Source organism: Microbulbifer discodermiae, assembly GCF_040742695.1.
In the GTDB taxonomy this organism is placed as follows: Bacteria; Pseudomonadota; Gammaproteobacteria; order Pseudomonadales; family Cellvibrionaceae; genus Microbulbifer.
Genome location: NZ_JBFLAB010000016.1, coordinates 1 through 83,626, shown reverse-complemented (window position 1 = coordinate 83,626; position 83,626 = coordinate 1). Strand labels below are relative to the sequence as shown.

Annotated in this window: 58 protein-coding genes, 1 tRNA gene and 2 pseudogenes; 20 read left to right on the top strand and 41 right to left on the bottom strand. The window is 55.6% G+C overall.

Features of this window, described 5'->3' with window-relative positions; translation table 11 throughout:
• Positions 1-187 precede the first annotated feature (187 nt).
• A complete protein-coding gene (locus AB1S50_RS08125; protein ID WP_367150060.1) occupies positions 188-346 on the top strand; it encodes a helix-turn-helix transcriptional regulator in 159 nt (52 codons plus the stop codon).
• Positions 347-404: 58 nt separating this feature from the next.
• On the opposite strand, the gene AB1S50_RS08120 is transcribed toward AB1S50_RS08125, so the two are convergent.
• A complete protein-coding gene (locus tag AB1S50_RS08120; RefSeq protein ID WP_367150059.1) occupies positions 405-749 on the bottom strand; it encodes a DUF4158 domain-containing protein in 345 nt (114 codons plus the stop codon).
• A 152-nt stretch (positions 750-901) separates the two neighbouring features.
• Here AB1S50_RS08120 and AB1S50_RS08115 point away from each other — a divergent pair.
• Positions 902-1,072, top strand: a pseudogene (locus tag AB1S50_RS08115) (IS91 family transposase); the annotation flags it as partial.
• Positions 1,073-1,598: 526 nt separating this feature from the next.
• Entirely contained in the window at positions 1,599-2,879 is a 1,281-nt protein-coding gene (locus AB1S50_RS08110) for an NAD-dependent epimerase/dehydratase family protein (protein ID WP_367150058.1), read from the top strand.
• Between the two features lie 62 nt (positions 2,880-2,941).
• Here the strand turns inward: AB1S50_RS08110 and AB1S50_RS08105 are convergent, their stop codons facing one another.
• The 8 genes and pseudogenes from AB1S50_RS08105 to AB1S50_RS08070 all read right to left on the bottom strand — a co-directional run bounded on the left by AB1S50_RS08105 (position 2,942) and on the right by AB1S50_RS08070 (position 14,867).
• A complete protein-coding gene (locus AB1S50_RS08105) occupies positions 2,942-5,665 on the bottom strand; it encodes a glycosyltransferase (RefSeq protein WP_367150057.1) in 2,724 nt (907 codons plus the stop codon).
• A 27-nt stretch (positions 5,666-5,692) separates the two neighbouring features.
• Positions 5,693-7,945, bottom strand: a complete 2,253-nt coding sequence (locus tag AB1S50_RS08100; RefSeq protein WP_367150056.1) for a glycosyltransferase — start codon at positions 7,943-7,945, stop codon at positions 5,693-5,695.
• Between the two features lie 58 nt (positions 7,946-8,003).
• The gene (locus AB1S50_RS08095; RefSeq protein WP_367150055.1) at positions 8,004-10,097 is read right to left on the bottom strand and encodes a glycosyltransferase; all 2,094 of its coding nucleotides are present in this window, start codon (positions 10,095-10,097) and stop codon (positions 8,004-8,006) included.
• A gap of 89 nt (positions 10,098-10,186) precedes the next feature.
• The gene (locus tag AB1S50_RS08090; protein WP_367150054.1) at positions 10,187-11,122 is read right to left on the bottom strand and encodes an NAD-dependent epimerase/dehydratase family protein; all 936 of its coding nucleotides are present in this window, start codon (positions 11,120-11,122) and stop codon (positions 10,187-10,189) included.
• 211 nt (positions 11,123-11,333) lie between these two features.
• A pseudogene (locus tag AB1S50_RS08085) lies at positions 11,334-11,821 on the bottom strand (ATP-binding protein); the annotation flags it as partial.
• A complete protein-coding gene (locus AB1S50_RS08080) occupies positions 11,790-11,951 on the bottom strand; it encodes a winged helix-turn-helix transcriptional regulator (RefSeq protein WP_367150053.1) in 162 nt (53 codons plus the stop codon). The gene AB1S50_RS08080 and the pseudogene AB1S50_RS08085, both read right to left, overlap by 32 nt.
• Before the next feature lie 270 nt (positions 11,952-12,221).
• Positions 12,222-13,574: a methyltransferase gene (locus AB1S50_RS08075; protein ID WP_367150052.1), complete on the bottom strand. Its 1,353-nt coding sequence runs from the start codon at positions 13,572-13,574 to the stop codon at positions 12,222-12,224.
• 153 nt (positions 13,575-13,727) lie between these two features.
• Complete coding sequence (locus AB1S50_RS08070; RefSeq protein WP_367150051.1) at positions 13,728-14,867, bottom strand: glycosyltransferase family 4 protein; 1,140 nt, start codon at positions 14,865-14,867, stop codon at positions 13,728-13,730.
• Positions 14,868-15,322: 455 nt separating this feature from the next.
• Here AB1S50_RS08070 and AB1S50_RS08065 point away from each other — a divergent pair, with 455 nt between their 5' ends.
• The 4 genes from AB1S50_RS08065 to AB1S50_RS08050 all read left to right on the top strand — a co-directional run bounded on the left by AB1S50_RS08065 (position 15,323) and on the right by AB1S50_RS08050 (position 21,316).
• Complete coding sequence (locus AB1S50_RS08065) at positions 15,323-16,309, top strand: hypothetical protein (RefSeq protein ID WP_367150050.1); 987 nt, start codon at positions 15,323-15,325, stop codon at positions 16,307-16,309.
• A 220-nt stretch (positions 16,310-16,529) separates the two neighbouring features.
• The gene (locus AB1S50_RS08060; RefSeq protein ID WP_367150049.1) at positions 16,530-16,820 is read left to right on the top strand and encodes a hypothetical protein; all 291 of its coding nucleotides are present in this window, start codon (positions 16,530-16,532) and stop codon (positions 16,818-16,820) included.
• Positions 16,821-18,333: 1,513 nt separating this feature from the next.
• Entirely contained in the window at positions 18,334-19,980 is a 1,647-nt protein-coding gene (locus AB1S50_RS08055) for an amino acid adenylation domain-containing protein (RefSeq protein WP_367150048.1), read from the top strand.
• A gap of 19 nt (positions 19,981-19,999) precedes the next feature.
• The gene (locus AB1S50_RS08050) at positions 20,000-21,316 is read left to right on the top strand and encodes a hypothetical protein (RefSeq protein WP_367150047.1); all 1,317 of its coding nucleotides are present in this window, start codon (positions 20,000-20,002) and stop codon (positions 21,314-21,316) included.
• Positions 21,317-21,460: 144 nt separating this feature from the next.
• On the opposite strand, the gene AB1S50_RS08045 is transcribed toward AB1S50_RS08050, so the two are convergent.
• Positions 21,461-22,264, bottom strand: coding sequence for an SDR family NAD(P)-dependent oxidoreductase (locus tag AB1S50_RS08045; RefSeq protein WP_367150045.1), 804 nt, complete (start codon positions 22,262-22,264; stop codon positions 21,461-21,463).
• Positions 22,254-22,976 (bottom strand): glutathione S-transferase family protein, encoded by a 723-nt coding sequence (locus AB1S50_RS08040; protein ID WP_367150044.1) that lies wholly within the window; start codon positions 22,974-22,976, stop codon positions 22,254-22,256. The genes AB1S50_RS08045 and AB1S50_RS08040 overlap by 11 nt, the downstream gene beginning before the upstream one ends.
• A 117-nt stretch (positions 22,977-23,093) precedes the next feature.
• Here AB1S50_RS08040 and AB1S50_RS08035 point away from each other — a divergent pair, with 117 nt between their 5' ends.
• Positions 23,094-23,678 carry a TetR/AcrR family transcriptional regulator gene (locus tag AB1S50_RS08035; protein ID WP_367150043.1) on the top strand — a complete coding sequence of 195 codons (585 nt, stop codon included), beginning with the start codon at positions 23,094-23,096 and terminating at the stop codon, positions 23,676-23,678.
• A 117-nt stretch (positions 23,679-23,795) separates the two neighbouring features.
• On the opposite strand, the gene AB1S50_RS08030 is transcribed toward AB1S50_RS08035, so the two are convergent.
• The 3 genes from AB1S50_RS08030 to AB1S50_RS08020 all read right to left on the bottom strand — a co-directional run bounded on the left by AB1S50_RS08030 (position 23,796) and on the right by AB1S50_RS08020 (position 27,820).
• Positions 23,796-24,119 (bottom strand): TfoX/Sxy family protein, encoded by a 324-nt coding sequence (locus AB1S50_RS08030; RefSeq protein ID WP_367150042.1) that lies wholly within the window; start codon positions 24,117-24,119, stop codon positions 23,796-23,798.
• Between the two features lie 570 nt (positions 24,120-24,689).
• Positions 24,690-26,255: an AMP-binding protein gene (locus AB1S50_RS08025; RefSeq protein ID WP_367150041.1), complete on the bottom strand. Its 1,566-nt coding sequence runs from the start codon at positions 26,253-26,255 to the stop codon at positions 24,690-24,692.
• An 86-nt stretch (positions 26,256-26,341) separates the two neighbouring features.
• Positions 26,342-27,820, bottom strand: a complete 1,479-nt coding sequence (locus AB1S50_RS08020) for a hypothetical protein (protein ID WP_367150040.1) — start codon at positions 27,818-27,820, stop codon at positions 26,342-26,344.
• Between the two features lie 365 nt (positions 27,821-28,185).
• Here AB1S50_RS08020 and AB1S50_RS08015 point away from each other — a divergent pair, with 365 nt between their 5' ends.
• The gene (locus tag AB1S50_RS08015; RefSeq protein ID WP_367150039.1) at positions 28,186-29,226 is read left to right on the top strand and encodes a helix-turn-helix transcriptional regulator; all 1,041 of its coding nucleotides are present in this window, start codon (positions 28,186-28,188) and stop codon (positions 29,224-29,226) included.
• A 115-nt stretch (positions 29,227-29,341) separates the two neighbouring features.
• Here AB1S50_RS08015 and AB1S50_RS08010 read toward each other — a convergent pair whose 3' ends face one another.
• Together AB1S50_RS08010 and purL are read right to left on the bottom strand one after the other, a co-directional pair.
• On the bottom strand, positions 29,342-31,564 hold the full coding sequence (locus AB1S50_RS08010; protein WP_367150038.1) for a TonB-dependent receptor: 2,223 nt from the start codon (positions 31,562-31,564) through the stop codon (positions 29,342-29,344).
• Positions 31,565-31,842: 278 nt separating this feature from the next.
• A complete protein-coding gene (gene purL / locus AB1S50_RS08005; RefSeq protein ID WP_367150037.1) occupies positions 31,843-35,706 on the bottom strand; it encodes a phosphoribosylformylglycinamidine synthase in 3,864 nt (1,287 codons plus the stop codon).
• Positions 35,707-36,123: 417 nt separating this feature from the next.
• Here purL and mltF point away from each other — a divergent pair, with 417 nt between their 5' ends.
• Positions 36,124-37,599, top strand: a complete 1,476-nt coding sequence (gene mltF / locus AB1S50_RS08000; protein ID WP_367150036.1) for a membrane-bound lytic murein transglycosylase MltF — start codon at positions 36,124-36,126, stop codon at positions 37,597-37,599.
• Between the two features lie 38 nt (positions 37,600-37,637).
• Here mltF and AB1S50_RS07995 read toward each other — a convergent pair whose 3' ends face one another.
• The 11 genes from AB1S50_RS07995 to sdhC form a co-directional block, all read right to left on the bottom strand.
• Positions 37,638-39,107 (bottom strand): dihydrolipoyl dehydrogenase family protein, encoded by a 1,470-nt coding sequence (locus tag AB1S50_RS07995; RefSeq protein ID WP_367150035.1) that lies wholly within the window; start codon positions 39,105-39,107, stop codon positions 37,638-37,640.
• A 24-nt stretch (positions 39,108-39,131) separates the two neighbouring features.
• Positions 39,132-39,818, bottom strand: a complete 687-nt coding sequence (locus AB1S50_RS07990; RefSeq protein ID WP_367150034.1) for a TVP38/TMEM64 family protein — start codon at positions 39,816-39,818, stop codon at positions 39,132-39,134.
• Between the two features lie 299 nt (positions 39,819-40,117).
• Complete coding sequence (sucD, locus tag AB1S50_RS07985) at positions 40,118-40,990, bottom strand: succinate--CoA ligase subunit alpha (protein ID WP_367150033.1); 873 nt, start codon at positions 40,988-40,990, stop codon at positions 40,118-40,120.
• A gap of 2 nt (positions 40,991-40,992) precedes the next feature.
• Positions 40,993-42,159 carry an ADP-forming succinate--CoA ligase subunit beta gene (sucC, locus tag AB1S50_RS07980; RefSeq protein WP_367150032.1) on the bottom strand — a complete coding sequence of 389 codons (1,167 nt, stop codon included), beginning with the start codon at positions 42,157-42,159 and terminating at the stop codon, positions 40,993-40,995.
• Between the two features lie 371 nt (positions 42,160-42,530).
• The gene (gene lpdA / locus AB1S50_RS07975; protein ID WP_367150031.1) at positions 42,531-43,973 is read right to left on the bottom strand and encodes a dihydrolipoyl dehydrogenase; all 1,443 of its coding nucleotides are present in this window, start codon (positions 43,971-43,973) and stop codon (positions 42,531-42,533) included.
• Positions 43,974-44,052: 79 nt separating this feature from the next.
• Positions 44,053-45,252 carry a 2-oxoglutarate dehydrogenase complex dihydrolipoyllysine-residue succinyltransferase gene (gene odhB / locus AB1S50_RS07970; RefSeq protein WP_367150030.1) on the bottom strand — a complete coding sequence of 400 codons (1,200 nt, stop codon included), beginning with the start codon at positions 45,250-45,252 and terminating at the stop codon, positions 44,053-44,055.
• 47 nt (positions 45,253-45,299) lie between these two features.
• The gene (locus AB1S50_RS07965) at positions 45,300-48,128 is read right to left on the bottom strand and encodes a 2-oxoglutarate dehydrogenase E1 component (protein WP_367150061.1); all 2,829 of its coding nucleotides are present in this window, start codon (positions 48,126-48,128) and stop codon (positions 45,300-45,302) included.
• Positions 48,129-48,339: 211 nt separating this feature from the next.
• Positions 48,340-49,044 (bottom strand): succinate dehydrogenase iron-sulfur subunit, encoded by a 705-nt coding sequence (locus AB1S50_RS07960; RefSeq protein WP_367150029.1) that lies wholly within the window; start codon positions 49,042-49,044, stop codon positions 48,340-48,342.
• Positions 49,045-49,062: 18 nt separating this feature from the next.
• Complete coding sequence (gene sdhA / locus AB1S50_RS07955) at positions 49,063-50,835, bottom strand: succinate dehydrogenase flavoprotein subunit (protein WP_367150028.1); 1,773 nt, start codon at positions 50,833-50,835, stop codon at positions 49,063-49,065.
• A 3-nt stretch (positions 50,836-50,838) separates the two neighbouring features.
• Positions 50,839-51,207, bottom strand: a complete 369-nt coding sequence (gene sdhD / locus AB1S50_RS07950) for a succinate dehydrogenase, hydrophobic membrane anchor protein (RefSeq protein WP_367150027.1) — start codon at positions 51,205-51,207, stop codon at positions 50,839-50,841.
• Complete coding sequence (gene sdhC, locus AB1S50_RS07945; protein ID WP_367150026.1) at positions 51,201-51,575, bottom strand: succinate dehydrogenase, cytochrome b556 subunit; 375 nt, start codon at positions 51,573-51,575, stop codon at positions 51,201-51,203. The genes sdhD and sdhC overlap by 7 nt, the downstream gene beginning before the upstream one ends.
• Positions 51,576-52,034: 459 nt before the next feature.
• Here sdhC and gltA point away from each other — a divergent pair, with 459 nt between their 5' ends.
• Positions 52,035-53,324 (top strand): citrate synthase, encoded by a 1,290-nt coding sequence (gene gltA, locus AB1S50_RS07940; RefSeq protein ID WP_367150025.1) that lies wholly within the window; start codon positions 52,035-52,037, stop codon positions 53,322-53,324.
• A gap of 93 nt (positions 53,325-53,417) precedes the next feature.
• Here gltA and AB1S50_RS07935 read toward each other — a convergent pair whose 3' ends face one another.
• Positions 53,418-56,321 (bottom strand): glycosyl hydrolase family 18 protein, encoded by a 2,904-nt coding sequence (locus AB1S50_RS07935; RefSeq protein ID WP_367150024.1) that lies wholly within the window; start codon positions 56,319-56,321, stop codon positions 53,418-53,420.
• A 1,193-nt stretch (positions 56,322-57,514) separates the two neighbouring features.
• Here AB1S50_RS07935 and AB1S50_RS07930 point away from each other — a divergent pair.
• Complete coding sequence (locus AB1S50_RS07930; protein ID WP_367150023.1) at positions 57,515-57,787, top strand: YMGG-like glycine zipper-containing protein; 273 nt, start codon at positions 57,515-57,517, stop codon at positions 57,785-57,787.
• Positions 57,788-58,082: 295 nt separating this feature from the next.
• Here AB1S50_RS07930 and AB1S50_RS07925 read toward each other — a convergent pair whose 3' ends face one another.
• Complete coding sequence (locus tag AB1S50_RS07925; RefSeq protein ID WP_367150022.1) at positions 58,083-58,262, bottom strand: hypothetical protein; 180 nt, start codon at positions 58,260-58,262, stop codon at positions 58,083-58,085.
• 152 nt (positions 58,263-58,414) lie between these two features.
• Here AB1S50_RS07925 and AB1S50_RS07920 point away from each other — a divergent pair, with 152 nt between their 5' ends.
• Entirely contained in the window at positions 58,415-59,311 is an 897-nt protein-coding gene (locus AB1S50_RS07920; RefSeq protein WP_367150021.1) for a hypothetical protein, read from the top strand.
• Between the two features lie 620 nt (positions 59,312-59,931).
• Here the strand turns inward: AB1S50_RS07920 and AB1S50_RS07915 are convergent.
• Positions 59,932-62,841 carry a tetratricopeptide repeat protein gene (locus AB1S50_RS07915; RefSeq protein WP_367150020.1) on the bottom strand — a complete coding sequence of 970 codons (2,910 nt, stop codon included), beginning with the start codon at positions 62,839-62,841 and terminating at the stop codon, positions 59,932-59,934.
• A gap of 46 nt (positions 62,842-62,887) precedes the next feature.
• Positions 62,888-63,469 carry an ECF-type sigma factor gene (locus AB1S50_RS07910; RefSeq protein ID WP_367150019.1) on the bottom strand — a complete coding sequence of 194 codons (582 nt, stop codon included), beginning with the start codon at positions 63,467-63,469 and terminating at the stop codon, positions 62,888-62,890.
• A 1,660-nt stretch (positions 63,470-65,129) separates the two neighbouring features.
• Between AB1S50_RS07910 and AB1S50_RS07905 the strand changes: the two genes are divergently transcribed.
• The 5 genes from AB1S50_RS07905 to AB1S50_RS07885 all read left to right on the top strand — a co-directional run bounded on the left by AB1S50_RS07905 (position 65,130) and on the right by AB1S50_RS07885 (position 72,021).
• A complete protein-coding gene (locus AB1S50_RS07905) occupies positions 65,130-65,651 on the top strand; it encodes a hemerythrin domain-containing protein (protein WP_367150018.1) in 522 nt (173 codons plus the stop codon).
• A gap of 198 nt (positions 65,652-65,849) precedes the next feature.
• The gene (locus tag AB1S50_RS07900) at positions 65,850-67,877 is read left to right on the top strand and encodes an FAD-dependent oxidoreductase (protein WP_367150017.1); all 2,028 of its coding nucleotides are present in this window, start codon (positions 65,850-65,852) and stop codon (positions 67,875-67,877) included.
• Entirely contained in the window at positions 67,878-69,206 is a 1,329-nt protein-coding gene (locus AB1S50_RS07895; RefSeq protein ID WP_367150016.1) for a cytochrome c3 family protein, read from the top strand.
• Positions 69,207-69,248: 42 nt separating this feature from the next.
• Positions 69,249-69,800: a Tll0287-like domain-containing protein gene (locus AB1S50_RS07890; RefSeq protein WP_367150015.1), complete on the top strand. Its 552-nt coding sequence runs from the start codon at positions 69,249-69,251 to the stop codon at positions 69,798-69,800.
• Positions 69,801-70,524: 724 nt separating this feature from the next.
• Positions 70,525-72,021, top strand: coding sequence for a CoA-acylating methylmalonate-semialdehyde dehydrogenase (locus AB1S50_RS07885; protein WP_367150014.1), 1,497 nt, complete (start codon positions 70,525-70,527; stop codon positions 72,019-72,021).
• 89 nt (positions 72,022-72,110) lie between these two features.
• Here AB1S50_RS07885 and AB1S50_RS07880 read toward each other — a convergent pair whose 3' ends face one another.
• The 6 genes from AB1S50_RS07880 to AB1S50_RS07855 form a co-directional block, all read right to left on the bottom strand.
• Positions 72,111-72,935: an OmpW/AlkL family protein gene (locus AB1S50_RS07880; protein WP_367150012.1), complete on the bottom strand. Its 825-nt coding sequence runs from the start codon at positions 72,933-72,935 to the stop codon at positions 72,111-72,113.
• A gap of 332 nt (positions 72,936-73,267) precedes the next feature.
• Positions 73,268-73,579 carry a BolA family protein gene (locus tag AB1S50_RS07875; protein WP_367150011.1) on the bottom strand — a complete coding sequence of 104 codons (312 nt, stop codon included), beginning with the start codon at positions 73,577-73,579 and terminating at the stop codon, positions 73,268-73,270.
• A 36-nt stretch (positions 73,580-73,615) separates the two neighbouring features.
• On the bottom strand, positions 73,616-74,398 hold the full coding sequence (gene djlA, locus AB1S50_RS07870; RefSeq protein WP_367150010.1) for a co-chaperone DjlA: 783 nt from the start codon (positions 74,396-74,398) through the stop codon (positions 73,616-73,618).
• Between the two features lie 224 nt (positions 74,399-74,622).
• Positions 74,623-75,936, bottom strand: coding sequence for a sodium ion-translocating decarboxylase subunit beta (locus tag AB1S50_RS07865; RefSeq protein WP_367150008.1), 1,314 nt, complete (start codon positions 75,934-75,936; stop codon positions 74,623-74,625).
• 12 nt (positions 75,937-75,948) lie between these two features.
• Entirely contained in the window at positions 75,949-77,739 is a 1,791-nt protein-coding gene (gene oadA, locus AB1S50_RS07860) for a sodium-extruding oxaloacetate decarboxylase subunit alpha (RefSeq protein WP_367150007.1), read from the bottom strand.
• Positions 77,740-77,789: 50 nt separating this feature from the next.
• The gene (locus tag AB1S50_RS07855; protein WP_367150005.1) at positions 77,790-78,026 is read right to left on the bottom strand and encodes an OadG family protein; all 237 of its coding nucleotides are present in this window, start codon (positions 78,024-78,026) and stop codon (positions 77,790-77,792) included.
• 398 nt (positions 78,027-78,424) lie between these two features.
• Here AB1S50_RS07855 and AB1S50_RS07850 point away from each other — a divergent pair, with 398 nt between their 5' ends.
• A complete protein-coding gene (locus AB1S50_RS07850; RefSeq protein WP_367150004.1) occupies positions 78,425-79,435 on the top strand; it encodes a tRNA dihydrouridine synthase in 1,011 nt (336 codons plus the stop codon).
• Between the two features lie 195 nt (positions 79,436-79,630).
• A tRNA-Arg gene (locus tag AB1S50_RS07845) sits at positions 79,631-79,707 on the top strand.
• A 330-nt stretch (positions 79,708-80,037) separates the two neighbouring features.
• Here AB1S50_RS07845 and AB1S50_RS07840 read toward each other — a convergent pair.
• The 4 genes from AB1S50_RS07840 to AB1S50_RS07825 all read right to left on the bottom strand — a co-directional run.
• Positions 80,038-80,244: a cold-shock protein gene (locus AB1S50_RS07840; RefSeq protein ID WP_367150003.1), complete on the bottom strand. Its 207-nt coding sequence runs from the start codon at positions 80,242-80,244 to the stop codon at positions 80,038-80,040.
• A gap of 865 nt (positions 80,245-81,109) precedes the next feature.
• Entirely contained in the window at positions 81,110-82,099 is a 990-nt protein-coding gene (locus tag AB1S50_RS07835; protein ID WP_367150001.1) for a phage late control D family protein, read from the bottom strand.
• Entirely contained in the window at positions 82,096-82,476 is a 381-nt protein-coding gene (locus AB1S50_RS07830; protein WP_367150000.1) for a phage tail protein, read from the bottom strand. The genes AB1S50_RS07835 and AB1S50_RS07830 overlap by 4 nt, the downstream gene beginning before the upstream one ends.
• Positions 82,477-82,485: 9 nt before the next feature.
• Positions 82,486-83,626, bottom strand: a 1,141-nt coding sequence (locus tag AB1S50_RS07825) for a phage tail tape measure protein (protein WP_367149999.1), incomplete at its 5' end; no start/stop codon positions are given.

Sequence of the window (83,626 nt, the reverse complement as noted above, 5' to 3'; positions counted from 1 at the left end):
TGAAGGCCGAGCTGCAGCGATTTATTCGTGTTCACAACCGCGATCTTGCCAAACCATTTAAATGGACAAAGAGCGCCGACACGGTACTGGCTTCAGTGCAGCGAGCCAAAAACGTGTTACCTAATTAACCGCATGGCCCACTAGTGGTGAGTGAAGTCTTTCCAGAAGCTCTCTTACGCCAATTGCTATGGGAAAGGGGAAAGCGCAATTCCGTAAAGCCCAGAACATGACTCAGACACAGTTTGCCAATGCGCTGGGCATTGCCCAGCAAACGAAGGCGCATTACGAAGGGGGCAAATTGCTCATTCCTGTGACCTTGCTATTCACACTGGCTGGGGTGTCCTGACAATACCAGACATTCCCGCTTTAAGCCGCTTCGCTGTCATCATCAAACGATTGGTAGTCTAATAGCTGAAATATGCGCCGGTAGATTCGCACTTTTGCATGGGTGACAAGTTCTTGCGCCCGAGTTTCATGCCGGGGAAGAACTCGCCTGCAATGAACTGCAGGTCCTCCCGCACATCGCTATAGCGGATGTTCAGGACAACGGGCTTGACCTTGAAGTAGCCCAGCAACAGGACAAAGTAGACCCTGTTGTAGCGGTCACGGATTGAGCGAAGGGCATCGAATTCGGGATCATTCAGGGAGAAGTAGTACCGCTTCTGTTCGTGGGTGAGCTCCGGTGCACCATATAGATCTTGAATCTCAGAATCCAGGAGGATGGCGCGGCGCTTGCTTTTCAGGCTCATTCGGGAATCCAAAACGTCCGATCTTAGCCTAATCGGCTGAAAATCAGCCAATTCAGAGGAAGGTCAGAAAGTAAAGCACTCCTGAAAGCCTTGCCAGGCCTGGGTTTCAGGGCGAAGTGTTATTTGCGGCGGGGGTGTCCCTAGTACCCCGTCACGTCAAGGTAGTTGCCAGTATTGAGGATCCGGCAGTGATTGGGCACATCCTCAAACATCTTACGCAGAAAGCCGCCAATCCCGACACACCTCGCCACACACTGCTGCCAGAACGGGCACCGCCTCAGGAAAAACTGTTCGATTCACCGCAGACTGGTCTATTCGATTGACGACGTAAAGCCAACCACTGCCAACTTTCACAGTTTACAGCGGGCCTGACAACGGACCGTGGAGCGACTTGCGCCAAGAGAACTATCCGCAGGACGTTTCGATCAAAAAGAGCCAAAAGTGATCGATTTCAAATGTCCACAGCTTAAAACTTGGGATTTGAATGGTAAACAATCGCAGGGATTTCGGGTAGAATACTTCGGCTTACCTAATTACCACCCAAGCTAAGCAACCTTTATGGGTTAGTGACTGCACACCCTACATGGCCCTAAACATAAGGAGATGGAAAGTGTCGGCTATTCTCTCTGATCTGCGAAATCTAGAAGCCTCCTGCTCCGTTAAAACTCTTATTTTTTGGGGTGAAATCGTACACCCTTGTAGCGCAGGCTTAAGTTCGATAGTGATTAGGTCGGCTTAAGGCTAAATAGGTGGTTTATGCTTCCTATACCCCGAATCTACACTCTTCAATGAATGTCAGTTATGTAGCGTTTAGGACGTTACTCAAATTTACCTGAGGAGACCCCAGAATTGAATATTCTCATTCTCGGCGGCGACGGGTTCTGTGGCTGGCCCACCTCTCTGTATTTATCCCAGCAAGGTCACAATGTCACCATTGTTGACAACCTCTCCAGGCGAAAGATCGATGTCGAGCTGGAAGTCGAATCGCTGACCCCAATTCGATCGATCGGTGCGAGAGTCGGGGCCTGGCAGGAGATTACGGGCAAAACCATCGATTTCGCCTTGTTGGATATCGCGGCTGACTACCCTGCGCTGAAAGAACTGATCGAGCTAAAGCATCCCGACGCCATCGTTCACTTTGCAGAGCAGCGCGCCGCTCCTTACTCCATGAAAGGCACGAGAGAAAAGATCTATACCGTCAGTAATAACCTGAACGCCACCCACAACATGCTCTGCGCAATCGTGGAACTGGGGCTGGACACCCACATCGTACACCTGGGCACGATGGGCGTGTACGGCTACGGTACCGCTGGTATGAAAATTCCAGAAGGATATCTGCCTATCAAGACTGAATTGCCCGATGGCACTGTCAGCGACCAGGAGATCCTCTACCCCTCTAATCCGGGCAGTGTCTACCACCTAACCAAATCTCAGGACCAGCTCTTTTTCGCCTACTATAACAAGAACGACAAGGTGAGGATCACGGACTTGCATCAGGGGATAGTCTGGGGGACTGCCACAGAAGAAACCAGCCTGGACGAGCGCCTGATCAATCGTTTCGACTACGACGGTGACTACGGCACGGTTCTCAACCGCTTTCTCATGCAGGCCGCCATAGGCTACCCGCTGACCGTGCATGGAACAGGCGGCCAGACCCGTGCCTTCATTCACATACGCGATACTGTGCGCTGCATAGAACTCGCCGTGCTCAACCCGCCCGCCTGTGGGGAGCGCGTCAAGATCATGAACCAGATGACGGAGACACACAAAGTTCGCGATCTCGCCAGCATGGTTGCGGAAATTGCCGACGGCAGCGTGGATTTTCTGTCCAACCCACGTCACGAGGCAGAGGAAAATGAGTTGCATGTTGAGAACGCCTGCCTACTTGAGATGGGACTGAAACCCACCCGATTAGAACAGGGCCTACTCGGCGAAGTAGTCGATATCGCGCAGCGATATGCCCAGCGCTGCGATCGACGGAAAATACAGTGCGTATCTTACTGGAACAGCGAGCGCGCTGCCGCCATTCTGCAGCAAGAAAAGAAGGTGTCAGTAGCTGTCGATGCCGAAAAGATCGAGCAGCTCAACGCCCGGCTCTCCGGCACTGAGAGGGATCTGGCCGAGGCTTAGCCTGCCCCAGCCGACGGCGAGAGATACAAGACTTTCGGCTTGTCTGGATGGCCGTCTGGCCTCTATCGCCGAATGCGGTCCACAAATCGCCGCAGGGGTTTCGTTAACCTCCAGATGGTACTCTGTCGCAGATTGGCCAGCTCGATTTCGTAGCGGTCCCTGGTCTTCCTTACCCTCTGATTGGCTGCCCGCAGTTCCCGCAACCGCTTGCGCAAGTGAATCATCTCTTCCTCAAGATTCGCCGCTGTCAGCCTTAGCTCACCTAACTCAGCGGACTGTTTTTTGGTCGCATGGTCACTGCTCTTCAGTGGCCGCGTCAGCTCAGCGTTTCTGCGGCTCATCTCTTTTAGCTCCGCTCGGCGTACCTTGTCCGCAGCGCTGCTGGTTTGTGCCGCTTGACGCAGCTGGGCAATCTTATCTTCCAGCTCTTTGCGCTTGCTCCACAGGCGCTTTATCCGGTCCCGCTGTTCAGCCGACTTTTCCCGCGCTTCCTTGAATCGACCTCGAAAATGCCTCATGCGGCCGTAGAAACCTCTGGCGGACCAGAGGATATTCTGGTGCGCCAGCGGAGCCATACCGCTGTACAGTCGGACCAGGCGCAACGCATCGGCTCCCTTGGCATTCTCACGCTCGCTGGTGCAATCCTCCGGGTGTCTCCGCCGAGTTAGAGCACGGGGTATTAAGTCGACTTGATAACCCTTCAGTCGAGCCTGAATTAAGATCTCGGTGCGCTCGCCACCCACCCGGTAGATGTCATTGAATCCGCCCAGCCGCAGGAAGGCGTCGCGCTTCAGGAATAGGTCTGATTCCACTGTCATGTTGCCGTAGAAACTGCAGGCGTCGTCCGCTCCCAACGGTACGTGTAGCACGCTGCCCTGCCGCTGCACTTCACCCGCTGCGGTATGCTCCGATGGCAGTACTTCATGGAACGAAAACATGGCATCCATCCCTGTACACCGGGCAGTCCGTTCGAAGATCTCAAGGGCATCCGGCCGGGGCGCGTTATCTAAGTCGGTGAACAATAGCCAATGCCCCTCCGCCGCTGCCGCAGCCCTGTTTTGTGAGGCGGCATAGCCCAGTCGGTCGCTGTTGCGCAGAAATTTCCAGCCTTTGGATTCGTATTTTGACTCCAGGCTGGCGAACTTCTGCCGAGCCTCGGCAAGCTCACTGTCGTCGTCGATCACTATCAGCTCGCAGTGCTCATGTGACTGCTGCTCAAAGCGGTGAAGAACGAATTCCAGGCGCTCTGGCTCGTCCCGATGCACCATACATACCGAGACTCCAGCAACCTCCGCCTGCGGCGACGATGGCACAGGGAAGTACTTGCGGTGCTCATCGCGCTCTATCATGCCGCCAAGGCTACCGTGAAAAGCCCCCCACATGAACAGGTTCCGCTCGTTGTCGAAGGCCGGCGCGGCTACCACACCGCCCTTCTTGAGTACCGCTGCAAGCCGCGGCCACAAAGCCTGCGGCAAGGGCTTGAACAGCACTTTTTCCCAATAGTCCTCACTTACCAGCTCCCGAGTGCCCCCGACGTCACTGGCCAGAAAGGGAAAGCGGTAAACCAGTGCCTCGTAGACCGCCAGGGAACTGTTTTCAATTAGCGATGGCATCACCGCCATACGCCCGGGCACGCTCAGATAGCGAATAGCGGTGGAGTGTTGAAAATCGGTGTGTATCTCGATGGGAAAAGGCCACCGCTCTGCCTGCTCGCAGATGTACTCCTCGGGGCTCAAATGCGCATGGGTGGCAATACGCAAACCGGGTTTACCCAAAAAAGCGACCTTTTTCGGTGTGATCCCCGCCCTAACCATGCGGGACACGGCGTCACAGAAAATTTGCAGGCCTTTGCGCCATTCGAGGCGACCAAAGAACACCAGCTCATCAATCGCCTGCACAACACCGACGGCGCGCGCAGATTCACCGTCCATTTCAATCGGCTCCAGGGCCAACACATTGGGCTGGACGTGTGTCCTTTCATGCGGCAATCGATAGCCCTGCACCTGCATCCATCGGAGCAGGTGGGCACTTCCACCCACTACGATGTCCGCCAATTCGACGGAGCGCTTCTCGGCGTAGCATTTGACCAGTTCGTCATCCGCCTCCAGCGGTATCGAGAGGTAATCGCGGTTCCACAGCCAGGGCGAGGAGGATTTGACACAAAAGACAGTGTCCTGAAATGCGATACCCTGCCGTTTGGCGAGCAGACAGTAATACGCCGATCCGCGCCATTCCGAAACATGGACCAGATCGAACTGCCGTCCAGCGAGATACTGGTACATGGCGATCATGGGCAAGATCCAGCGCGGTGAGTCGCACTCCAGCGGCAGTTCCGGGTCCGGCACCGGTACAAATTCTACGTTCCTGGTGGCATAGTGATCGATCCAATGTTCGATGGACTCGATCTCCGAGTGGTTACCTCTAAGATAAAGAATCGTGACGGCATGTCCGACTTTAGCCAACATGTGGGCCAGATGCGTGTAGGTTGTGCCAATGCCGCCATTGCGAACCGGGCCGGCGATATCTTCCGTCGCAATACAAACGCGCAGGGGGCGATGCTGCGACTCCGGAAGAAGATACCCACTCAGGTCAGAAAACTCACCAAAGTCCGCGTCGTGTACTCTGGGCAAAACCCCTTCAACCACCTTCGTACTGGACTGAAAGGTTGCCTCATCGTAGATGGGGTGCTCCCTGTCCAGACTACCCACGGGGGGCGCGAGGTGTGCCTCCCTGTAGCCAGACATAACATCTGAGCGCAGACTACCGCCAGATTTCTTGTCACTCATGCGATTTCGTAACCTCCTGCTCTCGAGTCAGCGCTGGGGATTAAAAAGGCGGTGATAAACGCGCCGCGCAAGCTTTTCAAGCCCGGCAGAATGCCCTACCACCCGGCGCCCGGCCTCCTTGATCCGGCCCTTTGGATTCGCGGCACTACCCGTGGTCTGGCCGTGCTCATGACACATCCCCGACGCGTAGCGCAGCAGATTAGCTATCTCAGGCTGCATGCCCTGAGTAAGAGGCTCCAGAACCCGGACGCGGCCGGCGTAGCGACTGTACTGGCTCTGGCGCATCCTGGTCTGGTTTATTCGATACCAATAAAGCGCTTCTGGAACCATGAAAATCTTCAGCCCGGAAAGATACGCCCGGACAAAAAACTCCAGATCGTCCATCCCGACCTTATAATACTCAGAAAAGCCGCCTATCCTTTTAACGGCCTCCCGGCGCACAAAGCAGTTGCTGTCACCGAATGGATTGAGCATCAGCGCCATCGCCAGATTTTCCCCCTGGTAGATGATCCGCCTACTCTTGTCGGGCTCAGTATCTGGCCGAAACCCGACGAATGTGTCGGAGCAGCAGGTGAGAACATCCGCTTCGGTATGGCCGGCCACCTTAACAAAGGTGGCGACTTCTTCCGGCTTCGCCTCATTGTCGTCGTCCATGAAAAGTATGTAATCGCCCTTCGCCTGGGCAATCCCCGAATTTCTCACCGCACCCAGATAGCGATTGTCCTGCCGAACCACGCTCACAGGGAAAGAGTAAGCAGACTTCTCGATGTCCGCCAGAACTTTTATGGACTGACCGTCTGTACTGCCATCATCCACAATGACAATTTCGAGATTGCGGTAGGTCTGTTTCAGCACGGATTCAAGTGCATTGCGTAGGAGTGCTCCACGGTTGTGGTGGGCAATGCACACACTGACCAACGGTTTTTTTAAATTGCCATCGGGCCCAGCGCGCCTTTCGCTCGCCGGCTGATCCGCCGCCCACAAATGCCACTGCAACCACTCAGACAGGCTCTTTTCAAAATCGAAGGATGCGGTGGCCAGTGGACAGCCGTTTTCCAATATAGAGCGCAGGCAACACGCCAGACCATTCGGACTCGCTTCAAATACCACATCAGGCCAATCCGCCTCGGCGATCAACTCCCTGCCACCGCCGGCGGAACTGGTGACAAAAGGGATGGCTTTGGCCAGGCATTCGTAGACGCCGAAAGGGCTGTTATCCATCAGGGAAGGCATTACCGCGACCCGGCCCCTCTCTGCTTTCAAATAATCCAATGCCGCGGGCTGGCTCTTATCCTGGTACACCGTCACCTCTATACCCAAGGAGGCCTGCAAACGCTCGATCAGCGGCGCCAGTTTGAAAGTCTTGCGGACCTTGCCCAGTAGCGTCACCCTGGGCACTTGGCGCCCATCAAAAAAGCCGTCAGCTTTGAGATTGACCAGGGCGTCGACAAAGAAATGGATACCCTTTCGAGACTCAAGACGACCGAAGAAAACCAGCTCTTCGACCTCGACGATTCTGCTTTCCCCTTCCCGGATATGGATGTCTCCAACCGGAAACACGTTCGGCTGCACATAGGTTCTGCCATGGGGTAACGCGTAGCCCTGATCCACCATCCAATTCAGCAGATATCGACTGCCGCAGATCACATAGTCCGCCATCTCCACGCACCGACGCTCCATGAACATCGTCGACAGGGACCTCACATCCGCTATCGTCTCCGCATTGCCCATACGGTTCCAGAGCAAAGGGCTGGAGCACTTGACCACGAACCGTGTTTTCTGAAAATGCAGCCCCGAGCACTTCGCCTGAAGACAAAGATATCCTGTCGCGCTCCACTCGGACACGTGAACAATATCGAATTCCATCTCGCGCGTTTTCAACCAGTCCAGCGCCATGTAGGGCAGGCGCATCACGCTGGTCATCGGTCCCCTGGCGAGAACGACATCGATATCGTCCGCCGGTATAAATTCTATATGCCGTTTTGCGTAGAAGTCGCGCCAGTATTCCAGCGTCTCATTGACACAGCTCTTACTGCAGTAAAACACCGTGACCTTGTGTCCCGCTTCGCTGAGCGCTCGGGCCGCGTACATATAAGCGGTGCCGATGCCACCGTTGAGAACCGGCCCCACGAAATCTTGGGTGATGATGCAGATGTTCAGTGGCCTGAAAGGAAGAGCGGTACATGCAGCCTGGCCCAATCCCGGAAAGGCAAGATCGCTGCGCGCCTGTCCCGCCAGATCGATTCTATCGCGCTGGTAAAAGAAATCAGGTGAAGGCATAGGACCTACTCATCGGGACGACCTCAGCCGCTGACTCTTGAGGGATTCTCGAAATAATTCATAGCAGCTTTCTCAGCAAGGGCTTGAGCATTTCAAGTAGGCGGGGAAAGCGGTACATGAATCGGCGGACTCTGTTATAGCGAAGGAGCCGCCTGGCGAGCAGCCGTTTCACACTGACTTCATCGGCAGCCTGCCCCTGGGCATAGCGCAGCAGGTTGTCTATCCCTGCGTTTAAACTCAATTCTCGGATATAGGTTTCGGTAACCCGCTGTCTACCGGCGAAGCTCGCGTAGTGCTTGCTGCGCATACGATTTGCACCCACCCGGTACCAGTAGAGCGACTCAGGGATAAGCTCCAGCTGAAATCCTCGCAGCACGGCGCGGGCAAAAAACTCCTGGTCGTCCAGGCCGACCTTATACTCTTCGCTGAAGCCCCCGATCTCGACATAGCTTGTCCGCTTGATCATGCAGTTCGAGTCGCCAAAGGGATTGCGGAAGTAACCCGTAGACAGATCGGCTCCAACAAACAGGATACGACCAGAAGAAGCAGGGGGCTGACTACCGCTCACATCGAGAAACATGTCGCTGAAACAAGTTAGAATATCCGCGTCGGTGCGCCTGGCCACATCGACAAAACACCGCAGGGCCTGGGGCTGCAACAGATTGTCATCATCCAGCATCAGGAGATACTCACCCGCCGCCTCTCTGGCGGCTCTATTTCTCGCCTTACCTAAATAACCCTTTTCCTGTCGTATAAGCCGGTACGGAAAATCAAACTGCCGCTGCTTTAGTGTATCGATGAACTCCCTGGCTGGCTCTGAATCCGAGGCATCGTCCACAATAATCAGTTCGATATTCGTGTACTCTACCCGCGCTACCGAATCGATAGCCTGGGCCAACTCTGCCGGCCGGTTACAGGTCACAAGACAGATACTGACCAATGGATCCTCACCGGTGAGAACATCTGTATGCGACGCTAAACAGCTTGTTTCATGCCATCTTTTCCAATCGGCTAAAGACTCTGATAACTTACCCACCGCAAGCGTCGTTTGCGGCTTCCCGGCGAGCTGCTTCGCGATGCACATCGAGAGTGCTGGCGGCGTGGGATCACACAGGGTTCGCTCATGCTCCTGTGGCTGGATCAATTCCCTGGCGCCACCGCGATTGCTGGTGATAAACGGCTTTTCGCAGGCCAGCATTTCATAGACACCAAAGGGGCTGTTATCGATGAGCGATGGCATTACCACCAGGCAGCCCGGTCGGCCCACCAGATAAGCCAGAGCCTCCGGTTGGCCCAGGCCATCTACTATCCGGTACGCAACTCCAAATGGCCCGAGTACACTGCGGATGGCTGCGCTTGCATCAAAATCACTGCGCTTTTTACCGAGAAAGGTGAAGCGGATCTGCGACAGGTACGCGCCGGAACTGTTTGACAGCAACATGGCAAGCGCGTCGAGATAAACCAGCAGCCCCTTGCGCGGCTCCAGCCGACCAAAGAAAACGATCTCATCAAAGGAGTCCGCGAGTGCTGGTGGGCGGGATTCTACGACAGTGTCAGGAAACACATTGGGTTGCGCGAAACAGCGACCAGCGGGCAGCTCATAGCCGTTCTCCCGCATCCAGTTCAACATATATTGACTGCCACTGACTACGGTATCCGCCAACTCGATGCACCGTCTCTCCATATAGATTCTCGGTAGATCCGCTATATGCGACGCCGGCTGGCTGTTTCCGATCCTGCTCCACAGCAGTGGGCTGGAGGCCTTGAGGACGAAGTGCAGGTTCGAGAAGTGAAGGCCGAGCTTCTTTGCCAGCAGGCAGTAGTAGAGATCGGCGCCCCACTCCGACCCGTGGACCAGGTCGTACTCATCTGCGTGCCGCTTAAGATGTTCGTAGACGCCATACTGTAGCTCACAGGCCTCGCCCATCAGGCTGGAAACCGGTTTGATCCCAGGCATGGGACACGGAGTCAACTTGATCCCTCTCTCTCCATACCAGGCCACCCAATGGGCAAAGCTATGGTCTGCCGAATAAGAGCCGAGGCTGAACAGAATCTCTACCCTATGCCCCACCCTGGCCAGCTCCGTGGCGAGATAGTAGAAAGCCGTCCCGACTCCTCCATTTCTAACCGGCCCCAGAATATCCTGACACACGATCAAAACGCTTTTGGTTGACGGTTTAGTGGCTCGTCGGGAATCAGATTCCAGCCCGGGGAAAATCTCCGCCTGCATGGGGCCAACCCTCATTCGTCAAAGTTGCGTTGGCAAAACCAATCCCATGTCATAGCCAAGCCCTCCCGCAAACTGATTTCGGGGTGGAATCCAAGCACTTCGCGTGCGCGATCATACGTAGCAAAGTTTCGCTCGACCTCTCCGGGCCGCCGGTCAGCAAATTCTATGGGGTGATCCGGCTGTCCACTAATCTCCTTAAAGTAGCCCGCCAGGGTTGCCAGGGACGTCTCCTCTCCACTGGCCAAGTGAATAACCTCCGGTGTGGACAAATCCAGCGTGAGCGCCGACAGCAGGCCCCGGCAGATATCGTCCACATGAATATAGTCCCGGGTTGCGCTGCCGTCACCGTAGATAACCATGGGCTGCTCCGCCTGTATGCGGCGAAAGAACTGGTTTATGACACCCTGTTTGTGGTCTGAATACGCACCATAGACGTTGGCGAAACGCGTAGCCACGATCGGCAGTCCATAAGCGTGGGCAAAGGCGTGACAGTAGGCCTCGCAACAGAGCTTACCCGCGCCATAGGGCGATATCGGCCTGGGCAATGAGTTCTCGTTAACCGGTGGCGTGGCATTGCCGATCAAAGCGCCACCAGTGGATGAGAAAACCAGCCTTTCGACGCCGGCCTCTGTGGCAGCCCTGAGCACGTTGAAAGTGCCAAGCACATTGGATTCGAAATTGGTGACAGGGTCCTCGATCGACTCAACCACGGAACCCAAGGCCGCCAGGTGCACGGCCCGATCGACTCCTGCGAAGGCCCCGCCAATAGCCTCGGCCTGACGTATGTCCGCCTCTACTATCTCAACGTCCAATCCCTGTAGGTAGGCCTGCCGGCCTCGCGCAAAGTTGTCCAGTACACGTACCGCATAGCCTCGTTCGAGCAACAACCTGACCAGGTTACTGCCCACGAAACCCGCGCCCCCGGTAACCAATACTCTATCGATCATCGAGCTATAGCCTCCGCCAGTTCAAACAATCCCTATTCAAGCGACTCGCTAGCTCCGGCACTACAAACCAATCGGGCTGCGATAAAAGGGCCCTAAATGGGACGCTTTGCTTGTAGCTGCGTATTTTTGCAACTGTGAACACCTAATTTTGCGAAGCATGAACACCCCAGACGCCGCCCTCACACAGGCGACACCTTTGTAGCGCAAGTGTTCACAGTGAGTCAACTTCTGCGAGTTTTTTGCGCATGGATTCGCCCTCCAGCTTGATGCGGTGCGCATTGTGCAGCAGCCGGTCGAGGATGGCGTCGGCGAGGGTAGGGTCGCCGATGGTCTGGTGCCATTCGCTGACGGGCAGTTGGCTGGTGATGAGGGTGGAGCCGCGACCGTGGCGGTCCTCGATCACTTCCAGCAGGTCGTTGCGCTGCGGCGGCGTGAGCCCCTCCAGTCCCCAGTCGTCAAGGATGAGGACGTCGGTCTTGGCGAGTTGCGCCAGAGCAGCTTGCCGAAGCTGCCGTCGCCGTGGTCGATAGTGAAGCTCTCCAGCAGGCGGCTGCTGCGGAAGTAGCGCACCGGGATACCCCGCTCGCAGGCACTTTGCCCGAGGGCGCAGGCGAGGTAGGTTTTGCCGGTGCCGGCGGGCCCCTCAATCAGCAGGTTGCAGCGCTGCTTAAGACCACTCCGGCGGCAGTGGCCAGGTGATCCCAGCCATCTCGGCGCGGCGCAGGTACTTGGAGACGGCGCCCACGGAGAGGTTGAGGCTACGGGCGATCTGGCGCTGGGAGAGGTTGGCCTCGTGGTGGAGGCGCAGTAGTTCCTTGAGTTTTTGCATAGAGACCCTCTTGGTTGTCATGTTGGCTCCTGACGGTTGAGAAACACGAAAGGAGCGCAGGGTAAGTGAGGGCCTGCGGAAGGGGGAGAGTAGAGGAATCTTGTCAACCGTGAACGGTGATTTTTATCTGTGAACACCTATTTTTGCCGGGCGGCAAAAGTGTTCACGGTTGGCGAAAACAGGTGTTCACAGTTGGGAAAATTCGGCGTTCACAGTTAGGAAAGAAATGCATCCGGCACTACAAACCAATCGGGCTGCGATATAAGGGCCCTATTGGGACGCTTTGCTTGTAGCCACACAGAATACTGAGCGCGTGGCCAGGTCCTCGTAACCAACATCGTGTTGTCGCGCCGCTTCCTCGACGATATCAGGAGTCAATCTTGCCAGAATGTCCTCGGTATCCCGCTGTTCTTCCCAGATCTCAATATCCAGCAGTCGATCGACCAATGTCCGGAGGGCGTTCAATGTAACCCGGTTGAGATTCCTGAAAAGATAGTCGTCGGGCGGAATCTGACCGATCCCAATGACGTGCTGCCAGTCGGCGTAGCGACGGTGCTGTTCGTTCTGGGGGTCATACTGGCTCAACCTGATGGGCGGGCGGTGGTGCCCGTTCCAGGAGTAATAGTGGTGGTGCAGGAAGATCATTTTCGAGTCCTGGTGCATCAAGGGCACCAGCCCCTCGAACACTCGATCTATGTCCATCAAGTGCTCGGTAACATTGTGCATGACGATACAGTCGTACTGCTGCGTGTGGGCAATGTCTTCCGATTTACCCTGGATCAGATGCAGGCCCGGTAGAAGCTTCATCGCCTCCCTGCCCGTCATCGGCATCTGCGACCACTCGCGCGTCCGCTTGTTCTTGGCACGCAAACCGTCCATTTCCAACTGCGGATCGAGCCCGGTATAGGAACTGGCACCCGCGGCCAGAAACCCGGCTCCATATGCACTGAATCGACAGCCGACATCGAGCACGCTACGCCCTTGCACATAACGCTGAATTCGCCTAGGCCAGATCAGGTAGCCCAGACTCACCGACATGTCTATCAGTGCGGGATGGTAATTCGCAAGCGCCTCGCGGCAATCCCGATTGAACAAAATATGGGCAGCCCTCGCATACAGCCCATCCTCATCCCAGCGACTGCGCTCAATAAAGGGCAAATAGTCGCGAAGGCGGGTCAGCAGCGCGTCCAGCTCCCCCGCCCCCGCCCCCGCCCCTAAAATGCGTTCAATCTCATCGACCAGACTTTCAAGGGACGCGCGGTGGGCCTCGGCGTCCAGCGTGGCCTGCACTCGTTCAAGACATCGGGCGGCGGCAGTGCTATCGGAGTCCAGAAGAAGGGCCCTGCGATAGTGGTCTGCGGCGGCCTGCAACTCGCCCCTCTGTTCACGAATTCGGCCGTATTGCATGATGAGGCCGACACGTTCACTCTCTGGCCCTTCGAAATCGACCAATGTTTGCTCGGCCCTGTCCATCTCTCCACGAAGCAGGTAGCACCTTGAAATTTCCAGAGATAGCCATAGGTGTGGCCTCTCGGGGGTACACCGCAGCAACAAGTCCAGCGCGGCATCTATCTCGCCGCCTATTCGCAGTCTGCGCGCCTCTGACAGTGTGTCTTTCAACATTCGGGCATCCGTACTTGATACAAGTCTATGGAGCTACGCGATCTTCGCCTGCGGCAAAAGCATACACCTGCTCGTTGCGCGCCGCAGCCCCCGCCACCTCGGAGGCTTCGCCGCTGCGCCGAGCCGACATCGCAGGCCCCCTGTATCCATAGGTCAGGGTACTATATTCCGCAGCAGATCCTCATACAAGCCGAGAGTCTGAGCGATGACATGTTCGTTACTATAAGTCTGTTCAACTTTTTTGCGAGCGTTGGTGGCGAGCTGCCGGCGCCGGTCGGGATCATCGACCAGCGCGCCTATGGCACTCTCCAGTGCCTCTAGGTCACCGGCAGGTACCAGCAAGCCATCTCGATTCGAATGAATAAACTCGCTGCAACCCGGCATATCAGTAGCGACCACCGCACGACCCACCGCGCCCGCCTCCACCAGGATCCGCGGAAGCCCCTCGCCATAACGGGTGGGAAGGCAGACAAGATTGACATCCGCTATGAGTCGCTCGATATCGCGAACCTGGCCGTGCCAATCGATAATTCCTCCGGAGATCCATTGAGTAAGCTCATTGCCTGGTATCGCATCGCGGCTGTCGCTGTCGACTATTCCGGCGACATGCAGCTCTAGGGTTTTGCCCTGCCTTCGAAGAGACTCCACCGCCGCCACGAGCTGATCCAGCCCCTTGCTCTTCAGCAGCCGGCCGGCAAACAAAATTTTCAGGGTGGTCCTGCCATCGTCAACCTCCTCACTCCAGGAAAATCGATCCAGATCCACACCGGCTCCGGGTAGGATTACGGCCTGGGAGCCGGACAGCACCTGCCGCGATCTCAGCAGCTCCATATCGTGACGATTCTCAAAGCTGACCATGGTCTTCCTCGCCGCGAAGGCAAATCCCATGAGTTTCTCCAGGCCCGCCCATAAACTCCTATAAAATACCGTGTCCTTGGAGTAAGCATAACCCAGCCCCACGACACTGGACAGACAGGGAATATTGCGCCAGCGCGCTATGAAGCCTCCGTAAACTACCGGCTTCAGCGTGACGCAGTGGACAATGTCGGGCTGAAGATCCTTGAGCAGCGAATACAGCTGCATCACGCAGCTAATCTCGCGCACTGGATTTAGACTTCTACGGGAGAGAGGAATTTCGTGCAGCTTAAAACCCAAATCCGCGATGCGCACGGCGAGAACGGGATCGGTCGAGGCGGTCAAGATATGCACGCTATAGCCACACTGTTGTGCCGCCTCCGCGCGGTCCTGCCAGTGCAGCAGAAAATACCAGTCTACATTGACAATGTAGACCAATCGCCTAGATGCTTGAACAGATTTACGCAAGTTCTCGGCCCATTTGGAGCCATCGCTTCCCCCCGGAACGGAGTGTGCTACTGACAACAGTCTCATATTCCCGCCCGCATGGACGCGCAGGCTGCGCTTGTTACTCGCGCGAAAAAAATTTGGCGCGCGAATCCAACCCACGCCACCTTCAAATAGTAGTACAATCTGGCGCAGCTTAGTCAACTCAAGCCTGTGCACTAAGGCGTACCACTGGATGCTCGGCTACTAACCCAGAGTAATCGCCTATTGCCACTCAATATCGGGCTTGATGCGAAGTGCTCGAACCGTGGTGTGCGCAATGCGAGCATATGGTTTGCGGCAGCGGCGGCGACTCAGCTTATCACTGGACGAGATGAAACCCAAGAAACTCGTCCGCATCCAGCCAAACGTGACCACTCTAGAAGGAGATCATCGGATTGAATACTATGAGTTGGGATAGAACCGCCGCCGGGTGTATTTGTCATCCGCAGATCAGTGATTTCGAAATACCAACGCCAGCACATCTACTGGATACACCCGGTATGCTGTCCATTTCGGAACGAAAATTTTTGTACTCTCTTGCGAAGAGCAAGTACAAAGCGCAGGGTTTTGTCATAGATGCGGGGAGCTTTATGGGCTCTTCCGTCGTTGCACTTGCGCAGGGCCTTACGGAGAATCCCTATCTGAAAAATCCGGGCTCGAACTGGCTCGAAGGCGAAAAACCGATTCATAGCTATGAACTTGGCTATCTTCCAGCGCCTGCAAACGGCGCCGATGTTGTCAGACATTTCGGCCCTGTAACGTATAAATTCGGAGACTCATTCGTACCTACCCTCAAGGACAATATTGCACCGTACACTGAGCTAATTAACCTAAATATCGGCGACTTCAACACCTTTACCTGGCCAAAGCGGGCAATTGAAATCTGTTTTGTCGATATGTGCAAAACACCGGCACTAAACAGGCATATCACTCAACAATTTATGCCAAATCTTCTCCCCGATTCGTCATTTTTTATAAATCAGGACTTTTTCTTTGACCGGCTACCTTGGATCAAAATAACGATGGGTTATCTTGCAGAGTATTTTGAATGGTATGGACAGGTTTTCACCACTTCGATATATAAATGTACTAAAAAGATTCCTGATCATATCGTTGCATATGATCCATTTACTCAGGCCTCATTAGATGAATGCCTGAAGTATCATGACTGTTATGCCAATCAGCATTTGGAAGATATGTTTCAATTACGAATGGAGATATCCAAGGCCTATTTGCTGGGCGAGAAGGGCAATGCCGTCGATGCGCTGGACCACCTTGATGCTGTGGGGAAAACCTTTGAGCATACGTTTCATGACGAGGGGCTCAGAGGTATGCACAACAAGAACCGCTATGACCGCGCAGTGCGACAAATTAAGAGAAAATTTCAATAGATGGGATTCTAGCAGGTTGTTGAAAAAGGCATCCTGCCTTTTGCAACACACGAAAAGCGAAAAATGTGATTTTCACTTTTCTCCCAAAATCAACGACTTAGGCGTCGCCGATTGTGCCGGAACATCCATATTCCGGAACCAGGCGTCGAAATTCTTCGAATTTCAACAGCCTGCTAGTGGTGGGTGAAGTCTTTCCAGAAGCTCTCTTACGCCAATTGCTATGGGAAAGGGGAAAGCGCAATTCCGTAAAGCCCAGAACATGACTCAGACACAGTTTGCCAATGCGCTGGGTATTGCCCAGCAAGCGATGGCGTACTACAAAGGGAGCAAATCGCGCATTCCTGTGGCCTTGCAATCCACACTGGCAACCCTACTGGTGGCTTCTGTTAAAGAGGTTATCGGCAAGCCAGTTAAAGTCGCTGAGGGGAAGAGTGACCCCACGCCCCGCTTACAGCGACAAATGGATGTAATCGGCCTTTTACCTCGCGCTAAACAAAAGCTCGTGATGTAGATGCTTGTACAGTAATCCAGCAACAAGCATCTTAAAGGTACTGACTGTAAGGGTTGCAGTCCAATCCGCCAGCTAACCACAACCCACTGGATTGAAGTGAAGCATGGCTACCAGCAATGGTAAAACAGGCGTACGCCTGCGAAAAAGCAAGCCCTGCGATGAGCGGCTCAGGGCGCAGCCCCTAGACATACACCTCTTTAAAGAAAGAAGAAAAATATACATGTACTTCAAAAATCTGATTTTAGCACCATATTCTCCATGAAGATTAAATTCAGATTGCAAGTGAGGAAATACCTTCAGAAGGTATACTGATTTTAAAACAGTAATCCGCACCTTGACCGGAACCTGGTCCTATGAATATTGAAAAAACCTATCTAATGAACGCAATGAAGGCCTGTAATCAAGTACAGAAGAAGAATACCGCTGATTCTCAGATACCTGAGCTCAGCTTTCAAAAAATTTGCCTACCCCATCGTTCAAACGGATTTTAACTCGACAATATTCCTGGCACTTAATTCATTTATTTGGCCCAAAGCTTCCAGCAAAACCTCCGGATACCAAATAAACCGACAATTAGTAGGGCCATTATTTCTTCCAATCCGTGTTGTCGACAACTATCAGTGCTCTGAGGTAGACCAGCCGTTAATTCAGCACTATCGATAGCTATCAATACTTCAAACCCAGCAACTGATGAGTCTATCACAGTCCAAAATGGGGCTTATCAATGTAATTTTTCCTCCATTTCCCCCACCATCAAAAATAATATTTGGAACCAGTTATAGTAGAAAATGAGAAGGAAGTCACTGGCGCCCCAGGACTGTGAAGCCTTTGAGCTTCTTTCACATAAATGGCGGATATTCCCACCTAAATTTGAGAAGTTTCCAGAAATTTCTGCAACACAATCAAAATTCATAATGTTAATATCCGAAATATATCTGGTGGATATGTGCAATAAAATAAGACCAAATAACAATAAGACCAAGGACATGGATTTAAAAAAACTACGGATGTTTCTCACATCATTAACAATATCCCTGATTCATCAAACCTCACCCCATAACAATCTGCTATTCCTGATGACTGTGAGTTAAGAGCTCATAATTGATGGCGGCAGACCCCCAATTGTTTAACAGCGATTTAAGCCTGGAACCGTAACTTAATGAACTTGACCTATCACCTGCCTGTAAATTCTACGATTGAGCGAATGAAAAAAATATAACTCAAGCCCCTATAATCAGCCAGGAAAAAAATCTGAATTTATTAAAGTTCCGTTGAAAAGTAATTGGTTATTTAGAAGATGAAGTCTTAAACCATGAATTTGTTTGGCGGTAGACTCAGCCCCATGACAGTTAAACCTAATTCAACCATGAGACCAAAAAAGGACAACTAATTATACTACAACAAAAAAGGAGGATAAATTTATAAGAAAACAACAATTTCCACAAGAATTAGAATGAATAGGATCTAGTAGGTTAAAACCAAAAATATTTTTAAGAGCGTCTTGGAGACAAAAATGGAAATGGAAACCCAGAATATCCATCCTATCTCACCCAACACCTATCAATCAAAAAAATCGATTCTAGAAGTAAATTCATTCAAACGAAAAGCCCTGACTATACTTTCTCACTCCGACCAGAAGAAATTCGAAGCCTATGGCAAAGGTCCATCGATGCAAGTTCCCTACGGACTCATTCATCGGGCTATCGAGAGGCAGGCTCAATGTCGACAAAAGAATATTGCTGCCAAGCATGGTAGTCAACGAATAACTTATGGAGAATTGAATACACAGGCCGGTTATCTTGCAACAAAACTTGTCAATATGGGCATAGGACCAGGCGACAATGTAGGTCTTTTTCTGGAGCGCTCAATCCCGATGTTAGTCGGGATGCTTGCCATATTGAAGACAGGAGCTGCTTATGTACCTCAGGACATAAGAATAACCCCAACAACAACCATATCGAAGGTTATGGAGACCGCTGAAATCAGGGTGACTTTAACCCTTTCACACCTGAAAGATAAAATACCAGCCGATACCAATCGGATAATTTTACCTATCGACAATATCGATTGGATTTCCAGCGATCAGCAAAGTGAGATCGCTTTTAAAACCTATGGAAAAAAGACCGACTCCAGTTACAACTGTTTTATTTTGTTCACTTCCGGCACCACAGGAACTCCAAATGGGGTTCAGGTAACCCATGGCAATGTTTGCAATATACTGTTGTCCAGTCCGGGTAACCTGGGGATTCAACCAGGCTACAAGGTCTCACAACTATTGAACATAGCCTTCGATATGGCGGCATGGGAAATACTGGGCTGCCTGGCGCATGGCGGAACATTGGTGATCAGAGAGGCCAACTTCACACAGGCTGCCCGGCAGTGCGATGTAATTATCGCGACTCCAAGTATATTGGCAAAGATCGATTCCACCCTCTGCCACTCAGCCAAAACTGTGGTGGTGGCAGGAGAGCCCTGCCCAAGACCTCTGGCCGAGAAATGGGTAAAAAACTGTCGGTTCATTAATAGCTATGGACCAACCGAAGCGACAATCATTACCACGGCACAGCCGTATTCTCCAAATTCCCCGTCTCTTACGATCGGCAAGCCGACTCCTAATAATACTGTGTATCTACTCGATGAGCATCGTAAGCCCTGTCCCATAGGTGAACTGGGAGAAATATGGCTGGGAGGGCAAGGCGTTACAGCCGGCTATATCAATAATGAAGCCCTGACCTGCGAGCGGTACCAGCCGGATCCCTTCAACCCCAACGGTAGCACCATGTTCAGAACCCGGGATCTGGGGCGTTGGAATGAGGATGGTGAGCTGGAGTATTGGGGGCGCACAGATGACCAGGTAAAGATAAAGGGTTTCCGGGTAGAGTTGGATTCAATTTCCTCTGTTACTGAATCTGCCAAAGGTTGCCGGCAGGCAGTAACGCTGAAAATTGATCAAGAAAGACTAGTGACATTTGTCACGCCCATTAACGTCGATGTCCAGCTCTGTATGGATGCCATTGGTGCAAGGCTTCCCTATTACTGCCTCCCCTCCGCTATCGTTGCGCTTGCGGAGTTTCCAATAACAGCCAGAGGAAAAATAGATAAAAAGGCGTTACTCGAGCATATTCAAAAGAAAACGCCAGATCTGGTATCTGTAGCCTAAAAACAGGAGTCGCAGAATTATGGATGCAGTAATAGAAAAACTAACGTTGGACGACAAACCAAGCCTGACCCGAAGAATCTTACGACATCGTTATCTTGAACACTATAACCGATTATTTTTTCTGGTTATTTCTGTCAATGCCTGGATACTATGGCATGGATCAACTCAGGCAGGCTGGTGGTCAAAACAGGATGGCAACCTCGCCATATTATTAGATCTTGTTTTAGCAAATTTTATGGTAGCTGTACTGGTGCGCCAACAATATACCATCAATTTATTTTTCTGGATTGCTACCCGGGCTCCAGTCAGCTGGCCACTCTGGATTCGATGGAATCTTGCCAAGGTATATCATTTTGGTGGGCTTCACAGTGGCAGCGCCGTGGCTGGAACTCTCTGGTACGCGGTTTTTCTGGCGGGGCTCATTGATCAGAAAAACGGACCTTTACCAGATACATCCGCCGGCCTTGTCTGGGTAGTGTTTTCACTCATGGCATTGCTAATACTTATGGTTGTCATGGCTTTGCCATCAGTCCGGAGACGTTATCACAACCAATTTGAGCTGGTGCATCGGTTCGGCGGCTGGTCGGTACTCATTCTGTTTTGGGCCCAAACCTGTCTGCTTGCGGACAGTGCCTCTGATCTGGTCCAGAGCCTGTCATTCTGGGGGCTGACCATCCTGACTTTTAGTGTAGCCCTGCCCTGGCTGCGGTTGAAAAAGGTGAAGATCAATATCGTTTCGCCGTCTTCACATGTTGCCCTGACCCGCTTTGACCATGGCGTGACGCCTTTTGCAGGATCCTCCACAGCGATTAGCCGGCGGCCTTTTCTGGAGTGGCACTCCTTTGCCAATGTACCTGCACCAAGCGAAGAGGGATTTCGCTTGACCATCTCGCGAGCGGGGGACTGGACGGGCAGGTTTATAGATGACAAGCCCCAACAGGTCTGGACAAAAGGAATTCCAACGGCGGGTGTGGCCAATATCGAGGTGCTATTCAAGAAAGTGGTATATGTAGCCACCGGCAGCGGAATCGGCCCCTGTTTACCCCACCTGTTGGCGAAAAAAGTGCCCGCCAGCCTGGTCTGGTCTACCCGCAGCCCGAGAAAAACCTATGGCGACGACTTCGTTGAAGAAGTACTGGGCGCTATACCTGACGCCTTGATATGGGATACCAGCCGTCACGGGAAGCCCGACCTGGTCCAGTTGGCATGGGACGCCGTCCAGGAAACTGGAGCGGAAGCGGTGATCTGTATTGCTAATCAGGCCTTGACCCAGAAGGTGGTTTACGAAATGGAATTGCAGGGAATTCCCGCCTACGGCGCAATCTGGGACTCTTAAATGTCTCCCCCCGTCCTTTAGGGCGGGGGGTTTCCACAGTTAGATAACAACAGCCAACAGTGAACTGTTTCTACACTGCATCTGGGGTTTTCAGCTTCGCGCTTACCGTAACAGCATTCCCTGATTCACAAGGGCAAAATCGGCTCACAATGCGGTGTGATCTTTGACCGCATCTGCCAGGGTGTCCTTCAGCCCGGCAAAACGCTCATCCAGCTTGGCCGGATCAGTGCGGTTGAGTGCGATCATTTCCTGGCGTTGCTCACCGCCGCGGATAACCGTGAGTGCGTCCTCCTCCATACCGGCGACAATAGCCTCCGCTACCGCCTCTACCGGCTCCAGGGTAAACCCCAGTTCCGGGCCCGCATTACTGGTCTTCATCATCGGCGTATCAGTACCACCGGGGAAAACTGTCATCACATGAATCCCCTCCCCTTTGAGCTCCCGACGCAGACTCTCACCAAAATGTGCCACACCGGCCTTCACGGCGGCGTAAATGGAATAGAAAGGGATACCCACCAGGGCCAACGCGGAGGAGACATTAACCACCATGGAATCCCCGCTTTTCTCAAGGGCGGGCAATGCGGCGCGGGTCAACAGAATAGGAGCCAAAAGATTGACCTCCACCATTTTCATTATGTCAGTCTCTTCCAACTGCGACAGGGGACCGGCCCGGAGACCGCCGGCATTGTTCACCAGTATATCGAGGCCGCCGAGCGCCGCCAGCGCCTGGCTGAGTGTTTCCTCCCGCCCTTCGCCGGTAGCTACATCGGCACAGATAGCCGTCACATCACCGAAGCTGCGCAGTCCCTCCACCGCCTTAGTCAGAGCCTCCTGTCGGCGGCCGCTAATGGCCACCCGCGCCCCTCTCTGCAACAAATTCTGGGCAGTAGCATAGCCGATGCCACTGGAACCCCCGGTAATCAGAATGCGCTTATTCTCAAGCTTCATTGGAAACCTCCTGGGTAGCATAATTGGACGGAAACAAGGCGCGTTTGGTCTCTTCATCGCTGACAGTTTTAAATGGATGATCGTTAACCAGGGCCCTGGCACGGGCGACAGTGGGACGGGCATCCACCTGTTCAAACCAGCGCTGTAGGTTGGGGAAAGAGCCCAGGGCTTCCCCCGGCTCTGTGTTAAAAACATTGGTAAGGCGATCAACCCAGCCCCAGGCGGCCATATCCACAATGGTATAGGTATCACCGAGGAGGTATTCCCGCTGGGCCAGCCGGGTGTCCAGCAGATTGTAATGACGTCGCGCCTCCCAGCGGTAGCGGTTCACCGCATAGGGTATTTTTTCCGGCGCCGCCAGCTGAAAGTGCACCGCCTGGCCGGAATAGGGACCCACGCCGGTACCAATAAACATCAGCCAGGACAGAAGCTCCGGCCGGTCTTCCGGCGCGCCGATAAACCTGCCGGTTTTCTCGCCCAGGTAAAGAAGAATGGCAGTTGAGTCGAACAGGCGCGCCTCCGCTCCGCCTGGGCCGTCGCTGTCAACGATAGCCGGGACCTTGCCATTGGGGTTGATGTGGCGGAATTCCTCGCTGTGCTGCTCTCCCTTGCCGGTGTCCACCGGGACCATTTTATAGGGCAGTCCCGCCTCCTCCAGAAACAGCGCCACCTTGGCGGGGTTGGGGGTCGGATGATAGTAAAAGCTGATCATAATCTCATACTTCCAAATTCAGTGACGCTGTGGGGAATCTTCAGCGTCCGGCGTTGGACATATTATATCGGTCGTTATAAAATGCAACTAAGACAGCAATGACAAGTGGTGTCAGAGATGGCGCGACCGCGAACATTTGACCACAGCTCGGTTCTAAAACAGGTTCTGGACACCTTCTGGCTGCAGGGCTACGAGGGAACCTCGATGCGGGATCTGACGGACAGGACCGGACTGACCGGTCCCAGCCTGTACAACGCCTTTGGCGACAAAAGCGCTTTGTACCGGCAGGCCCTCGATCATTACGTCGATACAACCATCTCGGCGAGAATCGCGCGCTGTGAAAGCCAGCCGCCGCGGCAGGCAATAGAGACCTTCTTCAAGGAGGTGGTCTCGCGCTCCCTGAACGACTCCGATCAGAAGGGCTGTATGCTGGTCAATGCGGCCATGGCCGACAAACCCGATGATCCGCAACTCCAGCGGGACATTGCCGCCATTTTGGAGCAGGTAGAGCGGTTTTTTTATCAGTGCGTGAAATCGGGCCAGAAGGATGGCAGTATCAGTCTGCGGCTGCCGGCTAGAGATCTGGCGCGAAATCTTCTGGCGGTGCTAATGGGCATTCGTGTCTTCGCCCGGGTTCGCCCGGAACCGCGACTGCTGCAGGGCGCTGTCGCTTCGGCACTGGCCCTGCTGGACGAGGACTGAGCTATCGGCTGGCGCAATGAAATACAGTCTTCCAAAGGTGGACATCAGTATCCGACGAAGTAATGAAAGATAAGGCTATAAGCTGGGTGGAGGCTGGCGCCCGAGCGGCGCAGACAACTACTTGGGTGGTAAGTTGCCGGCAAATTCCGCACCGCGACTGACCCACTCCCCCAAATCTGCGGCAATAGCGTCCTCTTCGACATAAACCATGCCCTTGAGTGGCCTGCCGGTAAAATCCATTGGGCGTGTAAACCTTTCACCCAGCGCCTGCTGGTAGTTGTCCGGGCCCACCCGCACCAGCAGTTCCTCCCCCACCACCCCGCACGCCATATTGCCGTTGAGCATAAACGCGAGACCGCCAAACAGCTGCTTTTCGCTGAGCCCCTCGTTATCAGCGAGCAGTTCGCGTATTTTTTTCGCCAGCTCCTGGTTATAGCTCATAGCCGCCTCCTCATATTTATCGAAGTGTCCAGTGGCAGATATGTGACCGGCACAAGCTCACCACACCGGGATTTGAACAGATTCCTGTGCAACAGACTCCGCCGCGCTGTCGATAATTGAAAGAGAATCCGTAGCACGGTTTAAGAACTCCCGCAGGCCTTAGCCCGGCGGTGGCACATCCCCGTACCAGATTAACCTCACAACTGATTTCGTTGTCAGTTGGCTGCTCTGCCCTCTTTTTATCGACGGGAGCGGCAGGATCATGAAGCAACCATAACTTTGTCTGCTCAGACCAGCCCGCCGGGTCAATCACAAGTTTAGCAAATAATTTGGATCTTGCCGGGCCCTATCCCCGGACCCAATGCGCACTGACCTGACCGGTAGCCGAACCGGTCGCACCGGCTTTCCACTGTGACAATAGCGGGGCAGGGAGAGACGCTTCCACTCCAGCCGCGATGCACACGGAAATTAGGGACTTTCACCCCGGCAGCAGCGCAATAGCTTTGATGGTGGAATAGAGGCTAAAACCCGGGGAGACCTTACCTTCCCTGTTGGGGGGCACGGCGCCTGTCAGTTGTCCCGCAATGCGCGCCGTAAAATCTTGCCGACACTGGATTTTGGCAGTTCGCGGTGAAACACAATTTTCTTCGGCACCTTGTACCCGGTGAGTTGCTCGCGGCAGTGGTCAATCACCTCCTGCTCGCCCAGCTCCCCCCCACACACGATATGCGCGCACACAGCCTCGCCGGTTTTACTATCGGCGACGCCGACTACGGCGGCTTCGATAATTTTTTCATGACGACTGAGCACATCTTCGATTTCATGGGGGTAGACATTGAATCCGGACACTATAATCATATCCTTCAGGCGATCTACGATTTTTAGTGAACCGTCGCCGAGCAATACGCCCACATCGCCAGTTCTGAAAAAGCCGTCCGCGCTGATCGCCTCGGCGGTTTCCTCTGCGCGCCCCCAGTAACCGCTCATTACCTGTGGCCCCCGCACCACTATCTGTCCTTCCTCACCGGCGGTCACCGGCCGGTCGGACTTGTCCCAGATCTGAATTTCGCTGTCCACCAGCGGCCGGCCCACGGTGCCGAGCCGTTCGCGACCCGGGACATTGATGGTCAGCACCGGGGAGGTTTCTGACAGTCCGTAGCCCTCGGTGATGGTACAGCCGGTGACCTCTTGCCAGGATTCGAACGCGGCCGAGGTCAAAGCGCTACCGCCGGAGGTGGTAAGCCGCAAGTGGCTGAAATCCAGATCGCGAAACCCCGGGTGCCGGCAAAGGCCCGCAAACAGTGTATTCAATCCGGAAAAACCGGTAAATGGCACGTCTCGAAGCTGGTCGACGAGGCTGTCCAGGTCGCGGGGATTCGGAATCAGCAAGTTGGTGCAGCCGCTGGCAAACAAACCGATCATGTTCACGGTAAAGGCGTAAATATGGTACAGCGGCAGGGGGCACACAAAGATATTGTCGCGACACCGCGCGAAGTCGCTGATGGCGTGCAGGAACTGGTCTGTATTGTGGAGAATGTTGCTGTGGGACAGACTGGCGCCTTTGGCAACCCCGGTAGTGCCGCCGGTATATTGCAGTAGCGCTATATCCTGAGGCCGGGCCGGGCTGACAGCGAGAGGGGGAAGATCAGCGCCCGCGGAAATAACTTTATGCAGGCTGACATACTGCGCTTTTCGGGTTTTCTGTCGATCCCCCGGATCCGTGGCATCGACGAGAATCACGGTACTAATAGCAGTCTGGTCAATAATCTCCTCTAGGCCGGGTAGCAGCTGTCCCAGGGTCACAATGGCTTTAGCCCCTGAGTCCACGAATTGATGGCGCATTTCCCGGGGTGTATACAGTGGATTGGTGTTGACCACCACCAGACCCGCCTCTATGGCCGCGAAGGCTGCGATGGGGTAATGGATCAGATTGGGCAGCTGAATCGCCACCCTGTCCCCCGCCTCCAGCCCACCCCGGTGCTGCAGCCACTGGGCCAGGCAGCGGCTTTGCCGACGCAGTTCCGCATAGGTGATGCTTTGGTCCAGGCACCGAAAGGCAATCTTATCGGCGTGTATGCCACAGGCAGAGTCCACCAGTTCGGCCAGATTGTGCATTTTTCGGTATTCGGTGTGCATAGACTCAATTCCCGGGCTTAAAGACCTGAAGATCAAACAGGTCTGCCGCTGTCTGTCGCAGCAGCGGTTGGATTGATTGACGCAGATTATTTTTCGGTCGCGGTTTCCGTTAATTTGGTTCGGGTCAGGCGCGAAATATCAGCACCCATAAACCCGGCCGCAATTTGTGTCATTACATTGGTCTGCCGGATGAACTGGTCCACGTCCAAGTAATCGAGCCGTGCCGCACTCGACCAGTAGGCTCCCATGAACGTCATGTTGGAGGCAATGGCCTCTATACCCAGTTTGCGCGGGTGATGCCCGAGACCGAACCAGGGCCCCTGGGACAGACCGTGCACCCCTGGAATATCTGCCGAGCGCAGCACCTGATTTAGCGGATGGTTGTCCTTAAGTGCCTGTTCGGCCAGGTCTATGACGCCCTGGTATCCGGTCACATAGTAACCCCCGATTTCCATGCGGCCGGTCGGCGCATATTTTCCGTTTAGCTCCCGGTATTCCAGCTGTCCCAGATGCTCCAGGTGCACACTGGCCACCAGCTTGCCCTCTGCCGGCGCGAGAGGGCCACCCGGCCCCAGAACTCTGTCGATGTTGTAATCCGGCAGGGCAGCCTCCCGGTTGGGAATATAGTGGCGGCTATCCAAAAACAACATCAGGGTTTTGTCCCGCTGGCGGGCATCGAATTGAGCGAAATAATGGAGTATCGACAGCAGCCCCAGCGGACCGTTTTCCTGCGAAATGGACGGCCCGTCGGTGTGGGAAATCATCAGGACAATCTCATCCTTGTCGGTACCGTAATTCCTGCCCGGCAGAAAACCTGCCAGTTGGTAGGCCTGTGTCTCTTCTACCTGGGCGCGCAGAGTGAGTGTTGCCTGTTTGTGCCGCGGTAGGTATTGCAACAGTTCCCGCCCGGATTCCCGTCCCAGATACAAAGTGGGTATGTTGTAGATTGCGGGCACGGGAAAGCTGTACAAGCCGTTTACCCGGGCATTGGCCATGTCGAAAATCACCACCACTGCCGCGGCACCTGTTTCCTTGATCAACCGCAGGTAGTGGGGTTTCGGAAACGGCAGGCTGCCATCGAAATTGGCGGCGAACAGCTGCGATACAGTGCTGTGGAAAACACTGGTCTCCGACTTCACTATCTGCCCCACCTCGAACGGGTATTCCGGAGGGGCATACAACCAGTCGGATATTCGCTCCAGCAGATGGGTCGGTCTGATACTGAGGACCAGTATCTTGCCGCGCAGGGCGCTTTTGTCCTGCATGGCCGAAAGTTCATCGCCGGTGAGGGCGACCACGTCCGCAGTGACCCCTGCGGCACCAGTGGTACCGGAATTGGCCCCATAGTTGGCCACCTCAATAGGGTGCCCTCCGATCGACAAAGACCAGCGGGAGCTATCCGGCCACTCAGAGGTGTGCCAGCGGCGGTAGCGAAAAGTGTTGTGTTTTAAATCCACCACCCCCAGCCGCCGGGCCTCAGTTTCGATCAAATCCATATATTGTTGCCATGCCTGGGTGCCGGCAAAAGTTGGACCATAACTGTCCTTTAACTGGTGCCAGCGCAACACTGTCTCCTTCGAGACCACGTATGAGGGACAAATTTTCTGCAGGCACGATTCTCGCCCGTCCCCTTGTTTGGCCTGAACTGAAGACGGGGCTACCAGGGCCCAAACCAGAAGCAGCAAATACAAACAGGCGGGGCGGTTTCGCAACAGAATTTGGGTCATAGCAAGCTCGCGCAACTGAACTCATTCAGCAGTAAATGTCGGAGCCTTATTGTTGCCGCCATGCGGATTTCAACAATGATACAGGTGGCCACAACACTTGCGTTTGCGGCCTTAATCCGCTGCGGATTGCTTTGTGCCGTCGGCGCCTTTACTATGGGGTTTACGTATTTATACCCCTTGCCAAATGTCTCTCCGGTTTAGCTATGCATAAACTGTCCGCGACCAACGGAATGGCTAAAACCTCCCTCAACCGCCTGCTGGCCATCGCTTCTGACCAAGGCCTCAGTGCGGACAAAGACAGTGTTGATTCCCGCCTTTTACAAATCAAAGGAGAGCGTATCGACACGGGACTGTATTTGTCTGTGGTAGAAGAGATTGTGAACCTGCTGAATATTCCCGACCTGGGAATGCGTTCCGGTCAAAATTTCAATATGGGTGACCTGGGGGTACTGGGCCATGCCATTATCAGCAGCGAAGATCTGGCCGCGGCGGTAAAAACCTATGTGGACTACCGACAGGCGTTTGGCTCAGTGTTCAATGTGCACCATTTTTACGATGGGCGGGAACTGAAGATAACCGCCGATCTGAACGTCACCCACGGTGCTCTGCAGAGATTTCTGATCGAAAACTGGTTGACCACTTTAACCGCGCTGTCGGATCTTGTGAAGGACGGGGAATCCCTATTCAGCGCCATAGAGGTGCCCTATCCCGAACCCCAGCACAGCGAAGAATTCCACCGCCAGTTCAACTGCCCCATCGCCTACGGTAGAGAACACACCCGGGTGGTGTTTAACGGCGAGATTGGCCGCGATTCGCTCAAGTATTCGTGTAAGGTGGTCAATGATTTCTGCAAATCCGAATGCATGCGGGCGCTGCAAAATTTGGGGGCTTCCCAGTCCCTGGTACATACTGTGCGCACCCTGCTGATGAATTCAGGCGAGGGGTTTATGTGTCCCGCAGATATCGGCCGGCGCCTCAATATGAGTGAGCGCAGTTTGCGCCGTCACCTGGCGCTGTCCGGCAGCAGCTACAACAAGCTTTTGTTGGAGGTTCGCATGGACCTCGCCTGTCAATATTTATCCACCGGCAATCGCAGCATTAAGGATATCGCCTATTCGCTCGGCTACGGGGATGTGGTCAGCTATCACCGGGCGTTCAAATCCTACTACGGCATTACGCCCAAACAGTTTTCCGAGCTGGACCCAGTGAGCCGGGTGGATATCGCCAAGCGGGCCGGGCTCTGACACCAACCCTTTCCACAGTACAGTTGTGACCTGAACCCAGGCCGGTTTACGCGAATAACCCGGCAACTTCTTTAGTTGCCGGGTTAATAACTAACTCAGTTAATGTAAACAGGCCCTAGAAATTCCAGCGGAAACCGGCACCCCAGGTACGCGGTTCGCCATAGTAGGCGCCTTCCATTCCCAATAATGTGCGCACACTGGTTACATAGGTTTCATCAGTGAGGTTTTTGCCGAACATATACACCGACCAGTCCCCCTCGGCACGGCCGACATCGACCCTTGCATTCAGCAGCGTGTAACCATCTGACATCAGGTCGGGGGTATTCTCGATATCGCGGAATACCGCATCACTGTGTACCACCCATAGTCTGGAATCGATACCGTAGGCGAACACTTCCGTGCTCCAGTTGACGTCGCCGGTGATACTGTTTTCCGGGGTGCCGGGCAGTTCATTGCCGGTGCGCGCCGCGACCTCGGCCGGGTCGTCACTGTCCCAGTCGGTAATTTCGGAATCGAGCAGTGTTGCAGCCAAACCGAAAGACAGGTTTTCGGTGGCGTGGTACTTGAGCTCAAGGTCCAGGCCCGTCACATCGGAAGCGGCGGCGTTCTGGGTTACCGCTTCGGTGATACCATTGCCCAGGTCCAGGATCGCCAACACCTGTTTGTCGGAATAATCGTAAAAGAATGCCGACGCCGACAGTTCCAGGGAATCCGCCAGCAAAAGGGTTTTGATTCCTGTTTCATAGGCGATCAGCTGTTCCGCACCATAGGGGATGTAACCCGCTTCATTGACCAGGCCGGAACCGTCGAAGCCACCACTTTTAAATCCGCGGCTGACGGAAGCATACACCAGTGTGTCGTCTATGCCGGTCCAGGAAAGTTTCAGCTGGCCGGAAACGTCCTGGTTGTCGTAGGCACTGGTACCCCAGAGGCCGCCGGCAACACCGGGAAAGGCAATGCTGACAATGGAGGTGCCGAAGGGGTCGCCTTCATAAGAGCCCCCTTCGTAATCCTTTTGCTCGTCGGTGTAGCGAAGACCGCTGCTGAGTTCCCAGTCGTCGGCGAACAACCAGTCCACCTGACCGAACAGGGACCAGCTCTTGTCCTCCTGCTCATAGGCGGAAACCAGATCACCCATCAAAAAGTCGGCACTGGAGAGTACCCGACCATAGTCGATCTTGTCCGCCGTGGCATTGACACCCGCCAGCCAGTGAACGCTATCGGTGTCCGCGGCGATACGAAATTCCTGGCTGACGCTGGAAACCCTCTCGTCATAGGTGGGTTCGGCCAGCCGCAGCGGTGTGAAGTCGCCCACACCATACTGCCGCGAGAGCTTCTCGACACCGGTCAGGGAAGTGAAAGTGAAGCTATCCAGGTCCCAGTTTACCTCCACCGAGGCACCCTTCTGCGAGGCGTCCATCCTGCCGGCGAAATCATCATAGTCGGTAAAGGGATCGTCACCGGCGGGTTGGAACAGCCCCAGTATATCGCCGCTCAGATTGGTGGAGTTGATAATTTCAGACTCGTCCGAAGCGTAGTGAATTTTTGAATTCACACTGATATTGTCCGTCGGCAGCCACAGAGCCGTCGCCCGCGCGGCGAAAATGTCCTTGTCGCCATAACCGGATTCGTCGCTGGTGACATCCACACCCGGAATCACACCGGGCGCGCGGGTAAAACCTCCGGTGGTATCGGCAGTGCCCTCGCGGTCGATATAGCCACCGCCCCTCTGCACCGTAGTGGCCAGCCGCAACAGCAGGGTTTCGCTTACAGGAGTGTCCACCGCAGCCTGGAGCTGCTGTTCGCCATAGGCGCCGTAACTGGTATCCAGATAACCGCCAAACTCGTCTCCGGGCCGGGCGGAAATAAAATTGATGGCCCCGGCGATACTGTTGCGCCCATAGAGGCCGGCCTGGGGGCCCTTGAGAATCTCCACCCGCTCCAGATCGTACAGCGGCATGCTCAGGTAGGAGGCGAACGGCAGATAAACGCCATCGCTAAACGCCGACACCGACGGGTTATTGTTGATCCAGGGGTCCGTCGACCCGACGCCGCGAATGGTGATCACCGGGTTGTTGGTACTGTTGCCCCGGGCCACATCCAGCGACGAAGTGGATACGCTGAGATCGCCAAAATCCTGAATGCCCTTGTCGGCCAGCTCATCCCCGTCCAGTACGCTGATGGCGATAGGAATATCGGATGCGGACTGTTCCCGCTTTTGCGCGGTGACAACCACTTCCTCTAGATACTGCTCCTGTGCTCCGACAAGTGTGCTGCAGGTCATTGCGGCACTGCCGACGGCAATGCTGATAGCGGTGTGCTTTATTCTGATTGGCATAGGCTCGCCCCGATTTGATACGTCATTTCACCTGGCGAGTTGAGATTAACAGCGCCCTTTACCGGGCCGAAGGGATTCTCTGTGTCTTGGATGGCCAATCTATTAGCTTTGGTGGCCAGCCCCCTCTGGCTCAGCAATACACCAATAAGATCATATTTCGATCAAATCGTCACTATTTTGAACAAACTTCCGATTAGATCTCTTGCTGCATCGGGCCCGCAAATAAAAATGCCCGCACACTGTGCGGGCATTTGCGGACATCGACTATCGAGACTTATTCAGTCAACAAACACCCGCGCATTGCGGAACAGGCGCATCCAGCCGGAATCCTCTTCCCAGTCATCCGGGTGCCAGCTGTTGCATACGGCGCGGGCAACACGCTCCGGGTGCGGCATCATGATGGTGACGCGACCGTCCTCGGAACACAGGGCTGTTATGCCATTCGCCGAACCGTTTGGATTGGCGGGGTAGGTCTCGCTGATCTGCCGGTGATTGTTCAGGTAGCGCATGGCGATGGTGCCGGACTGCTCGCAGGCCTCCAGCGCCTGCCGGGTGGCGAATTCCACCCGCCCCTCGCCGTGGGCAACCGCCGCCGGCATTGAGGATCCGGCCATGCCCCGAAACAGCACCGACGGCGACTCCTCTATGCCCACCAGGGAGAAGCGCGCTTCGTACTGCTCGGAAAGGTTGCGCACAAACCGCGGCCAGTGGCTGGCCCCCGGGATCAGCTCCTTGATCACCGAGAACATCTGGCAGCCGTTACAGACTCCCAGACCAAAGGTGTCCGGGCGCTGAAAGAAGCCCGCAAACTGGTCGCGGGCGCGATCGTTGAACAGAATCGTCTTGGCCCAGCCCTCACCGGCACCCAGTACATCGCCGTAGGAGAAGCCACCACAAGCCACCAGCCCCCGAAATTCGTCCAGGGTGACATGCCCGGCCAGAATATCGCTCATATGGACGTCGACCGCACTAAAACCGGCGCGGTGGAATGCATGGGCCATTTCCACCTGGCTGTTCACCCCCTGCTCGCGCAGTATGGCGACTGCGGGCCGCTGGCCCCGGGCGATATAGGGTGCACTGATATCCCGGTTGAGATCGAAACTGAGATTGACGGAGAGACCCGGGTCCTCCTCGCCGATGGCGGCAAACTCCTGTGCCGCGCAATCGGCATTGTCGCGCAGGGCCTGGATACGGCAGCTGGTTTCCGCCCAGATACGCTGCAACTCGGCGCGGGAGCGGCAAAATACCTCCCGGCCACAGCAGGAGATACGCAGTATTTCATCGCGCCGCAGATCGCCGATCTGGTGCGCGGCCACCCCGACTGCGGCAAACCGCTGCACCAGCATTTCCGCCTCGTTGGCGGGGACCTGCAATACCGCCCCCAGCTCCTCGCTGAACAGTGTCGCGACCACATCGTCGCCCAGCTCATAGATATCCACGTCGACCCCCACGCGGCCGGCAAAACACATCTCTGCCAGGGTGACGAAGAGACCGCCGTCGGAGCGATCGTGGTAAGCGATAACCAGTTCCTCTTCCAGCGCCTGCTGCATCACCTCGAAAAAACCCTTGAGGCGTTTGGGGTCCTCGAGATCCGCTGGGGTGCGGCCCAACTGGTTGTACACCTGCGCCAGGCAGGAACCGCCCATGCGGTTGCGGCCTGCGCCCAGGTCGACAAAAATCAGCTCGCTGTCCCTGCCCGGGCGCAGCTGCGGGGTTACCGTTCTGCGCACGTCCACCACTGGTGCAAATGCGGAAATAACCAGTGATAAGGGCGCCGTCACCGATTTATCCACTCCGGCATCGTTCCAGTCAGTCCGCATGGACATGGAGTCCTTGCCCACCGGAATGGTGATACCCAGCTCGGGGCAGAGCTCCATGCCGACGGCCTCCACAGTGCGGTAGAGCTTCTCCTCCTCGCCCGGATGGCCGGCGGCGCACATCCAGTTGGCTGACAGTTTGATATCCGACAACTGCCGTATCCGGGTCGCGGCGATATTGGTAATGGCCTCCCCCACAGCCAGGCGGCCGGAGGCCGGGCCATTCAAAAGCGCCACTGGGGTGCGCTCACCCATGGCCATGGCTTCGCCGGCATAACTGTCATAGGCCACGGTAGTCACGGCGCAGTCCGCCACCGGCACCTGCCAGGGGCCCACCATCTGGTCCCGGGATACCTGCCCCGTCACAGTGCGGTCGCCAATGGTGATGAGGAAATTCTTGCTGGCCACTGTGGGCAGCCGCAATACAAGCTCCACCGCTTCATTCAAATCGATACCGGCGGTGCTGAATTCATCAGTGGCCACTTGGCACTTCTCCGCCTCGCGGTGCATGCGCGGCGGTTTGCCAAACAGCACCGACATGGGCAGGTCTACCGGCCTGCTATCGAACAACTGGTCACCCAGTAACAGATGCCTGTCCTCGGTCGCTTCGCCGACCACTGCATAGGGGCAGCGCTCGCGTTCGCAGATACTCTCGAAGCGCTGCAGATCGTCCGGCATTATCGCCAGCACGTAGCGCTCCTGGGATTCGTTGCACCAGATTTCCAGCGGACTCATATCCGGCTCATCGCAGGGTATGTCTCGCAATTCGAACCTGCCGCCGGTGCCGCCGTCCTTCACCAGTTCCGGAAACGCATTGGAAAGGCCACCGGCACCCACGTCGTGAATAAAAGCGATGGGGTTGCTGTCACCCAGCTGCCAGCATTGGTCGATGACCTCCTGACAGCGGCGCTCGATTTCCGGGTTTTGGCGCTGCACCGAGGCGTAATCCAGATCCTCGGAGCTGGAGCCGCTGGACATACTGGAGGCGGCGCCGCCGCCGAGGCCGATCAGCATCGCCGGCCCCCCAAGGACCACCAGCCTGGCGCCGGGTTTGAAGGGCGGCTTATCGATGTGCTCCTCGCGGATATTGCCATAGCCCCCGGCGATCATGATGGGCTTGTGGTAGCCGCGGCGCTCACCGCCAAAGTTCTCCTCAAAGGTGCGGAAATAACCACAGATGTTTGGGCGGCCAAACTCGTTGTTGAAGGCGGCACCACCGATGGGCCCCTCAACCATAATATCCAGCGCCGACACTATGCGCTCAGGCTTGCCATAGTCCAGCTCCCAGGGCTGCAGATAGCCGGGGATACGCAGGTTGGAAACCGTAAATCCGGTCAGGCCCACCTTGGGTTTGGAGCCTCGGCCCACCGCACCCTCGTCTCGGATTTCACCACCGGCGCCGGTGCCGGCACCCGGAAACGGCGCTATGGCGGTGGGGTGGTTGTGGGTCTCCACTTTCATCAATATATGAATGGACTCGTGACTGAAGCCGTATTCCCTGGTCTCCGGATCCGGGTAGAAGCGACCCGCCCTATGCCCCACCATCACCGCGGCGTTGTCGGCATAGGCGGACAGGACATCCTCGCCACCCAGCTGGTAGGTATTGCGAATCATGCCGAACAGGGAGTGGGGCATCTCCTCCCCGTCGATGGCCCAACTGGCATTGAATATCTTGTGACGGCAATGCTCGGAATTCGCCTGTGCGAACATCATCAGCTCTACGTCGGTGGGGTTGCGTTCCAGCGTTTCGAAGCTGGTCAGGAGATAGTCGATTTCATCCTCTGCCAGCGCCAGGCCCAGGCTGACATTGGCCCCTTCCAGCGCGCTACGGCCGCCATCGAGAATATCCACAGTGGTCAGCGCCCGGGGCTCCCCGGTGGTGAACAACTGTTCTGCAGCTGCTAAATCCCCCAGTACTGTCTCTACCATACGGTCGTACAACAGCTCGGCCAGGGCGCCCCATTCAGCTTCTGTTAAGTCGACGCCGCTAAGGTAGTAGGCGATGCCCCGCTCCAGGCGGCGAATCTGGGTCAGGCCGGCATTGTGTGCGATATCCGTCGCCTTGGAGGACCAGGGAGAGATGGTACCGGGCCGCGGTACCACCAAAAGCAGCCGGCCCTCGGGCCTGTGCTTTTCCTCGCTTGGGCCATATTGCAACAGGCGCCCCAGCAGCGACTGCTGCTGGCCGCTGAGCTCCGGCGAGTCCGCAAAGTGGACAAATTCGGCATAGGCGTCCTGGATCGCGGGTTGCAGGGAACGCAACTGGTTGAGGAGCTTTTGGTGACGAAATTTCGACAGTGCGGGAGCACCACGCAGAATCAGCATCGCGGGAGTTTGCCTCTTGTCTGAAGATTGGGAATCCGCATCACGGAGCGCGGTGCAGCTTCCACGGGGAATCGGAGAGGGCGCAATTGTACCCGAACCCTGCGGCCTTCAACACTGTATATCAGGGGCGGCACACACTGGCTGTCCGGCAGTGACGGGCGGCGCGCCCGGCCCGCTTAAGCCCCGGCCACAGTGGCGCAAAATGCGACAATCGGCTCATACCCGCCCTGCAACGACTAAACTTAATCCATGTATACGGGTCTGTGACGATAACGAAACCGGGCCGGTGAGCAAATGCGCAGCAAATAGGGTAAAATTGCCCGCATTTTGCCGCCCAGGCCAGGGAAGATCTGTGCCGGCAGGCTGTGGGGAAGGCCGCCACAGAATAACAGCTAAGGGACTGGGAGGGGACCATTGATGATCACCAAACGCCGCTTGCTGCGCTATAGCCGCCGCCTGGTCAAAGGGCTGGTGCTGTGTGCCTGTGCATTGCTGCTGGTGGCGAGCAAGGCCCCCAGTGTACTGGAACAGGTCAAATCCTCCGGCCAGTTGGTGGTTCTCTCACTTAACGGCCCCACCACCTATTACGAGGACGCCTCCGGCCACTTTACCGGCTTTGAATATGGCATGCTGAAGGCCTTTGCCGACGAACTGGGTGTCCAGCTGGTGATCCGTGACAGCCAGAGTGTCAATCAGCTCTTCACCCGCCTGGGGGACCCCCAGGAGGGTGCCAACATGGCGGCAGCCGGGCTGACTGTAACATCGGCGCGGCGCGAGGAGGTCAGGTTCACCCCTTCCTACCTGGAGATCCGCCAGCAGGTGATCTACCGTCTGGGTGAAAAACGCCCGCGCAAAATCTCCGATCTGATCGGCAAGCAAGTGGCGGTACTAGCCGGCAGCGCCCACGCCGAGGAAATGCGCCACCTGTCACGGCGATACCCGGCCCTGGAGTGGCAGGAGGTGGATGACGTCGCCACCATGGAATTGCTGGAAATGGTGAATGAGGGCAAATTCCCCTATGCGGTAGTGGATTCCAACGCCTACGCCGTGCATCGGGGCCTTTTCCCCAACACTGCACTTGCCTTCAATCTCACCCAGTTTCAACCCGTCTCCTGGGCCTTCCCCCAGGGAGAGGACGACAGTCTCTACCACGCCGCGCGCAGCTTTGTGTTGCGGGCTAACACCAACGGTATAGCGGCCCGGTTGCGGGAGGAGTTTTTCGGCCACCTGACCCCGCTGAACGCCGGGGGGGCCAAGGCATTCAGCAAAAGTACCAGGGAGCGCCTGCCGAAATGGCGCGACGCCATGCAGGAAGCGGCACAAAAATACGACCTGGACTGGCGCCTGCTGGCCGCACTGAGCTACCAGGAGTCCCACTGGAATCCCAAAGCCAAATCCCGTACCGGCGTCCGCGGTCTGATGATGCTCACCCTGGGCACCGCCCGCGAGCTGGGGGTGAACCGACTGGACCCCCTGCAGAGCATTGAGGGCGGCGCCCGCTATATAGTGCAAACCCACGATAAGATCCCCGCGCGCATCCAGGAGCCAGACCGCACCTGGATGGCACTCGCGGCCTACAATGTGGGCCTTGGCCACCTCGAGGACGCCCGGGTACTCACGGAAAAAATGGGGGGCAACCCGGACCTCTGGGTGGATGTGCGCGAGCACCTGCCGCTTCTGGCCAAGCGTCAGTATTACAAGAACACCAAACACGGCTATGCCCGCGGCTGGGAGCCGGTGACCTACGTACAGAACATCCGCCACTATCAGGCCCTGTTGACCTGGAGCAGTCGTATTGAGGAGCAGCGGCTGGCCAGGCAGGCCCGGGAAGAAGCCGAGGCACTGGCGGACAGCAGCCAACCGGAAGTGGCCGGGCCCACCCCGGCGCTATAAAGCGGCCCTACCGGAAACAGCAGGGCCGGATTGCCAGCTTACTTCCGCCGCCAGCGATGGAATTTCGCCAGCAGTTTCAGGGCGCCCTGGGGCGCGTGAGCGCGCTTCCAGTCACCGGCCACCAGGCGATTGGCCTCCATCATGGTGGGATAGGCGTGAATGGTGCCCAGCAGTTTGTTGAGTCCCAAACCGTGCTTCATCGCCACAACGAATTCCGCCATCAGCTCACCGGCGTTTTCACCGACAATAGTGGCGCCTAAAATCTTGTCTTTGCCCGGCACCGTGAGCACCTGGACGAATCCCCGTGCGACGCCATCGACGATGGCCCGGTCCAGATCGCTGAGGTCGTAGCGGGTCACCGTATGGGGGATATTCTGTTCCACCGCCTGCTGCTGGTTGAGGCCGACACTCGCTACCTCCGGGTCCACATACACCGCCCGCGGCACCAGGGAGTAATCCACGCGGAACTTCTTCAAATCGCCAAAGAGGCCGTTCACCGCCGCATACCAGGCCTGGTGAGAGGCCATGTGGGTAAACTGATAGGGGCCTACAAGGTCACCAGCGGCGAGGATATGCGGCATATCGGTGCGCAAATACTGGTCCGTCTGCAGGCACCCATCGACTACCAGTCCCAGCTCCTCCAGGCCGAAGCCGGTCACCCGTGGACGGCGCCCCAGCGCCAGCAATATCTGGTCGAAGGCCAGTTCGCGGTCGCCTTCCGGGCCCTGGAGGAAAATACGCTGCTGGGAGCCATCCGCGGCGAACCCTGTCGCCTTGTGGGCGGTCAGTACTTCGACGCCGTCCGCGCGCAGTGAGTCTGCCACCGTGGTGGACACTAGCTCATCCTCCGCCGGTAACAGCCGCGGGGCCATTTCCACCAGGGCCACCCGGGACCCGAGCCGGGCAAAGGACTGGGCTATTTCACAGCCGATAGCCCCACCACCCAGCACCACAAATCTCTCCGGCACGCGATCCAGCTGGGCAAATCGGTCCCACATGGTCTCGCTGGTGACATAGTCAATGTCATCCAGTCCCGGCAGAGGCGGCACCACCGGCGCGGCACCGGTGGCGAGAATAATGGAGCGCGCAGTGAGCACCTGTTCCCCGCCGTCACTGAGGGTCACTTTGACAGTCCAGGGGTCCAGCAGCTGCCCCCAGCCCTGCAATACCTCCACCCCGAGACCGGTGTAGCGCTCGACGCTGTCGTGGGGCTCTATGGTTTCAATCGCTTGGCGTACCCGTTGCATTACCTGGGGAAAATTAACTTCCGGGGCTGTGGTATGGATACCGAACTCCGCGGACTTGCGTACCTGATTGGCCACCTTGGCACACTTGATCAGCGCCTTGCTGGGCACACAACCGGTATTCAGGCAATCCCCCCCCATGGCGCCCGCTTCTATCAGGGTCACCTCCGCCTTGATGGCGGCCCCGATATATGCACTGACCAGTCCCGCGGCACCGGCGCCGATAACGATCAAATTGCGGTCAAAACTCTTCGGCTTAGTCATACTCGCTGTACTCACACGGTTTTCTCAAGCGTTCCGGCCCCGGAACCGCTTGATGAGGTTTAGAAACTTTTTCGCCAGAAGGGGAAACAGACCCAATAGTACGAAGGATGCCACCAGGCCCGGCGACAGGATGTCACCAACACTCTTGATTTGGACCAACTGAGTGCCCGCGTTCACGTACACTATGGTGCCAATCAGCATGCCCAGCTGACTGACCCAGTAAAAGGTCCAGGTTCTGATTTTGGTCAGCCCCATCAAAATATTGACCACGAAAAACGGAAACAAGGGCACCAGCCGCAGGGCGAAAAGATAGAAGGCCCCTTCCTGCGCAACACCGCGGTTGATCGCCTGCAGGCGCTCCCCAAACCGGTTTTGTACCCAGTCGTGCAATAGATAGCGCGATACCAGAAATGCCAGTGTGGCCCCGATGCTGGAGGCAAAAGACACGATTACCGTGCCCCACAGAAGCCCGAACAGGGCGCCCGCAGCCAGTGTCATGATCGCCGCGCCCGGCAGTGAGAGCCCGGTGATCAGGATATAGAACAGGGTAAACAAGAGTCCCACAAGCAGTGGGGACTGGCTCTGCCAGGCAGCAAACTGCTCCTGGCCCTGCTTGAGGCTCTCCAGTGTCAGCCACTGGTTGAGGTCAAAGGCAAAAAAGGCCACCCCAAGAATCACAATAACAGTGAGTAGAATGATTTTTTTCGTCACAGTCTATGCTCCAAATGAAATCCGTCTGCCGGCGACTCCCGCCACCGCTCGCACTACATTTACGCGCGGATACTGGCAATAGTCGGGCAGGGATGCAAAATGTTACAAACCCCGGCACCGGCCCCAGTATCAGCCCGATACCCGCTGGCTTTCCCCCCCGCCAATCGCCCCACTGCTGTTCCGCGGCGGATAGCTTTAGTCGGGCATAAAAAAAGGCCGCAAAACAGCGACCTTTTTCAGGCAGACAAACCGGCTAGGGGTTCTCGCCTATCGGTGTAACCGTGCTTTGGAAAGGGAGCTTACCAGCCGGTTACTTCCTTCAGCGCATTGCCGATTTCCGCCAGGGAACGCACGGTTTTCACACCGGCGTCTTCCAGCGCCGCAAATTTCTCGTCGGCGGTGCCCTTGCCACCGGAGATGATGGCGCCGGCATGGCCCATACGCTTTCCGGGAGGCGCGGTTACACCGGCAATATAGGAGACCACCGGCTTGCTGACATGCTCTTTGATGTAAGCTGCCGCTTCCTCTTCCGCAGTACCACCGATCTCGCCGATCATCACTATGGCTTCGGTCTGGGGATCCTGCTGGAACATCGCCAGAATGTCGATGAAATTGGAGCCGGGAATGGGGTCGCCGCCGATACCCACACAGGTGGACTGGCCAAAACCGCAATCGGTGGTCTGCTTCACCGCTTCATAGGTCAAAGTACCGGAGCGGGAAACGATGCCCACTTTACCCGGCTTGTGGATGTGACCCGGCATAATGCCAATCTTGCACTCACCCGGGGTTATCACACCGGGGCAGTTGGGGCCGATCAGGCGCACGCCCAGCTCGTCGCACTTCACTTTGGCGTCGAGCATGTCCAGTGTCGGTATACCCTCGGTGATACAGACAATCAGCTTGATACCACCGTTGGCCGCTTCCAGGATGGAGTCCTTGCAGAAAGGGGCCGGTACGTAAATAACCGATGCTTCCGCACCGGTGGCCTCTACCGCTTCTTTGACTGTGTTGAATACCGGCAGGCCCAGGTGGGTCTGACCGCCCTTGCCCGGAGTGACGCCGCCCACCATTTTGGTTCCGTATTCAATCGCCTGCTCGGAATGGAAAGTACCCTGGGAGCCGGTAAAGCCCTGACAGATCACTTTGGTATCTTTGTTAATCAGTACTGACATGGTTATTTCCCCTCCGTAGCTTTAACCACCTGCTCAGCAGCGTCGGTCAGGCTCTTGGCCGCAATAATGTTCAGGCCGCTGTCACTCAGCACCTTGGAGCCCAGCTCGGCGTTGTTGCCCTCGAGACGAACCACGACCGGTATCTTCACTCCGACCTCTTCCACCGCACCGATAACCCCTTCGGCAATCAGGTCACAGCGCACTATGCCGCCAAAAATGTTGATCAGCACCGCTTTGACATTCTCATCGGACAGGATGATCTTGAAGGCTTCCACTACGCGCTCTTTGGTGGCACCGCCGCCGACGTCGAGGAAATTGGCCGGGCTGCCGCCATGCAGGTTGACGATATCCATGGTACCCATGGCGAGACCGGCGCCGTTCACCATACAGCCGATATTGCCGTCCAGTGCCACATAGTTGAGGTCCCACTTGGCCGCATGTGCCTCCCGCGCGTCCTCCTGGCTCGGATCGTGCATTTCACGCAGGGCCGGGTGGCGGTAGAGGGCGTTGCTGTCGATAACCACTTTGGCATCCAGGCAGTGCAGATTGCCCTGCGGGGTGATAACCAGTGGGTTGATTTCCAGCAGAGCCAGGTCTTTCTCCTGGAACATTTTCGCCAGACCCAGGAAAATCTTCGTGAACTGCTTGATCTGGTTGCCCTCTAGGCCCAGTTTGAATGCCAGCTCCCGCGCCTGGTACGGCTGTGCGCCCACCAGCGGATCGATGGTGGCTTTGAGGATTTTTTCCGGGGTCTCTTCCGCAACCTTTTCGATTTCAACGCCGCCTTCAGTAGAGGCCATGAAAACGATACGGCGGGTGGAGCGGTCAACTACGGCGCCGAGGTATAGTTCCTGATCGATATCGGTGCAGCTCTCCACCAGGATGCGGGAAACCGGCTGTCCATTTTCATCTGTCTGGTAGGTAACCAGGCGATTGCCCAGCCATTTCTTGGCGAACTCCTCAATCTCCGCCTTGGAATCCACCAGCTTCACGCCGCCGGCCTTGCCGCGGCCGCCAGCGTGCACCTGGGCCTTCACCACCCACTTATCACCGCCAATTTCGTCAGCCGCCGCTACTGCCGCTGCCGGGGTTTCCGCCGCAATGCCTTTGGAAACCGGCAATCCGTATTCCGCAAACAGTTGCTTGCCCTGATACTCATGCAAGTTCATAGTCAATACCAATTCACATCTGGAATGTGTTTACCAATTGCAGATTACTCTGCACCTAAGAACAAAATTCGAAATCCCCGTGATGCAAATTTCAAATCCTGCTTAACAGGCTGTCGAAAAATTTTCTTCGACAGCCTGTTATCCCGAACAGGGATGTTCGTGTCGCAAATCAAGCGCGTCACTGCTCGATTTGTCGCGGAGGGTTTGCGGACATGGACCGCAAACCCGGGTTGAGAAAAGCCAGGGAAGGCTTTACAACAACCTGCTAAGTCACAGCCTGCCCGCCGCCGATAGGGCTGCAAAGCAGTGCCAACACTGGAGACACCAGTGGAAAGCCGGGGCGGGACCCGCCCCGGTGCCTCGGCCGAAACCTAGTTGCGCTTCTTGCGGTTGGCGATGTGGATGGCGTGGCCATTGGCCGCCAGGGCCGCTTCCTTTACCGCCTCCGACAGGGTGGGATGGCCGAATACGGTCATACCTATATCCTCCGCACTGGAGCCGAACTCCATCGCGATCGCCACCTGCTGCACCAGATCAGCGGCCGAGGGACCGACGATATGGGCCCCCAGTACCCGGTCGGTCTCGGCGTGGGCGATGATTTTTACCATCCCGCTGGTATCGTTGGCAGCCATGGCGCGGCCGGAGGCCGCAAACGGAAAAACACCCACATTGTAGGGCTCGCCATCTGCTTTTACCTGTTCTTCGGTGCGGCCGACCGCCGCAATTTCCGGGTGCGTGTAGATAACATTGGGGATCACATCGTAATTCATCATCGGCTTTTGGCCGGCGATGCGCTCCGCCACCACAACGCCCTCTTCAGAGGCCTTGTGAGCCAGCATAGGGCCGCGCACCACATCACCCACTGCCCAGACACCCGGCGCTGAGGTCATGCACAGGTCGTTGACATAAATAAAGCCGCGCTCGTCCAGCTTGACACCTGCATCCTCCGACAGCAGCCCTTCGGTATAGGGGCGGCGCCCTACACACACGATCAGCTTGTCGAAAGTTTCCCGGTGCTCCTTGCCGTCCTTGTCCTGGTAGACAACCGCGACCTCCTTGCCCTTCACTTCCGTACCGGTCACGCGGCAGGAGAGGCGGATATCCAGGCCCTGCTTCTTGAAGATTTTCTGCGCCTCTTTGGCGATCTGCTGGTCCATGACGGAGAGGAAAGTGTCCAGCGCCTCCAGCACCACCACATCGGCACCGAGGCGTCCCCAGACGGAACCCAGTTCCAGTCCGATCACGCCGGCGCCGATTACGCCCAGGCGCTTGGGAACCGAGCCGAACTCCAGCGCACCGGTTGAGTCCACGATAGTCTTGTTGTCCACCGGGGCCGGGGGAATATTCACCGGCACCGAACCGGAGGCCAGGATGATGTTGTCCGCCTCATAGACGGTGGTTTTGCCGGCATCGTCGGTCACTTCGACTTTCTTGTTGGCCAGCAGCTTGCCGGTACCCCAGATGGAGGTGACCTTGTTGGCCTTGAACAGGCCCGCCACACCACCGGTCAATTTCTTGACGATGTCATCCTTGCGCTCGATCATCTTGGGCACCTGCATCTTGATTTTGCCCACCTCGATGCCGTGCACTTCGAAATCGTCTTTCGCCTCGTGGTATTTCCACGAACTGTCCAGCAGTGCTTTGGAGGGGATACAACCGACGTTCAGGCAGGTACCGCCATTCACCCCCTTGCCTTCCTTGTTCTTCCACTTTTCCACACAGGCGGTTTTGAGGCCCAGCTGAGCCGCACGAATCGCCGCCACGTATCCCCCCGGACCGGAGCCAATTACGATTACGTCAAATTTTTCCGACATGGTCTGTTCCAGATGTTGGTGTATTCAGAATTTCCACAGGCGCATCCGCTCCCCCATCAGGGCCAGCGGCTGACCACACTTAGACTTCGAGCAGGATGCGCGCCGGATCCTCGATCATCTCCTTGATCGCCACCAGAAAGCCCACCGCTTCCTTGCCGTCGACCAGGCGGTGGTCGTAGGACAGCGCCAGGTACATCATCGGCAGTATTTCCACCTTGCCGTCCACCGCCATGGGGCGCTCCTGAATCTTGTGCATGCCCAGAATGGCCGTCTGCGGCGGGTTCAGAATTGGCGTGGACAGCAGTGAGCCGAATACGCCGCCATTGGTGATAGTGAAGGTGCCGCCGGTCATCTCCTCGATGGACAGCTTGCCGTCCCGGGCGCGGGTGCCCATGTCGCGGATACTGTTCTCCATATCCGCCAGGCCCATATTCTCGGCATTGCGCAAGATGGGTACAACCAGCCCTTTGGGTGAAGAGACCGCCACACCAATATCTTGATAGCCATGGTAAACGATGTCGTCGCCGTCGATGGAGGCGTTCACCGCCGAAAAGCGCTTCAGCGCTTCCACCGCCGCCTTGACGAAGAAGCCCATAAAGCCCAGGCGGGTGCCATTGTGTACCTTCTCAAACAGTTCCTTGTAGTTCTTGCGCAGATCCATGACCGGCTTCATGTTCACCTCGTTGAAGGTGGTGAGCATGGCGGTGGACTGGCTGGCATCCAGCAGGCGCTCGGCGATGCGCTTGCGCATCCGGGTCATGGGAACGCGTTTTTCGACCCGCTCACCCGGCGCCATGGCGACATCCGCAGCGGCGGCAACCGGGGCAGGCGTCGCGGCGGCAGGCGCGGTGCCTGCCTTCAGCACATCCTCTTTCAGGACGCGGCCACCCTTGCCCGTGCCTTCAACCGCGGCCAGGTCGACACCTCTTTCCACCGCCATTTTCTTCGCGGACGGCATGGCAATTTTTTCACCAGCAGCAGCCGGAGCCGGTGGCGCCTCTTCCACCTCGACGGCCGGGGCCTCTGGAGCAGCGGCGCCGGCACCCGGTTCGAATTTGGCGATCACCTCGTTGGAGAGGACTGTATCGCCCTCGGCCTTGAGAACTTCGCTGATAGCACCATCCGCGGGCGCAACCACTTCCAGCACGACCTTGTCGGTTTCGATGTCCACGATCAATTCGTCGCGGGACACCGCCTCACCCGGCTGTTTGTGCCAGGTGGCGACGGTGCCATCCTGTACCGATTCTGGAAAAGTTGGCGCTTTAATCTCGATCGTCATTGTACCTGTTTCCTGAGATTGACTCTTCACTAATTACTGCCGCCGCTTTACTGGACGGTCAGCGCCTCGTCGATAAACCTATTCTGTTCTTCCAGGTGCGTGGACATAAAGCCCGCAGCCGGTGCGGCGGAAGCCACGCGGCCCACATAGTCCAGTGCCAGCTTGGGATGCACCTCTGCCAGCAGACGGCGCAAATGGTGCTGACTGTGATACCAGGCGCCCTGATTCATCGGCTCCTCCTGGCACCAGACAACACTCTTAAGGCGCCCGAATGCGGACACCGCCTCCACAAACTCCTCGTCCGGGAAAGGGTACAGCTGCTCGACGCGGACCAGGGCCACATCGTCCTGCTCCCGCTCCAGGCGCGCTTCCAACAGATGGTAGTAAACCTTGCCGGAACACAGCACCAGGCGCTTCACCTTGGCCGGATCCACGCTGGAGTCCTGGATGACATTGTGGAACCGGCCCTCCGCCAGTTCCTCCAGACTGGAGGTCGCCAGCTTGTGACGCAGAATCCACTTGGGCGACATGATGATCAGCGGGCGGCGCATGGGGCGGATGGCCTGGCGACGCAAGAGGTGGAAAATCTGCGCCGGAGTGGTGGCATTGCACACCTGGATGTTGTGCTCGGCGCACAGCTGCATAAAGCGCTCCAGGCGCGCGGAAGAGTGCTCCGGCCCCTGCCCTTCATAACCGTGCGGCAGCAACATAACCAGCCCGCACATGCGGCCCCACTTGTGTTCACCGGAGGTGATGAACTGGTCGATCACGACCTGGGCGCCGTTGGCAAAATCGCCGAACTGCGCCTCCCAAATCACCAGTGATTTGGGCGTGGTTGTGGCGTAACCATACTCGAACGCCAGCACCCCCTCTTCCGACAGCAGGGAATCGTAAATATAGAAAGGCGGCTGGTCGTCGTACATATGTTGCAGAGGAATGTAGCACTGACCGTCCTTCTGGCTGTGAATGACCGCGTGGCGGTGGGAGAAAGTACCGCGGCCCACATCCTCACCGGTAAAGCGCACCATAAAACCCTGTTCCAGCAGGGTGCCATAGGCCAGGGTCTCCGCCATACCCCAGTTCAGCGGCAGGGCGCCGCCGCCCATCTTGCGGCGGTCGTCGTATATTTTGGCCACCTGGCGCTGCATGACGATACCGTCCGGCACAGTGGTCATGCGGGCGGCCACTTCCTTCAACTTCGGCAGGGCGAAGCCGGTATCCGCCGGGGTCTGCCAGTCGTGGTGCAGGTAGGGACTCCAGTCGACAAACATGGATTGGTCCGGCTGTTTTACCAGGCCGGTAGCCACATCTTCGCCGCGATCCAGTTTGTCGCGGTAGTCGTTGGCCAGCTTGTCCGCCGCGGGCTTGTCCAGCACTCCCTCGGCCACTAGCTTTTCCGCGTACAGGGTGCGGGTGGTCTTGTGCTTGCGGATCGCCTGGTACATCAGCGGCTGGGTACCGGACGGGTCATCGGTTTCGTTGTGACCGCGGCGGCGGTAGCACACCAGGTCGATCACAATGTCTTTCTTGAACTCGTAGCGATAGTCCACCGCCAGCAACGCCGCCAGTACCACGGCTTCCGGATCATCCCCGTTTACGTGCAGTACCGGGGCGTCGATCATTTTGGCCACGTCGGTGCAGTACTCGGTGGAGCGGGCGTCCTCGCGCTTGCTGGTGGTGAAGCCCACCTGGTTGTTGAGCACTATGTGCACGCTGCCGCCGGTATAGTAGCCGCGGGTCTGGGACATCTGCAGGGTTTCCTGCACCACGCCCTGGCCCGCAAAGGCAGCGTCACCGTGGATATTGATGGGCATCACCTTTTCGCCGGCCGTGTCGCCACGGCGATCCTGGCGGGCGCGCACCGACCCCACCACTACCGGTGCACAGATCTCCAGGTGCGAAGGGTTGAAAGCCAGCGCCAGGTGCACCTCCCCGCCGGGAGTCATCACATTGGATGAGAAACCCTGGTGGTACTTCACATCACCGGAGGTATCCAGCAGTTTCTTGCCCTCGAACTCCTCGAACAGATCGGCGGGGTTCTTGCCGAGAATATTCACCAGCGTATTCAGTCGGCCCCGGTGGGCCATGCCGATCACTATTTCTTTTACGCCGTAGGTTCCCGAGCGGCGAATCAACGCGTCCAGCATCGGGATCATGCTCTCACCACCCTCGATACCAAAACGCTTGGTGCCCGGGTACTTGGAGTCCAGGTGCCGCTCCAGGCCCTCAGCGGCAGACAGCCGGTGGAGAATTTCCACCTGGATATCGGCACCCAGGTTGGCCCTGGCCTGGCTGCGCTCCAATCGCTGCTGGAACCACTGCTGCTCATTCAGATTCGACAGGTGCATGATTTCGGCACCGATATTGCCGCAGTAGGTCCGGTCAAGCCCCTGGACAATCTCCCTCAGTGTCGCTTCACCATCGCCGAAGAAAAGGTCACCGGTCTGGAAGGTGGTATCGAAATCGCCCTCGGTGAGACCGTGATAGTTGAGCTGCAGATCCGGCACCTGCTCGCGGGCCATCAGCCCCAGCGGATCGAGGGTCGCCTTTTTGTGGCCGCGGTGGCGGTAGGAACTGATCAGCTGCAGAACTTTGATCTGCTTGCATTCGTGTTCGATATTGACGGAACCGGAACCCGGTGCCGACAGGGGTCGCGCGCGGTTCTTGGCCAGCAGCTCGAAGTGGGTGCGGACCGCGGAGTGGGAGATGTCGCTGCCATTGCCTACCCTGGACAGGCTGTCGAAGTAACTGCGCCACTCTTCCGGCACACCATTGGGGTCGTGCAGATAGGTTTCATACAGCGCCTCCACATAGGCGGCGTTGCCCCCGGAAATATGGGAGCTACGCCACAGCTGCTCCATGGTGCTTTCGTGCATGTTGATGTCTACCTCAATCACAGCGTCCCCGCGATGGCGGACTCACACTGCGCTTTTTCTTTCACTCGCAAAAGGGGAGGTGTCCAGAGTCACCTCCCCTTTGCAGCCTGACACCGGCCCGGTGAGGCCGGTCTTGTAGTGGCAAGCAGCGCCGCTGACACTGAACCGGTGGCCGAGGCCCAGCCAGTTTGTCGACAATCTTCCGCAGTCCTTACACAGCGCGGGCCAACAGCATGTCGCGAATATGGCCGATAGCCCGGGTCGGATTAAGGCCCTTGGGACAGACGTTCACACAATTCTGAATGCCGTGGCAGCGGAATACGCTGAAGGGATCATCCAGCTTGGACAGGCGCTCATCCGCAGCCGTGTCGCGACTGTCAGCCAGGAAGCGATAGGACTGCAACAGGCCCGCCGGACCGATGAATTTATCCGGGTTCCACCAGAAGGAAGGACAGGCGGTGGAGCAACAGGCACACAGGATACACTCGTAGAGTCCATCCAGCTTTTCGCGATCCTCCGGTGACTGCAGGCGTTCAATGGCCGGCGGCGGAGTATCGTTCTGCAGGTAAGGTTCAATCTTTTTGTACTGATCGTAAAACTGCTCCATATCCACCACCAGGTCGCGGATCACCGGCAGGCCCGGCAGCGGGCGCAGCACCAGCTTGCCTTTGCGGGCCGCCTCGGACAGGGGTGTGGTACAGGCCAGGCCGTTGCGGCCGGAGATATTCATACCGTCCGAGCCACACACGCCTTCGCGGCAGGAGCGCCGGAACGCCAGTGTCGGGTCCTCCGCCTTCAGCAGTTCCAGCACATCCAGCACCATCAGGTCTTTGCCCTGGGTATCCAGCTCATAATCCTGCATGTAAGGGGCTTGGTCGGTTTCCGGGTTGTAACGGTAAATGCTTACTTTCAACATACTCTTTCCGCTCCCGAATCAGTAAGTGCGAGCCTTTGGCTCGAACGTCTCGACGGTATTGGGGGCAAAGTTGACCGCGCGCTTGCCGACGCGCTTTTCCGCCGGGAAGAACATCGAGTGGCACAGCCAGTTGTCGTCGTCCCGTTCCTGGAAGTCCTCGCGGGCGTGGGCGCCGCGGCTCTCGGTGCGCACCTCAGCCGGAATGGCGGTGGCCTCGGCCACTTCCAACAGGTTTTGCAGCTCCAGCGCCTCGATCCGAGCGGTGTTGAATGCGCGGCTTTTGTCGTCCAGGCGCACATTCTCTATACGGCTGCGGAGATCCTCCAGCTTGCTCACACCCTCGGCCATATAATCGCCCCGGCGGAACACACCGAAGTGGTTCTGCATCACACTTTGCAGTTCCCGACGCAAATCGGATGCCTTCTCACCATCGTTGCTGTGCTCCAGGCCGTCGAGGCGTGCCATCGCGGCCTCCAGATCGGAATCCGAAGCCTCGCGGGTCTCGATACCCTCCCGCAGAGCCTGTTCGATAAACAGGCCGGATGCGCGGCCGAAAACCACCAGATCCAACAGGGAGTTGCCGCCCAGGCGGTTGGCGCCGTGCACCGATACGCAGGCAACCTCGCCACAGGCGTAGAAACCATCGATCACGTGGTCGTTGCCGGCGGCGTCCTGGGTCAGAGCCTGACCGTGCACATTGGTGGGGATGCCACCCATCATATAGTGACAGGTGGGCACCACCGGGATAGGTGTCTTGACCGGGTCCACATGGGCAAAGGTCTTGGCCAGCTCGCAGATACCCGGCAGGCGGGACTGCAGCACCTCCTCGCCCAGGTGATCCAGTTTCAGGAAGACGTGATCGCCTTCGGGGCCGGCACCGCGGCCCTCCAGCATTTCCAGCACCATGGAGCGGGCCACCACGTCGCGCGACGCCAGATCTTTGGCGTTGGGCGCATAGCGCTCCATAAAGCGCTCGCCATCCTTATTAATAAGGTAGCCGCCCTCTCCCCGGCAACCTTCGGTCACCAGCACGCCGGCACCGTGGATACCGGTCGGATGGAACTGCCACATCTCCATATCCTGTACCGGAAAACCGGCCCGCAGGGCCATACCGATGCCATCGCCGGTATTGATGTGGGCGTTGGTGGTAGACGCATAGATACGGCCGGCCCCGCCGGTGGCAAATACGGTGGCCTTGGACTTGATGAACAACACTTCGCCGTCTTCGATGCAGAGGGCGATCACCCCCACTACGGCGCCATCCTGGTTTTTCACCAGGTCTACCGCAAACCATTCGTTCAGAAACTCTGTGTCGTGTTTCACGTTGTTCTGATACAGGGTGTGCAGCAGGGCGTGGCCAGTGCGGTCTGCCGCGGCACAGGTGCGCGCCGCCTGGCCACCGCGGCCATAGTCCTTGGACTGGCCGCCGAAAGGGCGCTGATAGATACGCCCCGCCTCGGTGCGGGAGAATGGCAGGCCCATATGCTCCAGTTCGAACACGGCTTCCGGGCCCACAGAACACATATATTCGATCGCGTCCTGGTCGCCGATATAGTCCGAGCCCTTGACGGTGTCATACATATGCCAGCGCCAGTCGTCATTGGGGTCGGCGCTGGCGATGGCGCAGGTAATCCCCCCCTGGGCGGACACAGTGTGTGAGCGGGTGGGAAATACCTTGGTGATCACCGCAGTCTTGAAGCCGGACTGGGCCATCTGCAGTGCGGCACGCATGCCGGCACCACCGCCACCGATCACTACTCCGTCAAAGGAAATGGTTCGCATATTCGCCATAAATTACACACCCCACAAAATTTCAATGCCCCACACCACATAGATCACCGCGACTGCGCCCAGCAACATCTGCGCCAGCACGCGAAGAACCGTGGCCTTGGGGCCCAGCATGCGGTTAGTGATATAGTCGGTGAGAACGGACCAGAGGCCGATCCAGGCGTGTACGACAGTGGATATAAGCGCTACCAGACTAAAGATACGCATCCACAGTTGGGAAAAGAGCGCAGACCAGCTGCCGTAACCAAAGCCGTCACTGAGGGCAATAAAGCCCACAATAAAAAGGGTATAGGCAACCAGCACCACCGCCGTGACACGCTGATACAACCAGTCGAAGGTGCCGCTGCGCCCGAAACTTGTCACTGTGGTTACCATAGCCAAACTCCTACCAGCACGATCGCAATTACACTCAGCACCAACACCAGTACGGCGCCGCGCCGCCCCCCCTGCAGGGATTCACCGATCCCCAGGTCCATCAGCATGTGCCGTATGCCGGCCAGCAGGTGGTAGATGAGTGCCGCCAGTGAAGCCCAGAGTATGAGCTTCGCGGGCACGCTGCTGAAAGCAGCAGCGATACTGTCGAACCCCTGTTGGGACTCGAGGCTGGTATCCAGCATCCACAACAACAGCGCCACAACGGCGAAGAGCACTACGCCGGAGATGCGGTGAAGAATGGAAACCAAAGCGGCAGCGGGAAGATTGATAGTGGAAATGTCTAAATTGACTGGTCTGTTTTTGTTCACAGGAAAAACACCTTGTTGCCCTGAACGACCGGGCGCCCGATTAGCTTTCAGTGGAAGGGCAGCTTGCCTGCCGGTCACTTTCTGCCCGACTTGGCCAAGCCCTGCACAAAGCGGTCATACCGTGGCGCAAGCCGCGCGGATTATAGGCATTCAACAGTCAAAACACAACGAAACCGGGGCCATGACGGACAGAGGCCACAAGGAGGGTATAGCACCGAAAAACGCCCTGAGTTGCGGGGCTGTCACCGAAGATACCCGGGCAATTACCCGCCAGGGCCAGATAAATACTCTGCCGTCATCGATCCCAGTGGAATATCCTGTGGCTGGGCGACCGGTGGTCCACGGCTTTCACATTGACATTTAGCGGCGTGCAAACTAAGTTTGGCCCCGCTTTGGAACCCTCCTAAGGCCTGAAACCCAAGGGATCCAGAGGTACAAGAACAGATTTAGGAGTTCGCAATGTCCGATAAGAAAGCGCAGCTGACAGTTGACGGTATCGATGGCGCGATAGAGATGCCGGTACTCTCCGGTACTCTGGGCCCCGATGTCGTCGATATAGGCGACCTGACCAGCAAGGGCTTGTTCACCTACGATCCGGGCTTTGTGTCCACCGCTGCCTGCGAGTCCAAAATCACCTTTATCGACGGTGGCAAAGGCCAACTGCTGCACCGCGGCTACCCCATTGAGCAACTGGCGCAGGAGTCCGACTATCTGGAAACCTGCTACCTGCTGTTGAACGGCGAACTGCCCACCGCCGGGCAGAAGAGCGAGTACGTCAACACCATCATGAACCACACCATGGTGCACGAATCCCTGGTGAACTTCTTCAAAGGCTTCCGCTACGATGCCCACCCGATGGCGATGCTGTGCGGCGTGGTCGGCGCACTGGCCTCCTTCTACCACGACTCCCTCGATATCAACGACCCTGAGCACCGCAAGATTTCCGCCCACCGCCTGATCGCCAAGATGCCGACCCTCGCCGCCATGTGTTACAAACACAGCAAGGGCCAGCCTTTCATGTACCCGGACAACAGTCTCGGCTACGCCGCCAACTTCCTGCATATGATGTTCGGCAACCCCTGCGAGCGGAGCAAGATCGATCCGGTAGTGGCCAAGGCCATGGATATCATCTTCCTGCTGCACGCCGACCACGAGCAGAACGCCTCCACCTCCACCGTGCGCCTGGCGGGCTCCTCCGGCGCCAACCCCTTTGCCTGTATTTCCGCCGGTATCGCAGCCCTGTGGGGACCGGCCCACGGCGGCGCCAACGAGGCAGTGGTAAACATGCTGGAGGAGATTGGCGACGAGAGCCGCATCGCTGAATTCGTCCAGCGGGCCAAGGACAAGAGCGATCCCTTCCGCCTCATGGGCTTCGGCCACCGGGTGTACAAAAACTTCGACCCGCGCTCGCGCGTCATGAAGGGCATCTGCGATGAGGTGCTGGGTACCATGGGCGTAGAGAATGACCCGCTGCTGCGTATCGCCAAGAAGCTGGAACAGATTGCCCTGGAAGACGAGTACTTCGTCGACAAGAAACTTTACCCCAATGTGGACTTCTACTCCGGGATCATCATGAAGGCAATCGGTATTCCCACCGATATGTTTACGGTAATTTTCGCCACCGGTCGCACCGCAGGCTGGGTTGCCCACTGGAACGAAATGATCTCCAACCCCTATAAGATCGGCCGTCCGCGCCAGCTGTATACAGGACACACACAGCGCGACTATGTGCCGCTGGACAAACGCTGACATCGGCGATTACAAAAAAGCCCGGCCATGGCCGGGCTTTTTTATTGCTGGTGACAAGCTGTAAATTCCCCTTGTCACCGTCCATCCATTCCCTCAGTTACAGCTGGCCACTCCGATATCCTGCCAGACCGAGGCCACTCCCGGCTCCTCGCCCTGAGTCCACCATTTGGCCCGGTAGCGCCGGTCCTTGTGATTGACCTCATCACCGCCGTTGTACACTGCACCCGCACTCCAGGGAACCTCTACATCACTAAACAGCGACCAGTCAGCAGACCCGAAGTCGGGTTCTTTCTGCGTCCAGTAATTTGCCTGCCACACCAGTTGCCGGTGGCTCACCCGATCGCCACCCACATAGGTGGCCCCGGAGTTCCAGGCCGGGTAGTTGCCGGCGTTGGGGTCAGACAGTTCACAACCACCGCCACCACCGGCGTCAGTCACCAGTACCGCAACGCTGGCAGTGGCCTCATCGGTACCATCGGAGACGGTAACCACAGCGGTAAAGCTGGTATCAGTGCCAACCTGCGGTGCCGTCAGCGTAACCGTGGCGCTGTTGCCATTGGCAATATTGAAGGCGGGCGCACTCCAACTGTAGGAGAGTACATCGCCATCCGCATCGCTGCCCGCAGCAGTAATCTGTACGCTGCCCCCCTCCTGCACAGTGATACCAGAGGGTACCGATACCTGGGGTGGGGTATTGGACTGCGGCGGCAGAAGTGTAACGGTAACAGTGTCTGCATCCGTCGCGGTGCCGTCATCTACCGTCAACTCAAACACCATTACCGCTGCAGAGGAAACTTGCGCGGCGGAAAAGCTCGCCAGGACACTGTCCGCCCCCTGTAGTTCAACCGCAGTACCGCTGACCTGCCGCCAGTTGTAAGTAAGGCTGTCGCCGTCCGCGTCACTGGAAGCACTGCCATCCAGAGTGATACTGGCCGGGGTTGCCACCGACTGATCGGCACCGGCGTCCGCATCCGGGGCGCGATTGGGCTGTGGTGCCAACACCAATATATCGACGGCATCGCTGCTGGTTAGAGGTGCCGTATCACTCACTGTCAGGCGAAAGCTCAACACCGTGTCGGCAGTGACAGCCGGTGCGGTGAAACTGGCAGTCACGCTGTCTGCTCCCTGCAACGCCACCGCTGGTCCCGCCGTTTGCTCCCAGCGGAAACTTAGCGGGTCACCGTCCAGATCGTAAGAGGCACTTCCATCCAGGCTTGCGGCCGCCCCCTGGGCCAGGGTTTGATCGGCACCGGCGTTGGCAACAGGGGCCCGGTTATTGGCTCCGTCTCCGTGTCCAAGCCCCTCGTGCATGGCATTGAGAATATCGCCATTGTCCGCGTCGATTTCCCAGGCAAACAGGCCCGCTAAACCGTTGCTGCGCACATAGGCCCCCTTGGCCAATACTGAGGTGGGATCGTCGAAGGAGATCAGATCGCCGTTGGTGGGATTAAAGATATAAGGACCCTGTGCCGTACTGTCATAGTGATACTGGTAACCACCAGTGGCCAGACGGCCAACGATATCGCGGTAATCCGCCACGCCATTTTCCCAGGTGCCCGCCACCGGTCCGGTAGCGGTGCCAGTCAGGTGGTCGCCGCCGCTCCAGCCCGATACACCAGTCCAACCGCGGCCATACATGGTAGTGCCCACAACCAGCTTGCCCGGCGACACACCCCCACCCAGTAACGTCTGAATGGCGGTGTGGGCGTTGTAGTTGTCGGTGGAATTCCAGGCGGGCGCATACAGTGCCGTGTTGTGACCCAGGACCTGGTTGCTCCAGGCACCGTAGAAGTCATAGGTCATCACAAAAAAGTAATCCATATACTGCTGGACATTGATGTAGTCGACGTCTTCGATCTTGTCAGTGCCGGCTCCGATAGCAGAAGTGAGTTGGTACTGGCGCCCTGTCTCCTGCCCCAGGCCGTCGAGCATAGCGCGCAGCTCTTGCATTAACAGGCGATAGGTTTCCCCATCGACAGCGGGGTCGCCGAGATTTGCGTTGGCCCCCTGCCCACCCGGATATTCCCAGTCGATATCGACTCCATCAAAGAACTTCCAGGTACGCAGAAACTCCTCCACCGAATCCACGAAACGTGTGCGCAACACAGGATCGTCAAAGAAGTAAAAAGGGTCCGACAGTGTCCAGCCACCGATGGAAGGCAGAATCTTGATATCCGGGTATGCCTGTTTCAATTCCATCAGCTGGCCAAAATTGCCCTTGTAGGGGTCCGAGTAACTCTGCCCGGCCTGGGACTTCTGCAGGGCCGCATAGGGATCGTGAATAGCGACCTTAAAATCCTCCCGCCCCGTGCAGGAGCGCTGCAACGCCTCAAAGCTTCCGGATATTTGCTTGAGGCTGTCGTTGATGCCGTGACCGCCACAAATGGGAATAAAGCCGTAGAGGATATGGGTCAGGTTATAGGCGGGGATCCTGTCCACCGGAAAGCTTCGCCCATAGACACCCCACTCCACAAAATAGGCACCCACCACCGAGCCGCTGCTGTTGGTATAGGGGCGGTTGTTTTCGCCCACCGTCAGTACTATCGGATCGAGATGGCTGCCATCAGTATCGGCCACCTTTATCTCTTTGACCGCCGAAGTGCTGCACCCGGACGCATTGCAGAGGGAAACCTGCAACTGGTACTGCCCCCCCTCATCGACGCGCAGGGTGGCGGATCCCTGCTGAGTACCAGTACCGGATACCGGCTGCTCCAGTACCTGCTGCCCGTTGAGGAGGTAGCGCACCCGGTCGGCGTCGTCACCGGACCACTTGGTCCAGGCAACCGGCACCTCAGCGTATTCCCTCACCGTCACCAGCTGCTCATAGGCAGTAGCTGCCGCATCGACGTCAATGATGGCGAAACTGCTTTCCATCCAATCAATCTGGGGCGTGCCGGGGGCTGCCATCAGTGGCGAACTGGCCAGGCCCAGCGTCAGCATCAGTGAGCGCCAGCGGAGGGGATTCGTGCACCCCTGGCGTTGATTTTTATATTCCATAGTTTTCACCTTGAACGTTTTATTGTATTTGCGCCAAGCCATCCCCTGGCTAGCTCGCCGCAGTCGGGTTGGGCAAGCGCTGCAATATGACACCGCTATCATTTTTAATGACAGCGATGTCATCAATTTGTCAAATTAAACCCTTGGGGCTGAAAAACCAGTGCCAACAGACGGTTATGAGACGATAGTCACATTCATTTCAAAAAAATGACGCACTATTCATCTTTAAGCGAAAAGACAAGGAAGCTGCGTCCGTCACCGGCAAGGCCGTGGGATGAGGAAGAGAAAGCGAAAGGCAATGCGGCGCAACCGTGGAATGAAGCTCAAGGTTGAGCACGTGGAGATTGAAATCCGAAGCAAACAGTCGTCGCACGCCCTATGAGGCCGGTTGCGATCACCACTATCAATCTGGCAATCCAATAGATGATCCGTTCTCTTCCGGGTTGTCACCCTTGTAAACCCACACAATCGCGTGAAATCCCGGGCAAAACGCACTGACAGGTGAAAAAATTCGCAAGGAAAAATGCCGGAAACTGTGACTGACCAGCAAATACCTCTTGCTACTTGGAAGGCCTTTAGGCCGGCACAAAGAAATAGCGGCCGACATCAGACCGGCCGCTTGGTCCCTCTCTTACTGATCCCTTTGAAGCTGGCTGGAGCCGCACCCGCTATTCACCTCGCTGAAATCATTCAGACCAGTGGTCACCCGCTGTGGGTCTATTTACGGGATCGCCCAGCCTCCGTTGCGGACCGCTTCTTCTTGCTGCTTCGCCTCTGCGAAGCCCTCCCGGGCAGTAACTATGATAGTGTGCGAGTTTCGGTTTACAAACCTTTGTCTTTCACTTTGCACCACAGGTCCTCTCTGCAAAAACTGGCGGACCATCAACCGTCACTACTCCCCTGGGCAGCTGCATGGCCATGAGACGGCCCGCGACCTGACCGACTGGGGAAACAAACTGCACTAACAGTCTGACCTCAGTCATGGCGATAGAGGCAAAATACGCTTGCGATTCCTGCCGACATGGCCAGCGGGCAAATACGAGTGCGGGGTCCGTATTGCTGACTCTTCAATATGACCTTATTGACCCGGCAGCCGAATAAGTTGCCAGGTTAATAAAAATGCCTGTGGGCTGCTCCAGCGTCACAATATGATTTTGGCGTACGTCTTGAATCAGACAAGATAGGGAGCATTTATGGCTATGCAAGCTATCAAACACCTGGGACTCGCATCCCTCTTGACGGCAGGCCTGGTCACCACAGGCTGTGCCAATATGAGCGACACAGACCGGCGTATCGGTACCGGTGCCGGTATCGGCGCTGTGACAGGTGCCATTATCTCCGGCGGACGCCCCGGTGGCACCGCGCTTGGTGCCGTGCTGGGTGCCGGTGCCGGATACCTCTATGACCGGGAAAGGAAAAGGTACTACTACTACGATCGCCACGGCCGCCGCGTCTACCGCTATTGACCCGGAGACCATTTGGTCAAAGCGACACAGGGAAGTGTCGTGGCTAATTTCAAATTCATCACAAGCAATATCTTTGATGATCCATAGCGCCACATAGGGGACTGCGCGCAACAATTGCTCTATTGGTTCAAAAGCCTCTGAATAACCCGCCAGCCACCGTGGCCTTGCTCAAGACATCTCATCCAGTACCGCATTGGCATCAACAATTCCAGTACCGGGGCGGCTGCCGGCCTGGTCGTGATCAATCAAATAAGCTCCAGTTATGCCGGGAATAGGCCGGGAATTTTGAGGGAAATTAGCGTTGCGGTACCGGATAAACGCGGTGGGAGCGTTCGGGCACCCTGGCAATAGCCATTGTTTTCATTGACGGCGCCATCAGACCATCGTTAAGGGCGAGTGCGATGCCGTGGGTTGGATTAAAAGCCATATCGCCACCCAAAGCGGTAACCTGTACAGTCGCCCCATACCTACCCATAAAATACTCCAGCAAGTCCCAGGCAGTAACAAAAGAGTAAAAAAATCACCAAGCATGTCCGGTTTTTTTGCCAGATTCTGTTTTTAAAAGATGGAGCAGCGTAAAGAGTGATCAGTGCCTGTTCCGTTCAGACTATATAGGAGATTAGTATTGTGATAGATATTGGTACAAGAATACTTGTTACTATGGTGATGGCACTTATAGCCAGCTTGTCAATAAGTTACGTGGCACAAGGGCAAACCTCATCTACAAGTATTGGCATTACGTGTCCTGATGGATTTGCCCCCATACCTTCTGGCCTTGCGTGTGCCGCAACCGAGATTGTTTACAAGGCGACGCTAGACATATCGCCAGAGCAAAATTGCCCCGAAGGATTTGAACGCCATCCAGGGGTACAATTTTGTGTCGCCGCCAACTTAACTTTAGATATCCAAAATGACATTCTTCTTATAATGCAACGCAAGACGGGGGAATGCCCAAAAGGATTTTCGAAGGCAGTAGGATCGACCATTTGCTCCGCAGATGATCTAGTACTCAAACTTATAGACAATGAAGTAATCTTAGCGACAATTGGCACCAAATGCCCTAAAGGTTTCCACCAGCCCGAAGGCGTACGATTTTGTATTGCCAAAAATCTTGCCGCAGAAACACTTCCACCTCCGCCACCTCCAGCCTGTCCCTTGGGTTTTATCAAGCCACCTGGAGTCCAATTTTGTATCGCGAGCGCTATTCTTTACAAGGATGAAAGCCGCATAAATGATATTATACCACCTATCGGAAACTGCCCAAACGGATGGTATCGACCTAAAGATGTCAACTTTTGCATACCCAGCACTATCGGCGCCTCCTGTGGATCTCAATGTGGCACGAATAATTTCAATGCAATTGATCTGCTACCCAATACCGATGAATACAAAATGAATCCATGTCCAAGCGGGACAATAGAAATATGGTGGGATATGCCTGTTTATGACAGAGATGGTTTGTTTGTCATTGATAGTATTCCAGCCAGATTTTGCTTGCCCGTGGATTTAGAGCCGGCGGGATAATGCTTACAATTCCACCTGAAATATAAATTATGTAGATTTTGCCATAGCTTAAACGCCAAGAGCTTACCAACCTGTGCATCTTCTCTGAACATTTAAGGCGCACAGGTTACCTGCAAAAAAGTTTCAGGTTGACGCAATAGAGATAGACAATTCAAATAAGGTTGGTTTAGGATAAATGACATGAGAATTCATCTAGGAAAGTACATTATTAGGTTAATTTTACTTTTTATTTTTTCTTTTTGTAATTCTTCAATTTCTAGCACGGTTTTCGATGATTCAGAGACAGCTTTGCCAATCTATAGTGGCAAAGACTGTAAACAGGGGTTTTTTCGCCCACCGGGAATAAAAGAGTGTTTAAATCTGCAGGATGCATTGAGTCCCCATCCATCAATACAGGCACCTGCAGGAGAGTGTCCTACCTATTGGCAACGCTACCAGGAAGGGGGGTTTTGCTTGCCAAGTCACTCAGTTATCTCCTGCGGAAGTACTTATTTTTCTTGTAACGAATCACAAAGTGATATATTGTGGCTAGTACCTAAATTAGTCGATTGCCCCAAAGAATCCCAATTAATAATTGGGAAGTACCCTTCACATGATAGAAGCGGAGAATTATTTTTAACCTATAGACCAGTTTTTCTTTGCCGGGCAGCTGGTCCTCTAGAAAGAACTGATCCACTGTAGGTTTTATCAAAGAGGGCAAGCTTCTCCTTGCGAAACGCAATAGAATCAATTGGAGAATATACTACCCCCAAGGAACCAACTGTTGTCACCTCCAGAACATCACTATTATTATTTAAACGTTCCAAAGCCTGTTGAACACTCTGGACAAGATTATGTGCACCATGACGCTGCAGAAACAAAGGGTGCGAATTCAATACAGTATCAGAGGATTTTAGCAGAGTTATTGCCGAGGCGGGACTGTGTTCTACCTGGATTAGCCCCAGTACTGCTTCGGCTTCAGCGATCATACTATGACCGAAAATGTATTTAGCCTGTCTACTGGCCAAGGCAGACTTGGCCAGTGTCTCTGCTCTGAATAATTCTTTATTTTCGGCTAACAGCACTCTTGCCAAGCCAAGCTGGGCTATGGAGGTACGGACTCCGGTTTCAGGCATTAAATCAAGGGCCTGTGTATAAAGTTGACGGGCCGTCTCCAGGTCTCCTTTTGCCAGCGCCAAAGAAGCAGGCTGACATAGTCCTCGACCCATAATTTTGTCAGTAACCTTTAACGCCTGGAATATCTCTAGCATTTTCGCATAGTGCTGATCTGCAGCATCAAATTCACCTTTGTCTTGCAAAGCGGTACCCAACCAGAGCAAGACAACGGCAATCCTTATATTATCCTGCTGACTTTTCAGGCGCTTGACCCGTAATGCCTGCTGTAAGTATCTTACCGCAGCTTCGAAATCTCCGGTTCGGTGGGACAATATGCCCAAAGCCCGCAGTGTTTCACCTATATATGGGTGATCGACGCCCAATATTTTCTGCTGAATGGATAAAGCCTGCCTACTAAGTTCAGTTGCTTCCTCAAAGCGCTCGAGATCCGTGAGCATAGTAGCCAGGTTATTTAAAGCTATTGTGTAAGAAGAGTGTTGTTCGCCATGGACCAGTTTTTGAATTTTTATTACCTTTCGCATGTGTTCTGTGGCTTCTTCAAAACGGCCCTGATAATGATGTATATTACCTAGCCCATTGAGAGCAACTGCCATTTCATTCTGTCCTCTCGTAGCTTCTTGCGCTAAATGTATTGCCTGCTTAAAATAAAACTTCGCCTTTTCGTAATCACCACGCTTCTGAAATAAATTGGCATATGCATTAATAGTTTCTGCCTGGTTTACTATGGTACTATTAGTTACTGATTGCTGATCAATTTCCTGATAAATCGTAAGACTCTCTTGCAATAGTTTTTCCGACTCCTCATACTGGTTCATGGTACTCAGGCTGATAGCCAATTTGGTCATTGTATCGGCAAGTCTAAGTGAATCAAGGTTAGCCATTTTACGCTGCTGGTCCACAGCTTTCCTCAGGAGCTCGGCACTTTTTTCATACACTCCTTGGCTATAATAAATACTCCCTAATATACCCAGCATATGGCTGCGAATGCCCGGAACTTCCCTAAGGTCGATCTGTATTTTTTCCTCGCCATTTTCCAATAACTGCTGTGCACTGATTTGGTCCAATCCGTACACATTCGGATCTGAGTGCTTAAATATATTCACTAAAAAATTGGATACCTGCTGCGCTTTCTCCGCCTCAAAGACACTTTTTTCTAGCGCCTGTTGAATGCCGCGCGATTGAATTGTTACCGTTACTGCATACCCTATTAGAATACACACAAAAGATACAGATACGGCCAGCGCCCTCCAGTGCCTATAAATATAATTTTGCACTCGATAATGAAAAGCCCCTTGACGAGCAGAAACCAAATTTCCATCCAAATGAGCCTGAATATCTCCAGCAAAATCTCGCACTGAACTATACCTGTGTTCCGGCTCTCTACGTAGAGCCTTCAGAGCAATGGCATCCAGATCACCACGAAGTTTTTTAGCTATATAAGTATCATTATGCAAACCATTTTTGCTTATTACGCTGGGTAATGTGGGACAACATTCACACATTACTCGAGATAATTCATATAACGATTCCGCCTGGTCACTGAAAGCTTTATGGCCAGTGATCAACTCGTAGAGTATCAAGCCCAACTGGTAAATATCCGTACCGACGGTAACACGCTCATTTTTAATTTGCTCCGGTGCAGCAAACCCTGGCGTCATTACAGATTCACCATTTTGAGTCAAATCTTTTCCAAGTTCATTAGAAAGCAATTTAGCAATACCAAAATCAAGGAGCTTTACCTGTCCTTCACCATCAATCAAAATATTGGACGGCTTGATATCCCGATGTACAACCAGATTCCTATGGGCAAAGCCTAAGACATGGGCAACTTTTATAATCAGGGATAAACGTGCATTCAGATCCAAAGCGCGCTCGCTGCAATAGCGGTGAATGTTCACCCCACGCACGAACTCCATAATAATATAGGGTTGTTGGTTTTCGGTAACGCCGCCGTCGAACAACTGAACAATATTTGGATGATTGAGAGAGGCTAGAGTTTGCTGCTCAAGCTGGAAACGTTTTAGACCCAGCGGTGCGGCTTTACCCTCTCCTATCGGTGTACGAAGTAATTTGACTGCCACCTCCTGTCGGAATTCACCTTCTTGCCGCTCGGCCCGGTATACCACCCCCATGCCACCTCGCCCAATTTCCTCACATAACCTATAAGCGCCCAAGCGATCACCTGTTTTAAGCCGTGGAGACACACAATGCACTTCATCGTTCACAGGCATGGATTTTTCCAGAAATGTTGGCGCCATGCGTTCTGCGTCTAGCAGCAGCTCAATTTCCCGATATAATTGACTGCCTTTTTCACAAATCTGCTGTAGAAAACTATAGCGACTTTCTTCCGGCTGCCGAAGAACTCTACTGAAGATTGTCTGTATTCTTTCCCATCTTTCCTTGGTGAGTTTCATAGGCAATTCGTGGTTTCGCTCAAAAAAACAATTAAATAAATGTGGCTTAAATTTTGGTTTCCAGTGCCAAAGCCAACAAGGTTTTGGCTTTTTTCCACTTCCGTCTAATAGTACGCTCATTTACATCATATATTTCCGCCAATTCTGTTTCCGTAAATCCCACGAAAAATTTTAACTCAACAAGCTCGACAAGTTGTCTGTCAATTTCTTCCATTTTATATAGGCCCTTATCAATATCAAGTAAGATATCAAGACTATGATTATCATACACATCAGCTTGTTGTAGCTTTCCTGTATAAGTAACCCGAGTCGCATTTCCCCCACGCTTCTGGGCTTGCTTATATTCTGAATAATTGATCAGTATTTGACGCATAGCCTTAGCACATAACAAAAAAAAATGTTGCTTGTTATTTATGCTTGCATGCGGGAAACTATCGTGCAATTTAAGATAGGCTTCATGCAATAAATCGGTCGTTTGCATGGTTTCGATAGACCATGTCTTTTTCAATTGATTATGAGCCAAACGCTTCAATTCTTGGTAAAAATCTGGAAAAATCTGCGCCAGATTATTCTCTGAAATTTCTGAACAATTTTCTTTAAACTGAAATATGCTATTAGTAGCATCCATTCTAAATCTCCTGGGAAATTGACAAAATGACCATCAAAGCGTTACGAAATTGTTTTAACCGACTGAAATCAGCAATCATTTGCAGAACAGAATTGGGGTGAAACGCCCAAAAAAAGGGTTGTTACAATTCACCCAGTTTTATATACTCTTAATGTAGTTTTTTATTTTCCTATTTTTGGTATATATTCAGATCATCCATGCCAACTGCGCTAACGCATTAGACTATGAAATAGCTTTTGAACGTATTTCTTTTCACCTAAAGGGTTAAAGAAATATGAAAATTTTTACTTAGCTTCGGGGAGGAGGATCACTAATAACCTGTAAATATAGCCCCTCATTTTACAAGCTTTGGCTAACTCAGCCCTCGCTTGATGGAAATACTAAAATAAAGCTTCGGCCACTTCTGTGCAACGTTTGAGTTCTCGCCTTTGATAGCTACCTCAGGACTAATGATATATTATAACTTTATTAACGTATGATTGGTGTTCACTCTTTTCACATAATCTCTGAGATACCTCTAGGTAACTTGTCAATCAATATAGTTCCATGAGAATTTTCTATTATAGGCTTAAATTGGTCACCGCATCCCTGAAAACTGCTTATTTATTCGCCTTATTGAACCTGTCTATCCTTAGATTCTAGGTACACTGACCCCAGACTACAGATACCCTAAACCACAGAGTCGTTTTACTAATCGGATATTTAATATAGCTACTGCTACTTCCAAAACAAAATTGTGAAGCCTGCTGAAACCGAATGTCCGCTTAATATAGGATAATAGATGCTGCAGCTTTGTGCTTTTGCCGGCCTTGCTCATTTGAACTCGCTCTATGACCATTTCTCTTCAATCTATGTCTCTAGAACAAGCCCAATGGGCCCCATTTACAATATGCCAGAGTAGATTACTTGAAGGTAGCGCCTCTACGGTTTTCGCACTGATATTGCCTGTTTCTTTCAGACACATTTTTTCTCGCTGTGGGGATACTATAAATCAGTAGGGCACATTAGCTACACCAATGTGCAGCATGTATCAAAAATGCCATGCATGGATTTTTTGTATCTGCAGTATTTCGACTCACACTCAGTCGCCCTACTCTTGCGTTGAACTCAGGGCTGACATGGTGGCAGCACCCACAATACAGTCCTCTTCGCAAAATCAGATTGTATCAATCTCAGCGTTGGCTGATCTTGTTAAATACTATCTTGTCAAGCTGGTGGGGGGAGGCCAGGATCCATGGATCGTCGTGCTCCCGGCCCAGTCGAATGCCGCTAAAGCAACGCACCCGATCTATTTCATACAAGACTTCTTTAAAAGCAGAATCGCTTAAATTGCGAGCTAATCGTACAATTTAGATACACAGCCTGGCACCCCAAAAACGAGCACCAATCTATCCCGCCAAGGACAGGAAAGCCTTTGCTGTCTTTTTGCCGCCGGGCCCCGACACGCCTGGTAGGTCTTCTCCTACGCATTTTTTGGCAACTGTCGCCTCAGAAACCCGCACAATGTGAAAAATGTCTCAACAATGGCACAGAATTGGCGTTTGCATGTAATTTTGTCGTGTAACCCATGAACGATGACGGCAAAATTGCCCCCGGGAATCAAAGCCCTCGATTCGAGCATCACCATAGCCCGAGAACAACAAAGTAAGAGTCCACATTCATGTTCCGTATTTTCTCCAACAAGTCGCGCCACGACGATGACTCCCGACGTGACCGCGATTCCCGTGACACCTCTTCTGGGTCGACCGGTCGCACCATCAGCTACGATCCCAGCTTGATCACCGACCTTAAAAGAGACCACCATGACCTGGTGGATGCTTTTCAACGCATTTGGTCAGAGGGCTACGAGAAAAGGGATTTCCGCCACCTGTCCCAACTGCTGACCGCCTTTAAATCCAGTTTCCAGGCACACCTGATCAAGGAAAATGTCCGCTTTTACGTCTACCTGGAGCAGGCCCTGGCAGGGGATATACACACGCTGCAGATCGTTAAGGACTTTCGTACTGATATGAACGACATCGCCAATGCGGTGGTGCAGTTCTGCAAGCGCTACAACCACGAAGCCTTTTCGCAGGAAATGATCCGGGACTTCAAACTGGATTACGACAAGATCGGCGAGGCCCTGGTGCGCCGGGTCACTCTGGAAGAGAAGGAACTCTATACCCTCTACCAACCTTCCTGACTCGCGTCGGCGCCACGGCGCCGTTCGCCAGTCGTATTAATTCTATCCCCACAAGCGGAGGTTTTTCTCTTTTCTCGATTATCGTTAGGCGTTAGAATCCACAAAAATAAAAATTTTAAGAATAAAAATGCTGATGTGGTTTACTTACTTTTTGTCGCCAGCCAGGGCGCAGCGTAACAATTCCACTGGGGTTGAGACGTGGCGGGGCCCGTAACCGAATCCCGGCAGGGAGCCGGACGGCACAGTGTCGAAAAAGATCCGGCCTACCCCATCTACGTTGTGGTTGGGACAGGCCCTGTAGGCGTGCGCTGCGCACAAAAGCTGCTTCAGTACAGCAGTGAAGCCCAGGTGATTGTGATAGGTGCTGAAGATGAAGCCCCCTACAATCGTGTACGCTTGTCGCAGTACCTTTACCAGGACCTGTCTCCCCAGGAACTGGACAACCCGGTGGGCACCGAACCCCATCCGCGCCTGGCGGAATTCAGAAACCGCCGCGTGGTCCGCATCGACCGGACCTCCCGCCAGATCGTCGATCAGCAGGGCAATACCCAGCCCTACACCAAACTCATACTCGCTACCGGCTCAGTACCTTCTATCCCCCCAATCCCCGGCATTCAGTTAAACCGGATAATGCCGTTTCGCAGCCTCAGCGATGCCCGCTCCCTGTTGGAACTGCGGCAGACCAGCCGCTGCATTTGTGTGGTGGGTTCCGGGGCTCTGGGTCTTGAGGCCGCCGCAGCCCTCAAGACCCGCAACAATCGCGTAGTATTGCATGTTCGCGCCGGTCTGCTTGGTGGCCGCCTCAGCGATGAAGCGGAGTCTTACCTTACCGATGCCCTGGAAACCCTGCGCATAGAGCTACTCCCCGAGGTAGAGATAGTGGGATTTCACGGCTCGGATCGGGTAAAACAGGTGGAATTTTCCGATGGCCACCGGCTCGATGCCGATGCCGTGGTACTCTGCACCGGCGTCGAGCCGGAAACCGCACTGGCCGAAACCTGTGGCCTGAACATCGACCGCGGCATACTGGTATCGCCGCGCATGCAGACCAGTGACCCGGATATTTACGCCATAGGTGAATGTGCGGAATTCGAACGCAAGGTCTATCAACTGGTCAAGCCCGGCTATCAGCAGGCGGAAATCTGCAGCCGGCATATCTGTACCCCCGACGGGGGCAGCGAGAAAGACAGCCAAGAGTCGCACTATGTCGGTTGCCAGACCGATATGGAACTGAAGATCTCCCATATTCCCTGCAGTATCCTCGGCGATGATACCGCTGTCACCGACGCGGAAACCCGGCGCTACGTCTACCGCAACCGATTCAAAGGCCTTTTCCGGGAACTGGTGGTCCGGCGGGGCCTGCTTATCGCTGTCACAAGCATCGGCGCCTGGCCGGAGATCAACCGGGTGCGGCAGTCCATCGCCGCCGCAGACAGAATTTCATCCCGCGCTCTGGCCAGGTTCGAACAGAGCGGCAACCTGTGGCAGCGGGAAGATCCCGCAAGCCTTAAAGAGCAACCGGAAAGCTACCTGGTGTGCCAGTGCAACGGCGTGACCAAAGGCGAATTGTGCGCAGCCATTTCCGCCGGCAAGCGCACTCTGCAGGAACTCCAGCTGGCCACTGATGCCGGGTCCGTGTGCGGCAGTTGCCGGCCATTGATCGCCGAGCTGCTGGATGTTCCGGCTCCAAACCTGGTGATGCGGCACGCGCGGGGGATTCTGTTCACTTCAATACTGTCCCTGGCACTGATAGTGATCGCGCTTCTGCTGCCAGCCACACCCGTGACCGAAAGCGTCCAGTCCCACTGGTACTGGAACAAACTCTGGTATGACAATTTCTGGAAGCAGGTCAGTGGCTATACGCTGCTCTCCCTCTGTCTGCTGACAGCAAGCCTCAGCCTGCGCAAACGCTGGCAGCGGCTAAAAACCGGACACATGGATCACTGGCGTTATGTACACAGCCTCATCGGTCTGCTGGCGCTGCTGGTGCTGGTTGTTCACACCGGCTTCCGCCTGGGGGAAAACCTCAACCTCGCCCTGATGCTGGTGTTTCTCGCCGCAACCACCACCGGCTCGCTGGTGGGTGTGTTTATGGCGCGAAACCACCACTGGACCGATATGAAACTGCGTGAACACCGCAAGTGGTGGTCGCGTGTGCACTACGCATTACTCTGGGCACTGCCCGTGTTGCTGTTCTACCACATACTGGCGGTGTATTACTTCTAAATGAAAAAGTTGCAGTTCAAATTCTGGCATTACGGTGTACTGATAACTCTGCTGATTGGCGCCGTTATCGCCTACAACCTCGAAGCCTCGGACAAAACTTTCTTTCTCGGCGGCGCCACCAGCCACGGGCACCACCAGATTGAACTGGCCTGTACCAGCTGTCATGGGGATGGCTTTGCCGGCCAGGATTTCATGCAGCAGGCCTGCCTGAACTGTCACGCCGACGAGCTGGCCACTGCCAACGACAGCCACCCCGGCAAGAAATTCCTCGACCCGCGCAATGCCCCTCTGTTGGCAAAACTGGATGCCCGCCGCTGCGTCACCTGTCATACCGAACACAAGCCGGAAATCACTGGGGCCATGGGTGTCACCCTCGCGGGCGACTTCTGTTTCCATTGCCACCGGGATATTGCCAGCGACAGGCCCAGCCATCGGGACCTGGATTTTGCCACCTGTGCCAGTGCTGGCTGCCACAATTATCATGACAACCGCTATCTCTACGAAGATTTCCTTACCCGGCAGCTGCACCCCAGCCTTCCGGCACCGGTCAACCATCTGCCGGTGCGTAACAGCCTGGCCAAGTGGCGCGAGGAAAACCCGGATAAAACACCACTGACCGGTTCGGATGCGGACCTGCATACACAGGCGGACACGGCGAATATCATCGCCGCCTGGTCGGATAGTTCGCACGCCCTGGCCGCTGTCAATTGCAGCGACTGTCACCAGGAGGGAAAGGTCCAGTTCAACAGTGCGGAAATCCTGACTCAATGCGGCCAATGCCACTCGCAGCAAGAGCTGGCGTTCACCGCCGGCAAGCACGGCATGCGGTTGTCGGCCAGCCTCCCCGGGGATTTTTCCCTCAATAACGGCAACATCTCCCCAGCCAAAGCCACACTGCCCATGAAGGCCGACGCCCCTGGGGAGCTGAGTTGCGTCAGTTGCCACGGACCTCATAAAACAGATACGCGCTATGCGGCTGTAGAGGCCTGTCTCGGCTGTCACGACGATGAACACAGCCTCGCCTATCGCCAGTCGGCCCATTTCCGCCAGTGGAGGGATAACAGTCCCGATGGGGTCAGCTGCGCCAACTGCCATCTGCCGCGGGAAACCCATAAGGAAAGGGTGACAGTCAACCACAACCAGAATCACAACCTGCGACCCAACGAAAAGATGCTGCCAGTGTGCCTGAGCTGTCACGAAATTGAATTTGCGGTGTCGGCCCTGGCCAACAAACCCCTGGTGCGCGGTAATTTCACCACTACGCCACCCGCAAACCACGACACTTTTCAACTTATTCGCGATCGCATCGCGCGGATCCGGTCCAATTAGAGCCAGATGAATCCAGCAATGTCCCATTAGGAGGGGAAAACCATGCGCACCTTTGTCTACATCATTGTCGCGGCGGTATCACTGCTCACAGCCTGCTCTGAAACAAGCGGAGTCACCCCACAGAGAATGTCCGATGCGATTTTTGCCGTGATCGAGGCCGACCGGACCAGCTATACGAAAAATGTGGTCAACCGCCTGCAGAACGACGAAAAAGTCATCGATGCGGACGAGCATTGGCAAGACAAAAAGGCACTGCCCCTACCGGCCCAGATGATGCGTATGGGGTCTGAGCGGGTGGCGGAACAGAAAGCCGGGTTTAACTATGCCCTGCTCTCCCTGTGGGCGATCAACAAGCAGAACAAACCCCGGACAGACATGGAGAAAGAGGGACTGCAATTCATCATTGACAATCCCGGTAAGAATTTTTACGGCACCGAGAAACTGGGGGATACTGAATATTTCACCGCTGTCTATCCGGATGTGGCCGTATCCCCCGCTTGTGTCAGCTGCCACAACGACCATGTGGACAGTCCGCGCAAGGATTTCGAATTGGGAGAGACTATGGGGGGCGTGGTAATCCGTATACCTCTCTGAATAACTAGCAGGTTGTTGAAAAAGGCATCCTGCCTTTTTCAAAACACGAAAAGTGAAAAATGTGATTTTCACTTTTCTCCCAAAATCAACGACTTAGGCGTCGCCGATTTTGCCGGAACATCCATATTCCGGTAGCAGGCGTCAAAATTCTTCGAATTTCAACAGCCTGCTAGGGCCTGTCCGCACTAACTGAGCAAACTCAGCTAGTGTGAACAGGCCCTAACCCGGCAACTCACTAAGTTGCCGGGTAATAGCTTCATATTCGCCGCCATACCGACCCCGGGCCAGCCGGAGGCCCGGACAAGGGACACCGGGAATTATCCACCCGGGTGTCAGGCGACAGACCAGCCACCCCGATCAAAACCCATCCTCCAATGGCGGCCAGACCATCAAACCCACCTTCCACAGACACAAAGTAATCAGCGAAGAAATTCAGGGCAATTGCAATCCCTAGCAGGTAGTGCACACTGGCCCACCCGACTGTTGGTTTTTCGGGCAGGAGGGAAGGTTACGCAATGTTTCCCTTGGCTCTGGACCCGCAGGAACCGGGACGAAACTTGCACCCTGCACGCCATTGCCACACGGGCAGGTTATAGAAAATAACCCGCAAGAGCCGCAGTTGGTGCTATCGGGCAAAAGGCACCGGCCAACAGGTTTTCGGAGATCGCGAGCCGATACCCTGGGGGCACGAAAAAAATAACGCCATGGGAAGAGGAGAACATACATGACGGTTATAGAGCACCTAATCAACGGCAAAAGGATGGCTCCGGATCCACGCCAGCAGCCTATTTTCAATCCCTCCACCAATGAGGAGCTGGCGAATGTCGCCCTGGCCAGTAGGGCCACCGTCGAGCAGGCCATTGCCACCGCCCAGGCCAGCTATCCCTCCTGGCGCCAAGTACCGCCCGTAAAGCGCGCGCGGATTATGTTCCGGCTCAAGGATCTGCTGGAACGGAATGCGGACAAGGTCTGCGCTCTGCTGACGCGGGAACACGGGAAGGTTTTGAACGATGCCATGGGTGAATTGCAGCGGGGCATAGAGAATGTGGAATATGCCTGCGGCGTACCTGAGCTGCTCAAAGGTGAACACAGCAGGGATGTGGCCCCTGGCATCGACGCCTGGAGCGAGTTCCAGCCGTTAGGGGTCTGCGCCGGCATCACCCCATTCAATTTTCCTGCCATGGTGCCGCTGTGGATGTGGCCCATGGCGATTGCCTGCGGTAACACCTTTGTACTGAAACCCTCGGAGAGGGACCCCAGTGCCGCCCTGTTTATCGCTGAATTGGGACTCGAAGCCGGCATCCCCCCCGGAGTTCTCAATGTTGTCAACGGCGACAAAGAAGCCGTGGATACGCTATTGACCGATGAGAGGGTTCAGGCCGTGAGTTTCGTCGGTTCCACACCGGTCGCCGAACACGTCTATACCACCGGCACCGCCAATGGCAAACGGGTACAGGCGTTCGGAGGTGCCAAGAATCACGCGGTGATTATGCCCGACGCCGACCTGGACAATGCGGTCAGCTCACTGATGGGTGCCGCTTACGGCTCCTGTGGCGAACGCTGTATGGCCATATCCGTTGCCGTTGTCGTGGGTGACACCACAGCGGACATAGTGGTTGCGAAGCTGTCCGAGGAGATAAGCCGGCTCAAGATCGGCGACGGCATGGACAACCGCAACGACATGGGTCCACTGGTGAGTCGTGCCCTCAAGGAAAAAGTGGAATCCTATATTGCCCAAGGTGTCGAAGAGGGTGCTGAGCTGGCGGTTGACGGCCGCGGCATGCAGGTGCCCGGCTTTGGCAACGGCAATTTCTTGGGTGCCAACCTGTTTGATCGCGTCCGCGAGGGAATGGTTGTGCACAGGGACGAAATCTTCGGACCCGTGCTGTGCGTGATGCGCGTTGACTCCCTGCAGGAAGCCATGGATATTATAGATCGCCATCAATACGGCAATGGGACCTGTATCTACACCCGTGACGGCGAGGCGGCACGTTACTTCAGCGACAATATCAAGATAGGCATGGTGGGCATCAATGTGCCACTACCGGTGCCCGTGGCCTACCAGAGCTTCGGTGGCTGGAAACACTCCCGCTTCGGTGATCTGCACGCCTATGGTCCCGACTCGGTACGTTTCTATACCCTGCGCAAAACCATCACCCAGCGCTGGCCCGCCGGTGGTGTAAGGGAGAGTGCACAATTTTCCTTTCCCAGCCACAGTTAAAGCGGGACATAGCCCCGCTTTAACTGTGGCAACAACCACCAGACATGAAAAAAGGCGCCGCAGCGCCTTTTTTCATCGGTGGCTAAGCGTTAAAACTTATAGCCGATGCCTATGTTCCACAACCAGGGGTCCGGATCAAACTTGGTCCTTACCGAGTTGTAAAACAGACGCTCCTCGTCATCGTTGGTCAAACCGCGGACTGCATAGTCCAGATCCGCCGTCAGATCCATATCGAGGTATATTGCGGACGCATTCACCAACCAGTTGCTGTCGCGCCCAAACAGGATGTCAATCCCTACCTGGCCGACCCAGCCCCAGCTGCTGCCCACACTCAAGCGTGCCGGGCCCACAGCGTCGCCCACAACAGCCAGCGCTTCGTTGACAGGCTCTCTGACCCGGACACTGTCGAAGTCCGTGTAATGGGTTCCGATACCCACATAGGGTTGAACCCAGGACTCCGGACATACCGGGAACCAGTTCACCGTCAACACGTTGGTGGTGCGATCCAGATCATTCAAGCGGAAATTGCGGCGGAAGCCGTCGTTTACAAAATTGTCCACTCGAATGTCGGTATCATGGCTGGATTCACCAACATACATATACTCGACGCTAAAGTGGTCAAATGGCATGAACATAGCGCTGAACTGCCAGGACCACTCGGAGTCCAAGTCGAAGTCAAACCCGCGCCGGCCATCCACAACGAACTCCGGAAAAATATCCGGGTTTCTCAGGCTTGCGTTGGTGTTGTCTGGATCCACATAGCTACCACCCAAGCGGACCACCGCAGTACCGGCATGGTACAGCTTCGGCGGACCGACTGGCTCATAGCCGGAAGGTCCCGCCAGCACCTGCTGTGTTCCGAGCGTAGCGGATACAGCCAGTGCCAGGGGTGTTAGAATGCGCGTCATTTTCATAGAAAAAACTCCATTGATATTCGGCAAATTGAACAGCAATTAACCCAATCAACCTTCAGTCTAGACAGGAAAAAAAACGGCTGTAGAAAAAACACCCAAAAATAAGGCTGTAAATTGGAACATCAGCGTAAAATTGACGTGTAAATTCTTTTTATGGCGGAATAATCTTTGGATAGGGCAATCAGTGGAATTTCCAAAGAGGGAAAAAACCGACGAAGAAATTAAAGCAGCCGCCAGCAACCTGATAACGCCGGCGAAAACAGCTTTTTAATGGTGAAAGCCGCGCTAAATTCCGGCGGCGAAACAAGTCCGCAGACCGGAGGATACGGCGTTTATTTTTGCCCTTTTTCCCCGCCCAGGCACTGCGGACTCAGTGGCGCCTCTCCCCCCCACTCTTCGGGGCTATATAGATGCAGCGCCAGGGCATGGACAAAAGTCTCCATCTCCGCCGCCAAGGCCGCGTATACCTGCTGGTGGCGCTTGACTTTGCGCACCCCGGCAAAAGCCTCGCTCACCAGCACCACGCGAAAGTGCATCTCCGACCCCGCCGGAACATTGTGCATATGGCTTTCACATTGCACCTCAATGTGCTGTGGTGCAAAAGCGGCAACCAACTTCTCTTCTATCTGTTCGGCCTGGCTCATTTAAGGACACTCCCCGTCTCAACTGCCTGAAGGCGATCAGGACGTGACTTCGACACTGCGCTTGCGCGCCTCCACGATGGTGTCATACGCCACCGTGATACTCTTCATCTGGTCTTCTGCATAGCGCATAAATTCTTCCGGCAGGCCCTTGGCGGCGATCTTGTCCGGGTGAAATTCCGCCGCTTTGCGCCGGTAGGCGAGCTTCAAATCGCGATCGCTGGTGTCCGGACTGCAGCCCAGGACGTCGTAGTGTTGCTGCAGACTGCCGGCCGCCGCCGGGGCGCGCCGGTCGAATTCCGCCTGCATGGCGGCAAACAGGGATTCGCTCAGCCCCAGATAGGATGGAAGACGGCGTAGAATAGCCTCCTCGTTGGCATGCAGGGTGCCGTCCGCATAGGCCACCGCAAACAACAGGCGGTAGACCATCTCCCGCATACCCTGATTGCGCACCAGCTGGTGATACTGCTGTGCATACTCGTAGATGCTGAAGGAGTCGTTTTTGGCGTTGTCAAAAATCTTGATCGCCTGCTTGCGATCCTCAGCGCTCAAACGCAGGTTATCCTGGATAAAACGCTCAATCAGCTGGATCTCAGCCGTAGAGACCTGCCCGTCCGCCTTGGCCATCTTCGCCAGCATGGAAAACAGGGTAACGATGAAAACCGTCTGGGCGCCATCCCGGCCCAGCTGCCCGGCACCAGCGGTCACACGCTTCACCCCCGAGCCAAATGAACCGCCTATCCAGGCACCCAGGGCCGCGCCGATAGGCCCGCCAAACACCAGGCCTATTCCGGCACCAATGCCCGCACCCAACCAGGACATACTCTCTCCCATGGGCGTGCGTGAACGCCCGACAGAACAAAAAGGCGCCTATCATAGCACGCCTCCGCCACAATCCAGCGGGTGTGGCCAGACAGTCGGGTAGCATTGTCGCGGTTTCATCCCAGGCGGGGACCAGCACTGGCGGTAGACAGGCCGGGTGACCTCAGTTCTGTCAAGTCGACGGCATAGGGAGAAGGCCCCCGCTGCCAGCCCACTCTACTCTGTCAGCCACCCATGGCGCGCACCATGGTGATCATCACCCCCGCAGCGACTGCCGATCCAATCACGCCGGCGACATTGGGCCCCATAGCGTGCATCAGAAGGAAATTCTGCGGATTGGCCTCCAGCCCCAACCTGTTGGACACCCGCGCCGCCATAGGCACCGCAGACACGCCGGCGGAACCAATCAGTGGATTCACCTTGTTTTTGCTGACCAGATTCAAAAGCTTGGCCATCAACACGCCTGCGGCGGTACCAATCGCAAAAGCCACTATCCCCAAGGCCAGAATGCCCAGCGTCTTCGGGTCCAGAAACTTGTCCGCCGCCAGCTTGGAGCCCACCGATAGGCCGAGAAAAATCGTAGTGATATTGATCAGTGCATTTTGCGCAGTATCCGACAGGCGTGACACCACGCCACACTCCCGCATCAGGTTCCCAAAACAGAACATACCCAGCAGGGGCGCCGCATCCGGAAGGAATAGAGCCACCAGAATCAGCAACAGCAGCGGAAAAGTTATCTTTTCCCGCTTGCTCACATGGCGCAATTGCACCATTTCGATTTTGCGCTCCGCTGGCGTCGTCAGCGCGCGCACTATCGGTGGCTGAATCAGCGGCACCAGCGCCATATAGGAATAGGCTGCAACCGCAATGGCACCGAGCAGGTCCGGCGCCAGCAGGCTGGACACGTAGATTGCCGTAGGGCCATCGGCCCCCCCAATAATACCGATAGCCGCCGCATCCGCGATGGAAAAATCCACTATGCCCGTGGCGGACATAGCCACCGCACCCAGGACCGTGGCAAAAATCCCAAACTGCGCCGCCGCCCCCAAAAACAGCGTGCGGGGATTGGCCAGTAGCGGACCGAAATCTGTCATCGCGCCCACCCCCATAAAAATCACCAACGGCGCTACCCCCGAGGCAATCGCAACGGAGTAAAAATTGTATAGCATGCCGTTATTGAAGCCCGCGTCCCGGGCAATCTGTGCCGCCTGTGCCTGCACCGACGCCGGAGCATCGGCCAGCGCCTGCTTCAAATCCTGGAGCGAAACCAGATGTTCCGGGCCCAGAAGTTGTGTCAGCTGCAACAAAACACCGTTGTCGCCGGACAGCAGTGCCGCTTCCGCCGCAGGCAGCGCCAGATTGGCCCCGGGTATATTGGCGAGAATGCCGCCGAACCCTATGGGTACCAGCAACAGCGGCTCAAAATTCTTGCGGATTGCCAGAAACAGCAGCAGCAGGCCCACCAGGATCATAGCGAGCTGCCCAAACGATATCTGCGCGACGCCGGAAGACAGCCAGAGATTTAGCAAGTTATCCACAATCTTCCCCGGTCAGGCGATGGACAGCAGGGCATCACCCACCGCCACCGAATCGCCCTCTTTGACCGCCACATTGCTCACACCACCGGAGCGCGGCGCACTGATGGCCGTTTCCATCTTCATCGCCTCCAATACAATGATGACTTCACCTTCGGCCACCTGATCACCTGGCTTTACCAATACCTTGAAAATGTTGCCGGCCAGCGGCGCGGATACCGTGTGGTCTGCGCTCGCCACAGGCCTGTCATCGCCACCGTTTGCAGCCGCCCCAGGGGAAACCGGCACCATCCCGGTCACATCACCGCCATCGGCCACCGTTACCGTATAGACCTGCCCTTCAACGGTTACCGTGTAAACACCCTCACCCTTTTCGTTGGTCACTGCCGGCGCCGTATCCGCGCCGGTTGGCACCGGCTCAAAAGCCTCCGGCCTGCCGCGATTCTTGAGAAACTTGAGGCCAATCTGCGGAAACAGCGCATAGGTCAACACGTCGTCGATTTCGCCTTCGCCATCCGTCAGTGCTATACCCTCTTGTTCCGCCTTGCCAAGCAGCTCCTCCTGCAGCTTGTCGAGCTCAGGTGCCAGCAGATCTGCAGGACGGCAGGTAACTGCCTCTCCCCCGTCGAGGACCCGGGCCTGCAACTCCTGGTTAACCTCAGCCGGTGTGGCCCCATACTCCCCTTTCAAAACCGCCGCCGTTTCCCGGGAAATCGACTTGTAGCGCTCACCTGTGAGTATGTTCAGCACCGCCTGGGTACCGACGATCTGCGACGTGGGCGTAACTAGGGGTATGTAGCCCAGGTCTTTGCGCACCCGTGGAATCTCCTCCAGCACCTCGTCGAAGCGATCCTCCGCCCCCTGCTCCCGCAGCTGGTTTTCCATATTGGTGAGCATGCCGCCCGGCACCTGGGCCACCAGGATACGGGAGTCCACCCCGCGCAGCGAACCCTCGAACTTAGCGTATTTCTTCCGCACCTCGCGAAAATAATCCGCAATCTCCCCCAACAGCTCGATATTCAGCCCGGTGTCGCGATCAGTGCCCTCCAGAATCGCCACCAGCGTTTCGGTAGGGCTGTGGCCATAGGTCATGGACATGGAAGAAATAGCGGTATCCACATTGTCGATCCCCGCCTCCACACACTTCAGTGCCGTGGCCGTGGAGAGACCGGTGGTAGCGTGGCACTGCATATGAATCGGGATATTCACCGCCGCCTTCAACCGCTTCACCAGTTGATAGCCCTCATAGGGACGCAGCAAGCCCGCCATGTCCTTGATCGCGATGGAATCGGCCCCCATGTCTTCCAGCCGCCGGCCCAGATCCACCCACAAATCCAAAGTGTGCACTGGGCTTACCGTATAGGAAATGGTGCCCTGGGCGTGCTTGCCCTGCTTTTTCACCGCACTGAGCGCAGTCTGCAAATTGCGCATATCGTTCATGGCATCGAAAATACGGAACACATCGACACCGTTTACCGCCGCGCGTTCGACAAACTTATCCACCACATCATCGGCGTAATGGCGATAACCGAGAATATTCTGTCCGCGAAACAGCATCTGCTGCGGGGTATTCGGCATCGCCTTTTTCAGCTCCCGAATACGCTCCCACGGGTCTTCACCCAAAAAGCGAATACATGCGTCAAAAGTGGCCCCTCCCCAGGATTCCAGCGACCAGAACCCCACTTGGTCCAGTTTTTCCGCAATCGGCAGCATATCGTCCAGGCGCATGCGAGTGGCGAAAAGTGACTGGTGCGCGTCGCGCAAGACCACATCGGTAATTCCCAGCGGCTTGTTAACCTCAGTCATGAATTGTCTCTCTCGGCAAATTCTTCAACTTATGCAGCGCAATACCCCATCTAGCGCTTGTTGCGGTTGCGATGCTGCTCGATAGCAGCCCTGACAATGGCCTTCAGTCGATCGGAATCACTCTGCGGGTTTGACAGGGGGGGCGCGTCTTCCGGTTCGGGAAAACTGCGCGTAACGATGCGGGACATAAAGCCCGTGGCAATCACTAACACCAGTAGAAAAGAAAAAACGATCCCCATGCCGAACAGTGTGATGTCCAGCCCCTGCTGTAGCAGCGAGTCTTCCACCTTATTCCCCTTGTATCAGGCCATCTGGCCGGTCGCTGAGATGGACATCATTATCACTCGCAATAGGTCACTCGCAACAGCCCGTAGCTGGGCCACTGAGCGCCAACACCGGCCCACTCCGGGGAGGGCTCCCTATCCCCAAGTCGCCCTGGCCGCGGCTATTATCAGTACAGGATTCCTTTAAAATCAAACACTTATTAGTTTCACTCGCAACCATGAAAGCACCCGGTCAACATTGGCGCCCAGCCAGGTGCAATCCCTACACGACCTACAGCAACCCAATCGGCAGGCCCGGTTTCAAGCTCCCGAGCAGGCTCTTCAGAGACTGATGCACTGGTTCAGGTAAAAGGCCTCAATTGCTACAATGCGCCGCCCAGATGTTCCCTCAGCGGCCCAAGATGAGCATACAGACTGAAATATTGCCACCGAGGATATACCAGGCCCCCATGGAAGGGGTCATAGACCACCATCTACGTGCTCTGCTATCGGCCATTGGTGGAATCGATGTCTGTGTCACTGAGTTCGTACGGGTGACCCAGACCAAGCTGCCCCGAAGGGTGTTTATCCGCCGCTGCCCCGAACTGGAACACCAGGCCACAACGCCCAGCGGCGTACCGGTACGGCTGCAGCTGTTGGGCGGCAATCCCCAGGCGATGGCCTACAATGCCGCCGTGGCGGTAGAAGCCGGTGCGCGCGCCATCGATCTGAACTTCGGCTGCCCCGCCAAGTCAGTCAACAACAGTGATGGCGGCGCCTGTCTGTTACAGAGCCCTCAGAGAGTCGAGGCCATCGTCGCCGCCGTACGGCGGGCCACCCCGGAACATATTCCTGTTTCCGCCAAGATCCGCCTGGGCTATCGGGACAGATCCAGCTATCTGGACAACGCCCGCGCTGCCGAAGCCGGCGGGGCCGGTGAATTGGCCGTGCACGCCCGCTCCAAAGTCGATGGCTACCGCCCCCCCGCATACTGGGAGTATATCGGTGAGATTCGGCAGCAAGTCAGCCTGCGAGTGATTGCCAATGGCGATATCTGGACAACCGATGAGTTTCGCCGCTGCCGGGAGATCACCGGATGTGACGCTTTTATGTTTGGGCGCAGTCTGTTGGCGCGTCCCGACCTCGGCCTGCGAGTCAAAGCCCTGTGTGCCGGCACCAAATCGCCGCCCATGGATTGGGCGGCAGCGGTAGCAATACTGCAGAACTACTACCTCACCACCTGCGAACTCTACCCCGCCCGGCATCTGGGTAACCGAGTCAAACAGTGGCTCGCCTACCTGAAGCTCGCCTATCCGGAGGCCCAAACCTTCTTCGACCGCATCAAGCGCCACCGGGACCCCCATATCCTTGAACACTGCTTTGAAGGCGAGCTTGAAAGAGCAACCGCGAAGCGGGTATCAGAAGCCGCCTGACGGCCCACCGGCCCCCGCAAAAAGCACTTGCAAAACCGTCCACCCCGGGGCAGAATGCGCGCCCTAGCCAGTTGAAGCGGCGTTCCAACCAAGCCGCTTGAGCTGGCTAACTTACGGATTTTTAAGGATTTTTTTCGAAAAAAGCTTAAAAAGGAGTTGACTCCACAAGGTTGACTCACTATAGTCCGCAACCACGCGCTCGTAGCTCAGCTGGATAGAGTACCTGGCTACGAACCAGGCGGTCGGAGGTTCGAATCCTCCCGAGCGCGCCAGTAAAATATAACAAAATCAAAAAGTTATAGACGCTAAAAGGCGATATCAATTTAGTTGGTATTGCCTTTTTTCGTTGAAGTGTCCACATTGTGTCCACGCAAGATTAAAAACGACCGACAACTGAAAGCTTAAGCAGAAGCTTTAATCCAGTCTGAAAACCTTCCAGAAGTTCCACGGATTGCATTGTTTTTTGCAGACTCTCCGTGGCTCTCCTGAATTAGAACGGCTTTAACCAGAACCTAACTTTTTGAGTTGCAGGCCCATATTTGTATGCGCTCAGCAAGGGCCTGGGTCAACAAGGTTAAATTCTTATCGATGATTTATTCGAATTAGAGTGGGCGGACATTATTTGCACATGGACCTTTTTGGCCTTGGCCTATTTCATATTCAACCTGCTGCCCATCGTTGAGCACAGCAAAGCCACCGCCACTCTTAATTTCTGAATGATGGACAAATAAATCTTTGCTTCCATCCTCCGGGGTAATGAAGCCAAAGCCTTTATCTGCATTGAACCACTTAACCACACCTTTATTCATAATCTGCTCTGTTATTTAGTGGTGAGCCGTAGAGAATTTTCTACTCACGAATTCACCATTGTTAAAAAATAAACCTTCCATCTGCAAAACCTGTGTTTTTCAGCGAGGTGATCACTTTCACCGGCTTTACCATTACTGATTGTCTCCCAGATACGGCTTGATTGCCAGCCGGAAAGTTAAACTAGGCGCCGCTTACCTGATTTTAGATCCGTAGAGAATGGTCAAAATTCTGTTGACGACCTTTGAAGAGGGAGCAAGACTAAGAAAATACCTCAAACTGGCAAGCGCGAGCAGGAGGGACATAGCCTCCTGTCAGCGCATGTACAGGTCAGTTCACACATTTTCTTAAAACGTATACAGTTGCACGTCATCCCAACCGACTCCGGATTATTAACCCGGCAACCAAATTATTTTCCGGGTTAATAAATAGCAGCAGTAAAATCTTACCCACCGACAGTGTCGTGGTTGCTGGCAATCAGCTTTTATTTTTACTAAATCCTGGAAGCTTGCCAGTAACCCACCCAGCAATAGATAAGAGAAATGGTATTCCTAATAACAATCCTCCACTCCTCCCTATCTTATAACCAATCTCATACTGTGATAGTTCCGGATGGGATTGACTAACTGTAAGGTAGGCAATCCCAAGGCCTATCAGGAAAAAAAGAAAATACCAGAAAATGAAAAAGAATATGTCTCTCAAGTCTCTCATATGCTTTGAGTATACTTAACGTCTATCTTTGGTCGGGCTAAAAGGCCAGCCTAACTTCCAGAGGGAGAGCAACTGCCGATTAATACTTATTCGAGGAATAAATCCCCCGATTATTATACCGCTAATAATAACCGTTAAACCGACACCACTCTACCCTTATATAGTTGTTCTGGTTTCCAACTCGATCGCCGTGGTAAAACCCTGGCCCCCGACAGTGTGACGGCAGCTGGCAATCAGCCAGTCGGTCCCGTCGATTTCCGTTTTGAAGCCTTCGAGCCGCACCGGCTGCTCGGGATAGAGGTCGGCGCGGCCCAGGGCCAGTTGGTAACTCATGGTGGCCAGGCTGCGCTGGATACGTTGCCACTCGGCTTGCGCCGCCTGTTTGGCTTCCTGTTCACTGGCAAAGGTTTCCTTGAGTTGTTTGGCATCGTCGCCGGCCCCCACCAACACAGTTTTGCGCTCGGCGTTTTCGCTGTCGTACCAGTCGGCGCGCACGCCGGTGTAGCTGTCGCGGTCGGCGATATGGTAGCGGTGGCGGTCGCCATCGCGGTGACGAATCGTGGCAGTGGGCAGGGGCGTGCCGCTGGCATTGGTGCCCTTTCCCACGGGAAAAAACAACAACCGGCCGGCCTTGATGGTGGCGACGGCGTCGTGGCGCTTGCCGAGGCGGGTTAACAGGTTGACGTCGCTTTCGGTCTGGTCCAGGTGGGGGATGGCTATCCGGGCCAGGTCAGCGGCAATACGCGGGGTAAGTTGGTGTTCGCCGGCGAGGGTTTTCAGGATCTGGCCCAATGTGGTCTGATCCCAGCTGCGCTCGCGGCGGTTGCGCAGTGCTGCGGTGAGGTCGGCGCTGCGGGCGCGCAAGGTGAGACGATCGGGAGCGCCGCTGTGTTCGATTTCGTCGACGCGAAAACGGCCTTTGTTCCGCAGGCCGCTGTCCTGCCAGCCCAGGGCGACGGTAAGTTGCGCACCGCGTTCAGGCAGCGCCAAGCGACCGTCGTGATCCTGCAGCCGCAGGGTGAGCTCGTCGGCTTCGCCACCGCGGTGTTCGCTGAGGCTGAGTTCAACAAGACGCGGGGCCAGGGTGTCGGTGAGATCGCGGCCGTCGAGGGTGACACGCCAGGCGGGTATTCTGTGGCTGCTCACAGTCGGTCCACTTGTTTGAGCTGCAACTTAAATTCAATGCGCCGGGCGCTGCCGTCGGCAAAAAACAGGCTGCGGCTTTCCTGCAGGGATTCAATCACCCAGGCACCGTGGACGTTGCCATTGCCGTCCACCAGGGTCCAGGCTTGTCCCCGGTCGGCCATGTCCCGCAATGTGTTAAGGGAGGCGGGGTCGCCGGTTAAGTCGGGGGCGATTAATCCGCTCAAAGTAATGGTGTCATTGCCTGGGCCGAGAAACTGGGTGGCGGCGCGGGCGCCGATGCGGTCGCTACCGGCATGGCGCCAGGCGGTTTGCCGCTGCAGATCCCGGTAGGCGGCGGAGGACAGGGAAAAGGCGAACAGGCCCAGGCTCATCATCATTTTTTTGCCTCAGTCGTAGTCGCGCAGGCTGGCGCGACGGCGGGCTTGGCGCTCCCGCTGCAGATTTTCGATTTCCTCGCGCACCAGGCTTGCGATGGCCGCGGCATCCATACCGGAAGCGGGATAAATATTGATGGTGACCGGCCCGATGGACGCTTCCGCGGGGGCCTGGCGCTGGGCGGAGAGCGGCGGGCGCTGGTCGATGGCGACGGCGGGCATGGTGGTGGCGGCGATAGCGAGGCCGGCACCGAGACCGCGCAGGCGGCGGTTAAAATGATCCAGTTGACGCAATGGTTGGTTCTGCCGTGTGTTTAGGCCGCGGCTAAAACCGTCCATGGTGTCGCGACCAAAGCCGGCAAAAACCCGGCTGGGGGAACGAATGCCCAGCTTGTCCTTAAAAAATTCGATGGCGCTGCCGGCGGCGCCGGTGATGACATTTTTGAGGTCGCCGATTTTGGCTTTGATGCCGGCCACCAGGCCGTCGATCAGCGCCCCGCCCCAGGCCATGAGTTTGTCCGGCCAGCCGCCGAGAATATCGTTGATGATGGTCCACAATTGCGCGAATCCCGCGCGGATGCGGTTGCCGTCCCCGGTAAAAATCCCGGCGATCACCTCCCATAGAGCACCGAAGTATTGGGTGATCCCCTGCCAAAAGACCCGCACGCCCTGAACCAGTTCGCCCCACAGGCCGGCAAAAAATGCCCTGATGGGCTGCCAGTATTTCATCAGCAAAAAAGCGGCGCCGGCGATGGCCAGCAGCACCCAGCCGATGGGATTGGTGAGCAGAAAAACGAACAGGGTTTTAAAACCGGCCAGCACCGCGGGAATGACGCTGGCCTTGAGCCATAAAAGCAGGGTTCCCAGTCCACTGAACACCGGCGCGGCGGCGGCCATGGCAATACGCAGGCCGGCGGTGGCCATCATCAGGGCACCAAAGCTGAACACCAGGGCGCCGCCCAGGGTAAGCAGTACCGCGAAAATAGCGGCGATGGTGCCCAGCACTTTCGTCAGTTGCGGATAGGCTTTGAGGGCCTCGCCGGTGCGGCGAACCAGGCCGGTAAACACGCTACTGATTTTGCGCAGGCTGGGCTCCAGGGATTTGAACAGCGTAATGCCCAGATCCTGGGTGGCGGACTGCAGGGATTTAAGG

Coding starts and splice junctions, on each gene's coding strand:
- AB1S50_RS08125 (WP_367150060.1), top strand. CDS start 188: ATGGGAAAGGGGAAAGCGCAATTCCGTAAAGCCCAGAACATGACTCAG.
- AB1S50_RS08120 (WP_367150059.1), bottom strand. CDS start 749: ATGAGCCTGAAAAGCAAGCGCCGCGCCATCCTCCTGGATTCTGAGATT.
- AB1S50_RS08105 (WP_367150057.1), bottom strand. CDS start 5,665: ATGAGTGACAAGAAATCTGGCGGTAGTCTGCGCTCAGATGTTATGTCT.
- AB1S50_RS08100 (WP_367150056.1), bottom strand. CDS start 7,945: ATGCCTTCACCTGATTTCTTTTACCAGCGCGATAGAATCGATCTGGCG.
- AB1S50_RS08090 (WP_367150054.1), bottom strand. CDS start 11,122: ATGATCGATAGAGTATTGGTTACCGGGGGCGCGGGTTTCGTGGGCAGT.
- AB1S50_RS08080 (WP_367150053.1), bottom strand. CDS start 11,951: ATGCAAAAACTCAAGGAACTACTGCGCCTCCACCACGAGGCCAACCTC.
- AB1S50_RS08075 (WP_367150052.1), bottom strand. CDS start 13,574: ATGTTGAAAGACACACTGTCAGAGGCGCGCAGACTGCGAATAGGCGGC.
- AB1S50_RS08065 (WP_367150050.1), top strand. CDS start 15,323: ATGAGTTGGGATAGAACCGCCGCCGGGTGTATTTGTCATCCGCAGATC.
- AB1S50_RS08060 (WP_367150049.1), top strand. CDS start 16,530: ATGGGAAAGGGGAAAGCGCAATTCCGTAAAGCCCAGAACATGACTCAG.
- AB1S50_RS08055 (WP_367150048.1), top strand. CDS start 18,334: ATGGAAATGGAAACCCAGAATATCCATCCTATCTCACCCAACACCTAT.
- AB1S50_RS08050 (WP_367150047.1), top strand. CDS start 20,000: ATGGATGCAGTAATAGAAAAACTAACGTTGGACGACAAACCAAGCCTG.
- AB1S50_RS08045 (WP_367150045.1), bottom strand. CDS start 22,264: ATGAAGCTTGAGAATAAGCGCATTCTGATTACCGGGGGTTCCAGTGGC.
- AB1S50_RS08040 (WP_367150044.1), bottom strand. CDS start 22,976: ATGATCAGCTTTTACTATCATCCGACCCCCAACCCCGCCAAGGTGGCG.
- AB1S50_RS08035 (WP_367150043.1), top strand. CDS start 23,094: ATGGCGCGACCGCGAACATTTGACCACAGCTCGGTTCTAAAACAGGTT.
- AB1S50_RS08030 (WP_367150042.1), bottom strand. CDS start 24,119: ATGAGCTATAACCAGGAGCTGGCGAAAAAAATACGCGAACTGCTCGCT.
- AB1S50_RS08025 (WP_367150041.1), bottom strand. CDS start 26,255: ATGCACACCGAATACCGAAAAATGCACAATCTGGCCGAACTGGTGGAC.
- AB1S50_RS08015 (WP_367150039.1), top strand. CDS start 28,186: ATGCATAAACTGTCCGCGACCAACGGAATGGCTAAAACCTCCCTCAAC.
- AB1S50_RS08010 (WP_367150038.1), bottom strand. CDS start 31,564: ATGCCAATCAGAATAAAGCACACCGCTATCAGCATTGCCGTCGGCAGT.
- purL (WP_367150037.1), bottom strand. CDS start 35,706: ATGCTGATTCTGCGTGGTGCTCCCGCACTGTCGAAATTTCGTCACCAA.
- mltF (WP_367150036.1), top strand. CDS start 36,124: ATGATCACCAAACGCCGCTTGCTGCGCTATAGCCGCCGCCTGGTCAAA.
- AB1S50_RS07995 (WP_367150035.1), bottom strand. CDS start 39,107: ATGACTAAGCCGAAGAGTTTTGACCGCAATTTGATCGTTATCGGCGCC.
- sucD (WP_367150033.1), bottom strand. CDS start 40,990: ATGTCAGTACTGATTAACAAAGATACCAAAGTGATCTGTCAGGGCTTT.
- sucC (WP_367150032.1), bottom strand. CDS start 42,159: ATGAACTTGCATGAGTATCAGGGCAAGCAACTGTTTGCGGAATACGGA.
- lpdA (WP_367150031.1), bottom strand. CDS start 43,973: ATGTCGGAAAAATTTGACGTAATCGTAATTGGCTCCGGTCCGGGGGGA.
- odhB (WP_367150030.1), bottom strand. CDS start 45,252: ATGACGATCGAGATTAAAGCGCCAACTTTTCCAGAATCGGTACAGGAT.
- AB1S50_RS07965 (WP_367150061.1), bottom strand. CDS start 48,128: ATGCACGAAAGCACCATGGAGCAGCTGTGGCGTAGCTCCCATATTTCC.
- AB1S50_RS07960 (WP_367150029.1), bottom strand. CDS start 49,044: ATGTTGAAAGTAAGCATTTACCGTTACAACCCGGAAACCGACCAAGCC.
- sdhA (WP_367150028.1), bottom strand. CDS start 50,835: ATGGCGAATATGCGAACCATTTCCTTTGACGGAGTAGTGATCGGTGGC.
- sdhD (WP_367150027.1), bottom strand. CDS start 51,207: ATGGTAACCACAGTGACAAGTTTCGGGCGCAGCGGCACCTTCGACTGG.
- gltA (WP_367150025.1), top strand. CDS start 52,035: ATGTCCGATAAGAAAGCGCAGCTGACAGTTGACGGTATCGATGGCGCG.
- AB1S50_RS07935 (WP_367150024.1), bottom strand. CDS start 56,321: ATGGAATATAAAAATCAACGCCAGGGGTGCACGAATCCCCTCCGCTGG.
- AB1S50_RS07930 (WP_367150023.1), top strand. CDS start 57,515: ATGGCTATGCAAGCTATCAAACACCTGGGACTCGCATCCCTCTTGACG.
- AB1S50_RS07925 (WP_367150022.1), bottom strand. CDS start 58,262: ATGGGTAGGTATGGGGCGACTGTACAGGTTACCGCTTTGGGTGGCGAT.
- AB1S50_RS07915 (WP_367150020.1), bottom strand. CDS start 62,841: ATGAAACTCACCAAGGAAAGATGGGAAAGAATACAGACAATCTTCAGT.
- AB1S50_RS07910 (WP_367150019.1), bottom strand. CDS start 63,469: ATGGATGCTACTAATAGCATATTTCAGTTTAAAGAAAATTGTTCAGAA.
- AB1S50_RS07905 (WP_367150018.1), top strand. CDS start 65,130: ATGTTCCGTATTTTCTCCAACAAGTCGCGCCACGACGATGACTCCCGA.
- AB1S50_RS07895 (WP_367150016.1), top strand. CDS start 67,878: ATGAAAAAGTTGCAGTTCAAATTCTGGCATTACGGTGTACTGATAACT.
- AB1S50_RS07890 (WP_367150015.1), top strand. CDS start 69,249: ATGCGCACCTTTGTCTACATCATTGTCGCGGCGGTATCACTGCTCACA.
- AB1S50_RS07885 (WP_367150014.1), top strand. CDS start 70,525: ATGACGGTTATAGAGCACCTAATCAACGGCAAAAGGATGGCTCCGGAT.
- AB1S50_RS07880 (WP_367150012.1), bottom strand. CDS start 72,935: ATGAAAATGACGCGCATTCTAACACCCCTGGCACTGGCTGTATCCGCT.
- AB1S50_RS07875 (WP_367150011.1), bottom strand. CDS start 73,579: ATGAGCCAGGCCGAACAGATAGAAGAGAAGTTGGTTGCCGCTTTTGCA.
- djlA (WP_367150010.1), bottom strand. CDS start 74,398: ATGTCCTGGTTGGGTGCGGGCATTGGTGCCGGAATAGGCCTGGTGTTT.
- oadA (WP_367150007.1), bottom strand. CDS start 77,739: ATGACTGAGGTTAACAAGCCGCTGGGAATTACCGATGTGGTCTTGCGC.
- AB1S50_RS07850 (WP_367150004.1), top strand. CDS start 78,425: ATGAGCATACAGACTGAAATATTGCCACCGAGGATATACCAGGCCCCC.
- AB1S50_RS07840 (WP_367150003.1), bottom strand. CDS start 80,244: ATGAATAAAGGTGTGGTTAAGTGGTTCAATGCAGATAAAGGCTTTGGC.
- AB1S50_RS07830 (WP_367150000.1), bottom strand. CDS start 82,476: ATGATGATGAGCCTGGGCCTGTTCGCCTTTTCCCTGTCCTCCGCCGCC.